Source organism: Rossellomorea yichunensis, assembly GCF_032337515.1.
In the GTDB taxonomy this organism is placed as follows: domain Bacteria; phylum Bacillota; class Bacilli; order Bacillales; family Bacillaceae_B; genus Rossellomorea; species Rossellomorea yichunensis.
This window is the reverse complement of the sequence record NZ_JAVYAD010000001.1, coordinates 615,107-730,449: the sequence shown is the minus strand read 5'-3', so window position 1 is coordinate 730,449 and position 115,343 is coordinate 615,107. Positions and strand designations below refer to the sequence as shown.

Annotated in this window: 103 protein-coding genes (2 of these 103 running past the window's edge); 12 read left to right on the top strand and 91 right to left on the bottom strand. The window is 40.3% G+C overall.

The features are described 5' to 3' along the window. Positions 1–245, bottom strand: the start of a protein-coding gene (locus tag RSX31_RS03615; protein ID WP_282137940.1) for a hypothetical protein. Its footprint begins 574 nt before the window's first position; the window shows 245 of its 819 coding nt (coding positions 1–245); it begins with the start codon at positions 243–245; its stop codon lies beyond the left edge, outside the window. Between the two features lie 130 nt (positions 246–375). Here RSX31_RS03615 and RSX31_RS03610 point away from each other — a divergent pair, with 130 nt between their 5' ends. After that, the gene (locus RSX31_RS03610; protein WP_315633335.1) at positions 376–1,302 is read left to right on the top strand and encodes a VanW family protein; all 927 of its coding nucleotides are present in this window, start codon (positions 376–378) and stop codon (positions 1,300–1,302) included. 49 nt (positions 1,303–1,351) lie between these two features. Here the strand turns inward: RSX31_RS03610 and RSX31_RS03605 are convergent, their stop codons facing one another. From RSX31_RS03605 to RSX31_RS03540, 14 genes are all read right to left on the bottom strand, one after another. After that, the gene (locus tag RSX31_RS03605) at positions 1,352–1,720 is read right to left on the bottom strand and encodes a VOC family protein (RefSeq protein ID WP_282137942.1); all 369 of its coding nucleotides are present in this window, start codon (positions 1,718–1,720) and stop codon (positions 1,352–1,354) included. A 102-nt stretch (positions 1,721–1,822) separates the two neighbouring features. Then, positions 1,823–3,175: an aspartate aminotransferase family protein gene (locus tag RSX31_RS03600; RefSeq protein WP_282137943.1), complete on the bottom strand. Its 1,353-nt coding sequence runs from the start codon at positions 3,173–3,175 to the stop codon at positions 1,823–1,825. Positions 3,176–3,196: 21 nt separating this feature from the next. Continuing rightward, positions 3,197–4,663: a CoA-acylating methylmalonate-semialdehyde dehydrogenase gene (locus tag RSX31_RS03595; RefSeq protein ID WP_282137944.1), complete on the bottom strand. Its 1,467-nt coding sequence runs from the start codon at positions 4,661–4,663 to the stop codon at positions 3,197–3,199. Between the two features lie 148 nt (positions 4,664–4,811). Further along, positions 4,812–6,413 carry a PucR family transcriptional regulator gene (locus RSX31_RS03590; RefSeq protein ID WP_282137945.1) on the bottom strand — a complete coding sequence of 534 codons (1,602 nt, stop codon included), beginning with the start codon at positions 6,411–6,413 and terminating at the stop codon, positions 4,812–4,814. A 71-nt stretch (positions 6,414–6,484) separates the two neighbouring features. Then, on the bottom strand, positions 6,485–6,670 hold the full coding sequence (locus RSX31_RS03585) for a hypothetical protein (RefSeq protein WP_282137946.1): 186 nt from the start codon (positions 6,668–6,670) through the stop codon (positions 6,485–6,487). Between the two features lie 21 nt (positions 6,671–6,691). Beyond that, positions 6,692–6,895, bottom strand: coding sequence for a hypothetical protein (locus RSX31_RS03580; protein WP_113968125.1), 204 nt, complete (start codon positions 6,893–6,895; stop codon positions 6,692–6,694). 63 nt (positions 6,896–6,958) lie between these two features. Continuing rightward, positions 6,959–8,431, bottom strand: a complete 1,473-nt coding sequence (locus tag RSX31_RS03575; RefSeq protein WP_315633330.1) for an NCS1 family transporter — start codon at positions 8,429–8,431, stop codon at positions 6,959–6,961. Positions 8,432–8,562: 131 nt separating this feature from the next. Continuing rightward, positions 8,563–9,990: a dihydropyrimidinase gene (gene hydA, locus RSX31_RS03570; RefSeq protein ID WP_282137948.1), complete on the bottom strand. Its 1,428-nt coding sequence runs from the start codon at positions 9,988–9,990 to the stop codon at positions 8,563–8,565. A 16-nt stretch (positions 9,991–10,006) separates the two neighbouring features. Next, complete coding sequence (gene preA / locus RSX31_RS03565) at positions 10,007–11,293, bottom strand: NAD-dependent dihydropyrimidine dehydrogenase subunit PreA (protein ID WP_315633327.1); 1,287 nt, start codon at positions 11,291–11,293, stop codon at positions 10,007–10,009. Between the two features lie 22 nt (positions 11,294–11,315). Further along, positions 11,316–12,671: an NAD(P)-dependent oxidoreductase gene (locus RSX31_RS03560; RefSeq protein ID WP_315633325.1), complete on the bottom strand. Its 1,356-nt coding sequence runs from the start codon at positions 12,669–12,671 to the stop codon at positions 11,316–11,318. A 92-nt stretch (positions 12,672–12,763) separates the two neighbouring features. Next, positions 12,764–13,654, bottom strand: coding sequence for a nitrilase-related carbon-nitrogen hydrolase (locus RSX31_RS03555; RefSeq protein WP_315633324.1), 891 nt, complete (start codon positions 13,652–13,654; stop codon positions 12,764–12,766). A gap of 428 nt (positions 13,655–14,082) precedes the next feature. Continuing rightward, positions 14,083–15,531 (bottom strand): carbon starvation CstA family protein, encoded by a 1,449-nt coding sequence (locus RSX31_RS03550; protein WP_315633322.1) that lies wholly within the window; start codon positions 15,529–15,531, stop codon positions 14,083–14,085. 286 nt (positions 15,532–15,817) lie between these two features. Continuing rightward, positions 15,818–16,339, bottom strand: a complete 522-nt coding sequence (locus RSX31_RS03545; RefSeq protein WP_148969268.1) for an ankyrin repeat domain-containing protein — start codon at positions 16,337–16,339, stop codon at positions 15,818–15,820. A gap of 101 nt (positions 16,340–16,440) precedes the next feature. Beyond that, on the bottom strand, positions 16,441–18,609 hold the full coding sequence (locus RSX31_RS03540) for a DNA topoisomerase III (protein ID WP_315633320.1): 2,169 nt from the start codon (positions 18,607–18,609) through the stop codon (positions 16,441–16,443). Positions 18,610–18,759: 150 nt separating this feature from the next. Between RSX31_RS03540 and RSX31_RS03535 the strand changes: the two genes are divergently transcribed. After that, positions 18,760–19,749, top strand: a complete 990-nt coding sequence (locus RSX31_RS03535; protein ID WP_315633318.1) for a YeiH family protein — start codon at positions 18,760–18,762, stop codon at positions 19,747–19,749. A gap of 444 nt (positions 19,750–20,193) precedes the next feature. Here RSX31_RS03535 and RSX31_RS03530 read toward each other — a convergent pair whose 3' ends face one another. Beyond that, positions 20,194–20,730 carry an outer spore coat protein CotE gene (locus RSX31_RS03530; protein ID WP_148969270.1) on the bottom strand — a complete coding sequence of 179 codons (537 nt, stop codon included), beginning with the start codon at positions 20,728–20,730 and terminating at the stop codon, positions 20,194–20,196. A 212-nt stretch (positions 20,731–20,942) separates the two neighbouring features. Between RSX31_RS03530 and RSX31_RS03525 the strand changes: the two genes are divergently transcribed. After that, positions 20,943–21,209 carry a hypothetical protein gene (locus RSX31_RS03525; RefSeq protein WP_148993670.1) on the top strand — a complete coding sequence of 89 codons (267 nt, stop codon included), beginning with the start codon at positions 20,943–20,945 and terminating at the stop codon, positions 21,207–21,209. Here the strand turns inward: RSX31_RS03525 and RSX31_RS03520 are convergent. After that, positions 21,186–21,617: a RicAFT regulatory complex protein RicA family protein gene (locus tag RSX31_RS03520; protein WP_148969272.1), complete on the bottom strand. Its 432-nt coding sequence runs from the start codon at positions 21,615–21,617 to the stop codon at positions 21,186–21,188. The genes RSX31_RS03525 and RSX31_RS03520 overlap by 24 nt on opposite strands. A gap of 1 nt (position 21,618) precedes the next feature. Then, positions 21,619–23,184 carry a tRNA (N6-isopentenyl adenosine(37)-C2)-methylthiotransferase MiaB gene (miaB, locus tag RSX31_RS03515; RefSeq protein ID WP_148993669.1) on the bottom strand — a complete coding sequence of 522 codons (1,566 nt, stop codon included), beginning with the start codon at positions 23,182–23,184 and terminating at the stop codon, positions 21,619–21,621. Positions 23,185–23,418: 234 nt separating this feature from the next. Between miaB and RSX31_RS03510 the strand changes: the two genes are divergently transcribed. Then, a complete protein-coding gene (locus tag RSX31_RS03510; protein WP_315633314.1) occupies positions 23,419–24,669 on the top strand; it encodes a coiled-coil domain-containing protein in 1,251 nt (416 codons plus the stop codon). 52 nt (positions 24,670–24,721) lie between these two features. On the opposite strand, the gene RSX31_RS03505 is transcribed toward RSX31_RS03510, so the two are convergent. After that, complete coding sequence (locus RSX31_RS03505) at positions 24,722–25,927, bottom strand: hypothetical protein (protein WP_148993667.1); 1,206 nt, start codon at positions 25,925–25,927, stop codon at positions 24,722–24,724. Between the two features lie 379 nt (positions 25,928–26,306). Between RSX31_RS03505 and sat the strand changes: the two genes are divergently transcribed. The 5 genes from sat (at position 26,307) to RSX31_RS03480 (ending at position 31,657) form a co-directional block, all read left to right on the top strand. After that, positions 26,307–27,455 (top strand): sulfate adenylyltransferase, encoded by a 1,149-nt coding sequence (sat, locus tag RSX31_RS03500; protein ID WP_315633311.1) that lies wholly within the window; start codon positions 26,307–26,309, stop codon positions 27,453–27,455. Between the two features lie 30 nt (positions 27,456–27,485). Next, positions 27,486–29,243: an SLC13 family permease gene (locus tag RSX31_RS03495; RefSeq protein ID WP_148993665.1), complete on the top strand. Its 1,758-nt coding sequence runs from the start codon at positions 27,486–27,488 to the stop codon at positions 29,241–29,243. A 25-nt stretch (positions 29,244–29,268) separates the two neighbouring features. After that, complete coding sequence (gene cysC / locus RSX31_RS03490; RefSeq protein WP_148993664.1) at positions 29,269–29,865, top strand: adenylyl-sulfate kinase; 597 nt, start codon at positions 29,269–29,271, stop codon at positions 29,863–29,865. A gap of 40 nt (positions 29,866–29,905) precedes the next feature. After that, positions 29,906–30,673, top strand: coding sequence for a 3'(2'),5'-bisphosphate nucleotidase CysQ (gene cysQ / locus RSX31_RS03485; protein ID WP_315633530.1), 768 nt, complete (start codon positions 29,906–29,908; stop codon positions 30,671–30,673). A 102-nt stretch (positions 30,674–30,775) separates the two neighbouring features. Next, positions 30,776–31,657, top strand: a complete 882-nt coding sequence (locus RSX31_RS03480) for a glycosyltransferase family 2 protein (RefSeq protein WP_315633310.1) — start codon at positions 30,776–30,778, stop codon at positions 31,655–31,657. A gap of 54 nt (positions 31,658–31,711) precedes the next feature. Here the strand turns inward: RSX31_RS03480 and RSX31_RS03475 are convergent, their stop codons facing one another. From RSX31_RS03475 to RSX31_RS03450, 6 genes are all read right to left on the bottom strand, one after another. Next, the gene (locus RSX31_RS03475) at positions 31,712–32,593 is read right to left on the bottom strand and encodes an NAD-dependent epimerase/dehydratase family protein (RefSeq protein WP_148993662.1); all 882 of its coding nucleotides are present in this window, start codon (positions 32,591–32,593) and stop codon (positions 31,712–31,714) included. Continuing rightward, positions 32,590–33,411, bottom strand: a complete 822-nt coding sequence (locus RSX31_RS03470; RefSeq protein WP_148969281.1) for a dTDP-4-dehydrorhamnose reductase family protein — start codon at positions 33,409–33,411, stop codon at positions 32,590–32,592. Before RSX31_RS03470 ends, RSX31_RS03475 begins: the two co-directional genes overlap by 4 nt. Then, positions 33,408–34,400: a polysaccharide biosynthesis protein gene (locus RSX31_RS03465; protein ID WP_148969282.1), complete on the bottom strand. Its 993-nt coding sequence runs from the start codon at positions 34,398–34,400 to the stop codon at positions 33,408–33,410. The genes RSX31_RS03470 and RSX31_RS03465 overlap by 4 nt, the downstream gene beginning before the upstream one ends. Further along, complete coding sequence (wecB, locus tag RSX31_RS03460; RefSeq protein ID WP_148993660.1) at positions 34,390–35,484, bottom strand: non-hydrolyzing UDP-N-acetylglucosamine 2-epimerase; 1,095 nt, start codon at positions 35,482–35,484, stop codon at positions 34,390–34,392. The genes RSX31_RS03465 and wecB overlap by 11 nt, the downstream gene beginning before the upstream one ends. A 103-nt stretch (positions 35,485–35,587) precedes the next feature. Next, positions 35,588–36,808: a glycosyltransferase family 4 protein gene (locus tag RSX31_RS03455; protein ID WP_315633306.1), complete on the bottom strand. Its 1,221-nt coding sequence runs from the start codon at positions 36,806–36,808 to the stop codon at positions 35,588–35,590. Positions 36,809–37,042: 234 nt separating this feature from the next. Continuing rightward, complete coding sequence (locus tag RSX31_RS03450) at positions 37,043–38,002, bottom strand: hypothetical protein (protein ID WP_315633305.1); 960 nt, start codon at positions 38,000–38,002, stop codon at positions 37,043–37,045. A gap of 264 nt (positions 38,003–38,266) precedes the next feature. Between RSX31_RS03450 and RSX31_RS03445 the strand changes: the two genes are divergently transcribed. Together RSX31_RS03445 and RSX31_RS03440 are read left to right on the top strand one after the other, a co-directional pair. After that, positions 38,267–39,334 (top strand): glycosyltransferase family 4 protein, encoded by a 1,068-nt coding sequence (locus RSX31_RS03445; protein ID WP_148993657.1) that lies wholly within the window; start codon positions 38,267–38,269, stop codon positions 39,332–39,334. An 87-nt stretch (positions 39,335–39,421) separates the two neighbouring features. Continuing rightward, on the top strand, positions 39,422–40,333 hold the full coding sequence (locus RSX31_RS03440) for an NAD-dependent epimerase/dehydratase family protein (RefSeq protein WP_315633302.1): 912 nt from the start codon (positions 39,422–39,424) through the stop codon (positions 40,331–40,333). Between the two features lie 72 nt (positions 40,334–40,405). Here RSX31_RS03440 and RSX31_RS03435 read toward each other — a convergent pair whose 3' ends face one another. The 4 genes from RSX31_RS03435 to RSX31_RS03420 form a co-directional block, all read right to left on the bottom strand. After that, the gene (locus tag RSX31_RS03435) at positions 40,406–41,104 is read right to left on the bottom strand and encodes a glycosyltransferase family 2 protein (RefSeq protein WP_148993655.1); all 699 of its coding nucleotides are present in this window, start codon (positions 41,102–41,104) and stop codon (positions 40,406–40,408) included. A 110-nt stretch (positions 41,105–41,214) separates the two neighbouring features. Next, positions 41,215–41,697 carry a Mov34/MPN/PAD-1 family protein gene (locus RSX31_RS03430; protein WP_148993654.1) on the bottom strand — a complete coding sequence of 161 codons (483 nt, stop codon included), beginning with the start codon at positions 41,695–41,697 and terminating at the stop codon, positions 41,215–41,217. A gap of 71 nt (positions 41,698–41,768) precedes the next feature. Further along, entirely contained in the window at positions 41,769–42,959 is a 1,191-nt protein-coding gene (locus RSX31_RS03425) for a hypothetical protein (RefSeq protein ID WP_148993653.1), read from the bottom strand. A 94-nt stretch (positions 42,960–43,053) separates the two neighbouring features. Then, on the bottom strand, positions 43,054–44,226 hold the full coding sequence (locus RSX31_RS03420) for a BMQ_0737 family morphogenetic spore coat protein (RefSeq protein ID WP_148969291.1): 1,173 nt from the start codon (positions 44,224–44,226) through the stop codon (positions 43,054–43,056). Between the two features lie 508 nt (positions 44,227–44,734). On the opposite strand from RSX31_RS03420, the gene RSX31_RS03415 reads away from it, so the two are divergent. Then, positions 44,735–45,901, top strand: a complete 1,167-nt coding sequence (locus RSX31_RS03415) for a hypothetical protein (RefSeq protein ID WP_315633298.1) — start codon at positions 44,735–44,737, stop codon at positions 45,899–45,901. 18 nt (positions 45,902–45,919) lie between these two features. Here the strand turns inward: RSX31_RS03415 and RSX31_RS03410 are convergent, their stop codons facing one another. From RSX31_RS03410 to flhF, 62 genes are all read right to left on the bottom strand, one after another. Further along, on the bottom strand, positions 45,920–46,786 hold the full coding sequence (locus tag RSX31_RS03410) for a 2-oxoacid:ferredoxin oxidoreductase subunit beta (protein ID WP_148993651.1): 867 nt from the start codon (positions 46,784–46,786) through the stop codon (positions 45,920–45,922). Between the two features lie 3 nt (positions 46,787–46,789). Further along, positions 46,790–48,532 (bottom strand): 2-oxoacid:acceptor oxidoreductase subunit alpha, encoded by a 1,743-nt coding sequence (locus RSX31_RS03405; protein WP_315633297.1) that lies wholly within the window; start codon positions 48,530–48,532, stop codon positions 46,790–46,792. A 239-nt stretch (positions 48,533–48,771) separates the two neighbouring features. Next, positions 48,772–49,695, bottom strand: a complete 924-nt coding sequence (locus tag RSX31_RS03400; RefSeq protein ID WP_148993649.1) for a dipeptidase — start codon at positions 49,693–49,695, stop codon at positions 48,772–48,774. A 107-nt stretch (positions 49,696–49,802) separates the two neighbouring features. Then, entirely contained in the window at positions 49,803–50,063 is a 261-nt protein-coding gene (gene spoVS / locus RSX31_RS03395; protein WP_034760060.1) for a stage V sporulation protein SpoVS, read from the bottom strand. Between the two features lie 137 nt (positions 50,064–50,200). Next, positions 50,201–51,004, bottom strand: coding sequence for a TIGR00282 family metallophosphoesterase (locus tag RSX31_RS03390; RefSeq protein ID WP_315633286.1), 804 nt, complete (start codon positions 51,002–51,004; stop codon positions 50,201–50,203). A gap of 142 nt (positions 51,005–51,146) precedes the next feature. Then, positions 51,147–52,706 (bottom strand): ribonuclease Y, encoded by a 1,560-nt coding sequence (gene rny, locus RSX31_RS03385; RefSeq protein ID WP_148969297.1) that lies wholly within the window; start codon positions 52,704–52,706, stop codon positions 51,147–51,149. Positions 52,707–53,154: 448 nt separating this feature from the next. Continuing rightward, positions 53,155–54,192 (bottom strand): recombinase RecA, encoded by a 1,038-nt coding sequence (gene recA, locus RSX31_RS03380; RefSeq protein WP_148969298.1) that lies wholly within the window; start codon positions 54,190–54,192, stop codon positions 53,155–53,157. A 216-nt stretch (positions 54,193–54,408) separates the two neighbouring features. Beyond that, on the bottom strand, positions 54,409–55,647 hold the full coding sequence (locus RSX31_RS03375) for a competence/damage-inducible protein A (protein ID WP_315633284.1): 1,239 nt from the start codon (positions 55,645–55,647) through the stop codon (positions 54,409–54,411). A gap of 72 nt (positions 55,648–55,719) precedes the next feature. Beyond that, on the bottom strand, positions 55,720–56,298 hold the full coding sequence (pgsA, locus tag RSX31_RS03370) for a CDP-diacylglycerol--glycerol-3-phosphate 3-phosphatidyltransferase (protein ID WP_148969300.1): 579 nt from the start codon (positions 56,296–56,298) through the stop codon (positions 55,720–55,722). An 81-nt stretch (positions 56,299–56,379) separates the two neighbouring features. Next, positions 56,380–57,282, bottom strand: a complete 903-nt coding sequence (locus RSX31_RS03365) for a helix-turn-helix domain-containing protein (RefSeq protein WP_315633280.1) — start codon at positions 57,280–57,282, stop codon at positions 56,380–56,382. Positions 57,283–57,301: 19 nt separating this feature from the next. After that, on the bottom strand, positions 57,302–58,093 hold the full coding sequence (locus RSX31_RS03360) for a DUF3388 domain-containing protein (RefSeq protein ID WP_148993645.1): 792 nt from the start codon (positions 58,091–58,093) through the stop codon (positions 57,302–57,304). A 269-nt stretch (positions 58,094–58,362) separates the two neighbouring features. Further along, on the bottom strand, positions 58,363–58,620 hold the full coding sequence (locus RSX31_RS03355; protein ID WP_044337337.1) for a DUF3243 domain-containing protein: 258 nt from the start codon (positions 58,618–58,620) through the stop codon (positions 58,363–58,365). Between the two features lie 89 nt (positions 58,621–58,709). Beyond that, complete coding sequence (gene ymfI / locus RSX31_RS03350) at positions 58,710–59,426, bottom strand: elongation factor P 5-aminopentanone reductase (protein WP_315633278.1); 717 nt, start codon at positions 59,424–59,426, stop codon at positions 58,710–58,712. Between the two features lie 61 nt (positions 59,427–59,487). Beyond that, positions 59,488–60,777 (bottom strand): EF-P 5-aminopentanol modification-associated protein YfmH, encoded by a 1,290-nt coding sequence (gene yfmH / locus RSX31_RS03345; RefSeq protein WP_148993643.1) that lies wholly within the window; start codon positions 60,775–60,777, stop codon positions 59,488–59,490. Positions 60,778–60,779: 2 nt separating this feature from the next. Further along, entirely contained in the window at positions 60,780–62,054 is a 1,275-nt protein-coding gene (gene yfmF, locus RSX31_RS03340; protein WP_148993642.1) for an EF-P 5-aminopentanol modification-associated protein YfmF, read from the bottom strand. 891 nt (positions 62,055–62,945) lie between these two features. Next, positions 62,946–63,905: an ABC transporter permease gene (locus RSX31_RS03335; RefSeq protein WP_315633277.1), complete on the bottom strand. Its 960-nt coding sequence runs from the start codon at positions 63,903–63,905 to the stop codon at positions 62,946–62,948. Beyond that, positions 63,906–64,955, bottom strand: a complete 1,050-nt coding sequence (locus tag RSX31_RS03330; protein ID WP_148968787.1) for an ABC transporter permease — start codon at positions 64,953–64,955, stop codon at positions 63,906–63,908. After that, the gene (locus RSX31_RS03325; RefSeq protein WP_148993641.1) at positions 64,948–66,483 is read right to left on the bottom strand and encodes an ABC transporter ATP-binding protein; all 1,536 of its coding nucleotides are present in this window, start codon (positions 66,481–66,483) and stop codon (positions 64,948–64,950) included. Before RSX31_RS03325 ends, RSX31_RS03330 begins: the two co-directional genes overlap by 8 nt. A 215-nt stretch (positions 66,484–66,698) precedes the next feature. Next, positions 66,699–67,796, bottom strand: coding sequence for a BMP family lipoprotein (locus tag RSX31_RS03320; RefSeq protein WP_148993640.1), 1,098 nt, complete (start codon positions 67,794–67,796; stop codon positions 66,699–66,701). Between the two features lie 50 nt (positions 67,797–67,846). Further along, complete coding sequence (locus RSX31_RS03315) at positions 67,847–68,572, bottom strand: GntR family transcriptional regulator (protein ID WP_148993639.1); 726 nt, start codon at positions 68,570–68,572, stop codon at positions 67,847–67,849. Positions 68,573–68,997: 425 nt separating this feature from the next. After that, a complete protein-coding gene (locus RSX31_RS03310; RefSeq protein ID WP_315633274.1) occupies positions 68,998–71,361 on the bottom strand; it encodes a DNA translocase FtsK in 2,364 nt (787 codons plus the stop codon). Positions 71,362–71,552: 191 nt separating this feature from the next. Continuing rightward, positions 71,553–71,759: a YlzJ-like family protein gene (locus RSX31_RS03305; RefSeq protein ID WP_315633273.1), complete on the bottom strand. Its 207-nt coding sequence runs from the start codon at positions 71,757–71,759 to the stop codon at positions 71,553–71,555. Continuing rightward, positions 71,756–72,508 (bottom strand): ClpP family protease, encoded by a 753-nt coding sequence (locus tag RSX31_RS03300; protein ID WP_148968781.1) that lies wholly within the window; start codon positions 72,506–72,508, stop codon positions 71,756–71,758. Before RSX31_RS03300 ends, RSX31_RS03305 begins: the two co-directional genes overlap by 4 nt. Positions 72,509–72,634: 126 nt before the next feature. Next, complete coding sequence (locus RSX31_RS03295; protein ID WP_148993636.1) at positions 72,635–74,302, bottom strand: ribonuclease J; 1,668 nt, start codon at positions 74,300–74,302, stop codon at positions 72,635–72,637. A gap of 262 nt (positions 74,303–74,564) precedes the next feature. Next, on the bottom strand, positions 74,565–75,437 hold the full coding sequence (dapA, locus tag RSX31_RS03290; protein WP_262371638.1) for a 4-hydroxy-tetrahydrodipicolinate synthase: 873 nt from the start codon (positions 75,435–75,437) through the stop codon (positions 74,565–74,567). A 22-nt stretch (positions 75,438–75,459) separates the two neighbouring features. Further along, complete coding sequence (dapG, locus tag RSX31_RS03285; protein WP_148968779.1) at positions 75,460–76,698, bottom strand: aspartate kinase; 1,239 nt, start codon at positions 76,696–76,698, stop codon at positions 75,460–75,462. Positions 76,699–76,786: 88 nt separating this feature from the next. Beyond that, positions 76,787–77,824, bottom strand: coding sequence for an aspartate-semialdehyde dehydrogenase (gene asd, locus RSX31_RS03280; protein WP_315633529.1), 1,038 nt, complete (start codon positions 77,822–77,824; stop codon positions 76,787–76,789). 222 nt (positions 77,825–78,046) lie between these two features. Then, on the bottom strand, positions 78,047–78,640 hold the full coding sequence (locus RSX31_RS03275) for a dipicolinate synthase subunit B (RefSeq protein ID WP_113968175.1): 594 nt from the start codon (positions 78,638–78,640) through the stop codon (positions 78,047–78,049). After that, entirely contained in the window at positions 78,637–79,539 is a 903-nt protein-coding gene (gene dpaA / locus RSX31_RS03270; RefSeq protein ID WP_148968778.1) for a dipicolinic acid synthetase subunit A, read from the bottom strand. The genes RSX31_RS03275 and dpaA overlap by 4 nt, the downstream gene beginning before the upstream one ends. A gap of 616 nt (positions 79,540–80,155) precedes the next feature. After that, a complete protein-coding gene (locus tag RSX31_RS03265; RefSeq protein WP_044337355.1) occupies positions 80,156–80,389 on the bottom strand; it encodes a YlmC/YmxH family sporulation protein in 234 nt (77 codons plus the stop codon). Positions 80,390–80,937: 548 nt separating this feature from the next. Next, complete coding sequence (locus RSX31_RS03260) at positions 80,938–82,179, bottom strand: M16 family metallopeptidase (RefSeq protein WP_282137980.1); 1,242 nt, start codon at positions 82,177–82,179, stop codon at positions 80,938–80,940. A gap of 28 nt (positions 82,180–82,207) precedes the next feature. Then, positions 82,208–83,212, bottom strand: coding sequence for a polysaccharide deacetylase family protein (locus RSX31_RS03255; RefSeq protein ID WP_315633269.1), 1,005 nt, complete (start codon positions 83,210–83,212; stop codon positions 82,208–82,210). Between the two features lie 288 nt (positions 83,213–83,500). Next, positions 83,501–85,624, bottom strand: a complete 2,124-nt coding sequence (gene pnp / locus RSX31_RS03250) for a polyribonucleotide nucleotidyltransferase (protein ID WP_315633268.1) — start codon at positions 85,622–85,624, stop codon at positions 83,501–83,503. Positions 85,625–85,976: 352 nt separating this feature from the next. Beyond that, on the bottom strand, positions 85,977–86,246 hold the full coding sequence (rpsO, locus tag RSX31_RS03245; protein ID WP_034760125.1) for a 30S ribosomal protein S15: 270 nt from the start codon (positions 86,244–86,246) through the stop codon (positions 85,977–85,979). Positions 86,247–86,381: 135 nt separating this feature from the next. Continuing rightward, positions 86,382–87,326, bottom strand: a complete 945-nt coding sequence (gene ribF / locus RSX31_RS03240; protein WP_315633265.1) for a bifunctional riboflavin kinase/FAD synthetase — start codon at positions 87,324–87,326, stop codon at positions 86,382–86,384. A 19-nt stretch (positions 87,327–87,345) separates the two neighbouring features. Beyond that, the gene (gene truB / locus RSX31_RS03235; RefSeq protein ID WP_148994270.1) at positions 87,346–88,254 is read right to left on the bottom strand and encodes a tRNA pseudouridine(55) synthase TruB; all 909 of its coding nucleotides are present in this window, start codon (positions 88,252–88,254) and stop codon (positions 87,346–87,348) included. 100 nt (positions 88,255–88,354) lie between these two features. Continuing rightward, a complete protein-coding gene (rbfA, locus tag RSX31_RS03230; protein WP_113968183.1) occupies positions 88,355–88,723 on the bottom strand; it encodes a 30S ribosome-binding factor RbfA in 369 nt (122 codons plus the stop codon). Between the two features lie 55 nt (positions 88,724–88,778). Beyond that, complete coding sequence (locus tag RSX31_RS03225; RefSeq protein ID WP_315633260.1) at positions 88,779–89,057, bottom strand: DUF503 domain-containing protein; 279 nt, start codon at positions 89,055–89,057, stop codon at positions 88,779–88,781. Then, a complete protein-coding gene (gene infB, locus RSX31_RS03220) occupies positions 89,054–91,228 on the bottom strand; it encodes a translation initiation factor IF-2 (protein ID WP_315633259.1) in 2,175 nt (724 codons plus the stop codon). Before infB ends, RSX31_RS03225 begins: the two co-directional genes overlap by 4 nt. A gap of 4 nt (positions 91,229–91,232) precedes the next feature. After that, positions 91,233–91,550: a YlxQ family RNA-binding protein gene (locus RSX31_RS03215; RefSeq protein WP_148968770.1), complete on the bottom strand. Its 318-nt coding sequence runs from the start codon at positions 91,548–91,550 to the stop codon at positions 91,233–91,235. A gap of 10 nt (positions 91,551–91,560) precedes the next feature. After that, on the bottom strand, positions 91,561–91,830 hold the full coding sequence (rnpM, locus tag RSX31_RS03210) for an RNase P modulator RnpM (protein ID WP_113968187.1): 270 nt from the start codon (positions 91,828–91,830) through the stop codon (positions 91,561–91,563). Positions 91,831–91,842: 12 nt separating this feature from the next. Continuing rightward, positions 91,843–92,976: a transcription termination factor NusA gene (nusA, locus tag RSX31_RS03205; RefSeq protein WP_315633256.1), complete on the bottom strand. Its 1,134-nt coding sequence runs from the start codon at positions 92,974–92,976 to the stop codon at positions 91,843–91,845. A 35-nt stretch (positions 92,977–93,011) separates the two neighbouring features. Then, positions 93,012–93,482 carry a ribosome maturation factor RimP gene (gene rimP, locus RSX31_RS03200; protein ID WP_113968189.1) on the bottom strand — a complete coding sequence of 157 codons (471 nt, stop codon included), beginning with the start codon at positions 93,480–93,482 and terminating at the stop codon, positions 93,012–93,014. A gap of 186 nt (positions 93,483–93,668) precedes the next feature. Continuing rightward, a complete protein-coding gene (locus tag RSX31_RS03195; protein WP_148993632.1) occupies positions 93,669–97,988 on the bottom strand; it encodes a PolC-type DNA polymerase III in 4,320 nt (1,439 codons plus the stop codon). Positions 97,989–98,081: 93 nt separating this feature from the next. Further along, positions 98,082–99,791, bottom strand: a complete 1,710-nt coding sequence (locus tag RSX31_RS03190) for a proline--tRNA ligase (protein WP_148993631.1) — start codon at positions 99,789–99,791, stop codon at positions 98,082–98,084. A 147-nt stretch (positions 99,792–99,938) separates the two neighbouring features. Further along, complete coding sequence (rseP, locus tag RSX31_RS03185) at positions 99,939–101,195, bottom strand: RIP metalloprotease RseP (RefSeq protein WP_148993630.1); 1,257 nt, start codon at positions 101,193–101,195, stop codon at positions 99,939–99,941. Positions 101,196–101,312: 117 nt separating this feature from the next. Continuing rightward, complete coding sequence (dxr, locus tag RSX31_RS03180; protein ID WP_148968828.1) at positions 101,313–102,455, bottom strand: 1-deoxy-D-xylulose-5-phosphate reductoisomerase; 1,143 nt, start codon at positions 102,453–102,455, stop codon at positions 101,313–101,315. A 34-nt stretch (positions 102,456–102,489) separates the two neighbouring features. After that, positions 102,490–103,275 (bottom strand): phosphatidate cytidylyltransferase, encoded by a 786-nt coding sequence (locus RSX31_RS03175; RefSeq protein WP_148968766.1) that lies wholly within the window; start codon positions 103,273–103,275, stop codon positions 102,490–102,492. Further along, positions 103,275–104,066 (bottom strand): isoprenyl transferase, encoded by a 792-nt coding sequence (locus tag RSX31_RS03170; protein WP_148993628.1) that lies wholly within the window; start codon positions 104,064–104,066, stop codon positions 103,275–103,277. Before RSX31_RS03170 ends, RSX31_RS03175 begins: the two co-directional genes overlap by 1 nt. Before the next feature lie 812 nt (positions 104,067–104,878). Further along, positions 104,879–105,436 (bottom strand): ribosome recycling factor, encoded by a 558-nt coding sequence (gene frr, locus RSX31_RS03165; protein WP_148968764.1) that lies wholly within the window; start codon positions 105,434–105,436, stop codon positions 104,879–104,881. After that, positions 105,436–106,161, bottom strand: coding sequence for a UMP kinase (gene pyrH / locus RSX31_RS03160; RefSeq protein ID WP_148968763.1), 726 nt, complete (start codon positions 106,159–106,161; stop codon positions 105,436–105,438). The genes frr and pyrH overlap by 1 nt, the downstream gene beginning before the upstream one ends. Positions 106,162–106,243: 82 nt before the next feature. Continuing rightward, positions 106,244–107,125 carry a translation elongation factor Ts gene (gene tsf / locus RSX31_RS03155; protein WP_148968762.1) on the bottom strand — a complete coding sequence of 294 codons (882 nt, stop codon included), beginning with the start codon at positions 107,123–107,125 and terminating at the stop codon, positions 106,244–106,246. A gap of 149 nt (positions 107,126–107,274) precedes the next feature. Continuing rightward, entirely contained in the window at positions 107,275–107,982 is a 708-nt protein-coding gene (gene rpsB, locus RSX31_RS03150; protein WP_034760179.1) for a 30S ribosomal protein S2, read from the bottom strand. A gap of 158 nt (positions 107,983–108,140) precedes the next feature. Next, entirely contained in the window at positions 108,141–108,665 is a 525-nt protein-coding gene (locus tag RSX31_RS03145; RefSeq protein ID WP_315633250.1) for a DUF6115 domain-containing protein, read from the bottom strand. A 142-nt stretch (positions 108,666–108,807) separates the two neighbouring features. Beyond that, a complete protein-coding gene (locus tag RSX31_RS03140) occupies positions 108,808–109,566 on the bottom strand; it encodes a FliA/WhiG family RNA polymerase sigma factor (RefSeq protein WP_148993626.1) in 759 nt (252 codons plus the stop codon). A gap of 119 nt (positions 109,567–109,685) precedes the next feature. Next, complete coding sequence (locus RSX31_RS03135) at positions 109,686–110,141, bottom strand: chemotaxis protein CheD (protein ID WP_315633249.1); 456 nt, start codon at positions 110,139–110,141, stop codon at positions 109,686–109,688. A gap of 38 nt (positions 110,142–110,179) precedes the next feature. Continuing rightward, the gene (locus RSX31_RS03130) at positions 110,180–110,815 is read right to left on the bottom strand and encodes a chemotaxis protein CheC (protein ID WP_148993624.1); all 636 of its coding nucleotides are present in this window, start codon (positions 110,813–110,815) and stop codon (positions 110,180–110,182) included. A 15-nt stretch (positions 110,816–110,830) separates the two neighbouring features. Next, complete coding sequence (locus RSX31_RS03125; protein WP_148993623.1) at positions 110,831–111,277, bottom strand: chemotaxis protein CheW; 447 nt, start codon at positions 111,275–111,277, stop codon at positions 110,831–110,833. Between the two features lie 12 nt (positions 111,278–111,289). Continuing rightward, positions 111,290–113,314: a chemotaxis protein CheA gene (locus tag RSX31_RS03120; protein ID WP_315633246.1), complete on the bottom strand. Its 2,025-nt coding sequence runs from the start codon at positions 113,312–113,314 to the stop codon at positions 111,290–111,292. A gap of 15 nt (positions 113,315–113,329) precedes the next feature. Then, positions 113,330–114,400, bottom strand: a complete 1,071-nt coding sequence (locus RSX31_RS03115; protein WP_315633245.1) for a protein-glutamate methylesterase/protein-glutamine glutaminase — start codon at positions 114,398–114,400, stop codon at positions 113,330–113,332. A gap of 9 nt (positions 114,401–114,409) precedes the next feature. Continuing rightward, positions 114,410–115,270: a MinD/ParA family protein gene (locus RSX31_RS03110; RefSeq protein ID WP_148993620.1), complete on the bottom strand. Its 861-nt coding sequence runs from the start codon at positions 115,268–115,270 to the stop codon at positions 114,410–114,412. Then, positions 115,251–115,343, bottom strand: the 3' end of a protein-coding gene (gene flhF / locus RSX31_RS03105; protein WP_315633244.1) for a flagellar biosynthesis protein FlhF. It continues 1,065 nt past the right edge of the window; only the last 93 of its 1,158 coding nucleotides appear in the window; its start codon lies off the right edge, out of view — the gene reads right to left on this strand; the stop codon is at positions 115,251–115,253. The genes RSX31_RS03110 and flhF overlap by 20 nt, the downstream gene beginning before the upstream one ends.

Sequence of the window (115,343 nt, the reverse complement as noted above, 5' to 3'; positions counted from 1 at the left end):
ATTTTCGTGTCTTTTTTTGTAACTGGTTGTACATCCGCATGTTTGCTTCCTGCTCTTCTTTGTACCTTGAAAGAAAGGCCGGTTTCTACATCAATGATCGTAAAATACGATTGCTTAGGAATGATCTCTTTCACTTGATCCCACGGAAGTATTTCTACAGTAAAACTAGGCATTGCCCCCGCAGGTTTAGCACTGCAGGCAAAAAGTAAAGATACAACCATCATGAACCTGAATAAATAAAGCATGTAAAGACCTCTTTTTTTTCCTTAGTTTCTAATCACAACTGCAAATACATAACCATCAATTTTTGGCAATTAGGATTTAACATGAAAGAAGCCTTTTACACCGATACTACATACGAAAGGAAGGGTTCAGATGCTCTGGATTAAACTTAGTTCAATTGGTCTATTACTGTTTCCTGTGATGAATGGTCAAGATCAATTACATATTCAATTTCAAAATCATGCGCCAATTTCTATAGAACGAAATTCATTGAATATACCATTGGTAGATGAACCAATAATGGACGAAAAGCAATATGAGGAATTAGTTTCAGAAGTGCAAAATCAGGTCTATACCCCTCCTCAGAATGCTTATATCAATGAGAATAATCAAATTATTTCAGAAAGAGCCGGTTACAAACTTAATGAACGGAGATTTCGTGAGCTGGTTCATTCCTTCTTCTTTTCTAGAGGGTCAATCAATACGGAAGCACCCCTTATGACATTACATCCCAAAGTCGACAGTGAGATCCTTGCGCACATCCGAACACAGCTTATTGGAAGATACGTCACATATTTCAATAAGCATAATGAGGAACGGACTCAAAATATCGTTCTAGCGACAGAGAGAATCAATAATACGGTTGTGTTCCCTGGAGAAGTATTCTCCTTTAACGGTGTGGTTGGAAAAAGAACGAAAGAAAAGGGATATAAAAAAGCCCCCGTGATTATAAAAGGGGAACTCTCAGAAGATATAGGGGGTGGGATTTGTCAGGTATCATCCACTTTATTTAATGCGGTTGACCAGGCTGGTGTAAAAATATTAGAACGGTATCATCATTCAAAGAGGGTTCCTTACGTGCCTCTGGGCAGAGATGCTACAGTTAGCTGGTATGGACCCGACTTCACTTTTAGAAACGCATATAACCAGCCACTGCTCATCCGTGCAAAAGTAATTGGCGGGCAAGTTATCACTTCGATTTATTCTTCCGATCTTATCAATGTGGAAAAAAGAAAGGTACCTAGCGCTTCACAAAATTCATCTATGGAGAAAGATGTGGATAAATTCATTCAAGAATAGTGTTTTGAAAATAAAAATGCACCTCCTAATTCATGAGGTGCATTCATTATTAATGGTATTCTAAAAATTCAATTCGATTTCCAAATGGATCTGAGACGAAAAAGCGATTTCTACCGTTAATCGGTGTATCTTCTTTTATCCTGATTCCTTTCTCCATTAGGTTACTTCTAAGTGCTTCTAAATCTGTAACAAGTAATCCTGGATGTGCTTTTGTTGCTGGCACAAAATCATTTTGTACCCCCACATGAATTTCTTGGGGTCCATATTGAAACCAACAACCGCCTCTCCCTTGAAGATTTTCAGGTTTCGGTATTTCCTTCAGACCAAGAATTTCACCAAAGAACTTTCTAGCTTCCTCTTCGCTGTCTTTTGGAGCAGCAAACTGAATATGATCAATCCCTTTGAAAATGATGCTCATCCCCTCCCCCTATGTTCTTACTCATCTATTTTACCATAAAATTCAATTTAATAAGAAAAGGGAAAACACCTGCACAAACAGGTGTTTTCCCAGTCATTATTATTAAAGTTGCTTGATCCCATCCATCACGGTGGATAATAACAGATCCAGATCTTCCTCTTCTATGTTCAATGGTGGTGATAAAGTAAGCACATTGTTATAACCAGCGACTGTAGCCCCATTTTTCCCAATGATTACACCTTTTTGTTTACAGTATCCAATCACCTCATTGACCTTCGAGACGTCTAAAGGTTCTTTTGTTTCCCTATCACTTACCATTTCAATTCCAATTAATAGACCCTTTCCTCGAACATCTCCAACATATTGATGATCTTGCAAATGATTTTTCAACATGTTCAATGCCTTTTCACCAAGATCAGCGGAGCGTTCAAAAAGCTTCTCACTCTCCATGATTTCAATGTTTTTCAAAGCAAGGGCACATGCTGCAGGGTTTCCACCGAATGTATTGATATGGCGGAAGTAATCATATTCCTCAGTTCCTTTAAACTCTTCATATATCTCACGCTTCACGGCTGTTGCAGATAACGGAAGATACGCACTTGTAATCCCTTTTGCCATTGTGATGATATCCGGCTTTACATCATAATTCATGAAACCAAATGGCTTGCCTGTACGTCCAAAGCCACAAATCACTTCATCGACAATCATGAGTGCTCCATGCTTCTCACAAACTTCTTTCGCCGCTTTCATATATTCATCTTGTGGAACGAGTACCCCACCTCCTGTGATGATTGGTTCCATGATCAACGCAGCCGCTGTTTCACTTAATTCCCAGGTCATCGCTTGATCAATTGCCTTTACTCCAGGAAGTTCATGTGGGCTTTGCCCCGATGTTTCATCGCGATAGCTATCGGGTGGAGCGATATGGATAAATCCGGGAGCTAACGGCTCATACTTATATTTCCGCTGAGCCTGACCTGTTGCGGCCAGGGCCCCCATGGAATTCCCGTGATACCCTCTATATCTGGAAAAAATTTTATACCGTCCGTGTTCCCCTTTTTGCTGGTGATACTGTCTGGCAATCTTAAAGGCGGTTTCGTTGGCTTCTGAGCCACTGTTGGAAAAGAAAATGACATAGTCATCCCCAAGTAAATGATTTAATTTCTCAGCAAGCTCAATAGCCGGCTGATGACTTTGTGTTAGTGGAAAGTACGCCATTTTTTTTAGCTGAAGATAAGCTGCCTCTGCTAATTCCTGTCGACCATATCCTACGTTTACACACCAAAGCCCTGCCATGCCATCCAGAAATTTTTGACCATCCTTATCTGTAATCCAGGACCCGGCAGACTCTGTAACGACCATTGTTCCATCGGGATTGTATGGTTTCATGGAATGCCAAATGAGCTTTTCATCATTCCTTAACCATACATCTTGAGATTGACCTGCTTTCACCATGAAAGTTCCCCCTAACTCAGATTAAAAATCAAATCGAGAAGTGATCATTTTCTTCCTAGTATAGAAATTTACTCCGTCTTTACCGTTTACATGCATATCCCCATAGAAAGAATCCTTCCACCCTGAAAATGGGAAGAACGCCATTGTCGCAGGAACACCAACGTTGATACCCAGCATTCCAGCGTCTGCTTCTTCTCTGAACTGTCGGACAGCCTTTGCATCTTTCGTGTAAATCGTAGCACCATTTCCATATCGTGATTGACGAATATAATCAAGTCCTTCATCCAAATCCTTGGCTCTCAGTAAACTGAGGATAGGGGCAAACATTTCTTCTTTTGCAATGGTCATATCCGGTGAAACATGGTCAAAGATCGTTGCACCCAAAAAGTTTCCTTCCTTGAAGTCATCCATTTCTTTACGCCCATCTCGTATTAGGGATGCGCCTTCCTGCAGACCTTTGTCAATATAACCAAGTGTCTTCTCCCGATGTTCTTTTCGAATGACGGGAGTGAGAAGCACTTCTTCGTCCATTCCGTTACCAATACATAACTCATCTGCTTTTTTACTTAAAGCTTTAACAAACGGTTCATTATCCCCTACAACCACTACGGCACTGCACGCCATACATCTCTGGCCGGCACTGCCAAACGCTGAACTGATAATATGCTCAGCCGCTTTATTCATATCTGCATCAGGCATGACAACATGATGATTCTTCGCCCCGGATAATGCCTGCACCCTTTTCCCATGAGAGGCAGCCTGTTGATACACATATTTAGCCACCGGCTGAGACCCGACGAAGGATATGGCTGCTACTTCTTTATGCTCGATCAACCCATTTACGACATCATGTGCACCATGTACGACATTTAATACACCATCAGGCATTCCTGCATCTGTTAATAACTCTGCAAGCCTATTGGCTAAAATCGGGGTTCTTTCAGATGGCTTCAACACGAAGGTATTTCCACACGCAATTGCAAGCGGGAACATCCACAGGGGTACCATCATTGGAAAGTTAAATGGCGTGATCCCCCCCACTACCCCAAGTGGATAACGGAACATCTCTGAATCTATATCCTCTGCAATACCACTCAACGTTTCACCCATCATTAAAGTCGGTGCACCACAAGCGAATTCCACACACTCAAGTCCCCGCTGCACTTCACCATACGCCTCTTTAAATGATTTACCATTTTCCTGTACAACCAGTTTGGCCAATTCCTCATGATTGTCTGAAAGTAAAGAATGGTATTTATATAAAATACGTGCACGTTTTGGAACCGGCGTCTTCTTCCAGGTTTGTGAGGCTTGCTTGGCAGCCTTCACAGCCATAGCGACGTCTTCTTTAGTAGAAACCGGGACTCTTGCAATCTCTTCATTTGTAGCAGGATTCACTACTTGTAAGGTCTGCGAGCTAAGTGAATCAACCCATACACCTCCAATGTAATTCTTTAATACAGCTACGTCTTTTTTTATTATCGTCATATTTAGTTCCTCCTTATTTTTTCATTGGATTTTTCTGTGTGGTGCAGAACCTATCGTATCGTTTATAGTTTTATTATGAAATAAATTGTAAGTGGATGCATTAGACATTGTGTAAAAGAACCTGACCTCTCAATTTGACATTTTACAATTAATTAATCTTCGACTTTTTCAAAGAGCTGAGTGGTTGCAAATAGTCATGGGCAGCAAGGAGAAACTCGATGGCCACACGTTTATCAGAGGTCATGAAATCATCTCCAAGTAAATCTTCAATTTTTTTGAGGCGATGGTAGAGTGTTTGTCTTACAATGAATAGTTGTTTTGATGTTTCCTGTTTTGATCCCTGACATGCAAGGAAAACCTTCAACGTCTTCAATAGACTGCCATCATGTTTACGATCATAATCCAGGAGCGGAGTGAGGTACTCTTCGATCATTTCCCACAGATTAACATTGTTGTTAACGATTGAAATCAGCCTGTATAAATGCAAGTCATCAAAGAAAAAATACGCTTTTGAAGCATCCACCTTTGACTGAAACATGAGACTATCTTTAGCTGTTTCATAGCTCTTGTGAATTTCCATCGTCTCCATTTGGTACTTGCCCGTTGCAAATACTGTTTGTGAAGAATCTTTAAAGAAATCAGACTGAAGAATCTTTTCGTAGGCACTGGTGACTCTCGCTTTCCAATCTCCTGTCCTCCTGGTGTCCAGAAGAATGAAAATGAGATCATTTCCTACTCTTTCGGGTAACACACGAAAACCCTGTTGTTCAAAAATGCTTCTGGTGACAAGGTTAAAAAAGGTAAAATCAATCGGCTCTTGTTCATTCAGCCTATTCGTCTGGCAAATACAGACGACTCCACCATTGACCTGTACATTTAAGTCACCTAAAAATGCGGAGAGTCTCTCATAGGACTGTTCTCCTTTTAGCCAACAGGTAATCCATTTAGAGTCTTCTAAACGTTTTTGCTCGTTGAAATACAATTCTCTCATTAAATACTGGGCTAACGCCGTTGAAGTTCTGTCCAATATAAGAAGCTCATATTCACTAAAAGGATGATCGCTTCTGTATATACATAACTCTGCGTATTCCTGGTCAAATAGAATAACTTTAGTGGAGGCAAAATGATGATTACGGGAATCTTTATGACTGTGATAACATTCTCGTATCCTCTCTTCATCAGGTGAGCTCATGAGAGGATAGATTTCCACCTCTTGTTCTTTTAGCTGAAATAGTACAGGAACAGTAAGCTCCTTATGTAAAACCTGAAGGATTTCTCTGAAGTGATTAACGCCGAGCAGCCTTCTGTTTAACTCCTGTGCATATGAATCCAGTTTTTTTATCATGTCGTATTGCTGATTGATAAGGACGGAATGAATATCCTGAGTTATACTAACGAACGGAACTTCCCTTTGAAACACGATAATAGGAAAATCAAATACATCTGCACACTTTAATACAGAAATTGGAATCGTAGAAATATTTGTATCAAGTTCAATGCAAATGGCTGCTGCTTCACTCTCAATTAACTGATGAAGGAGTGAAAGAAAGGTCTCTTCCTCTTGTAAAGCTATTCCTGTAGAAAGTATCAGTTCATTTCCGTTAAGAAGATTTTTTATCGATGTTACTTCGACTACATGGACCCACTTCACTTGACGGCTGAGACCATTGTGCCCAGCAATCACTTTAGCATGTTCAAAGTATTTTCTTACTAGAATATCTTCTACTGAGAAATAGTAATTACTTTTCATTTTTCTCTCCTCTTGTTCTGCCTTAGGAAAATGGAGAAAAGGATTGGCGGAACCAATCCTTCATTTTTCTTCTATTCTTCTATATAGGGGATTGCAAACTGGATCTCTTCACTCCACCATTTCCTTATTTCTTCATCTGATAACTGTTGTGAAGATAAAACGGCTAACACCCAATCGATTAGCTCGTCAGACGTTTGCATATTTCCAGGAAAGAGTGTCAGTTCCTTTCCTTCACGCGGTCCCATAACGTCACTCATCCAAGTTTCCCCCTTCAACTGTTAGTTTTGAAGTAATAGATTTGAGAAATATTTTCGTGCATTTGCCGTCTTCACATGAAGAGTGGCACTTCTTTTATTTTCAGTATGCTTAAACAGAACAAATGCTCCACTTAGGTTCTCTGTTATTTTCTCAATTTTAAAACCTTTCTGAATGAGAAAATCAATTTTATCCCGTTCACTTAAAAACTCTTGATAATCAGACATGACGACACCCTTTCTATCGTATCTTCAGATAATAACTACCTTAACTACCTTGCTTTCATGATTCTAAGAAAAACTTGTGCCTGTTGGGGATTCGTCTGATACAATGACTTCTTCTTCGACTTGAATTTCCCAATCGCGGCCGACAGACAAGCCAAGATATTTCTCATCACTCGGATCAATTAGTTCTGCCTGCTCATATTTCTTAAACCACCAGAATTTAGCTAATACATAATAGCAAAGAGCTCCACCCCCGAAGCCGACTAAAAAAGTGAAGTTTGGAACGTAATAGGAGGCAACTCCTCCAATAATCCATGAAATGAACCCTGCAAGATTCACTCCATTCATATACTTGAATTGTCCTTTGTCTTCATATAATGCAGGTACATTGACTCTTCGCTTCCTGATAAAATAATAATCTGAAATCAAAATCCCTACGATGGCTGACAGTATGCCTCCTACGAATAGTAGAACTGGAATGATTACACCAAAAAGGTTCCATGGTTGTACGATCGTACCCACAATACCAGCAGTAATGACCCCTGCCCAGAACGGGAATTTTGGTCCACCGACATTAGAGAATATTGTTGCAGCCGGAACGATATTCGCAGCTATATTCGTTGACCATTGAGCCAGGACGATCATCAGAAGGAGGACCCCTAAAACGAATCCGCTCGCTGCTTCTTGAAGGGCTACGACGGGATCATAATTTAAAACGGCAATATACGAAATCCCACCAATTAACACCATAAATGATTGAGTAATAGGGAGGGCTACAAGGTTACCAATGATCGAGCTTTTGTTTCTCTTAAACCAATTCCGCTCATTTTTTGGAGCTTTCATGAATCTGGAAATGGACGGAATATCAGCAGATAGTGTGGCCCAAAATCCCATATTACTAAAGACGACTACCAGAAAAGCCGTAAAAGTAGCAGCACCTGTTACCGGACTTTCAACCCAGCTCCAAATGTCTCTTCCTTGAGAAGCGGCAGATTCAGATAAGGATGAATACATCCATACAGAAATAAGAATGATGACAGGTGCGGCAAGGTCGGCAAATCTTTCCACAGCTTTAATCCCAAGAGCTGTATTCACTAATTGAAGGACCGCAAAAATCACGAAACAAACAAACCAATTATCAAAACCAAATAAAATATTTAAAATACCATTCATCGCTGTTGCACCAAAGTAAGTGTTTATTCCAAACCACATTGATGCTGCCAGACCACGCACTACAGAAGGAATATGGGTTCCAAGCGTTCCAAAAGGGGCTCTCATATAGACTGGGAATGATACCCCATGCTCAATCCCGATATCCCCGGTCAATGTAATAAATAGACCAATCGCAAGTGACCCAATGATGGTGGCAAGTACAACAAGAGGTAGGGGTAGGGATACGACTCCGGCTCCGCCAATGGCGAAGGTTGCAAGAACGACAACCATTCCAACCCACATAAATGAATAGCCAAGCTTGGTGATTTTTCTTTCGCTCTCTTTAATCGGTAATAAATCAGGAGACTTTAAATAACTTTTCTTCATCTTGAACACCCCTTATTTGTTTGCATCGAATGGCAAAACCAAATCTTTGACAAGAGTGGCCGGAGGAAGGCAGCCTCCCTTCCTCTGGCAGGAGTTGTTCTACAGTTAAGATGCATTATTTTCTAAAGTTTTTAAGACTTAGAGGATTGAAGTGCTTCACTCTCTTCATTTGAAAGAAGCTTACCGTATTTTGCTCTCTTAATATACTTTCCGGTTCCCAGCTTACCGACAAACTGTTTGTCTTTAATGACATATTCACCCCTGGACAATACAGAAACAGGTTCACCTTTTATCTTCATGCCTTCAAACGGGTTATAATCTGCTGCCATATGATGAGTTTCAGCACTTATCACTCTCTCAGCATTAGGATCGAAAATGACCACATCTGCATCAGAACCTACTGCAATGGTTCCCTTCTGAGGATAGAGGCCAAACAGCTTTGCACTTCGTGTAGACATGATATCAACAAACTGGTTTAAGCTTATCCGCCCTTTTTCAACTCCTTCTGAGAATAATATGGATACACGGTCCTCTACAATCGGTCCGCCATTCGGGATTTTAGTGAAATCATCTTTCCCAAGATCTTTTTGCCCTTGGAAATCAAATGAGCATTGATCTGACCCTATTGTTTGCAGCTGACCACTTTTCAAGGCATTCCAGAGAACATCTTGGTGCCACTTCTCACGAAGGGGCGGCGACCAAACGTATTTAGCTCCCTCAAAATTCGGACGTTCTAAATAGGTTTGATCAAGCACAAGATACTGAGGACATGTTTCTCCCCAAACATTCAATCCTTTACTTCTCGCTGCTGAAATCTGTTCAACGGCATCAGAGCAGGAAACATGCACAACATATAATTGGGAATCTGCCAATCCGGTTAGTTTAGCTGCACGGCCAGTCGCTTCCCCCTCCAGTTCAGGAGGTCTCGTCAGCGCGTGATAAATTGGTTCCGTTTTCCCTTCCACTAAAGCCTTTTCGGTTAAATACTCAATAACGTCGCCATTCTCTGCATGTACCATTACGAGTGCTCCTAATTCCTTCGCGGCTATTAAGGTTCTAAATAGCGTTTCATCGTCTGCCTGGAATACATTTTTATATGCCATAAAGACTTTGAATGATGTAATCCCCTCTTTATCCATCACCTCAGGAAGCTGCGATAGGACATCTTGATTGATTTCCCCGATCATTAAATGGAAACTATAATCGATTACTGCTTTATCCTTAGACTTCGCATGCCAAGTATCAATTGCATTTTGAAGAGGTTCTCCCTTATTGGTCAAACAGAAATCAATGAGTGTCGTTGTTCCTCCAAACGCTGCTGCAATGGTTCCACTCTCGAAATCATCCTTTGATACCGTCCCACCAAAAGGCATTTCCAGATGAGTATGGGGGTCGATCCCACCGGGAAAAATGTACTTTCCATTCGCGTCAATTATTTCTGCATTGCTAGTATCAAACCCTTTACCTATAGCTGCGATCTTACCATTCTGTATAAGCACATCCGCTTTATATGTGTCTGTTGCCGTAATAATGGTTCCATTTTGAATAATTTTATTCATTTCCATACCTCCAGAATTATTTCGCCGCGTTTACTCTAGCTTCGGATAGGTTCCCTACTACCGCTTGACGTTCATTCCATGTCATTGGCATATGGCCACTTGGAACCTCTATCATGTCAATAGCCCCATCAACCGGACATACAATCGAACATAAATTACACCCGACGCAATCTTCTTCCCGCACTTTTAAATAGCTGTTTCCTTTAGGATCTTTCAGCATGTCAATGCATTGATGAGACGTATCTTCACAGGCAATATGACATTTATTACAGTTAATACAAACATCCGTGTTGATTTTTGCCACAACACTATAATTAAGATCAAGATTTCCCCAATCAGAAAATCTCGGTACTGATTTCCCGACGATATCCTGGACTGATGCAATCCCTTTTTCATCCAAATAATTATTTAAGCCATCGAGCATATCCTCGACAATTCTAAAACCGTGATGCATAGCAGCAGTGCATACCTGAACACCCGATGCTCCCATTAGCATAAATTCGACGGCATCCTGCCAATTTGAAACTCCCCCCATCCCTGAAATCGGAACGTTGATACGTGGATTTCTGGCGCACTCGGCGACCATATTCAATGAAATTGGCTTAACAGCAGGTCCGCAATAACCTCCATGAGCACCTTTTCCGGCTACATGAGGAATGGTATTCCAGGAATCCAGATCAACTCCTGCTAAACTGTTGATTGTATTGATCATACTTACTGCATCCGCACCACCGCGGACAGCCGCTTCAGCTGTGACAGTAATGTCTGTAATGTTTGGTGTCAATTTTACAATTACAGGTGTCCTGGCCACCTCTTTCGCCCAAAAGGTTTGTTTCTCGACTAGTTCTGGTACCTGACCGGACGCAGATCCCATTCCCCGTTCAGCCATTCCGTGTGGACATCCGAAATTCAGCTCCAGCCCATCAACACCGACGTCTTCAACCTTCTTTACGATTTCATGCCATTTTTCTTGTTTAGGCTCTACCATTAATGATGCTATGATTGCATGATCGGGAAATCGTTTTTTTGTTTCATAGATTTCCTTCAGATTCACTTCTAATGGTCGATCGGTAATGAGTTCGATATTATTGAATCCTGCTACTTTTTGACCATTAAAACTTACAGCTGCGAACCTTGAAGATACATTAATAATAGGCTCCCCTAATGTTTTCCATACTGCACCGCCCCAACCGGCCTCGAATGCTCTTTGAACCTGATAACCCGAGTTCGTTGGTGGCGCGGACGCCAGCCAAAATGGATTAGGTGATTTTATTCCTGCTAAATCAATGTTTAAATTTGCCATGAGTTCCCCCCCTAGGACAATCTTAATTCACGTGGACTTTCTCCAATTGTGCATGTAAATGATAGGCGGCAAGCTTCCCTTGCTCTGCAGCCGTAACGACCATTGCTTCTCCTACTCCCTTACCAAAAACAACGTCTCCACAGGCGAAAATCTTTGGATTAGAGGTTTGGAAGGTTTCAAGATTAACCTGTACAACACCGTCTGAATGCTCCAGATCGAATTGTTCAATAAGTGATAGATGACGAGTTTGGCCAATCGCCTTAATGACTGCATCAACAGGAAGCACAAACTGTGAGCCTTTGACAGGAATCGGACGTCTTCTTCCATCCTCACCAGGCTCTCCTAACTCCATCTTGATACATTCGATTCCCGTTACTTCTCCCGCTTCATTTCCTATAATTCGCTGAGGTGACGTTAGCCAGCGGAATTCTACTCCATCCTGTTTTGCAAATTCGTATTCAAAATCATAAGCCGTCATTTCTTCTTGTGTACGTCGGTATAAGATTTTTACATTGTCTGCCCCTAAGCGGACAGAACAGGTGGCTCCATCGATGGCTGTATTCCCCGCTCCGATCACCACCACTTTTTTGCCTACATAATCTTGCGACAGCTTGCCACTTTTCGTTGCCTTAACAAATTCAATGGCGTCATGAACACCTTTTAAGTTTTCCCCTTCAATTTTCAAATTTGGAACATGGGACATTCCTGCTGCCAGGATGACAAAATCATGTCTCTCTACGATTTCATCTACAGATATGTCTTGACCAACCTTTACATTGGTTCGAATATCGACATTCAATTTCTTTACTTGCTCCACTTCCCAGTAAGATATGCTCTGGGGAAGTCGGAAAGATACGATTCCATAAGTATTTAAGCCTCCAGCTTCCTTTTCCGCTTCATAGATGGTTACTTCATATCCGAAGCGGGCAAGTTCCCTTGCAGCCGATAGGCCGGCTGGTCCCCCTCCGATAATCCCTACTTTGATCCCATTTGGTTCCCCTGCTTCAAATAGCACCGTGTCGTTATGTCTTGCCCAATCTGTTGCATATCGCTGCAGGTCTCCAATCATGATTGGCTTAGTAGAATGATTCAGTACACAAGCCCCTTCACACAGCTCTTCTGTCGGGCAGACACGTGAGCAGCTCGCACCCACAGGATTTGCAGACATGATTGTTTTTGCCGATCCCTTCAAGTTCCCGGATGCAATCTTTTTAATAAATGAAGGTATATCAATGCTTGTGGGACAAGCTGTTATGCACGGAGCATCATAACAATACAAGCAGCGATTTGCTTCCTCCACGGCTTCCCTATTGGTCAATCCCTCATGGGCTTCGAGAAAATTCTTCTCAAGATTGAGTAATGAAAGTGTGTTAGACAAACTGACTTCCCCCTATCCATTTCCTATTAATTTCCATAACCTGTTAAACACCCCATGGCTGACAATGATGGTTCACCCTCAGCCTCAAATTATTAAGGAAGTAAAGCCGTCATATCGTTATAAGTTTCAGGCCTGCGATCTCGATAGAACTGCCATGTATCCCGGACTTCACGTAATAGCTTCTTATTCATTTCACCGATAATGACCTCATCACTATCTCTGCTTCCAATGGAAACAAAGCTGCCTCTCGGATCGACTAAATAGGACTGTCCGTAAAATTCACCCATATTCCAAGGACCCTCAAAACCAACACGATTAATAGCTCCTAAGTAGTAGCCGTTTGCCACCGCATGGGCTGGCTGCTCAAGCTTCCATAAGTATTCAGATAATCCGGCTACAGTTGCAGATGGATTGAACACAATTTCCGCCCCTTTTAAACCTAATAGGCGGGCCCCTTCCGGGAAGTGACGGTCATAGCAAATATAAACTCCTACTTTTGCATAAGCAGTATCAAATACCGGATACCCGAGGTTTCCTGGTTTAAAGTAATATTTCTCCCAGAATCCGTAACCTTCCTCTCCAACCCCAACATGTGGAATATGCTGCTTTCGATATTTTCCAAGATAGGATCCATCTGCATCGATGACCGCTGCCGTATTATAGTAAGTAGCTATTCCTTCTCTTTCATAGATTGGTAGGACGATGACGACACTCAGCTCTTTGGCTAACGCCTGGAACTCTTTAGTTGTAGGGCCATTTGGTATTTCTTCAGCAGAGTCATACCACTTTGGGTTTTGTTCTGAGCAAAAGTAAGGACCATAGAAGATTTCCTGTAAACAAATGATTTGAGCTCCCTTTCTTGCTGCGTCTCGCACCAGTTCCACATGTTTCTTGATCGCTTGCTCCTTATGGACATCTACCCCTTCACTACCATCTACATCATGAGAAGCTTGAATAAGTCCAATTTTCACCAAGTCTGACATTTCATTACCCCCTGCACAAATAGATTATATAAAATAGTAAGCGCTTTCATTATTTTTTCTCCATTGGTTCACACTTACTAGATTTCACCGATTGAAATAAAAATCTGAATTTTAAGTATTTTCACTTTATTTTAACCCGTACTTTTACAGAATGCACTATACAATCTGTAACACTAACTACGTTCCTGATTTGTCATTATGTACATTCAATAAAATGAATGGTTTCTCTTAAGGTAGCATACTTTCATTACGAATTTTGTAGAATGATTTGTTTAAATCTTTTAAAAATTCAGTTTTCAATCGACAAAAAATACAGACTGCCCTCTTGATTCATTCCTTTTCATTCTTATAGGTCTATGCAAGACCATTTGAACTTATCCTAAAAAAACAGCCTTCTCCACTGAAAAGGCTGTTTTTGTCGATTATCGTTATGAACTTACTGACTTCATCTCTAGTAATTGTTTCCTGCGAGGTCTGTATTTTACTACTTGTGCCACAAACCATATCAAGACAGCCAACCAAATGACGGAACCGATCATCATTGCTGTTGAATAGGAAAGACCAAAACCTTCTGGAGCGTAAAAAATATACGAGCTTACAACTCCTGTCATAAACAATGCAGGAATACTGCATATCCAGTGGAATCTTGCTTGTTGTAATAAATAAATGGCAGCAGTCCACAACATAACGGTTGCTACTACCTGGTTGGACCATCCAACATATCTCCACAGGAAGGTATAGTCAATCTGAGTAAGTAAAAACGTCGGGACTGCCACCGGTATAACTAACAAGACCGGCAGCCATTTCCCTTCAACATCTTTCTTACGTATATCATTCATTAAATCAGCAAGCATCATTCTTGATGATCTTAACGCAGTATCCCCTGTTGTGACTGGAAGGATTATTACACCCAGGACAGCTAGTACTCCACCTAACGTGCCTAACGTCGTTTTGCTGATTTCATTTACCACTCCTGCAGGTCCACCAGCTGCCAATGCTTCTTGAAGCCCAGCTGTTCCATTAAAGAATGCCATACCTGCTGCAGCCCAGATCAATGCGATGATTCCTTCAGCCACCATCGCTCCATAGAATACTTTTCGTCCTTCACTTTCTTTTTTTAAGGTTCTGGCTAAGATGGGACTTTGAGTGGAATGGAATCCAGAGATTGCCCCGCATGAAACGGTAACCATCAGTAAAGGCCATAGAGGTAAATCATTTGGATGTAAGTTTTCAAATGTTAGATTTGGGACTGGATGTTCAAAGAAAAACAACCCAATTCCAATCGCTACTGCCATAAAGATAAGGATGGCTCCAAAGAACGGATAAACCTTTCCAATAATCTTATTAATCGGTAAGACAGTTGCAATGAGAAAGTATGTAAAAATAATGACAAGAGACGTCATAAAATTAAGCGGTGTCACCTCTGCCATTAGTTGTGCAGGGCCTGATGTAAAAGCCGCGGCTACGAGAATCATCAGCACGATTGATAAAATGTTCATAACGGATTGTACAGGTTTTCCTAAATATTTTCCTACGATTGAAGGAAACTGAGCTCCACTATGCCTTAGAGATAACATTCCAGAAAAGTAATCATGAACCGCTCCGGCAAATAGGGTGCCAATCACAATCCATAGGAATGCTACAGGTCCATACAAAGCACCTAAAATTGCCCCGAAGATCGGACCTAACCCCGCAATGTTTAACAATTGAACCAGGCTTGCTTTCCACCAGCTCATGGGCATAAAGTCTAAGCCGTCCTCCTTTGAGTATGCAGGAGTCACATTGGTATCATCAATACCGAAAATCCTCTCTACCACCTTTGAATAAATGAAATAACCTACTACTAGAATACAGATGGATGCAAGAAAAGTTAGCATCACGATGTCCTCCCTTCAGTAAATGAATTTAACGTTTATTTTAATATGCGAAACGACAAATAACAACAGAATTTTCTAAAAATATTATTTCTTCCGAATAAATAATTAACTCACATTTAAACTAAAGACCGTCAAGCCAACAATGTAATCCCTTACATTGCTCAAAAAAAGTTTCATAACATAATACATATAGAGTGAATCATGTTGTATGAATCAACCTCTCATTAACAAAAATCGCAAAAATAAAATACACCCCTTTAAAGAGGTGCATGACACATGCTCGAAGCTACTGTACTTTTCCTTTTGCAAATTCTTCATGGGCTTTTAAGAATTCTTTATTATTTCTTTCTCTTGCAATGTCCAATGGAGTACGGTCATTCCCTGAATGTATCTCTTGTCCATCTCCGTGAGCCAGTAACAGGGACACAATTTCTTCACTTCCGTCGAAAGCAGCAACATGTAACGGTGTGTGCCCTGATGAATCGGGTTGATTCACATTTGCTCCTTGTTTTAGTAAAAATTCCAACAGTTCTTTTGAAGCCTTCCCGGCGATTCCTGCATGTAAAGCCGTATTAGAAGGAATGTAGGAAACTTTCGAATTTGAGAAGGAATTGATATCCGCACCAAAATTCAGCAGAAGCTCAACGATTTCTCTATGACCATAATGTGCAGCCACCCCTAATGCTATTAAACCTTGTTCATTATCTGCGTTACAAAGATTGGTGTCATTTCTCAATGACTGCTCCACTGTCTCTTTATCGCCTTTTTCAATTGCTTCAAAAAATTCTTGAATGGTAATTGATGTCATCACACTCACCTCATTTTCACATAATTACAAATATTCTATCAATCATAATCAAAAAAAGATAGAGATGACTCCTAAAATAGGGAGTCATCCCTATAAAAAAATTACTGATCCAGTTTTAATTTTGCCAGAGCATCGGCTAATGCAGTGTTGACCGGCTCATCATTCTGCTGTGTTTTCAAATACTTATTTACATCCCTTTTAGTTGCTTTGCTATTCTTTTCTTTTTTTCTGCGATCATTAAAGGTTGAAAGTTTCTCTCTATGTCCACACACACATGTGAACATCTGGCCTTCCCCTTCACCTCTTAGATCTAAGCGTTTATGGCAATTCGGGCACCGTGCATTGGTTTTTTTGCTAATATTTTTCCGGTGACCACATTCGCGATCTTGACAGACTAATTTCTTACCATGCTTATTCTTTATCTCAAGCATCAGATTTCCACAGTCAGGACATTTCGTTCCGGTTAGATTATCATGAGAGAATTTCTTAGTAGAGTTCTTAATTTCACTAACCGACTTACTTGTATAATCTTTAATCTCTTTTAAGAATTCCTGCTTATTAAGAGAACCATTTGCGATTTTTTCAAGCTTTTGCTCCCACTCTGCTGTAAGGGTCGGGGATTGTAATTCAAGTGGTGCCAACTCCAATAATTGCTTTCCTTTAGACGTAATTAGAATTTCTTTTCCTTTCGGTTCAATCACTCCTGAGTTAAAAAGCTTTTCAATTATATCTGCCCTTGTCGCAACTGTACCGAGTCCCCCTGCTTCATGTATGGTGTCAAGAAGATCTTTGTTACTTTCTTTCATGAATTTCTTTGGGTTTTCCATAGCGGATAGAAGTGTTCCTTCATTGAAACGGCCGGGAGGATTCGTCTGCCCTTCTGTTTCTTTTATTGACAGAACGGAAAATATATCCCCTTCTTCCATTTTTGATAGCAATTGATCTTTTTCTGAATCAAAATCATATACTTCTTTCCAACCGATTTCTACAATCCGCTTACCTTTCGTCTGAAAGGTTTCAGTCCCAATCGAGGCTTCTATCGTCGTTTGTTCATAAAGATATGGAGGGTAGAATACAGCTAAGAAGCGTTTCACGACTAGATCATAGATCTTTCTTTCACGGTCCTGTAACTTTTGTAGGAAAGGTGTCTCCTCCGTCGGTATTATGGCATGGTGATCCGTCACCTTTTGGTCATCAACGTATGCTTTTGAAAGTTGGTTTGAACTCTGCAACGCTAAATGAGCCATTTTACGATAAGGTTGTACACTGACCGCTTTCAATCTGTCCTTTAATGTGGCGACCATATCGCTGGATAAATGTTTACTATCTGTTCGTGGATAAGTGACTAATTTATGTTGTTCGTACAATTTCTGCATAATGGATAGTGTCTCTTTGGCAGAATAGCCAAAGATTTTATGAGCATCTCTTTGCAATTCTGTTAAATCATATAAAGAAAGGGCGTGATTTTTCTTTTGTGATTTTTTTACTTTCTGAATAGTGATTTCCTTTTTGTCCTTCAATAATTTCATGACGCTTGTTATTTCTTCTTTCGAAAATGTTTTCGTATCTTTATTTTTATGGTTTGACCAAATAAACGAACCACGATCCGTTGTAGCCTGTATGCCATAATACGTTTGTGGTTTAAAGTTCCTGATTTCTTCTTCCCTCTGGGCAATGATGCTTAACGTAGGTGTTTGTACACGTCCACATGATAACTGTGCATTGTGCTTGGTAGTCAAAGCCCTGGTAGCATTCATTCCCACATACCAATCGGCTTCAGATCTCGCTTGGGCAGCTGCATATAGGTTTTCGTATTGTTTAGCATCTCTCAGTTTATTGAATCCGTCTTTAATCGCCTTATCGGTGACAGATGAAATCCATAATCGTTTCAGCGGTTTATTTACCCGGGCTTTCTCAATGATCCAGCGGGCAACAAGCTCCCCTTCCCGGCCGGCATCAGTGGCAATGACGATTTCTTTGACATCAGGACGGTTCATTTGTGATTTCACTGAGCTAAACTGTTTTCCTGTTTTCTTAATGACTACAAGATTAAGGGATGAAGGGAGCATGGGCAGATCCTCAAGCTTCCATGCTTTATAGCGGTCATCATAGCTTTCAGGCTCTGCCAATGTGACTAAATGTCCCAGAGCCCAAGTCACGATATAGTCGTTTCCTTCTAAGAATCCATTTCCTTTTTTCGTACACTGAAGTACTTTGGCAATATCTCTACCGACAGAAGGTTTTTCTGCCAGGACTAAAATCTTTTTCATGTTAAAAATCCTTTCAATACTAGGTGTTTTGTTTCTATATCTTTTCTATTTTAACATACAATAAAATGAATAGTGTTTTAGAGTTCACGTCTATTATAGGTTGTACTATACTGAGGAATAGTTGATTTTTCACAAAGGAGCTATAGGACATTGCAGCATGACATACAAAAAGGTTCCTTTCTTCCTAAAGAAGCTTGGGGCATGATCATCATTATATTAATCACTTTATTGTCCAAAGGATTAGGTTCACTTTTCCCTCTGATAGGCAGTTTGTTATTTGCGATTATTATCGGAGTCATTCTTAAAAACACAACCAAACTTCCTTCATCATTCGTACCAGGTATACAATTCACCTTGAAAACACTGTTGAAAGTGGCCATCGTATTTCTCGGTGTCGGTTTAAGCCTGTATGATATCCTTCTTATTGGGCAAAAAGGTTTATGGGTGATATTTTTATCGGTTTCCATCGGCATTAGCTTGACATATTTCGTGGGTAAATGGCTTCGTATAGACAAACGGTTAAGCTTGTTAATAGGAATCGGCACCAGTATTTGCGGGGCTACGGCTATTTCGGCTGTGAAGGGAATCGTTGGGGCGAAAGAAAATGAAACAGCCTATGCTTTATCGACGATTGTTTTCTTTAATTTAATTGCTTTTATTATGTATCCAATCATTGGTCATCTCCTTCACATGTCTGATCTCTCGTTTGGCATTTGGGCAGGTACAGCCGTACATGATACATCGTCAGCAATCGCCGTTGGTTATTCATATGGGGATGAAGCAGGAGAGGTGGCAACGACGGTGAAGCTTGCCCGAACATTGTTCTTGATTCCTGTGATGTTTTGTTTACCATTTTTATTAAGAAAGAGAAATGAATGTAAATCTCAATACAGTAGTGCATTCCCCTGGTTTGTTTTTTTATTTTTAGCCGTCTCTGTACTTCATACATTTGGTTTCATTCCTGAAATGATCGAATCTTACCTTAAGGTTTCTTCAAAATTTATGATCATCATGGTAATGGCAGCAGTAGGTCTTCAAGTGAGAATAAAAGACATTACTCAGTTAGGATATAAACCCCTCCTCACTGGCTTAATTGCTTCTATTACATGTGCACTCATCAGTTTATTCCTTATTCTATAGGCTAAATAGAGGCTGGGACAAAACTAAAAAACTACGATATCAAAACGAACAATAGAAGTTTAGGTTCTCAATACCGCTAATGATTTCCGTGCAAGACTACGCTTTCCTCGGGTAGCCCGTGAGCCTCCTCGGCAAGCCTGCGGGGTCTCACATAAGCTACTTTTCCCGCAGGAGTCTTCGTCTTGCACTCCAATCAACCGCTAGAAACAGCTAAAATCAAATGATTCAAAAATAAATTATAAACCCGAACAAATCTGCCCACTAAAATGCAGATTTGTACGGGTTTTCACTTGCACTAAAACACTTTTGTCCCAGCCTCTTTCACGACGAAAAAAAGAGCATCTAGAGAGATGCCCCCTGTACTGTTTACCATCCCTTATGCGATAAATTCCTTTAAACTCTGGAGAAGAAAAAACTAGGAAGAGGCCGTCTTCCTAGTAAATGCTATTCTTCGTCTCCTTCTAAGAAGTCTGGATCTAACTCTTCAAATTCTTCATCATCTAAGTCACAATCCCAGTCTTCATCGTCACAACCTTCAGGATTTACAAGGACACATACTTTCGTTTCTCCTATAACTTCCACTAGGAATTCACGTTCCACGTGAACAATGATTTTGTTACCGTTTGGTGAAATAACCGCTTCGCAGCAATTCGGCTGTTGCAGTACGCGAGCACATACTTCAATATCATCTAAGCAATCAGGATCACGGTATTTCAGCTTAATGCAATCAGTATACTGTACTCTCTCCGTTACAACAGATGTCTTTGTGTTGTCACTGTGGGAGTACCATACGTTGATATCGTATGAACCGTGAATTTCAACCTTCTTGCCTACTTTGTGTGCTTCATACTTGTGATTAATGATCCAGCAGCCTAAAATGCTCGATGGATTATGCGGCGGGCTAATCGTATGATGAGACTGTGTGAATTTACGTCCCTTCGCTACGACCGCTTTAGTAATAATCTCTCTATATTCTGCCATTCGAGCGAACCTCCTCATTCATTTTCAATTCATCTTATGCGACTATCTAGGTGTTTGTGCGAGAAAATTTAATTACATAATGGGATTGTTGCGAGATAATGTATTGTATGCGAATACCCATTGAATGTTCCGGAATGCACTACCCGCCACCATAGAAAAATGATAAACTAAGAATCAGCAATGAAGTGACAATTTGATAGGAGGATGTATTCATGTCAAAAAGCAAAGCAAGACGAAAGAGGGATCATATCCTTAGAAATACGGGCCGGGATGTGACGAAGCTCCGAAGTGTCCTACCAGATTTTTCGATAGTGGAGCGCACAACTAAAACGAAGAAGGAAACAATAGCAAAAGGTCAAACAAAACACAAAAAACGATCTCCGCATGAAAGGGATATTCCTTTAAGCAGAGATCGTTTTTATTTTCACGATGCACCTATTTACACCTTTCTTCTATTAAGAACAGCTTCCAGGCGTTGAGTTTTTCACTTGTGATCCGGTTTCACCACGGAGTAAATCTCCGCCTGTTGTTTCAATGATGTGATCCGTCACATTATTAGAAATGACGGAAGCAACAATTTGCAGTAAATCATTCACGTCCGTTTGAGACTCTTTAAATTGTTGTACGACTGGAATGGCATCGATTTCCTTTTCCAGGTTTTCAATCTTTTCTTCAACCATTTTTAGCGCTTCTGTCTTACCATAGTGCTGGAAGTTAACCGCTTGTTTTTGTAAGCTCTTAATACTTGCGATCATTTCACGCACTTTTTGATTTTCGTGAATCTGAGCTTCAGCGCGTTTAAAGAAATCCACTTCTTCTGTTTCAGCAATCATCGTTGCAAGCTCTTCTGCCCGCTTCATAATATCGTCTTTTGTGTACTTTGCCATATTAATTCACCTCTACCGGTTCTTGAAATTCTGATCCAATCTGGCCATTTTCGACCATTTCCCCATCCAGTGACCACGATTTAGCATTTGTGATCTTAACCTTTACAATTTTTCCAATGGCTGTTTTAGGAGCCTTGAAGTTGACAAGCTTACTGCGTCGGGTATAGCCGGCAAGGATGTCAGGGTTTTTCTTACTCTCTCCATCCACCAGTACCTCGACGATCTGTCCTTTATAGTTCTTCATCGCTTCAGCAGAGTATTCCTTCACAACTGCATTTAACCGTTGAAGCCGTTCCTTCTTGACTTCCATCGGTACATTGTCATTCATTTTCGCCGCAGGAGTACCTTCCCTAGGAGAATAGATGTACGTAAAGGCCGATTCAAAGCCAACTTCCCGATATAAAGAAAGAGTTTCTTCGAATTGCTCGTCGGTTTCATTCGGATATCCGACGATGATGTCAGTTGTAAGAGCAACGTCCGGCATCGCTGTTTTAATTTTCCTTACTAATTCCAGGAATTGCTCACGTGAATACTTACGGGCCATGATCTTCAGGACATCTGTCGATCCGGATTGAACCGGTAAGTGAATATGCTCAACCAGATTCCCTTTTTTCGCAAGGACTTCAATTAAATGATCATCGAAATCCCTCGGATGACTTGTCGTAAATCGAATACGCGGAATATCCACTTTTCGAAGATCGTCCATTAAATCTCCTAGGCCATATTCAAGATCCTCGATATCTTTACCATAGGCATTCACGTTCTGTCCAAGAAGTGTGATTTCTTGATACCCCTGGGCGGCAAGGTTTCGTACCTCCTGGATGATTTCTTCAGGACGACGGCTCCGTTCCTTACCGCGTGTGTATGGAACGATACAGTACGTACAGAATTTGTCACACCCGTACATGATGTTCACCCAAGCTTTAATGTTCCCACGGCGTACCTTAGGAAGGTTCTCGATGACGTCCCCCTCTTTAGACCAAACTTCCACGACCATGGCTTTGGACATATAGGCATCGGACAAGATTTTAGGAAGACGATGAATGTTATGGGTTCCAAAAATCATATCCACTTGCTGGTATGTTTTCAGAATTTTATTCACAACGGATTCTTCCTGGGACATGCACCCGCATACACCGATCAAAAGCTCGGGTTTTTCCCGCTTCAAATGCTTCAGGTGACCTAATTCACCAAATACCTTATTCTCGGCATTTTCACGAATAGCACATGTATTTAAAAGGATAACGTCTGCATCATCAGTCGAATTCGTCGCTTCATAGCCTAATGCCATGAAAATCCCTGCCATCACTTCTGTGTCATGTTCATTCATTTGACAACCGTACGTACGAATATAGAATTTCTTGCCTTCCCCTAAACCTCTATATTGATCATCAATCGTAAAGTCATTATGATATTTAATTTCTTCCTTCCCACGCTTTTTGGCATCTTTTAACGATGGTGGGATATAGACACTTTCAAAGTATTTACTGTAATCCTTTTCGGATTTTTGGTCCGATGGAGTAACAGACTTTGATTGTTGTCCATGTTTTCTTTGTTCTTCGTTCATGAAAAATCCCCTTTCTGCCTCTATAACCAAACCGCTTATCTTCTATTATAAATCATCTAAGAAGATATACATTCTTGCACATTATAATAGTATAAAGGTTTTCGAGGATACATACAATAGAGGCGCTTAAGTGTTGAAAATTGTTCGAAACTTCCCGCTTACCAGTATAAATGGGCTTTCATCCATGTAACTCCCCTTGTAAATGGTGCATAACGTAAAGTAAGACAAATACCCATGGAGGAGATTAAAATAGCGAAGAATGAAATAAAGACACCTATGTATCACATTGAAAACCAAGAAAAATTATACTTCCTTTCTAAAATAGATGAACTAAACCAAACCATTGAAAGATTACAAGAAAGCCATCTGTATGCTGAAGTTCAGCATTATAAAGAACTTTTCATTTCTAACCTTCACCAATTAGAGCATCTAAATGAGGAGTTAGAAATAAACCGGGTTTCTGAAGAAGAACTTATAAAGGATCGAAATAGATTTAAAGAATGGAAAGAAAAGCTTGAGAATCAAGTAAATGACCTTCACCATCAACAACACATAAAGGAGAATATCCTTATAGAGAAGACTGAAAAAATTCATGAATTAGAGCAAAAGCTCGTTCAAACTGAAGTGGAGCGGAAAAACCTGGACCTTTCCATGTCCAGGCTGGATAAAGAAAGAGATTCACTCCTTCAACAGCTTCACGAAAAGGAAAATCTGCTTCAAGACAAATCTATAACCATAAATGAACTAGAAAAAAAACTCCTTCAATCCGAAAATGAACTCAATACCCTCTCACTTTCCTTATCCAAGCTGGAAGAAAGTCATACTAAGTCATCCACTGAAAACGAAACTTTACTTAAAGAAAAGCAAACATTACTGCAACGAAATCAATCTTTAAATACGAAGGTCCTTAGTCAACAACAGCATATTTCGGATTTAAATGCTGCATTAGCTCATTCCGAAGAAACGAAGAAAGAAATGTTCTATAGCCTTATTTCTAAAACAGAAGAGCTAGAAAAGCTAATGTCTGAGAGGAAACATGCACTTGATTCTTTGCAGTTCGCAAAGGATCAGTTAGTTGAAGCAGAAAAGCAAAAAATGGAATATATTAAAACATTTATCAGCGAATATCAAAAGCAATTTGAAGAGAATGAGTGGTGGTTTTCCACCCAATTTGCCGATATTGATCAACGGTCAAAACAACAGGATGAACGGATTGAAGCGGTTGAGCAGGAGCAAGAACTCAACTTTATCCATCAAAATGAAGTACTAATGGAGAAATTTGAAGAAGTCGAGCAGCGATTTATAGAGTTTATTGAGGAAGTGGATTCCATCCGTGACCAAAATTCAAGAATGACCCACAATTTATTTGAGCTGAAACGAATGGTTGAAAATCAAAAACGAAGTCAAACCCATATTATTAAACCTCGTCAGAAACCAATAGCCGATAAAATGGTCACTCAAAACGACGACAGTACAAGTGAATGACGTCAGTAATAAAGAAAGTTGCCTAGGAAGATCCCTTGGCAACTTTTTATGGTTAAAAGGTAATCATGATTTTGTTGTTTGAACTGAGCTGGAGCTCTTGTTCTTCAAATAACACAAACCCCAAAATAGTAGAAGTTTCCTGTTCTTCGAGATTTTCTAACGTAAATTGTAACCCCTCCACCGCAATTGTTTCCCCCGGCGGAATAACTGATTCCTGTATAGATTCAATCCAATAATCCCCAGTTGCGAATGCCTTTTCGAGCCAATCTTCCCCCATATACCTCCATCCTTGTGCACCGTTTTGGCCTTGAATGGAAAAAATCTCACTCATTTCAGGGGGCAGGATCTGTCCACCAATTTCAATTTTATCTGGAGGATTCATTCGAAAGCAGATTTTTGGATTCAATAAGTCTACGTTTCCTGTATTCTTTATGAAAAAATCTGCTTTGATAGAATATCGTTCCAGTTTTCGATTGGGTAATAAATTATAATCAAAATATATTTCAGCAGATGGCTTTTTCACCTGGGCTTCCCGAGTTTTCCGATTCGCTTTTTGCTTTTTGATTTCTTCATATTCTTTATCATCAATCTCGGTATGCCTATTTGGCTTCTTTACCTCATCCTTATTTATTCCCGAGTCCTCAACAAGCTTACCTGTCGTTTTTAATAAGTGCATCACATTCAAATCGAGTAAGGTGGGTTTTTGATTCCCAAGTAGTATTTTCAGTGCACAAGTCGTTAAAATTGCAGGAGCTTCATTAAGTAAGAATTCTTCATCTTTACACTGTATGGAACATCTAAGATGGGGAATTGAGTGTCGCTCTTGCAATAAATAGTACCCATTGAAATGCACCTCATCCTTATAGACCGAGAGACTTTTTTTCACATTGATGGAATTCAGTTTTTCGTTATATCCAAATGAAACAAACCGTTTATCGCCCTTTGGTTTACTCGTCACTAGTTCAAAAAACAGGTCCCCCTCACTGAGCCATTCAGTATTTTCCATTATTGAAATATCCACTCCATAATGAGTTAATACTTCTTTCACCTTTTCATGTATCTCATGATTTATGTTTTCATTCGGTGTGTTCACTGATAGCCATACTTTTTTTCCGTGTAAAGAACTATTCACTTCCACCATTTGTTCTTCTTTGTTCCAATTGAAATGATAATTATTCTCCGCACAAAAAAACTGGATGGCTGATAAGGAATAGTCTGGAATTGATCCCCAATCATGATTATTGATTTTTAATTTCATGTAAATGCTCACCACCCTATTGAAGTTGTCTATGTATCTTATGAATACTAAGAATGAAATATGATTTAGTTCTTTCGCAAGTAGCAAACACCGAAATCGATTCCCTCGAGTATGGGTTCATACTCCTCCATTTTCAGAGTATGTCACCCAAAAACTATTTGACGACATCCTCATATTTAATGTTTCGCTTTACGTATAGCAGTACTGGTGAAGGCGCTTTCGTTATAAGGGGTGGGCTGATGTTTGTTTTATTCCACAGCCCTCTCCTCTCATTATTTTTAACATAAACTAGTAAGAGTCAGGTGTCGATCTACACTTCATCATATGGATGGTGATGATCAGGTAATAAAAATGATGTTTTATGAAAGGAGAATTTATTATGATTACCCCTCATGGCGGTAAACTCATTGACCAGGTAGTAAAAGGGAAAGTACGTGATGAACTATTAACCCGAATTTCTTCCCTTCCATCCATCACGTTAGATTCATGGGGGCTTTCCGATTTAGTTCTGATTGCCACAGGTGCCTTCAGCCCCTTACAGGGATTCATGAACCAAAAAGACTATCTGAATGTTCTGAAAGATATGCGTTTGGCAAATGGAATGGTTTGGAGTCTACCTATTACTCTCCCTATTTCTAAACAATTAAAGGAGAGTCTTTCAATTGGTGATACCGTTTTTCTTAAAGGAGAAGATGGAGTGGCCTACGGTATGATGGATATACAAGAAATGTATGAATACAGTAAAGAAGCAGAAGCACTTTTCGTATTTAAAACATTGGACAAACTTCACCCCGGTGTTCAGAAAACCTTTACAAAAGAGGATGTGTATGTAGCTGGACCCGTTAAGCTGCTTCAATTCCCTGATTGTTTTACAAGGGATTTCCTAACACCAAAACAATTGAGGGAAAGATATACAGAATTAGGTTGGAATACCATCGTCGCATTCCAAACAAGGAATCCCATACACCGTGCCCATGAATACCTTCAAAAAACAGCCTTGGAAAATGTCGATGGATTATTAATTCACCCATTAGTGGGAGATACAAAGCAAGACGATATCCCTGCGGAGATTCGAATGAAAAGCTATAAAATACTACTCGATGAATACTATCCTAAAGATCGGGTCCTATTGTCTACTTTTCCTGCAGCGATGAGATATGCAGGGCCTCGTGAGGCTGTATTCCATAGTTTAGTACGGAAAAATTTCGGCTGTTCGCATTTCATTGTGGGAAGAGATCATGCTGGAGTTGGGAATTATTATGGAACATTTGATGCTCAGGAAATCTTCTCCGAATTTACAAAAGAGGAGATAGGAATAGAGATATTAAAATTTGAACATGCATTTTATTGTATTAAGTGCGCTACGATGGCGACTACAAAAACGTGCCCTCATGATGAAGAACTCCACATTCATTTGAGCGGAACCAAAGTACGTAAAATGTTAAAAGATGGAATCATGCCACCTGAGGAATTTTCGAGACCAGAAGTGATTGAAGTACTAATTAATGAAATGAGCCGTGATTCATAGGATCAAGGTATACCACAAGGAGACGACATCATGTTAGAATTTTATATTGTAATATTTGGAATGATTGTTATGCTCTCATGCCTGGTCTTTGAATTGGAACGGCCCGAAATCGTTCTACCCGCAACTCTTCTCCTATTCGTATTAACAGGTGTCATTACGCCTCAGGAAGCTACAAGGGGCTTTTCTAATGAAGGGATGCTGACCATCGGTTTATTGTTTATAATAGCTGGTAGTATTCAAAACAGCGGAATTGTCGATCGCGTTTTTCAGATGTTGCTGAATCATTCAACTTCAAGAAAACACATACTTGCAAAGATTCTCTTCCCAATCTCTTTCCTATCAGCTTTTCTTAACAATACTCCCATTGTCATTGCCTTCACCCCTCTTGTTAAGAAGTGGTGTGAAGATCATCATCTTTCCCCTTCGAAATTCCTGATCCCACTATCTTATGCGACAATTCTTGGCGGTACTATTACACTCATTGGAACATCGACAAATCTTGTCGTCCATGGTTTACTTCTTGATCATAACCTTAGGGGCTTCACGTTTTTCGAACTTAGTAAGATTGGGGTTCCAATAACCCTCGTTGGTTTATGTTACCTTGTATTTTTCAGTTCATACCTGTTGCCAAACCGTCATAGCAGTCCCATTACTAACCTGGATTCCTTGAGGGAGTTTACGGGTGAAATCCTGGTACTTGAAGAATTCCCATATATCAACAAAACTGTTGAACAGGCCAGATTAAGGAGTCTAAAAGGACTATTTCTTGTCAGTATCATTCGTGATGACGAAATCATTACCCCTGTTACAAATACAACCGTCCTTAAAGAAAATGATCGTTTAATTTTCATAGGGGACATTACGACCATCACGGAGCTTCAGTTCAATAAGGGGCTTGAATTACAAAGTAATAACGGTTCATATTTCCCCTTCAAACAATTGGTGGAGGCTGTGGTTTCACATCATTCAACCTTATTATTTAAAAAAATCAAAGATACGAATTTCAGAAGTAGACACAATGCGGCCGTCCTCGCTGTCCATAGACAAAATCAGCGCATAAAAGCCAAAATTGGAGATGTTGTTTTAAAACCTGGAGATATCTTGTTACTCGTTACTGGACCTGATTTTCATAAAAAAGTGCATACAAATGACTTTTATTACGCAACACCAATTGATAATAAAATCAGCACCCACAAACAATCAAAGCAAGGATGGTTCTCCATCGCATTACTAGGTACAATGATTCTATTGGTGACATTAAGCTTTCTATCCATGTTGACAGGTATGGCATGTACTGCCTTACTATTATTTTTATTAAAAATTGTATCTGCACAAGAGGTTAAAAATTCAATCCAATGGAATGTATTGTTACTGGTTTCCTGTTCGTTTGGTATTGGGTATGCCTTGATAAATTCAGGTGTTGCCGCTTATATTGCTACTATATTAATGGAGGCTACCAGACCTCTTGGAGTTTTTGCCGTTATCCTCGCAATCTACCTTTTAACCAATATATTTACTGAAATGATGACTAACAGTGCTGCTGCAGTCATGATGTTTCCTATTATTCTGGAAGTTTCAAGGTCAATGGATTTAGATCCGATTGCCTTGGCAGTCACTGTGACCATTGCTGCTTCTGCTAGTTTCGCAACTCCAATCGGTTATCAAACAAACCTGATTGTATATGGTCCTGGTGGATATCAGTTTAAGGATTTCCTTAAGGCGGGAATACCACTGAATATTATTACGATGCTGACCACTGCAGTGCTGATATATTTCTTTTGGCTATGAATTTTTGAAACGAAAGGAGATAAAAATGATGGAAAAGAATATTAAATGGCATGAAGGAAAAGTAGTGAAAGCAAATCGTCACAAGTTACATGGACATAAAAGTGCACTGCTTTGGTTTACAGGATTGTCTGGCTCTGGGAAGTCCACCATTGCAGTCGAGGTTGAAAAAGTATTGCACGAACATGGGATCCACACTTACCGACTTGATGGCGATAATATTCGACATGGATTAAATCAAGACTTATCATTTTCAAAAGAAGATCGCAAAGAAAACATAAGAAGAGTCGGAGAAGTATCTAAATTATTTGTCGATGCAGGGGTATTAACATTAGCTGCATTCATTTCCCCCTTTAAAGAGGATAGAGCATTCGTTAGATCTCTCTTTCAACAACAAGAATTCATTGAGATTTATGTTCATGCAAACGTTCAGACCTGTATAAATAGGGATCCTAAAGGTCTTTATGAAAAAGTGGATAAGGGTGAAATCAAAGGGTTTACAGGTATTGATTCACCATACGAAATTCCTGAATCGCCTGAAATAATGGTTGACACAGAAGGCCAGTCCATTGAAAAATCCGTCGAGCAAATCGTCCAGTATTTAAAGAACAATAAATTGATTTAGAAATTAAGGGATTTTTTCATAAGGAGGTGAATGCGGTTTGATGAAGGACATAATTGAAATAGCGATACAGGCGGGAATGAGAATTTTGGAAGTATATAATGATACGTATAACATTTATCAAAAAGCAGATTTATCACCGTTAACTCTTGCAGACCAGCTGTCCCATGAATATATAAAATCTGAACTATGTAAGTTGTCGGCAGATATCCCCATACTAAGTGAAGAAGGCGACACGATCCCCTTTGAAGAGAGAAAGAACTGGTCTACATTTTGGTTGATTGACCCTCTGGACGGAACGAAGGAGTTTATCAAAAAGAATGATGAATTCACCGTAAATATCGCTCTCATCAAAGAAAGCCGTCCTGTAATGGGAGTAATATACGCCCCTGCTCTCGATATTCTGTATTTCGCTGAAAAAAATAAAGGCGCTTTCAAGATAATGTGTGGAGGTACTTCCGGAGATAGAAAATCGACATTGATCAATTCTTCATCCTCTTTTGGAAAAAAGGTGCTCATATCCAAGTCCCATCTGTCCAAAGCGACTCTGGACTATGTTGACCTTTTACAAGGACAGGAAGGGGAAATTGAGTTTGCTTCTATTGGAAGTTCCTTGAAGTTCTGTATGATTGCAGAAGGCAGTGCCCAATATTATCCCCGACTAGCACCTACAATGGAATGGGACACAGCTGCAGGGCAAATAATTGTAGAAGAAGCAAACGGGCAAGTGCTTGAATATGAAACTGGCAAACCTCTTGTCTACAACAAGGAAATCCTCATTAACCCCTCTTTCATCTGTTCCATATCTTAATAATATTCCGGCTGCTAAAAAAAGCAGCCTTTTCTATATTCACGAAAAATCCTTTTTCCCCATACACTACCGTAAACTATATCAGAGCAAAGGGGCGATACTATGGGAAAAGAGCCTCCAAAAGTATCAATCATTTTTCCAGTTCGTAATGAAGGTAAGAATGTGAAAATGACCTTGGATTCATTGTTTACAATTAAAACGAATATTGAGATTGAAGCAATTATAGTGGATGATGGTTCCACAGATAAATGCTGCAACTTTTTGGAAAATTACTTACACCGGCATAAAGTGACGTATGTCCGTGCAAATGCATTAGGTCCGGCAAATGCCAGAAACTTGGGGGCTTCAAGAGCTAAATATCCATATTTAGCATTTTGTGATGCTCATATGACGTTCGAGAATTTCTGGATTGACCGTTTAGTTTATCATATCGTCAAAGGGACAAGCGACGCTGTATGCCCTGCTATAGGATCTCTTGATGATCCATCCATCAAGGGATATGGCCAATCCTTAACTCCTGCACTCAAAATAAAGTGGCATCAAAAACGGAGTTCATTGTTTGAAACAGCCGTATTACCGGGAGCTTGTATCATAATATCACAGAAGGTGTTTAACGATATAGGCGGGTTCGAAACAGGGTTTTCAACGTGGGGACATGAAGATGTTGAAATATCACTCAAACTATGGCTTTTTGGATATCGCTGTCACTGCGATCCACAGGTAACTGTTCTTCACTTATTTAGAACCATTCATCCTTACAACGTTAATTATGAAGGAATTTACTATAACTTATTAAGAATGGCTTACCTTCATTTCGATAATAAAAGGATAAAAAAAGCGAAAACTCTTGTTATACATGGTTCGCCTGCTGTCATTGAAAAAAAAGTGATCACAGACGGTGTACTACTTAAAAGGGCTCAATATGTAGGCAGAAGAAAAATCGACATCGAAGATTTGTTCAAGAAGTTCAACATTTTCTTTTAGTGAACACCAATATCTCATTACGACATAAAGTTCCCGTCGCAATGAGATGCCCGCTTAATGGTCTTCGAAGTACTCGAGGATATCATTCAAACTTTCTTGCAGTGATAAGGTGGGTTTCCAAAATAATTGACGAAGCGAGGAATTTTCAAAATGAATTTCAGGTGTGTGGTGAAAATGTTCGGTGAATAATGGAAGATCACTATGTGATAGCTCCTTCAACATTTTTGCAATCTTTAAAAAAGTGAATGTTTCACCTCTGGCTATAGTATAGCTATGATTTTTTTTTCCTTTATGCAGAATTAAATCGTAGGCTACAATGGCGTCCCTTACATCTAAAAAATCTCTATGATCAAGGATGTTATGAAAATGAAAGGTTTTCGATTTATCTTTCCGGTAATGTAAACATTTTTGGGCAAGTAGAGAGCAAATGCCATTTGAATTACCTGGACCTATCAAATTGGAAGGCTTTGCTATTCGTACGTCGAGATCATAGAACGTTGACCAGCTGGATGATACGAGAATTTGCATATATTTTGATAAGCCATATGGATGATTGGGATATCGTGATTGACATGGATTATACTCGATAACAGAGCCAACGATGAGAATAGTGGATTGGGGAACAGCTTTTTTTACTGCTTCAAGAAGATTCATCGTTCCTATTACATTTGTATTCATGGTGGAGATCGGATCTTCCCATGAGCGACCACTATGATTCTGAGCAGCAAGGTGAAGGATAAATCGCGGTTGAATAGATTTAAGTATATCACTCAAAGCCTCTGCATTCAGCAAATCACATTTCACCTGTTGAACCTGTTTCCGGGGCTGTTGATGGTGCCGAACTGCTCCATAGACCTCATACCCTTTATTAAGATAATACTCACATGCATGTCTCCCTGTAAAACCAGATGCACCGGTAATGAAGACTTTACTCATTTTTCTTTCATCCAATCTCGAAGTTCATTCAACATCTCCCTGTAACCCTTCACCGGAAACTTGTAATCCGTTCTTGTATGAACCAGAGTCTTATCATGCTTTGGTTCCTCTACAGGGAAAATATCTACATCATCGTGCTCGAAAATTTCCTTGAATAAAAGCAGGAGCTCAAATTTGGATATCTTCTCATCGACACTCAAATGATATATCCCTGAAATATTCTCCACTATCAATGCTTGAATGGCTTTTGCCAATTCAAGGGTCGTAACACCATTCCAGAAGACATTTTTATATCCTTTTATACTTCCGCTCTGTTGTAGGAACCAATGGAGGAGACCTATACCGTCCTCTTTTAATTCAGGGCCTATGATGGAAGTACGGACGGTCAGATGAGGCGGAGTTTCGATTTCGCCAAGTGATTTTGATTGGGAATAAACGTTCCAACCATCTTTTCGGTCGTTTTCAGTATACTGTCCTTTGTCTCCGGAAAAAACACAGTCTGTGCTTATGTGGACCAGCTTACCTCCGTATTCATTTACCATGTCCATCAATGAGTGAGGTAGTAGACTGTTCACTCGGATGGCTTCCTTCACATGAGTTTCGGCGTAGTCGTTAAGAAGTCCTGTGGCGTTGATGACGATTTCAACCTTATGCTCCAATACAACCTTTCTTACATTTTCAAGATCCCTTACATCTAATAAAATACCTTTATTATCTTCTTTTCTAACCGTATATAAAACGTGATGACCACAACGTCGTAAATATTCTACGATGACATGACCTGCCATTCCGTGTCCCCCCAAAACGAGGATATTCATTCTAGAAAACCCCCATCTTTCAGCATTGTTTTGATCTGATCATAATCAATGATATTGTCACTGGAAGAATACGTATCTAAATCTACTTGGGGGAAGTCCTCGTAATATTCCATTAACCCCTTGATAGGTATGGTTGGCAGTATGACAAAATACTCGTTATCATACACAATCGTATTATGACTTTCAAATTCCGTTAAAAGAAGCTCGTGGAGTTTCTCTCCTGGACGTATTCCCGATTCCTCAATAATCACTTCCTTGTCTGGTGAGTACTGATCAATTAATACTTGAGCAAGATCGATGATTTTACACGTTGGCATCTTCATAACAAAGATTTCTCCTCCATGACTTTCAAATGTTGCTTTGAAAAGAAGTTTAATAGCATCCTTGATTGTAAGAAAAAAACGGGTCATTTTTTTATCTGTAATACCAATTTTGGATTTGGTCTTGATTCCATGTTTGAATACATGTATGACACTTCCATTTGTCCCTAATACATTTCCTCCGCGAACACAGACAAACTTAGTTTTATCCGTTAATACATTTGCATTAATGATCAATTTCTCTCCCATCGCTTTTGTAAATCCATAGAAATTGGAAGGATTCGCGGCTTTATCAGTGGAGATATTGATGACCTTTTCAACATTATTTTCAATCGCTGCATCTATTATATTCTGTGTGCCCATTACATTTGTTTTCAATGCTTCCAAAGGCTGGAATTCACATACAGGAACATGCTTAAGAGCAGCCAGGTGAAAGATATAATCGACCATTCGAGTGGCTTCTGAAACCGCTTCTTTGTCTCTTACATCCCCAATAATGAACGTCAACTTAGGATGATTCTCAAATTTTTGTTTCATTAATACCTGGCTCGTTTCATTTCTGGAAAAGATACGAATCTCCCTTGGATCTTTTTCAAGCAGTTGAGATACCAGTTCATTTCCCCATGATCCAGTACCACCCGTTACAAGAATTGTTTTATTAGTAAACAATGTCTGAACCCCCTAGTAGAATATTAATCACTTTATCGGAAACATTTGTATCAAGGTACTCGGCTGGACAAACCCACTTTGATGGTTTTGAGCACATTACCTTCACCCCATTTAAAATGGCCGTTTCCTTTAACCCCGAAATGAAATTACTGCCGCAATCCACCGTTTCCGGCCGCTCAGTTGTCTTTCTGACCGTTACAGTCGGAATATGAAATATACAGCATTCCTCTTGAACTGTTCCGCTGTCCGTTAACACACAAAATGCGTTTTTCTCAAGTTTTATGAAGTCAAAAAATCCGAATGGTTCGTGAAGCTCGATTAATGGATGTAATTGTAAATGTGGGGATGAATGTAGTTTCGATCGAGTTCTAGGATGAGTACTGAGGATAATCCTCTTTTTATAAGTGTCGGCCAGCTGGTTAAGTGCATTCACGATAGTAGATAAATGTGCCGGGTTATCTACATTCTCTGCACGGTGGATAGTCGCCAGGAAGTAATCTTTTTTCTCCAATGCTAACTCTTGAAGGATCTCGCTACCTTCAATCTGTACATCATATTGGTTTAGAACTTCGAAGATCGGGTTTCCTGTAATGATGATTTTGCTGGATGTCATACCTTCATTGAGTAAATTGGTCTTGCTGTATGGTGTGTATACGAGATTATAGGAAGATACTGCATCTATAATTTTCCGGTTTTTTTCTTCAGGTACATTCAAGTCAAAACAACGATTTCCGGCTTCCATATGAACCACAGGGATCATCATTCTTTCTGCGAGAATTGCGCTTAAACCGCTATTTGTATCCCCCAACACCAGTACCTTGTCCGGTTTTTCTTTCAGTAAGATTTTCTCCAGCTCTTTAAATAATGATGAAAGTTGTTCTCCAAGTGATTGTTGTTTACCTGAAAGCACATAATCCGGCTCTCTTAATCCCAGTTCTTTAAAGAAGATCCCATTTAGGGAGTGGGTAAAGTTCTGCCCTGAATGGACAATAATATGGTCATCCGCCAGCAGATCCAACTTCTTCATGATTACACTCAACCGGATGATTTCAGGGCGTGTTCCCAAAACCGTTACAATCTTCATGATCACCTCTCCTTTTTCTTCCTCTTATATATTTATGTTTATAAGGGGGCCATGTCCTAGACTACTCTCTCTATTTTCAAAAAAGGCGTATGCCCCACCAAAATTACCATAACCTTTTTTTCTTTTGAATGGCTTTAGAGTATAGCTGGACAATATTCCGTCCTAATATATTTACATCCCACAATTCTCTCCCCTTTTGGGAAGCATATTTACTCATTTGGTCGCGTATTGCTGGATTATTCAAGAGGTATTCTATCTTCTCCGACAACTGCCTGTTATTCCCTTTTTCTATAATGAAACCATTCTTGTTATTTTCAACCATCTCCGGGAGTCCCCCTGCATTGCTGACAATTGTAGGAACACCGAGTAACTGTGCTTCTATTACGGCAAAAGGCTGGTTTTCTTGCAGGCTCGGGAGAACAAGCATGTCGGATTGGTATAATATTTCTTTCACTTTTGAAGTATTTCCCCAGAATAATACATTTTTCTCGATCCCCAGTTTTCGGCAGCTTTCTTTTAAGCTTTTTTCAAGTTCCCCTTCACCCAAAATCCAACATTCCCACTTATCCCTATACCTCAAGAATGAGAGAGCTTCTATTAAATTGTGCAGTCCTTTTAAATAGACCAGGCGACTATTGACTAATATGATTTTTTTCGCAGGCTGACGCTGGATAGGGGTGTCAATTTTAAAATGAGAAAGCTCTACACCATATTTATAGGTATGAATTTTGAATGTATCGATTTTGAATTCTTTTTCGATGATTCCTCTCATCCATTGACTTGAAGTATGAATGAAATCACTGGATTCATATCCTACTTGTTCTAGTCGGGCATAATACTGGATTATGAATGAGTTCCATATAGCTTGATCCATTGTACTAGTATTCAAGGATTTATATTGATGGAATATGGCACCAGTTAAAAAACCATGTCCACTGGTAATCAGCGGAACCCCCGTGGGCTTAACCCGGCTTAATGCCACTGCTGAAATGACATCCTGTGCATGAATGATATCGTACTTAGTCATATCGAGATTGGTAACCCCTTGCTCAAATATATACCGATTTAATTCCGCATGGTATACCCAGGGATTTCTCGCCAAATGGGGGACAGATCTCATTAATTTCTTCTCGACATAGGATCGGTACTGGCTTAGATCAAACACTGTCTCAGTACCCAACATAACCACTTTTGAGTTATTATCCCTTGTACATAAAATATCTACATTATGGCCTTGCCCGACAAGGTAAGCCGACAAGTTAGAGACAAAAGACCAGATGCCTCCCCCTGGTAGAGGAAACACTGTCGCAATTAATATATTCATCAACATCAATCCTTTGGAAATTGTTCTAGAATGGATTTTAATCGTGTATCTGGTATGGTGAGCTTCTTGTAATTCAAAGAATTGTGGGTTCTATGCCCGGGACTAGTACCGACTGATCCACGTTTTCCATACACATGCCTAAGGTAATTTTTTCTTGGTAACATGTATTTCACTCCATTTTTTAAAAAATGATGTAATACGGTCTTGCTTGTTGATTAACGAATAAGCATCATTTCAATGAATTGAATAAATTACATTGAAGTTATACTCCTCAAGATTTTTTTCCCAAACCAGCATGTTCGATTTAATATTGAAACAAGATAGTCTTGTTGGCATGACACCAAAATCACCAACATATTTAGTTGAACCGTCTTTTCCTTTTTTACTTGATGGACGAATTCTGGAAAATCCCACCAACACTAACTCTTCTGATATAGGTTTAATCCCCCTGCACCAACCGATTTTCTCTTGGTGTTTGCTGATTTCTACAAGGTTCACTACTCTCTCGATTTTAAGTGTTGTCGCGTTCACGATGACTATCCTTCCGTCAACTTGTGTAAAGTAGATTTTCCCATTATAGACGACACCATCATGTATTAGCTGACGACCAATGTTTATTCTCTTCGTTCTGTCGGTTAAACAAATGGCGTCCTTTTGAAGGCACCTGGTCACCCAAATTTCATCATTCAGTTCAAAGACAAAATTGGGATGTGACAAGTGCGGTTTTGTAGTAGGAACCTTCCGGTAATCGATATTTGGGTCGAATCGGCTCCATGGCCCTTCGCCCATTACATTCCACAGATTTACGATCCTACCTGCAGGATTTATTTCTACCACCATATCCAATCCTGTGTTAACGACCAAAAGGTTTCCGTTTCCCCTTGGTTTCACATGATGAACATCATTGAATAATGGTAAACTATAATAGTCTTTGAGCTTATGAGTAAAGGCATTGTAGACTAGGATTTCTGTTTGGGTACATGCAAACAGCCTATCACCTTTTAGTGAAGCTGCCGTAAATGAAATGGAAGCTTCATGTGCAGGACAGACCTCCTGCGGAGAAATATATTCAATGACTCTTTCTGCTTCTTTGGTCTTCCCATCCAACTTTAAAACTACCGCTTTATTAAACTGTTCCCAATCCTTCATCACCTGTGACTTTTGTTCTGCCCCTACAAGGTATAAATCTTTCAACCCTATCACCTCATTAGATTTAAAAAATATTCTACTTTAACCGGATAGCATGCTCCGATTCTAACAACTACAAATAGTTCAAAGCATTCCGAATAACTTCTCCCGATATTCTATGTACTGCTTGTATCTTTTGACATAAAAATTAAGTAAATTAAGTCATTCTTCAAAATATTAGCCACTTAGCCCTCTACAAACAGGGATAACTTACATATAAGAATAATAGGATTGTTTATTGGTTCGTATTAAATGATTGGAGGATATCAAATGAAAATACTATTCGTTTTTTATGTCCCTAGTGGAGGGGTAGAAACGTTAAACAGGCAACGATCCATCGCCCTAAAACAAGCGGGGATCCGGTGTGATTTTTTATACTACAGTAAACGGAGAAACTTATTGAATCATGAGAAATCAAATGTTTTCATTACGAATGATGATCAGGAGATCAGAAACATTTTGCTAAAGGGAAAGTATGATGCTATGGTGATCACTTCCGATTTTGCAGCTATGGAAAGATTCAGTAACTTAGGATTTAAAGGGAAAATCATTCTAGAGATCCAAGGGCTTGGACCTCAAAGTGTGGCACGGTCACAATTACAAAATGCAATTCCGTATGTACAGAAGTATTGTCATGCACTACTGTATCCCAAAACCCCTCATATAGGGGTGATTTTCAGAGAGTTCTTCAAATCAACTCCTATCTTTGAGTTTAATAATTGCTTTGATCATAATGCCTTCACCTACCAAAAGCTTCCGAAGAAAGATAGGCCCATTGTTGCCTGGATTGGTAGATTAGAGGACAACAAAAATTGGCGTGAATTTTTACACATTGGTCATCAATTAATTAAAACGAATAAAATGGTTGAATTATACATGTTTGAGGACCCAAGCCTGTCGACCCCAAAGGAGAGAAATGATTTTATCCAATTGAAAAACAGATTGAACCTGGATAAATATGTACATGTATTACAAAATGTACCCAATAATCAAATGCCTGGTTACTTCTCGAGAATCGGCGATTCCGGAGGGTTTCTATGCTCAACCTCAAAAGTCGAGGGGGCTCCCTATTCTTTGTTAGAAGCTATGAGCTGCAGGTGTCCCGTTCTTACAACAGACTCAGATGGAGTGAGGAGTTCGATATTGCATAACCAATCAGGTAAGTATTATCAAATCGGAAACATTCAGCATGCCGTTCAACAAGCGGAAGAACTCATGCACAATTCCAAACTCCGAAATTACATCATCGAAAATGCGCTGCTTCACTTAAAATCTCAGTTCAGTCATGCACAGTACTGTAAAAACTTCACACAAATGCTAAAGTCCATAGGTTTATAGATTCCTTTGGATTAAAGGGGCTCATGGTCAATCAATTCTTCGTCCACTGGCATATTCTATTAAAAATAGCAAAAGGTGAGATGTCATTTGAAAGCACTCGTTACAGGTGGGGCAGGCTTTATAGGCTCCCATTTAGTGGATGCACTAATCTCTAAAGGCTTTAGTGTTCATATTATCGATAATTTAAGCAGTGGTAAGAAGGAATATATAAATCCTTTAGCCATTTTTCATGAGTTGGATATTTCTACTGCAGCTGCACACAAAGTCATCCTGAAGGAAAAACCCGATTATATCTTTCACATGGCTGCCCAGGCTGATCTGTCCCGATCCACCGCTTCACCACTTGATGATATGCACACAAATGTTGCAGGAACCATCAATTTATTGGATGCGTGCAGGCAATATCCTGTGAAGAATTTCGTCTTTTCATCTACATCAGCCGTTTATGGGAATGTTTCCAGTGAAATGATTGACGAATCACACAAGACTTCCCCAATATCATTCTATGGTTTATCAAAGCTTACCGCTGAAAACTATATAAAACTTTTTCACGATACCTTCCAGATACCATTCACCATTCTTCGCTATGGGAACGTCTATGGGCCAAGGCAAACATCTAAAGGAGAAGGAGGGGTCATTGCTGTATTTCTTGAGAAACTTAAGAAAAATGAACAGTTAAAAATCCATGGGGACGGGCTGCAAACACGGGACTATGTTTTTGTACAAGATGTGGTGGAAGCTAATATTGCAGCAGCTGATAAAGGTAAGCAGATGATGATGCACATAAGTACAGGGCAAAGATCCTCGATTCTCCAATTAATCGATTTATTGAAGAATCATCATACTGGTAAAATTCACGCCTTCCATACAGTAGATAGACAGGGGGATATTAAGCATAGTGGTTTAGATAACACACTTGCAAAACATATTTTATCCTGGAAACCATACTATTCCATTCAAGATGGAATGAGGGAGACCTATTTGTCCTACTCCTTCTAAATCATCTGAACATAAAAAAAGCATCGATCAATTTACATTCCCAATTGATCGATGCTTTTCTGTTTGATATAGTTAGTACTTTTTGCGGGCCATCTTGAAATAAGTCTGGTATTTCCTTTGGATATACTGTGATTCTTTCACCATCCCCACCCCGTGTTTGGCAGAACCCATACTGGAATGGACCCGATATAACACAAGCACTTCGTCCAGATAATCCATCTTGGTATAAAGACTCAAGCGGCACCACATTTCGTAGTCCTGTGTGTATTTCAGTCTCTCATCAAACCAGCCTGCCTGCTTTACTAAATCTATTTCCGCCATTACCGTGCATCCATTCACAGGACATGCCTTTAAGAGAAGACTCTGAAAAGTATTTCTGTTCATTCTCCTGGAGTGGATCTCGTTCACCACATTATTATTTATATCAATGGTTTTAAATGCTGTATAAGATACTTTGGAGCCAATTGAATTCATATAAGCTAGTTGCCTCGCGATTTTGCTTTCTAAAAACATATCATCTGAGCTCAACCAGGCAAAATATTTCCCTGTTGCTTGTCTTAAACCCGCATTTAAAGCGGATGCCGTTCCACCATTTGACTTCCTTATATACTTTATCCGGTTTTTGAACGGTTGAATTTTTTCAACATATTGAGTTGAACCATCGTCCACAACGATGACTTCAATATCTTTATAGGTCTGACGAAGAGCGCTCTGAATAGCTTGGTCAATATATGCGCAATTGTAAAATGGAATAATAATAGATACCTTCACTTAGTTCCCCTCTTTCAACAAATTAAGTGATAATACCACTTTATGTAAATGAAAGCAAAGTGCTTGTATCATCACCCAGTTCATAGAAAAAGAGTGCATTCAGCACTCTTTCATTCAAACACAATGTCGATATGTTTAACCTTCCCATTATTGATCTTGTAACATCTTATTTCTTCTTTCCTTCCCCCGACAGCGGCTATAAAATAATAAACCTCCGGAAATTGTGAGAAAGTAACATCATCCTTTGAGGGGACAGGACTCCCATACGGATGTGAATGATATATCCCCATAAAAATTTCCTTTTTATGGATCATTTGAGCCATGACATGATCTTGTTCATCGGGATCCATGGCAAAAGAATAGGGTGTAGGTTCTGTATTTCTCATTGGCCAAATCGTCTGACAAAGATTAGTGGAACCCGAAATCAACCCGCAAGCTTCATTCGGAAGCCCCTTTTTCACTTCAATCATGATCCTTTTGTATATACGCCTGGGCATCCTTACGCTTTCTTTATGAGTTGCACCCGCATCCCTTAAATTTAAATTTCGTCCTTTTAACTTCCATCTTGATTCGATCCTCTTTCTTAATTCCAATGGGTACTCTCTTTCTCCGCTTATAAATATCGTTGAGATCTTTGGATTGCATTTTTATCACCCCTTTCAATCTACCTCATATACTTGTTGGGATTAAACATGGTACGTTTCGATTCAGAAGCCATAGGGATATTGCCGTATTCATCGAACTGAGGATTAACATGAGGAACTTGCTTTTTCTGCTGTTGCTTCATATTTTGGTAAATTTCGTTTTTCTTATTGGACCGAGATTGAAGATCTTTCTTTAGCTTATCCAACTCCTTCTCCATTTCAACTTCTCGATTACTTTTTTCCTTATTCTTACCTGTATATTTTTCATTCAATAAACTTACTTCTTTTTCAAGGTCTTTTTCACGTTGTTTATAATCTTCCAATTGATTCTTTAATGAATGTAGCTCATCCTCATAATATTCTTCGATTCTCTTTAGTTCATCATTCAATACACCAATTTTCTGTAAATAACTCTTGGTTGTTTCCTCACTTTTATTGCTTCTTATCAACGTCTCCTTGACTTCATTAAATTTCATTGAATGTGAAACCAATTGCTCTTCAATCAGATTAAGTTTTTTCAGTATTTCCGGATGATTGTTTTCCTCTTCTTTACCCCATAAAAATTTCCACACTATTGTATACCACCTTTCTTTAATTGGACGCATGTATTGTTTTCGGTGCATTCGTAACCAATCAATTAGAGTAACGAAAGCGTTATTATATACCTCTACTTCAAATAAAATTTTTTTCTCTGACAAAAAGTACTCATTCGCTTCAATTAATAAGGAGATCGCTTCATTTTTAATTTTTTCGAGTGGTGACTTCATGTAAACCTGAGCACTTTCATAAAATACTTTAATTTCCGGGATTGGTGTAGGTGCAAAATGGACATCCTTTGAGTTATCATGGATCCTTTCTTCCTTATATGCTACCTGAAAGTTTTTGTCATTGATCAATTCAGTTTCATCGGAAAGGGATATCCTTATTAATTCCTGTTGCAGTTGAAGGTCTAACTCATAATTCATTTCAATATTTTCAAGCAGAAATTCAATCTGTTCTGTCAGCAATAGGATAGTATGATGATTTTCCGCAATTTCTGATTGATAGACAAGGTGTTTGGATCTTTCTCTGGACAATTCTTCCGACACATTTTTAATTCGTTTTGAATAATTGTTATAGAGAGACTGTATTTCCTCAGATATCATATGAATATCATTCATTAAATCCGGATATTCCGTGCCATGGTTAATCTTATACTCCTCTTCGGTCACCTTTTTCACCTCCAATAATTCCTTTGCAATATCTTATGTATGGTTTGTTTACATGTTAAAAAAAAGGAGAGAGAGTTCTCTCTCCTTCAGTTAGTTAGTCATCCAAGCCTCCAAGTAAGTCTGCAAATGTTTCACACTCACCAAACTCAACCAATGCATCAACCACTCCACTATCAAAGATTACAACATTAGCTGTATTTCTTAAGATTAAGCGGAAGCCTTCAGCAGGTGCATCAAAAATTTGAAGTTCATAGAATAATTGTTCCGGTGCACCGTCGAAGTAACGAATTCCTTCTCCAACTGCAGTAAGGGCATCGTCACCACAGGTTACTCTATCGATAGATGATGGATCGAACGTAAAGGTGAAATCAGGTTGGAATCCTGTTGCAGTCGGTGCTGGAGTAGGGCCTACTTCTGTATCAGTGAAAGAGTAAGACCATGTACTGTCTGCAAGTGAGCACTCTTGACAAATTTCAGCTCTTAAAGTTGATAGACCTGTTACTAAATCAGCTGTTGCACCAGATCCGAATGTTGCTTCAGTATCTTCATTTCTTGCAAGAGCTGTCGCCTGACATTCACAGTTATCAACCGGGAATAACCCTGGACATTGACGCGGGAACTCTAATAGGCTTAAATCACAACGAAGTTTTTCTTCAGGAACTTTGATATTGTTAGGACGCGGGAAACAGAACTTAGCCAAGACTTCTAATTTGACCGGATATTCTACTTGGACGTCTTTACAAAGAACAACTTTTAAAGGAATCATAGGGCCAAATGGATCTGGTCCCATTAATACTCCTCCTGAGCTGGCAATGACTTGAGTCGCTCTGATATTTAAGTTTTCATTGGTGATACCAGTAGGCACACAAAGCATAATCTCATCGGTAAATTGTGTACGCACAGTAAACGAACACTCTGCTACACCATCGATAAGAATGGTCACTTCAACAGGTACTGTCCAAACGATTAACACTCTACCGGGATTACCATTTTCAAGAATGGTACCAGTCACGCTTACATCCGATGGGTCAACAGGAGCTGTTTGTACTTCTACTCTTTGACCTGCCGCAAGAGCCGCGCTGACCGCTGCACGGCACGCTTCATCAGGAATGAAATTCTTGTTCTCATACTTGTTCGCAAAGAACACCCAGTCATATACTTTGTCTACACGAATACATTCTGGTGCTAAATCATTCGGATCCAGTGGAATCGGAGACGGAGATGGTGTAGGAGTCTGGGAACCCCTAATTTGTTTACGCTTCTTCAAAAAAATCCTTCCTTCCTTTAAATGAATATTTATATCACACTATATCCTATGGACGATCAAGAATTTGGTATAGAGTAAATACCTATTTATTTAAAAAAAATTAATAGGCTTATTAATAGTTTTTTAAATACTATTGAAAAATAGGCTGATTCTATAGACATTTGACTGTACTCCTGTTCTTAATCGTCATATCATATACCATAAGGAAAGGGGGAATGTAGGACCTTTAACAATTTGTTACTTTTTAATATGTGAAATAATGAAAATTACCATTAAAATAAAATGTTATGATAAAGTGCTTGATCTACGCTTCTAAGTGGTTACGCTACCTCATTAAATGAATATTACGAACGTGAACGATTTTCCTATCATTGCAATGATATTAATTATATATAAAAGCCATGTAAACGCTGGGAAGTTTACATGGCTTATTCTATGGACAAATAGCGTTCGTCTCGGTTGGTACATATACATAATAGTAAAAGCATACAGAAGGGAGTATTCAGACATGAAATATCTTTCACCAATCCAACTTCAACAGCAAATAATCCATTATAAATCCGAATTGGAGAAATACAAACATAAGTGTTCAACCCTGGAAAAGCACAATCTTGCCCGCGAATACCATTCCATAAAAAAAGAAAATCAACGTCTAGAAAACTTAAATGAAGATTTTCGAATACAGATTGAAAAAAAAATTGTAGAAAATGAGCAACTATCCATAAAATATCAATCCTCCTTCAAATCTCAGGAGAAAGAAATAAAAAAGCTTCGTTATACCATTAATCAATTAAAGGATCAACTGCGTAAAATAAACCTCCTCTACTCGACAGAAGTAAAAAAACTGGTCGAACATAACTATTTAACTAAGACTGCCCTTGAAAAAGAAATCATTTCTTCAGAAGTGTCACATTGTTATCTAATAAAAGAAAAAGAATTACTAACGACAAATAAACAAGAAATGGAAAAACAGTTATATTCAAAAGAAATGGAATTACTGGAGATGGAAGAGCTCATCGAGGAACTGAAAATTGGGTGGAGTGAAGAAAAACAAAATTCACACAGACTAAATAGCTTTGAGAAACATAAAAACAATAACCTCTCGGATGAGAACAAGTCCTTAAATAATGAGCTTTACGTAAAAGAAATGGAACTTCTTAAGTTGAAGGAGCTAATTGAGGAATTGAAAATTGAGGGCTTATTACAGAAACAACATTTGCTCAAATTGAATAGCTTTGAGGTATATAAAAATTACAATCTCTTGGATGAGAACGAATCATTAAAGGCTCAACTTTACTTAAGAGAAGTAGAATTGTATGAAGTCCAACAAACTCTTTCAGAATCTACATCCCATTACGACGACTTACTTATCACCAAAGCGAATCAGCTCGAACAGGCATCCAAAATGCAAATCGAAAAATCAGCCTATATCCAAAAGATAGAAACCTCATTGAAAAAACTGGTAGCCGAAAAAGAGGCCTATACCAATACCCTTCATTCACTAAGAAAAAACATCAAACGTATGAAGGAAGATGTATTCAGTTTCAAAGAGGAAGAATCAGCTGAAATGAAAAATAAAATAAAGAGCTATGAAGACACTATTCAGCACCTGCAATTCACAAATGCTCACTTAATTGAAGAAATCAATAAATTAAAAAACCGGGCACCCAAATAAGGAGCCCGGTTTATTCTATTACATAAATTCTTTGACTAATTCATCAAATTTATCCTCATCTAACTTTAAATCATGTGTACTTAATGGCTTTTCAGAATACCCGGTTACAAGATCCTGGTATGAAGGCTGTTCTTTGTTTTGATAAATCAATCCAGTTACCAGTCCATCCTTCTCCATGAGCGTATTCATTGCTTGTTCACGATTTGATGGATCATAGCCTTCAAGATCCGAGAGCTTTGTCAGGTTCTCTTTAAACCAGTCATACGTATTAATCTTATTATATGTTACGCAGGGACTAAATACGTTGATCAATGAGAAGCCTTTATGATTTAGACCTGCTTCAATTATTGCCGTCAGCTCTTTCAAATCAGAAGAGAAACTTTGGGCAACGAATGTTGCGCCAGCTGTCAGTGCCATTTCCATCGGGGCCAGTGCTGGCTCAATGCTTCCCTGAGGCGTAGACTTTGTCTTAAAACCAGATGACGAACGGGGAGAGGTCTGTCCTTTTGTCAGCCCATAAATCTGGTTATCCATAACGATATATGTGACATCTACATTACGACGGATCGCATGGATCGTATGGCCGAGGCCAATGGCAAATCCATCCCCATCCCCTCCTGAAGCGATGACGGTTAAATCCTTATTCGCCATTTTTAATCCTTGAGCGATAGGAAGGGAACGGCCGTGAATGCCATGAAAACCGTACGAGTTAATGTAACCTGATATACGTCCGGAACAACCGATTCCGGATACGACAGCCAATTGTTCAGGATCCAGCCCTACATTTGCCGATGCCCGTTGAATCGCGGCTTGTACAGAGAAGTCTCCACACCCAGGACACCAGTTGGGTTTAACATTATTTCTGAAATCTTTAAAGGTAGCCATGGATCAGATCAACTCCTTACATCTTGAATGAATTTCATTTGGTAAGTATGGTGTTCCATCATACTTTGTCATTTTCGTGATTTTATTTCCATACCCAACGTTCATTTTGATTAAATTGGCCAGTTGTCCAGTGGCATTATGTTCAATCACGACTACTTTCTTTGCTGATTGCATCAACGGTTCAAGTTCATCTGCAGGAAACGGATGGATTAATCGTATATGAGCATGATTCACTTTCAGTCCATCAGCTTCAAGTCGTTCCATTGCTTCTTCAATTACTCCACGTGTCGAGTTGAAACCGACTAATAATAAATCGGCTTCTTCATGTGGTGCATACGTGTGAATTGGATTGTTAAAGCGTATGCTTTCCACCTTGCGCATACGTTTATCCATCTGCGCCTGCCTGTTTACAGGAGATTCAGAAGGCTTCCCTGTTTCATCATGTTCGACTCCTGTTACATGATGAATACCGTTTTTCATTCCTGGAATGACACGCGGTGATACACCATCTTCAGTCACTTCAAAACGTTTAAAGTATTTCTTTGCTTCTAATTCACTTAATTCTGATTCATTGCCGACAAGCTTCCCTCTACGAATTTCCACTTTGCTGTAATCAAGTGGTTCAACCGTTTGTTTCCCTAATGAAAGCTGAAGATCAGAAAGAATGATGACTGGACATTGATACTCTTCGGCTAAATTAAATGCCTCTACTGTATCATAGAACGCTTCCTGTACAGTACTTGGAGCGAGGACGATCTTAGGAATCTCACCGTGCGTACCGTAAATCATGGCCATTAAATCGGACTGCTCCTGTTTCGTTGGAAGTCCCGTGGACGGTCCTCCTCGTTGAGTATCCACCACTACTAAAGGCTGCTCTGTCATACCGGATAAACCGATTGCTTCCATCATAAGTGAAAGACCAGGTCCAGCTGATGCAGTGAATGAACGGATCCCCCCGTAGTTCGCCCCGATTGCCATCGTTGCAGCTGCAATCTCATCCTCTGTTTGGATAACCGTTCCTCCAACCATCGGTAGCTTCTTAATGAGGTATTCCATGATTTCAGAAGCTGGAGTGATTGGATATGCTGCCATGAGACGAACCCCACCAGCCAATGCACCGAGAGCAATCGCATCGTTCCCGATCATGAACATGCGCTTATTTCCATCGGCTTCCTTCAGTTGTAATGAACCAACCTTGCTTCCAAGCTCATCTTTCATCGTTTGAAATCCTTGCTTGATGGCTTCCATGTTTTTCTCAACTACAGTCTCACCTTTACGGCCAAAAATTTCTTCCACAACTTCCTTGAAAACGTCTGGATCGAGGTTGAGAACGGCACAGGTCGCACCTACGGCTACCATATTCTTCATTAACGAAGTTCCCAGTTCTGTAGCTAACTGAGTGAAAGGAATGATATATAAAGAAGCATCCGTATCTTCAGGCTTTTCAGGCTTGAACTTCGCATCAGCTATAATTACACCATCACTATGTAATTCTTTGTAATTCACATCTATCGTTTCCTGGTCAAATGCTACTAAAATATCTAAGTCATCAGCAATCGCACGCACTTGTGTGGTGCTTACCCGAATCTTGTTATTTGTATGTCCTCCCTTAATACGAGAGGAGAAATGGCGGTAACCATATAAGAAGTACCCAAGGCGATTGAGGGCCATAGAAAAGATTTCACCCGTACTCTCTATCCCTTCACCTTGCTGGCCGCCAACTTTCCATGAAAGTTGTTCCTTCATTTATTACACCCCTTCAATCAAATTTTGCAACATCTATCAGAGAAGCATATTCTCTTCTTTTCGTTCAAACAACCTATAACTACTAAGGATTGTTGCAACTCTTATATTTTTATTCACTCTATCAGTTTATCACTTTTCTATTTAAATCACTACTGTATTAAAGAGATTGTGAATGTACAGACTTAATTCCCGGTACAAAAAAAACATTAAAGGTATCTCTTTAATGGCAGGTATTGTAGTCAATCTGGTATTCTTCCAACAAAGTTTTCAAACAAGAACTTTTTCACCTGTTTCTCGCTATAGTATCGTTGGAGTGTATTGATCAAGTTCTGATATTGATCAAACGATGATAACCCTTGAACAGTTTCTGATATCCCGTCGAAATCTGATCCAAAGCCAATATGATCCTCTCCACCCAAGCTGCAAACATGTTCGACGTGCCTGATGATATCTGAAATCACCGCTGTTCCTTTTTTGTTTAGGAATGGCGGTACAAACGTGATCCCCATGACGCTGTCCTTTTTGATTAACGCTTCAATTTGTTCGTTTTTCAAATTTCGGGGATTTGGACAAATGGAGTATGCATTCGAGTGAGAAGCAATGGGGTAATCTGCAAACTCGATTGTATCCCAAAATGCTTTCTCACATAAATGGGAAACATCTGTCCACAACCTGTTCTCGTTTAAGAATGAAACGACCTCATGGCCAAAATTGGTCAATCCTCCACCCCTTGGCTCCAGCGCTCCATCTGCAGCAGCATTGGCCCAATTCCACGTTAATCCAGCAGAACGCACCCCAAGCCGGTAAAGAATTTCAAGCTTGGTGAGATCCTCTTCTATTGCTTCAATGCCCTCAAGTGTAAGCATTGCCCCGATTTCATCATGTGCTAACTTTCTTATATCTCTTTTGGAGGTGACAAATTTCAGTTTAGGATTGGGTTTCAGGATTTGATTATGAAATATGTTCACCATTTCCAGGGCAGCTTGAAATCGTTGACCTGGCTTCAAATTGGATGGGATATAAATAGCGAATAATTGTATCTTACTTCTGCTCTCGATCAGTTGTGGATAGGTAATATGTAAAGAGTGCTTCGTTTGAAATGCCTTCTTCCCCGGCTCTAAGTATAACTTCATCAATACATCACAGTGTGCATCAAATAACATGTTTCTTCATCCCTTCAAGTGCCTGACTTTCTTATAAATAATACTATGGAATAATAGAAAGGCTGTCCACTAAAGAATCCCCTCTTTAATGAACAGCCTATGGTTTATTATCTTGGTTCCACGATTAACTTTATCGCCGTACGCTCTTCCCCATCAATCAGAATATCTGTAAATGCCGGGATACATATCAAATCTAAACCACTAGGAGCCACAAAGCCTCTTGCAATCGCAACTGCTTTAACGGCTTGATTTAAAGCCCCTGCACCAATCGCTTGAATCTCAGCTCCTCCTCTTTCACGAAGAACACCGGCGAGTGCACCAGCTACAGAATTAGGATTAGATTTTGCTGAAACTTTTAATATTTCCATTCCTTTTCCTCCTTGTCATTTCCCCCATACCGTATGTCCGTGGTAAAGAACAAACTTGGTATAAATGATTCCACTGATACTATATTCAGGAAATGGACAAATCATTCCGGTCTCACCGAAAAAAGGATAGAAAACATTTAATATTCTGCCATGAATGGATGGTCTTCGTTAATTAATATACGCTCGATTTTTTTCGCTTTGCCCGTTTTTTGATCAACATCTATTAAACAGGCACTCAAAATTTTGCGTCCTGTCTTTGGAACTTCAAAGCGAACAGGCAAACTTGTCTGAAATCTCTTCAGAACAGAATCCTTACTCATTCCCAACACCTCATCGTATGGGCCAGTCATGCCGACATCACACATAAATGCCGTCCCATTGGGCAAGATGCGGTTATCCGCTGTTTGCACATGTGTATGAGTTCCTATTACAGCAGATACCCGTCCATCCAAAAACCAGCCAACAGCCTGCTTTTCACTTGTTGCTTCTGCATGAAAGTCAACGAAGATAATGGAGGTTCTCTTCTTTGCTTCGTCTACAAGTTCATCCAGTGCCTTAAACGGGTCATCAAGGGGCGGCATAAAAGTTCTACCTTGGGCATTGATAACGGCAACCTCTTTTCCATACACTTCAGCATAGACCAGACCGCTTCCAGGGGTTCCTTCCGGAAAATTCGCCGGTCTCACCATTTGTTTCGATGAGTCGATAAAATTGAAAATATCTTTATTATCCCAAGTATGATTACCGAGAGTTACCATATTGGCACCATCTTGCAAAAATTGTTTGTAAATCTTCTCTGTGATCCCTCTGCCTGAAGCTGCATTTTCCCCGTTAACGATGGTAAGATCCGGTGAGTGCTTCTTTTTTAACTTTGGCAAGTATTCCGTGATCATTTCCCTGCCCATTGAACCGACTACGTCTCCAACAAATAAAATTTTCATGAAAATTCCCTTCTCTATATGTATTCAGTCTTGTAGTTATTGTATCACAAATAACTTGCCGTCTATTCATCCTCTGGATGGATAAAATATGTGATAAAAAAAGCTGACCCGAAAGGGGAAAATCCCTATTCGAGTCAACCTCTTATTTCGCGTATTCGACAGCCCTTGTTTCACGGATGACCGTTACTTTAATATGGCCAGGGTAATCGAGCTCATCTTCGATCCGTTTACGGATATCCCTTGCTAATCGATGAGATTCCAAATCGTCAATGGCTTCTGGTCTAACCATAATACGAACTTCTCGTCCTGCCTGGATAGCGAACGATTTCTCAACGCCTTCATAAGACTCTGAGATTTCTTCCAACTTCTCTAATCGGCGGATATAGTTCTCAAGCGTCTCACTTCTCGCGCCAGGTCTCGCAGCAGATAAAGCATCAGCTGCAGCAACCAGTACTGCGATGATGGACGTAGGCTCAGTATCTCCGTGGTGAGAAGCAATACTGTTAATGACAACAGGGTGTTCTTTGTACTTCGTTGCCAGTTCAACACCAATTTCCACGTGGCTTCCTTCTACTTCATGGTCGATTGCTTTTCCGATATCATGAAGTAATCCAGCACGTTTAGCGAGTCTTTCATCCTCACCAAGCTCTGCTGCTAATAATCCAGAAAGATACGCCACTTCCATTGAGTGTTTTAAAACGTTTTGACCGTAACTTGTACGATACTTTAAACGTCCCAAGATTTTAATTAAATCCGGGTGAAGACCATGAACTCCAACTTCAAAGGTTGTCTGTTCACCAATTTCACGGATGTATTCATCCACTTCACGTCGGGATTTATCGACCATCTCTTCAATTCGCGCAGGGTGGATACGTCCATCCTGAACTAACTTCTCTAATGCAATTCGAGCCGTTTCTCTACGAATCGGATCAAAACCAGAAAGAATAACTGCTTCAGGAGTATCATCAATAATCAAATCAATTCCTGTTAAAGTTTCCAGCGTACGAATGTTACGTCCTTCTCGCCCAATAATTCGACCTTTCATCTCATCATTCGGTAGGTTCACAACACTAACCGTTGTTTCTGCCACATGTTCAGCAGCACAACGTTGAATAGCCAGTGAAAGGACTTCTTTCGCCTTCTTATCTGCATCTTCCTTCGCACGTGTTTCATGCTCTCTGACCATAATAGCGATATCATGGGAAAGTTCATTTTCAACGCGGTCAAGAATGATTCCTTTCGCTTCATCACGAGTTAAGCTCGAGATACGTTCTAGCTCTGTTTGCTGTGATCGTACCATCTCGTCCACTTTGCTTTCCATCTCTTCAATATGTTGTTGTCTCTCGTTAAGGGTCCCCTCTTTTCTTTCAAGTAAGGCTTCACGCTTATCAAGCGTTTCATCTTTCCGATCGAGGTTTTCCTCTTTTTGCATTAAACGATTTTCTTGTTTCTGCAATTCATTTCTTCGTTCACGAAGTTCATTTTCCATTTCTGTGCGAAGTCTATGATTTTCGTCCTTTGCTTCCAATAGTGCTTCTTTCTTCAGAGCATCTGCCTCGCGCTTAGCATCTTCTAAAATGTGCTCTGCTGAACCTTTAGCACCAGCAATCTTTGCTTCAGCAATGGACTTACGAATTAGGTATCCAACAACTACACCGACGATAAGGCCAAGCAAAATGGAGATGATTGTTATAGGTTGCATTATTTCACCTCCTCTTGCTATGAACTGTCATCATGTCTTTTACATGTCGGCTTGTACATTGCTCAAAAGAACAAAATATACAGCGCTAGGCTTTCAAATATTCATTCGAAAAATTTGTAAAATATACATGTTAATTTTAAATCTCTGAAAATTTATTGTCAAGGGGTAGAGCCCTCTATCACTAGATTTCTCAAGGGATTTTTTCCAATCGACATAAATTGACACTGTCACTATGGGGTTATGGATGATTTTTTGACACCATCCATCTATTTGAAAACTTTTTGTTGAATTTAGAAGTTTACATCAGAAAACGATTATTCACATGCTTTTCTTAACTATAAGCGATTATCATTAGAGAAAAACACCATTACTATTTTCTACCAAATAATAGCTTATCATACATAATAAAGAGAAGCACACCGAAAATGGCTGCTTCTCTTCATTATGGTTAGTCTTCTAAAAGACTTAATTCACTTTGATCATCGGTCTCAGCTCGACCTGTATCCAATCCGTAATGATCACGGATTTTCAGCATGATTTCGCTGCGGATTTCCGGATTTTCTTTAAGGAAAATCTTCGCATTCTCACGACCTTGACCTAAGCGCTCTTCGTTATAAGAGTACCAGGCACCGCTCTTCTGAACAATATCAAGCTCAGATCCAAGATCGACGATTTCACCTTCTTTAGAAATTCCCTCACCGTACATGATATCTACTTCCGCTACACGGAAAGGAGGAGCTACTTTATTCTTCACGACTTTAATCTTCGTTTTGTTCCCTACCATTTCATTTCCTTGCTTAAGTGTTTCTGCACGACGGACTTCCAAACGTACAGAAGAATAGAATTTCAGTGCACGCCCACCAGGAGTCGTCTCAGGATTTCCAAACATGACTCCGACCTTTTCACGGATTTGGTTAATGAAAATCGCGATGGTCTTCGATTTGTTGATAGCACCTGAAAGCTTACGAAGAGCCTGTGACATTAAACGGGCTTGAAGACCTACGTGAGCATCTCCCATCTCACCCTCGATTTCCGCTTTCGGTACAAGTGCTGCAACAGAGTCGATAACGATGGCGTCCACTGCCCCACTACGTACTAGCGCTTCAGCAATTTCCAGTGCCTGTTCACCTGTGTCCGGTTGAGAAAGTAATAATTCATCTATGTTTACCCCAAGCTTTTGTGCATATTCAGGATCAAGTGCGTGCTCTGCATCGATGAATGCCGCCTGACCACCTTGAGCCTGGACTTCTGCAATGGCATGAAGTGCTACTGTTGTTTTACCGGATGATTCCGGACCATATACCTCGATGATTCTACCGCGGGGATATCCGCCAACTCCAAGTGCTGCGTCCAATGCCAGTGAACCACTTGGACATGTTACTATCTTTCTATCAGTTTGCTCCCCAAGCTTCATGATAGAGCCTTTACCGAATTGCTTTTCTATTTGTTTTAACGCCATATCTAAGGCTGCTTTACGATCGCTCACAAAATCTTCCTCCTTTGAATATAGAACTTGAAATAGACAACTTATAAGCTTGTCTCAAATCCAACCTATCTATACTATAAACGTTTTTATAATAGAAAACAAGAAAAAAATCGAACATTCATTCGGTTTTTTTCTATAGGTGATTTGGATTGAATTTGGTGCGATTGAACAATAAAAAAACTGCCCTCCACCTATCAGAAGACAGCCAATCTATCCTTACTTACTCAATTCTTTAATCAAATAATACCAACCGTATTTTGTCGTTCTCATTCGGTTAGCATTACGTCCGCCGCCAAGATTTAATAGAAACGTTTTAGTTGGTTGATCTTTCATGGAAAGTCCAATCCAAACGGTTCCTGCAGGTTGCCCTTCGTGTGATCCGGGACCCGCCACACCAGTAAAACTGATTCCGATATCCGATGATAAAAGTTCTCTTACGTTTTTTGCAAGCTCTTGTGCACACTTTTCGCTTACTGATGTATGCTGTTTAAGTGTACTTTCTTTCACAGAGAGTACCTTCTTCTTGACCTCATCCTGGTAACAAATCACCCCGCCATTCAGGATGGAGGATGTACCTGGTAATGACGCTAATTGAGCTTGAAAGAGGCCCCCGGTTAAACTCTCTGCACAGGAAAGTGTGAAACCTCTCTCTTTTAATAATTTGAATCCCACCTCAACGAGAGAATCCTGATCGTAACCGTAGAAGTAATCTCCTGCAATATTCATAATCTCAATTTCTAACTCATCCAAAAGGGTGATGGCAGCATCTTTCGATTCGTGTTTGGCCGTCAACCTCAGTGTAACTTCTCCGTCACCAGCCAGTGGGGCAATGGTTGGATTGGTTTGTTGATCAATCAGATCTTCTAATTCTGTTTCCAACTGAGCTTCCCCAATGCCGAAAAAGCGCAGGACCCTGGAATGGATAATTTCTTTCTTCTTCAATAATTTTTGGATGGCCAGTTTGCCGTAAGTACTGAACATCGGTTTCATTTCAGATGGAGGCCCGGGTAAAAGCATGTATGCTTTACCATCTTTTTTCAATAGCATGCCGGGAGCCATACCGTTCTCATTCTTCAACACCTGAGATCCGGCTAATATGAGTGCCTGTTTTTCATTATTGGGGGTCATCTCCCGGTCGACTTTTTTAAAATAGCTTTTAATTGATTCCAATGCATCTTGGTCCATGGTCAAAGTTGTACCTAATGACTTCGCAATGGTTTCTTTCGTCAAATCATCCTTGGTCGGTCCAAGTCCACCAGTGAAAATCAACAAGTCTGCTCTTTCTTGAGCTACTGAAATCGCATGTTGCAACCGCTCTGGATTGTCACCAACACTAGTGTGGTAGTAGACATTCACCCCCATTTCAGCCAGCTGCTCTGAAATGAATTGAGCATTGGAATTGACGATTTGACCTAATAGTAGTTCTGATCCAACCGCTATAATTTCTGCATTCATCCTAAATTCCCCCTGTCATCGATGTAAAGAAGGGGATGATTCCAGTAGAATCAACCCCCTTGTTCAAGCGTTTTATTTCGAATTTACAAATGCTTTTTTGTTATGTTTGAAATAGTCCCATCCAGACCAAATGGTAAAGAACATAGCCACCCAGAGAGCAATGGTCGCAAATGGCAAATTGATCAGTTCGAAAATGGCATTATGCAGAAGCAGCGCTGAAATAGCGATGATCTGTGCCCATGTTTTGATCTTTCCAAGTTGACCCGCAGCAACCACTTCCCCTTCTCCTGCTAACACAAGGCGAAGACCTGTTACCGCAAACTCACGGCTGATGATGATAATGACAATCCATGACGGGGCAAGACCAAGCTCAACGAGAACAATTAATGCAGCGGATACAAGCAATTTGTCCGCCAATGGATCTAAAAACTTCCCAAGGTTCGTCACGAGGTCAAGCTTTCGTGCATAATAACCGTCTACCCAATCGGTTGTTGCCGCAATGATGAATATCAAAGCTCCCACAAAGTGCTTGACCGGCATTTCTGCCCCAAGAAACATCATGTCACCCCAGTTTAGCGGTGCAAGCATAATGATTAAAAATAATGGAATTAAAAATATCCTTGAAACTGTAATCTTATTAGGTAAGTTCACCTTTCTACCTCCAATACTTAAAAACACGTTCTAGCTATAGTATGTAAGAAAAAGGAGTTATTAAAACTCCTTTCATCTCAATTATTGTGTCGCTTTAGGTTCATAGTTAATGATGATATCCTGTCTTACGACATCCGTTGCAGAAATTTTATACTCAAGTTGTTTGCCATTCACACTTATATCCGTGTTTGAAGCATCCCCTATGATGAGGTATGCCTGTTTCTCACTGGAAAAGTCAAAGTCCTTTTTATTACCCTGTTTTAGTAATCCTTCAAACAATACTTGCTCGTCGGTGTTAAAGACTTTCACCCAAGTGTCTCCCTCAGCCGCCAACTGCAGCTTGAACTCTTCTGTATTTTTCAATTCATAGGTTGTTTTATAATCTGAAGTATTAACAGCCTCTAATGATTGTTCTGGTTTTTGTTCTTTTTCTTCCTTGGCATTTTCATCTTCTGAAGGTTTATTTTCCCCTGTTTCTTCTGTTTCTTTGGTTTCTTCTTCAGGCTCTTCACTTTCAGCCGTCTGGTTTTCATCTACAGCGACTTGCTCCTGATTCTCTGAAGGCTGTGCCTCAGGGCCTTTATCCCCCACTTTCCCCTGCCAGAATACCCATACGGCAATCAAGGCACCAATAACGAACAGGGCTATAAGCAGTTTGGGCACGAAGTCAAATACCTTGGTAGAGCTTTCTGATACAGACTTTCTTGACTGAACCCTGGAGAGGGAAACCGGTATCTCATCTTCATAGGTTGTCGGAATTTCTTCCTTATGTTCCTCGAAAATCATTTCAGGAGGAAGACCGACCGCTTCACAATACTGTTTAATAAATGCACGCACATAGAACTTCCCGGGCATCGCGTCATACGAGCCTTCTTCAATCCCAATCAAATAGCGTTTTTGAATTTTTGTCATTCTTTGTAAATCATCGAGGCTGTAACCTTTAGCTTCACGGGCTTCCTTTAAACGATTTCCTAATTCCGTCACCACTTAACACCTTCCAATATTAAAAATCAAAACCTCCAAAATCGGAATTTTGAAATAGATTATTTTGTTCTACTAATTCATATGTAATTTCTTCATCAGGATCGTTTCTAAGTTCAATGATATAATCAAAATCTTCAAGTGAATATTCAGAGTTTTGAACGAATACGTCAGGATGTTCGATTACTTTCACAGCAGGCAATCTCATGATTTCCCTTACTAGTTGCCAATGCTTTTCACTCGCACGGCGAGTTGAAACGATACCGTCAATTATAAATAGATTTTCAGATGAATACTCGTCTTCAATCAGCTTGCTTCTTATTGTCTGCTTTAATAAGGTAGAAGAGACAAAGAGCCATTTCTTATTTGCACATACGCTTGATGCCACGATGGATTCGGTCTTCCCTACCCGGGGCATCCCTCTGATCCCAACAAGCTTATGTCCCTCTTGCTTAAATAGCTCAGCCATAAAATCCACCAATAAACCCAGCTCATCACGAACAAACCGAAACGTTTTCTTGTCATCGGCATCTCGCTGAATATAACGGCCGTGACGAACGGCAAGGCGATCCCGTAATTTCGGCTCCCGGAGCTTTGTAACATTAATCGTATCCATCGTTTGTAAGATGGACTCAAGCCTTGCTATCTGTTCATCATTGTTAGCAAGAAGAAGCATTCCCCTCCTGCCTTCATCTACACCATTTATCGTCACTATATTTATAGAAAGCATTCCTAATAACGAGGAAATATCACCTAAGAGGCCTGGACGATTTTTTTGAATTTCATATTCTAAATACCATTCTTTGCGTTCCATTGGTTCCCTCCTGAAAAAACTGTGACATTTCAATTCGATAAAAAACGACATAATTCGGAAAGATTATTTAAACATCTAGGTATTATAATAAATGATTTTCCGGTAATAGAAAAGCAAAACCTACATAAATATGTACAATTTCTCATTTTATACCTCATAAGCTGTTTATAGTAAAGAAGTATAGACTTCACCCGAAGAATGACTTCTGTATCTAGTGATTCTTTTAGAAATATATATATAAGAAAAAGGAGAGGAAAAAATCCCTCTCCTTAACGAGTACCATTGTTATTAACAAGTTTAACCATCATGTTCGCAATGGCATGTTGTTCTTCAGGAGAAGCGACAGACCATAAATCCGCTAACACTTTTTCCTGATCGTTCTTAGCTTCGACTTGATTCGCTAAGTAGTCACCAATTTGGTAAGCTAAGTCAGAAACCGTTTCATTTTCCATTCCACCATGTTGAGCCTGGTGAAGACGGTCACCTAAGAAGTTTTTCCAATCAGACCAGTTATCTAATACAGACATTTGTCATGACCTCCTTTATTGAAATACAACCTTAGTTTGTATCCAGGAGGAAAAATTATTCGCCTTAATCCTTGGACTAAAAAACTTTTTCATGTATGCCACCCACCATTGATGGAGATGGTTTGACCAGTTATATAAGAGGATTTGGGGGAAGTGAGAAATTGAATCGAGTCGGAAACTTCATCCGCCTGAGCAAAACGACCCATTGGAATTTCCTCCCTTAGAGCTTCTAGTTCCCCTTCAGAAAACGAACCCATCATCGATGTATCAACTGCTCCTGGAGCAATTGCATTGATTCTTACCCCGCTTAGAGCAAGCTCCTTACTCAATGATTTCACAAATGCCAGCTGCGCCCCCTTTACAGTTGAATAAACGACCTCACACGCTCCGCCTATTTGTCCCCAAATGGAGCTTACCATTACAATGCTTCCCTTACGATCTATCAGTTTTGGCAATAACTTTTGAATGAGAAGTAAAGGACTTTTCACATGAACGTTAATCAAATAGTCCACCTCTTCTTCAGTCTGATCTTGAAACAATCCCCAGCTTGAATTCCCACTACTATAAATAATGGCATCAAGTTGGAAGATACTGTTTACTAGACTCCCGACTTCTTTCGGGAGTGCAAGGTTCGCCCGAATGGGAATTGCCTCCACCCCAAGTTTTTCAACCTTATGAATCAGGTCTGTTATGGCTTTTTCATTCGTATGATAATGTAAATATAAATTCCATCCCTCTTCTGCCAAGCTTAAGGCCGTGCTGCTTCCAATTCCCCCTGAAGCCCCTGTTATTAAAGCATATTTCATCTGTTTCCACCTCAATGTCCACATAAAGAGAGGAACTACCCTAGAGCAGCTCCCTCCGATTTTATGATTTTGGTACTACCTGACACACCGTAAAGCGCTCTTCACTGATAATGGTACTGGCAACGGTTTGTATATCATCATACTTCAATGATTCAAGTGTAGGTACAACCTCAAAAAGATCCATTTCGTTAAAAGCATAGCGTGTGAATTGATTTGCAATAAACTCAGGAGAATTAATGGCACGTAAAAACGCACCAATCTTCTTTTTCTTCGTTCTTTCTAAACCCTCTTCTGTAAAGAGAGATTGTTCTTTGGCTTTAAGTAGCAGCGATTGTACCTTCTCGGCAAGGATATCCGGCTTTTCCGTATCCCCACCGACGGTAAGGAATCCAAAGCCATTTTCCTGTGTATAATCATAGTGGAATGTTTCATCAATCAATCCATCATTGTATAGTTCAGAATAATATTTTGAACTTTTACCAAATAACATATCCAGGAAAACGTTCATCGAAAGCTCTTGTCTTAGCATTTCCTTGCCTTGCTGATGCGGTTCAGGCGCTTTAAGGCCTACCAGGCACTTAGGGCTTTGCACATTCATCTTAAGGACCTGCTTCTTCTCAGCAACCGTTTCTGGTTCATCATCAAATCTCCGCTTTATCTCAGGCATTTTTTCATAATCCTTCTTTTCCTGATTCGAACGGATCTGATTCATGATTTGATCCGGGTCTACAGATCCCACTACAAAGAGGAGCATATTGCTTGGGTGGTAGAAAGTGTTATAGCACTGATATAACATATCTTTCGTGATTGGTGTGATGGACTCAATCGTTCCTGCTATATCAATCTTCACAGGGTGATTTTTGTACATATTCTGAATCACACCAAAGTATAATCGCCAGTCAGGGTTATCATCATACATGGTGATTTCCTGTCCGATGATTCCCTTTTCTTTTTCCACGGTCTTTTCTGTAAAATACGGGTCTTGAACAAAATCTATTAAGGTTTCTAAATTACGTTCTACATTGGTAGTACTTGAAAATAGATAAGCCGTTCGTGTAAAGGATGTGAAAGCATTAGCCGACGCACCCTGGCGGCTGAATTGCTGGAATACATCCCCGTCTTCCTTTTCAAACAATTTATGCTCCAGGAAGTGGGCGATTCCATCTGGAACCTTAACGAATTCTTCTTCGTTCAGTGGAACAAAATGATTGTCAATGCTTCCGTACTTCGTCGTGAATGTGGCATATGTCTTATTAAATCCTTTTTTCGGGAGAATATAGACGTCCAATCCATTAGACATTTTTTCATAAAATAAGTTTTCCTGTAGTTGATCGAAGGAAATTTTCTTCATATTTATCCCTCCATTCCTGTTAAAAAGTAGATGGTATCAAGCTCAACTTTATTTGCTGCTTTCACGATGTCTTCTTTCGTCGTCTTCTCTATTTCTTCAAGCCAGTGTTTTAAATCAATTTCTTCATGTGCGACTGCATTATGATATAGTACCTCAACTAAACCACGGGACGTATCAATGGTTTCAAGCAGTTGATTGCGGATGACCGCTTTCGTTTGTTCGATTTCACCATCCGTAAAGTCTCCATCCTTCATGGCTTGCAGTTGATCATTGATGATTCCGACTGCTTGATCATATTTCTCAAATTCTATTCCGGACATAACCATCAATAATCCTTTATGACTTTCCAGTCTACTTGCTGCATAGTAGGCTAAGCTCGCTTTTTCCCTCACATTTATGAACAATTTAGAATGAGAAAATCCACCGAATATTCCATTGAACACCTGAAGGGCAAAGTAATCATCATCGCCATATTGTGTATGAGTCCGGTAGCCCATATTAAGCTTACCTTGCTTCACATCCTGCTTTTCTTTCACGACGTTTTCCCTTTCCTTTTGCTCCACTTCCGATGAATCGACTTCGAGAGGGGTACGTTCCTTTAATTGGAGGAGTTGATCACACAGTTTTTCAACTTCCACAACATCTACATCGCCGATGACATAAAGATCGAATTGATCTTCATTCATGACTTTTTGATAATATTCATACAAACTCTTGGCCGTTATGGACTCAACTTCTTCACTAATGCCATTAACATGAAGGGCAAAACGCTCTCCCTTACACATTTCTTCTACAAGCCGGGAATTAGCGTAGCGCATTTTATCGTCATATACTGCCTGTATTCTTACCTTCTGGTTTCGTTTTTCTTTCTCGACCGTTTTCTTATCGAATTCGTTATTTTCAATATGAGGATTTTGCAGGACATCTGCTAAAAATTCTATTCCTTTTTGAAGTAAAGGCTCTGAGTCCCTTAAAAACTTTTCATTGGCGATTTCCACGGACATGCTGACCACGTGGTACTCACCTTTTTTACCTAAATCCGTGAAAAAGTTAGCACCATATAATTCATCCAGGTAGGATCTTAATTCCGTTGTACTCGGATAGGTCTTTGTACTGCTTTGCATCACATGAGGGAGTAATCCGCGTAAGGTCACTGTTTCTTGATCTAAAGGAGCTTTCATTTTCAAAATCAGACTGTTGGTTTTATACTTATCCGTTTGAACGATATGTAGCGTGTACCCCTGTTTCTTTTTTACTACTTCATTTATGGCTGTCATCGTACCGTCCTCCTTAGTTCCACACTTCCGTGATTTTTGAAATCAAAAAAGTTATAAACACCTTTATTGTGCGGTATTTATGTATAACTATACATGTAGTGATATGTTGATTTCAAGCATCTTCCTCTATTGGAAAAATACCCACAGAGTAAACTAGTATATGTATAGAAAATGTGTAATATGTTTCATTTTATTGTTTTCACAAATCTCTTTTGTCAAAGATTGTTGTTTTTCAATATATGGTCTGCTTCGGCTCTGTCAATCAGTGTGTGCTGGATGGTGAGTGGAACTGCTCTGCTTGCAGCTAGCGCTCGGCCGAGCCTCCTCAGCTTAGCCGAACGGGGTCTCGGCTAAGCCCAATATCCTCCGGAGTCTACGCAGTTCCCCTCACCATCTTTAACAGAATTTTTCATGACAGAGCTTTAAGGTGTGCAAGAACACAATGTAATTAGAAAAGAATAATTCTTCATCCTTAAAAGGAAATCAATCTCTATTTACCTTAAATGAGATGGTTTGCTAAAAGTCTTGTTTTTACTGATTTCCATTAAGGATACATGCTCAGAAAGTTGATTGGAGCGGAAGGCACTCCTGCGGGAATAGCTGGACAGTACGAAAAGCGGAGGGGCTTTGCCCAGGGGCGACAAGCATAAGACGAGTCTGCCGGAAAGGCGCTCTTTGCCTTTTTGGTAGACTTGGCTTATGACCTCGAGCCCCTAAGCCCCGTAGCTAGACAGGTGAGACCCGGAGGCGCAACCGAGGATGCTCACCACCTGCCCCGCGGAAAGCGAGCATCCTGAAGTGGAAATCAGCTACTACTTTCGAATGTTAAATACCAAAAAAAGGTACCTCGAAATGTCGAGATACCTTTCTAGATTCGTGCTTATTGTATATTTAACGATTTCCTTTAATATACGGTGTACCAAGTGCTTTAGGTGCATCTGCACGGCCGATGAATCCTGTAAGTGCAAGGATTGTTAATACGTATGGTGCGATTAGCAGATATACACTCGGAATGTTTTCAAATAATGGAATACTTGATCCGATGATACTTAAGCTTTGTGCGAACCCAAAGAATAATGCTGCACCCATTGCGCCAAGGGGATGCCACTTACCGAAGATCAAAGCTGCTAAGGCCATGAATCCCTGCCCGCTTATGGTTGCGTGACTAAAGTCCGAGGAAATGGACTGGGCATATACTCCTCCACCCACTCCTGCAAAAGCCCCAGAAATGATTACGCCGATATAGCGCATTTTCGTTACGTTGAGACCCATTGTGTCTGCAGCCATTGGATGCTCACCTACGGAACGCAATCTGAGACCGAATGGAGTCTTAAACATAATGAACCAAACGATGACGGAAACAAGAATGGCTACAAATGGTGGCCAATAAGTGTTGGAGAAGAAAATATCACCGATCACCGGAATTTTGTTAAGTAATGGTACATCCACTTTTCCAAAACCTTCTGAAATGATGTCTGTTTGACCCTTTCCATAAATACGTTTGACTAAGAAAAGGGTTAAACCGATGGCAAGCAGATTGATTGCCACTCCGGAAACTACCTGATCGGCACGGAATGTTATCGAGGCAACCGCATGGAGTACGGCAAGTAACGCACCCATGACCATCGCTATTAGGAGGGCCACCCAAGGTGTTGCCGCACCGAATGTGTCGGCAAACGCTAGATTGAAAACAATACTTGAGAAAGCTCCAATGACCATTAATCCTTCAAGCCCGATGTTAACCACACCAGAACGTTCAGAGAACGCTCCTCCTAACGCAGTGAAAATAAGTGGTGATGCCCACAATAATGTTGATGGAATAAGGATTGTTAAGATATCGATAAAGCCCACTTATTTCACCCCCTTCTTACTAAATCGTTGAATCAGATAACGAATCATATAACCAGATGCTACAAAGAAAATAATAAGGGCAATGATGATGTCTACCAGTTCATTTGGAATACCTGCTTCAAGAGGCATATTTAACGCCCCCACTTTGAGTCCTCCAAATAATAATGCTGCGAAGACAACACCAATGGCAACATTCCCCCCTAATAGTGCTACAGCGATCCCATCAAATCCGACCCCTGTAAATCCTCCTTTAATCGAGGCGTAACCAAATGTCCCCAAACCTTCCATGGCTCCTGCGAGTCCTGCAAATGCCCCGGAAATGACCATAGAAAGAATGATGTTTCCATTTACGTTCATTCCTGCGTATTGAGAAGCATGCTGGTTAAAACCTACGGAACGAAGTTCATATCCACGAGTCGTTTTTTCTAAAAGGAACCACATGATAAATACACAGGCGAGGGCAATGAAGATCCCCCAATGCAGTCTTGAGTAATCCGTTATGGCCTCAAAGAATGGAGACTTTAATGAGGCCGTCTCTGCGATATAGTCCGTACGATCTTTGCGCTCCGTCAATACATCTCGGATAATCGCATTGGTTACGTGAAGTGCAATATAGTTCATCATGATCGTAACAATTACTTCGTGTACACGGTATCTTGCTTTCAGTAATCCTGGAATGAAGCCCCAGAATGCGCCGGCTAATGCCGCTGCGATTACAGCAAGTGGCAAGTGGATGATCTTTGGTAACTCATCGAAAGCAACTCCAACCCATACTGCAGCAAGCCACCCTACAATCAGTTGTCCTTCGACCCCGATATTGAATAATCCGGTTCTGAATGCAAAGGCAACAGCCAAACCTGCCAGAATGTACGGAGTCACTTGACGAACCGTTTCCCCTACATAGTAGATCTCTCCGAAAATACCTTGCCAAAGTGCAGAGTATCCTGCAATTGGATCATATCCGCTCACAAGCATAATAATGGTTCCGACAATAATTCCCAAAAGGACCGAAATAACCGGGATTAATATATTTGTTAATCGATTAGACATGTTCGTTCTCCCCCGCTTCCTTCCTCTTCGAACCAGCCATCAGTAGTCCAAGTTCTTGTTCGGTTGTTTCTTTTGGATTCACAATTGCTACAATTTGCCCTTCATAAATGACCGCGATACGGTCACTTACATTCATGATTTCATCCAATTCAAATGAAAGTAATAGTACGGCTTTCCCGTTATCCCGCTGCTCGATCAGGCGCTTGTGAATGAACTCGATTGCCCCTACATCGAGACCGCGGGTAGGCTGGGCAGCAATCAACAGATCCGGATCTCGATCGACTTCCCGACCGATGATCGCTTTTTGCTGATTACCACCGGATAGTGCCCTGGCAAGGGTATATTCAGAAGGTGTCCTTACATCAAACTCTGAAATTAGCTTTCTCGCTTGATTGTAAATATTCTTATAGCTTAATACCCCTTTATTTGAATAAGGCTTTTGGTAATAGGTTTGTAGAACCATATTTTCACCGATTGGAAAATCCAGAACTAAACCATGTTTGTGACGATCCTGAGGAATATGACCTACACCTGTTTCATAAATCTTGCGCGGTTTCATATTGGCAATTTCTTTTCCATTCAGCTTAATCGACCCACTATTAACTTTGTATAACCCTGTAATCGCTTCTATCAGTTCACTTTGACCGTTCCCATCAACTCCCGCAATACCAAGGATCTCCCCGGCTTTCACTTCCAGGTTTAACCCCTTTACAACGGAAACATTGCGATGATCTTTTACGTTCAAATCTCGAATTTCGAGCACATTGTCAGTAGGGATGGCTTCCTTCTTCTCAGTCTTAAAGGTTACTTCACGTCCTACCATCAGACTGGCAAGATGATTCGGATCGGTTTCTGATACCTGCACTGTCCCGATCCCTTTTCCTTTTCTGATAACGGTTACATTATCACACACTTCCATAATCTCTTTTAGTTTATGAGTGATAAGAATGATAGACTTGCCTTCTAGAATAAGAGTTTTCATGATTTGAATAAGCTCTTTGATTTCTTGTGGAGTCAGTACCGCCGTAGGCTCATCGAAGATCAGAATTTCTGCACCACGATAAAGTGTTTTCAAAATCTCAACACGCTGCTGCATTCCTACTGAAATTTCAGAAATTTTAGCGGAAGGATTCACTTTTAAACCGTATCTTTCTGAGATTTCCAGAATATCCTTCTCTGCCTTTTTAATATCCACTGTGGCACCGGACTTCGGCTCTCTCCCGAGAATAATATTTTCTGTTACTGTAAAGGTATCAACGAGCATAAAGTGCTGGTGAACCATTCCGATCCCTAAGTCATTGGCAATATTGGGATTGGTGATGTTTACTTTCTGCCCCTTCACACGAATTTCTCCTTGTTCAGGCTGATAAAGTCCAAATAAAACATTCATCAGTGTAGATTTACCTGCTCCATTTTCACCTAGAAGCGCATGAATTTCACCTTTTTTGAGTTGGAGGGTAATATTATCGTTTGCTACGATGCCAGGAAATTCTTTACGAATATTCAGCATCTCAATTACATAATCCATTGCTAATCACTCCTTGCATAGGCTAGGGATATTTATCTAGTAGTTAGAGGTCAGACCTTAAGACTCTAGAAAAAAAAGGGTTTCCCCGATTAAAACTCTAAATGAAAGATAGAAAGAAGTTTCTATACTTCAATTAAATTTTTAATTATTATGAATATTCTTTTTAGAAAAGGGATAAGAGACCGGCTATCCTTGGCCCCCTTATCCCTGTTCAATTAGTTAGCTGAGAATGAATTTGCTGCATCTAAAGATTCAGGAACAGTGATTTCCCCACTCTTGATCTTTTCTTTCCATTCATCAACTTTAGTCATAACCTCGTCTTTGTTAGAAAGCTCTTCGTTAAGTTCAGCTAATCCAACACCCTCTTCGTTAAGTCCGTAAGAGATAACTTCTCCACCTGGGAAGTTTCCTTCTTTTGCTTTGTTAGCAAGATCCAGAACCGCATTATCAACACGTTTCAAAGAAGAAGTCAAGATGATATTATGATCCCCAACTTTACCTTCTGCTGATTGGTCGGAGTCAACTCCGATTGCCCATAGCTCACGGGAAGGATCTTTTTCTTTTAAGTCACGTGCTTCTTTGAACAATCCATTGCCTGTACCACCAGCTGCATGGAAGATAACGTCTACATCTTGTGAGTACATCTTAGACGCAATTGTTTGACCAAGTTCAGCTTTGTCGAATGCTCCTGCATAATCTGCAACGATTTCCGCTTCGGGATTGACTGATTTAACACCAGCAATGAAGCCGGAGTGGAAACGCTCGATTACTGGAATTTCCATTCCACCAAGGAAGCCGATTTTGTTCGTTTTCGTTGCCAGTCCAGCTGCAACCCCCGCAAGGAATGAACCTTCTTGCTCTTTAAATGTGATACTTGCAACGTTTGGCTGGTCTACAACAGCATCAACAATTGCAAAGTGAGAATCTTTTTGTTGTTGTGCAATATCATTGATTGCACCTTCCATAAGGAAGCCGATACCATATACTAAGTCAAAGTCTTGACGAGCTAATGTGTTTAAGTTAGTAGCATAGTCAGCATCAGATTGTGATTGTAAGTAGTCAAAACCTTCCTTACCTTTTTCTAAGTCGTGCTCTTCACCGAAAGCTTTTAAACCTTCCCAAGCAGATTGGTTGAAAGATTTGTCATCTACTCCACCAACATCCGTAACCATTGCTACTGTAAATTGATCTTCTTTCTTGTTACCTTCACCACTAGATGCACCTTCTTTGTCCTCGCTTGTTCCACAAGCACCTAATAATGTACCTGCAGCTAGAACAAATGACAACGCTAAACCAATTTTACGTTTTTTCACCTAGAGTACCCCCTAATATTGTAATAAATTAGTAGAAAGATGGATTGTTGTTATACACGCTTTCTTAATACGTGGAAGCTAAATTTGTCTGACCGAAAATAGTTTACTGAGTACAGAATCGGCTCATCGTTTTCATCAAAATGCATTTGCTTTAAAACGAGTAGTGCCGTTTCTGGTTCACAATTTAGAATAGGGGAGATTTTATCGTGATAGCCCATAGGTTCTATTTGTGCAACAGCATGAGTGATTCTCTTATTCTCGCGTTTCTCCAAAACGGTGAAAATCGAGTTATCTTCATGGGTGAAATTCCTCGGCATAATCTTTTCAGGAATTTTGTCTACACAATACACAACCGGTTCCCCGTTTGCAGTACGAACCCGTTCAATCAGGATCACGTCGTCCTCTTCATTGCAAGTAAACCTCTTCACATCATCCTCCGTAGCTTCTTGAGTCGTTGAGCTTAAGAAAATGGTCCCTGGCTCCATACCGGCCTGCTTAATCATGTTCGTTACACTGTTCAGCTGCTCAATACCAGAAGTAAAGAGCGGTTTAGCGTTTACAAATGTACCTACCCCATGACGTCGTACGATGACACTTTCTTCCTCAAGAATTCTGAGAGCTTCACGGAGAGTAGCCCTACTCACACCTAGTTGTTTGGAGAGATCAAATTCAGACGGGAGTTTTTCTTTTTCTTTGTATATTCCCGCTTCGATATCTTTCTTCAAACGGTCTATCACTTGTAAGTATAAATGTCGATTGTCTGTCTTTATTGTCACTGGAACCACCACCAAATTTTCTCAAGACATCAGACCTCTGATGTATATCTTTCCTACTAATCGAAAATACTATAACACTTTTCTTTTCATAAATAAATAGCATTGTGTGATTTTGTCGAAAAAAATGACTAGAATGACAATTTAAAATCCTTTTTTGTAAAAAAAATAGTAAATATATAAGAGTGAATGGGCTTTCACGGAGTTATTTTACATATAATTTACAATAAGGTTGTTATAGATTATCAATCTTTACAAAATTAAAACAACGCCATTACAATTGTAAACGCTTTTAATAGTATAACACATTGGTGGATAAACTAGAATAACATGATTTGAAACGGATACATTTTCAGGTTTCCTTCTTAATTTTTACATAAAAAAGGTGTGTTATCCCATTCATTTTGAATAGGGTAACACACCTTTTGTTAAGAGCTTTGCTCTTCCGAAGGTTTACCGATCAAGACGGTTCGCGGCTTACTTCCTTCATAAGGTCCAACGACTCCCCTTACTTCCATCTCATCAATCAATCGTGCTGCTCTTGTATAACCAACTCTAAATCTTCTTTGAAGCATGGAGACGGAAGCGGTTTGCATTTCAGCGATCAACTGAACTGCATCATTATAGAGTTCGTCTTCAGCTTCGCCCGTTTTCTCATCTTCTTGTATCTCATCTGGAATCATTTCTTCCTGATACTGTGCCTTTTGTTGAGAAATGACAAAATCAACGATATCTTCAACTTCTTCATCTGATAAAAATGCGCCTTGTACCCTTGTAGGCTTTGAAGCCCCTACAGGCATGAAGAGCATGTCTCCTCTACCCAATAGTTTTTCTGCGCCACCGGAATCCAGGATGGTTCTGGAATCGATTTGTGATGATACGGCAAACGCAATCCTGGATGGTATATTCGCTTTGATGACCCCTGTAATAACATCAACAGAAGGACGCTGCGTAGCAATGATTAAATGGATCCCTGCGGCACGTGCCATCTGTGCGAGTCTTGTGATGGCGTCTTCTACATCGTTTGAAGCAACCATCATTAAATCAGCCAGCTCATCCACTATTACTACAATGTATGGAAGCAGCGGCTGCTTTTCTTCGTTCTCGAGATTCTGTCTCTTAACGTAGTCGTTGTAGCCTTCAATATTCCTTGTGCCTGTGTGAGAGAACAACTCATATCTCCGCTCCATTTCACTTACAACCTTTTTTAATGCCTGTGAAGCTTTCTTTGCATCAGTTACAACGGGAGCCAATAGATGCGGTACCCCATTATATACATTCAATTCAACCATTTTTGGATCAATCATCATGAGTTTAACTTCATGTGGTTTAGCTCTCATTAGAATACTCGTAATGATTCCATTAATACAGACACTCTTTCCGCTTCCAGTGGCCCCGGCTACAAGTAAGTGAGGCATTTTATTCAATTCTGCAAGTACGGCTTCTCCCGTGATATCCCGCCCTAACCCAATTTGGAGCTTGGCATCCGGTTTATTATGTTCCTTGGCTTCAAGCACCTCTCTTAATGACACCATGGCCACTTCTGAGTTAGGAACTTCAATACCGATAGCCGATTTCCCCGGAATAGGAGCTTCGATTCGGATATCTTTAGCCGCAAGAGCCAAGGCTAAATCATCACTAAGGTTCACGATGCGGCTTACTTTCACACCTACATCCGGGTGAACTTCATACTTGGTGACGGCTGGACCTAAGTGAACTTGAGTAACTTTCGCTTTTACCCCGAAGCTTTGGAAGGTTCTTTCAAGTTTGGCTGCGTTGGCATGAATCAGTTGATATTCATTACTCTGATCTGTTTTTCTAGGAGTCTTTAATAACGAAATAGAAGGTAGTTTATAATCCTTATTTTCTACTTCAGTAAACGTAATTGGTGGTGCAGAATCCGCTTCTCCTTCTGAATCGGGCTTATCTTTAGCGGCCGCACCATCTTTTTCACCATTCATTCCCGCTCCTGAAGGGGATGGTTCTTCTTTAGTCGGATTCCCTCCGTATGCACGTTCAGCGAAGTTTGAGATAATCGGTTCTCTCGTTTCCTCTTCCTGAGGCATCTGAGTTTCAACCGCATTCTCCTGCTTAACAGGAACTTCTTTCTTTTTCTTGTCTTTCACTTCTTTTTTCTTTGACTGATCTTCTCTCCAGTCACTCATATCTTGTTTGAATGCCGACCATTGTCCGCTTAAGAATGCACCAAAGCGTTTTCCTGCTCTTCCCAGCACATCCCCGATGGATTTACCTGTCACTAGTATGATTCCGATCAATATGAAAGTTGCACTAACAATCCTTGCTCCTTGCGAGTCAAATAGAAAATAAGAAAGGGCAAATAAAATGCTCCCTATCATTCCCCCACCAAGGTCAGATGTACTCGTTTCCCCACTTACATCCATCCAATACAAATCCCACGTATTCATGATGACACTTGGATTATCAAAAGAGCCATCATTTGAGAGCAAATCAAATAATTTCACATGACTCAGTAGCAAGAAGCTCGCAATGATGATGTAGATCCCAATAAGTCTGCGACTAAATAACATAGGGATCTCCCTTTTAATCATGAGGTATCCAGCTAAATACAGCATCCACATGAGGGCAACCATATACCATTCACCAAGAAAGAATCGATAGAAATATACCACTGCTTTCCCTACAGCTCCAAGCTCTATGATTGAAATCAAACTGAGGGCAGCAAGGATCATTCCTGTAATTTCATATTTTATGGTTTGTTTTAAGGTTGAACTCGTTGCAGATCGTTTTTTTCTTCTTTTTCGTTTTGCCAATCCAATTCACCTAAATTCTATTGAAGTCTTTCTTCATATGTACATAAAGATGAAGAAAGGGCTGATCCTTTGGGGCAATCTATGTGCCTAAGGTGTCAGACCCTTCCCGTTTAACTTAAAGTATCATTATGATTATCTCTTCCAGTAATATTATAGCATAACCACTATTTCGGGAAAATCCTCTTTCTCGCTTAATTATTGATAAATTCACCTGGGCAAATCTGATTATCCAGATAATGTGCAGGATCACTACTCATGACCCTCACAATTCGATACCGGTTCTCCTCCTGCTGAACAAGGATAGGAACACCCTGATATTCCATCATCATTTGACCACTGAATTCACTTGCATCTGTTGGAAATACAAGATCATTGGGAACGACTGTATAAAGGATCATTGTACTAATCCCTCTTGTTGATCCGATTGCTTTTTCATCTCAATTAACTCGTTAATCTTTTTAATGGCTGTCCCAATGCCCCCGATCCCATCTATCAGGCCGTATTCGACGGCATCGTCACCTACCACATTCGTACCGATATCCCGTGTGAGGTTTCCCTTTGCAAACATCAGGTCTTTAAAATCTTCTTCCGATATATTACTGTGCTTCGTTACGAAACTAACTACCCGATCCTGCATTTTATCCAAATACTCGAATGTCTGCGGTACTCCGATCACCAACCCCGTCAACCGAACCGGGTGGATTGTCATTGTAGCAGTGCTCGCAATGTACGAGAAATCGCATGATACGGCAATCGGTACACCAATACTATGTCCTCCCCCCAACACAACAGATACTGTAGGTTTAGAAAGTGAAGCGATCATTTCAGAAATAGCGAGTCCCGCTTCCACGTCTCCACCTACCGTATTTAATATTACCACCAAACCCTCTATTTTAGGATTTTGCTCAATGGCTACCAGCTGTGGAATAACATGTTCATATTTTGTTGTTTTATTTTGTGGCGGAAGCTGCATATGCCCTTCTATTTGTCCTACAATCGTCAAGCAATGGATATTGGAATCCTGAGAGAGTTGCGGGACATTGGTTTGCCCTAATTGCTGTATCTTTTCCATTAACCCTGATGGTTTATCTTTATTATCCTCGCCTTTATTTGGCTGATCCTGCATACGTTCATGATTTTCTTCCATGAAACACATCTCCTTTTCATTTCCATTCTCTTGTTATTATTTTAATAAGGGAGTGTTTTCATACTTTATACTTTGGGATCAAATAAAAAACGGAGGCTATCTGTTAGAAACAAATAGCCTCACGCATTAAACTTCCATGATGATCGGTAATATCATTGGTCTTCTTCGTGTTTTATTGAATAAATAGTAATTGAGCTGATCTCTGATATCCTGTTTAATGGTTGTCCATTCAAAAGAGCCCTTTTGTAAGTAGGAATGTACTACATCCGTTACGATGCTTCCAGCTCCATCAATCAATTCTTCTGACTCCCTCACATAAACGAAGCCGCGTGAAATAATTTCAGGACCTGACACAATCGATTTGGATCTGCGGTTAATCGTTACAACGACCGTAAAGACACCGTCTTCTGATAATAGTTTACGATCGCGAAGGACGATATTCCCTACGTCCCCTACACCGATTCCATCGATTAACACATTCCCGGCCTGCACCCGGCCGCTCATTCTCATCTTGCCGTCCTTGTATTGAAGCACATCCCCTTTATCCAAAATGAAAATTTGCTTATACGGAAGACCGATGTCGTGAGCGATCTGTGTATGCGCCACCAGCATTTTGTACTCACCTTGTATTGGGATGAAATACTTCGGTTTCATGATATTTAACATGAACTTTAGATCTTCCTGACTCCCGTGCCCTGAAACATGAACCTTCTTATTAGCGGTCAAGACGTTTGCTCCTGCTCTATAAAGCATGTCAATTGTCTTTCCTGCGATGACTTCCATTCCAGGCGAAGGTGAAGCCGTAATTAGGACTGTATCTCCTTCTTCGATATTTACAAGACGATGGGAGCGTTTTGACATCCTCTGCAAGGCTTCAAACGGTTCTCCTTGAGTTCCGGTGGCGATGATGACGACTTCATCTTTAGGATAATCACCAATCTCATCCATTCCGATGATCATCTCATCCCGGACGTGAAGATAGCCTAATTTCAATGCTACATCATATACTCTCTTCAAACTCTTACCCACTACGACCACTTTACGGTTATTTTGATCTGCAGCGTCAAAAACTTGCTGTAGTCGAATTAAATTAGATGCAAAGCAAGCTACAATGACTCTACCGGATGCCATTCGTAAAGCGTCTGTTATGTGTTGTTCAATGACTGCTTCGGATGTTGTATAGCCGGGTCTCTCCGCTTCTTTGCTGTCAGACAACAAACAAAGCACTCCTTTTTCACCGATTTGAGCCATTTTGCCTAAATCCGGTCGATAAAGGTGTTTAGCCGATTGATCAAATTTGAATTCTCCTGTATGTACGATGACTCCTTCAGATGTATGTATACATACACCAACTGAATCCGGAATACTGTGTGTGGTTTTAAAGAACGTTACATTCACTCCATCAAAAGTGAGATGGCTATCTGAGTGAATCGTATAGAATTTCACATCTTCCCTGACATTTTCATCCTTCAATCGTGCCTTTACAAGAGCATTCGTTAAACGGGTGCCATAAACAGGTGCTTTAATCTTATTAAGTACGTATGATATCGCCCCAATACTATCCTCATGTCCATGAGTCAGAAAGATCCCTTTAACACGTTCTTTATTTTCGATCAAGTATTGAATGTCAGGTATGACGATATCAATTCCCAGCATTTCATTCTCAGGGAACATCAGCCCTGCGTCAACCACGAAAATTTCATGATCCACTTCGATCACGTACATGTTCTTCCCAATTTCCCCCACTCCTCCGAGCGGTATGACCTTTATACTTTCATTCTTTGTCTTACTCACATTATGTCCTCCTATGCTGTGCCTTTCCCGATCTTCAATCAGTTACGTTTATTATACTTGATAATATTTTGGGAGTACAACCAATTTTATCCTTACTATAATAAGATTAGGAAAAAGACTGCATTCATTTTTACTACATTACTATTTCGATACTACGTGACTAAATCCTTCTTCTTTAAAATAAATTAATCCATTACTGATTTTAGTGGCTTTTCCTGTCTACAATAAAAGACTGTGAAGGATCGCCTTCACAGTCTTTTACTTAAGATAATACTTGTAATAATTGAGACAGCTTTGCTCTTTCCACTTCTGTCAGTGGAATTAATGGTAAGCGGACAGATCCAACGTCGAGACCCTTCATTTGCAGGGCTGTTTTAACCGGTGTTGGGTTCGGGCTAGTAAACAACCCTTTCATGACTGGAAGAAGTTTTTGATGCAGACCGGCTGCCTCTAAATGGTTTCCACCTGTAAATGCAGCAACCATCTCCTGCATTTCGTTTCCGATGATATGTGAGGCAACAGACACAATTCCAGTTCCACCTATTGATAATACAGGGAGAGTAAGTCCGTCATCACCACTGTATAGCATAAAGTCGTCTGATGTATGTGAAATGATTTCAGTCATGCTATCCAAGTCACCGCTTGCTTCTTTAACAGCTACAATGTTTTCAATCTCTGATAATCGAATGATTGTTTCCGGAGAAACATTGACGCTTGAACGTCCTGGAATATTATAAAGCATGACAGGTAAGGTTGTTGATTCAGCAATCGCTTTGAAATGCTGGAACAACCCTTCCTGACTAGGCTTATTATAGTATGGAGCCACCAGCATGATGGCATCTACTCCTGCCTCTATTGCCTTTTTGGTAAGTTCGATGGAAGCGTGGGTGTTATTACTTCCCGTCCCGGCAATAACAGGTACTCTTCCATTTACTACTTTTACTACATGGCGAAATAAAGCAATCTTTTCTTCTTTGGTTAAAGTCGGAGACTCACCAGTGGTCCCGGCAACTACTAAAGAATCTGATCCATTTTCAATCAGATACTGAATTAATTGGGTCGTCTTAGTGAAATCTATATTTCCTTTACGGTCAAATGGGGTAACCATCGCCGTAGAAACGCGGCCAAAATTCAATCTAGTCACTCTCCTCTTATGTTTATCCTACCCTGAATGTAGCGGTTCTCTCTTGTAGTTGAAACGTATCATGAAGTGCATTAATCGCATTAATCAGGTCCATCTCTTTCACCAGAACCCAAATAGTCGTATGACTATCTGCAGACTGAAGGATTCGAATTCCTTCGTTTGACAGAGATGATACGATGGCTGAAGTCACACCTGGAACACCTGTCATCCCGGCTCCAACTACTGAAATCTTAGCACACTCTGACTCTACAATAGGTTTATGACCTATTTTATTTAGAACCGAAATCGCACCTTCTGCCAGGGATGATGCAACAGTATAAACAACTCCCCGTGGAGAGATGTTAATGAAGTCAACACTTATTCCTTCTTTAGCCATCGCTTTAAAGACTTCAGCTTGGAGATTGTATTGGTCTTCCTTAGCGAATACTTTTATTTGCGTAAGGTTGGATACATGGGCGATTCCTGTTACGGGATGACTCCGGAATTCTTTGTGTGCTTTCGTATTTTCAAGTGTTGTCACAAGCGTCCCTTCACCATTTGAATAAGTAGAACGAATCCGGATTGGAACATTTGAATTCATCGCAATTTCAACAGCTCTTGGATGAATCACCTTTGCCCCCTGATATGCCATATTACAAACTTCATTATAAGATACAACCGTAATAGGTCTCGCCTTCGATGAAATGCGGGGATCGGCAGTCATGACCCCTTCAACATCGGTGAAAATATCGATGAAGTCAGCTTTTAATGCCACTCCTAAAGCAGAAGCTGAAGTATCGCTTCCCCCTCTGCCGATCGTGGTGACATCACCATCTTTCGTTGCACCTTGAAAGCCCGCTACCACCACTGCATCGTGTTCTTCAAGCTCTTTGACCAAACGGCTGCATCGCATTTCCAAAATCTTAGCATTGTTAAAATCATTATTGGTTCGGAATCCGGCTTGAGCACCAGTCAAAGCGGTTGACCGGATTCCATGTTCAAGAAGCATGTTAGAGAAGACCAGGCTGGAAATGATTTCTCCACACGATAATAATAAGTCTTGCTCTCTCTTACTTATTGAAGTATTCCTGCCACCGATAAGTGATAATAGCGAGTCAGTAGCGTAAGGTTCACCTTTTCTTCCCATAGCTGAAACGACTACCACCACTTTATATCCCTTATCAATCGCTTGCTTCGTGTGGGCAAGTGCCTTTAAGCGACTTGCCTCATCTCGTACAGACGTTCCACCAAATTTTTGAACGATCACTTTCATGACTACACCTCATTGTCATATGTTCAAGAGGTATGTGAGAACGAATAGTGGAAATAAATAGATCTATAGCTGAAATGGTCCCTCTTCGTTATTTAATTATACCAAGTTTCATTAAACTTTCTGCGATTTGAACCGAGTTCCAAGCCGCTCCCTTAAGTAAGTTGTCAGACACAACCCACATATGAAAGCCCTTGTCTTCATCAAGATCTTTACGCACCCTGCCAACAAATACATCCGGTTTTCCTACTGCATATGCAGGCATCGGATAAATCTGTTCTTCCGGGACGTCTTCTAAAGTTACTCCAGGAGCATCTTTTAACAGTGAGTGGATATCATTCACTGTTACAGAACCATCCTCAATTTCAATATATACACTTTCTGAGTGACCTGTTACAACTGGTAATCTTACGCATGTGGCAGATACCTTCAATGACGGCATATGCATAATTTTTTTTGTTTCATTGATCATTTTCATTTCTTCGAATGTAAAGCCGTTATCCTGGAATTTATCAATTTGAGGAATGGCGTTATAAGCTATCTGGTAATGCTTTTTATCCCCTTTTACAGGTAGAACACTCGGCTCGAATGATTCACCGGACAATATGGCCTGTGATTGTGCGTGGAGCTCATCGATGGCCACTGCACCTGCTCCTGAAACGGCTTGATAGGTTGACACGATTACTTTCGATAAACCATATTGTTTACGGATCGGTTCAAGTGCTGCCACCATCTGGATCGTAGAACAGTTAGGATTCGCAATGATGCCTTTATGAAGTTTTATATCTTCTTCATTCACCTCTGGAACTACAAGAGGAACATCCGGGTCCATTCTGTATGCACTTGTATTGTCGACGACGATAGCTCCACGTTTAACGGCTTCAGGAGCAAGAAGCTTGGATACACTACCCCCTGCACTAAATAAAGCTATATCTACCCCTTCAAAACTCTCGGGTTTGGCTTCTTCAACCGTCCACTCTTTCCCTTTAAAGGTAACGGTGGACCCGGCTGAACGGGCTGAAGACAATAATGTCAATTGTTTTATTGGAAAGTCCCTTTTTTCTAATGTTTCAAGCATTTGTTGTCCAACTGCACCTGTGGCACCGACAACCGCTACATGTAATCCCATTGTATTCAAAATCTTCTCTCCTTCCAACCATTCAGTATTCTCATAGTAGGTATACCTTTTAGTATGTTACTATAATAAAGAATATTTTAACATAAACAATTATTCGACAATAGGGAATTTTATATTTATGCCTTGATTATTTTCATTTACTAATAAATTTAAATAATTATACATGAAAAGAAGGCCATCTTAACAGTGCAAGTTGATAGCCTTCTCAATCTATTAATCTAAATATCTTTCGATTACGACTGGCTGAAGCTGTCTTCCTTCGATAGCCGCTTCTATTGTTTCCTGAATCAGGGTCATTCTTGCTACCATTGATTTCGGTTTACTTTCGGGTGCATCTTGCCCAAATGGGATAAAGTATATATCTTTGGTTGATATTAATCTCATTAGGTTTACACCATTTAAACCAAGAGCATCATTTGTCGATATCCCCAGTACTACAGGACGGTGATTACGAAGAGTCGCTTTAGCAGCCATTAACACGGGAGAATCTGTCATTGCATTGGCGAATTTACTCATTGAATTTCCTGTAAGGGGAGCGATCACCATACAATCCAATGGAATTTTAGGACCAAGTGGTTCTGCCTTTACGATTGAATCGATTACCCTATGACCTGTAACGTCCTCTATTCGCTTAATCCAGTCTTCTCCTTTACCGAATCTCGTTTCCGTATTCATAACAGTTGAAGTTACAATTGGCATCACTTCTGCACCGTTATTCACTAATCGTTCAATTTCCGGGAATACGGCATCATACGTACAATGAGAACCTGTTAGACCAAACCCGATTCGTTTTCCTTTGACACTCATGATGAACTCTCCTTTCCTAAATCAAGATCTTCCTCTAACAATTGACAAAGTACATTCGCCAGTATTTGGCCAGCTGTCTTAGGTGCCACGATCCCAGGCAATCCCGGGGCTAACAATGCTTTTATTCCCCGTTTTTCTGCATAACGAAAATCTGTACCTCCAGGCTTCGAAGCCAAATCGATGATTAATGTATGAGCTGGCATTTTGGCTATCACAGCAGCCTTCACTATATGCACTGGAATTGTGTTAATACATATATCACAATTCTCAACCTCTTTTTCTAAGTTATCTAAGTGGAATGGCTCTAAGCCCATTTCAGTCACCCTGGCCAGATGCTCACTTTTCCGAGCGCCAACCTTCACCTTTCCGCCTAAATGATGAAACGTTCTAGCTACACTCATACCTACCCTACCCAGACCCAATATGACAATCGTAGATCCATGAATCGTAAAGTCTGTATGTTGAATAGCCATCATAATCGTTCCCTCTACTGTAGGAATAGAATTATAAATGGCAACATCGTCTCTCTCAAACAACTGAACAAGTTTCCGATTCGTTGAAGACATTATTTCATCCAAATACTTATTACTAATTCCTGAATAGATCGTACAGTGCTCTGGCGTCTGAGACACAATTTCCTCTGTTAAAACGATTTTCTCATTGGAGAAAATCGTATCAATTTCTCCTTGTAGATTCGTGCCGGGTACAGGTAAGATTATGGCATCAATCATTGAAAAGTCCACTTCATCGAGCTTTTCTTTCGTAGCCCCTGTAAAGGCATGATCTAGTTGTTCAAAACCTACGAGTGAGATCTTTGCATCCAACTCAGTAAGCTTCCGAATAATCTCAAGTTGACGAGCATCTCCGCCTAGAACTGCGATCTGCATTCCGGTCAGCATCACTGATTTCACCTACTTTTTTACATAATCGCTATTCTAAATCCCTTTTCACTTCAACAGTGTATGTTGCACATACCTAATGGGTGAGAAGAAAAGCAGGAAGAGACTGTTTAGAATGTGGGATTGTTTTTGTAATGGAGGGGTTGAGGGAGGTTAAGTGGGTATATTGATCGTACAACAATTTCAATCAAGTGGTGCAAAATGTAAATTTACATTACACTAACTCCTTCTAACATTATGGAGAAAGCCTACTTTTTTAAATGCTTTTCACAAGGATTGTTGTTTTCTAAAATAAAATATGCGAGGGCTCTGTCAACCAATTTATGCTGGATGGTGAGAATTTTTGTGACAGAGCTTAAAAGTGTGCAAGAAAACAATGTACCTAAAAAAATAATTCTTCTTTAATAAAAAGGAAATCAATCTCTACTCACCTTAAATAAGGTTTTCTGCTGAAATTCTTGTTTTAATTGTTTTCCATTAAGGATTCAATTGGAGCGGAAATCAACTAATACTTTCTCCTCTACAATAAGCAACAAACTTTACGAAATGAGCCTTTTTATATTAAAGGCAAAATAAAAAAACGGGATTTTCCCGTTTCAATAGGTTATCTATTTCGTTAGTCATTCGATACTTCCAGAATGATCATATCAGCTCCGATTGTTCTTATTTGATGCCAAGGTACCCGGATTTCCCCGCCTTGCTTTCGCAGCCATTTACCGGTCGGAATGATAAGCGCATTAATACTTCCTGACTTATCATTGAATTCAAGATCGGTTTGCCCCAGAATACCAAGTCGTTCTGCTTTTTTATAATCAACTATTTCTTTTCCGCTTAACTCGCTTAATCTCATGAAGGTTTCCTCCTTAAAAAAGCTCTGTACTACAATGTATACACTGTCCACTTTTTTTAGAAGAAATTCTTCGTTATTTCCTTCCAATGTGATGGTTCATACAAAAAAGAAGCTGGGACAAAACTAAAATGCCACGATATAAAGACGAACAATAGAAGTGTAGGTTCTTAATGCCGCTAATGATTTCCGTGCAAGACTACGCTTTCCGCGGGTAGCCCGTGAGCCTCCTCGGCAAGCCTGCGGGAAGAAAAGCGGAGGGGCTTTGTTCAGAGGCGGGTGGCATAAGGCGAAGCGTCCACGAAGGCGTTCTTTGCCTTCTTGGAGGGTTTGACTTAAGACATGTGCCTCTAAGCCCCGGAGCTGGACGGGTCTCACATAAGCTACTTTTCCCGCAGGAGTCTTCGTCTTGCACTCCAATCAACCGCTGGAAACAGCTAAAATCAAATGTACCGAAATAAATAATAAACCCGAACAAATCTGCCTTCTAGGAAGCAGGCTTGTTCGGGTTTTACTTGACTAAAACACTTTTGTTCCAGCCTCTTTTCCTGTTATTTCCTCATATTTTGAGGGAGATTTCCATCCGGACTTATGAGGGATATTGCATAATCATCTTTAAATATGTCAAGGGCTAACTGATTAACTTTTTCCATCGTAACGCCGTCGATTTCTTCGACAATCTCATCCAGCGTACGGTGGCGTTTTAACAGCAGCTCATTTTTCCCGTTACGACTCATCCGGCTATTCGTACTTTCTAAGCTCAGCATAAGGTTACCCTTTAATTGCTCTTTGCTGTTTAGTAATTCTTTAGAGGTTATCCCATCATCTTTCAGGGCTTGAAGGGTGCTGTCGATCGTATCAAATAATTGGTCCAACTGATTGGCCCCTGTTCCTCCATAAATGGTAACCATTCCGCTATCTTCATATGCGGAATGATAAGAAAACACGGAATACGCAAGTCCTCTTTGTTCACGAACCTCTTGAAACAGACGGGAGGACATACTGCCACCTAACACATTGTTTAATACGATCAGGTTATAGATATCCGGATGCCCGATTTGCAAGCCGTCAAATCCTAAGCATAAATGGGCTTGTTCTGTATCTTTTTTCCGGGCAAGCTTATTGTTGTGGAAGGCAGGCTTCATACGGTCCTCAGGTCCTTTACCACCTTCATAAGATCCGAATAGCTTCTCGACTTCTTTGATGAATGTTTCATCCACATTTCCCGCTACAGACACCACTACTTGATCCGGGGTGTACATGTCATGCATGTACTCTTTCAATTTAGCTTGATTGAATGAGTTCAGTGTCTCTTCCGTTCCCAGAATCGGATAGCCAAGTGGATGCTCTTCATAGATTGCCTTGCTTAATAAGTCATGAACGATATCATCAGGGGTATCTTCATACATTTTAATCTCTTCATACACTACATTTTTTTCTTTATTCAATTCCTCTTCAACATAGGTAGAGTTAAAGAACATATCAGAAAGTGTATGTAATGCATAATCAGCATGATTGTCCAATACTTTTGCATAATAGCAGGTGTATTCCTTAGAGGTAAAAGCATTGACCTGTCCGCCGATGCTGTCAAAGGACTCTGCTATTTCACGCGCTGTTTTCGTTTTTGTTCCTTTGAAAAACATGTGTTCTAAAAAGTGGGATATCCCGTTATTTTGTTCCGATTCATTTCGTGAGCCGGTTCCAATCCAGACCCCAATCGCTACAGAACGGACGTGAGGTATTTCCTCCAGCACGATTCTTAGTCCATTTTGGCATGTATATTTCTTTATCAAGAAATTTCCTCCTATTCATGATGCAAACTTACTGCTTCTTATTACTATTTCCCTGTTCTGACGAATTATCGATGTCTTCTACGATTCTCTCTTCTTTAACCAGACTTGAGATCGTACCAAGCCTTAAATTTTTTTCTTTTATTTGAAGAATCAACATATTTAACGAATTGGCCGTTGATGCTGTCGGGTGCATCAGTACAATTGCTCCCTTGTGCATCTTTCTCATTACACGGTCGATTAACACGCTTGGTTGTGGTTTTTGCCAATCAATCGTATCCACACTCCACATTATCGTTCTCATGTGCATGTCGTCTGCAATATTTATGACTTCCTCCCGGTAGCTGCCGCTTGGTGGAGCAAACCATTTCGCTTTCTCCCCTGTGGTCACTTCAATTATTTCATTCGTCTTTTTCAACTCTTCTCTTACTTTGGCTGACTCCAATGTTTTCATATCAGGGTGAGAATATGAATGATTTCCGACTTCATGTCCTGCGTCCACGATCATTTTCGCTAAGTCCGGGTTATTTTTCACCCATCTCCCCTCTAAAAAGAACGTAGCATATACTTGGTGTTTTTTCAAAGTTGCAAGCATATCCGGGATATATTCATTTCCCCATGCTACATTGATAATAAAAGAAACCATTGGCTTATCCGGATTCCCCCGATAAACAGGGGAAGCGGGCAAATCAGGTAAATGCGTTTCAGGAGGGATTTGCTTGTAGATCAGTTTATCTTCATCGAATGATTTTTCTTTTTTCATATTTTGAAGAGACGCTTCTACATCCACTTTCAAACCATTATATCCTGGTGTAGCTTTCCAAACAGTATCTATTACAGCATCTTGAGCAGGTACTTCCCTCAATTTTGCTTCTTCTTTAATTTTTCGGGTTAAATCATTTGGTTCGCTGACTCCATTCACTTCTAACGATTCTTGTTTTAGTCCTGTCACATACTGGTCTGATAACGGATTTTCAACGACAACTAAAGTCAGAATAGCAATTAGACTAATTCCTATCAAGTATTTTCTTTCCATACCTGTCCACCTTCCTTCTCCTAAAAACATATGAAGGAAAAGGATCTGGTAGAACAAAAGCGGAGGGGCAATGCTTGAGAGGCGACAAGCATAAGGCGAAGAAATTCTAAAGGCGTTCTTTGGCTTTTTGATATCATTGACTTATGACCTCGAGCCTCTAAGCCCCGGAGCTGGCTAATACTAAAGCCAGGGCTGCTCCTTCAGTCCTGAGTGAAAACTCCACAGATAAAAAAAGCCGTCCCGGAGGAGAGTTTGCTCCTTACAGGACAGCCTGCCAATCTCAAAAGATTATGCTTGGTTTTGTTCTTCTTTTTCACGCTGCTCTTTAAGAACTGCTTTTCTGGACAAGTTGACCCTACCCTGGTTATCGATGTCAAGAACCTTAACAAGGATCTCATCGCCGATCGCTACCACATCTTCAACTTTGCGAATACGTTCTTCTGCAATTTCAGAAATGTGGACCAGGCCATCTTTACCACTGAAGATTTCTACAAATGCTCCGAATTTTTCAATTCGTTTTACTTTCCCCAGATACATTTGTCCAGCTTCAACTTCTCTTACGATATCTTCAATTGTTTTCTTAGCAACTTTGTTCATCTCTTCATCAGTAGAGGAGATAAAGATCGTTCCATCCTGCTCAATATCAATCTTAACGCCTGTTTCGTCGATGATTTTATTGATTTGTTTACCACTTGGTCCAATAACATCACGGATTTTATCAGGGTTAATATGCATGGTTAAGATTTTAGGTGCATATTGAGAAAGGCTGGTTCTTGCTTCACCGATTGTTGCTAACATACTATCAAGGATCTGCATTCTTCCCTTTTTCGCTTGTTGAAGCGCTTCTTCAAGAATTTCCCTGGATAGCCCATCAATTTTGATATCCATTTGAAGAGCGGTTACACCCTTGGAAGTCCCGGCTACTTTAAAGTCCATGTCACCAAGGTGATCTTCCATTCCTTGAATATCCGTTAAGATGGAATAGTTTTCACCAGATTTGATCAGACCCATGGCGATCCCTGCTACAGGTGCTTTAATAGGCACACCTGCATCCATCATCGCTAAGGTACTTGCACAGATACTTGCTTGGGAAGTTGAACCATTTGATTCAAGTACTTCAGAAACAAGACGGATTGTATACGGGAAGTCTTTCTCGTTTGGAATAATGGGATCCAAGGCTTTTTCCCCTAGTGCCCCATGTCCGATTTCACGACGACCAGGTCCTCTGATCGGTCCCGTTTCCCCTACACTGAATTGAGGGAAATTATAATGATGCATGAATCGTTTAGATTCTTCAATTCCTAGACCATCGAGAACTTGAACATCTCCTAAAGCCCCTAATGTACAAATGCTTAGTGCTTGAGTTTGTCCACGTGTGAACAGTCCTGAACCATGAGTTCTTGGTAATAAACCTACCTCGGAAGAAAGTGGACGTATTTCGTCGACTTTACGGCCATCAGGGCGGACTTTATCTTCAGTAATCAAGCGACGAACTTCATTTTTCACAAGTTTGTCTAATACTTTTTTCACTTGCTTCAATGTAGCTTCATCGGCTTCTTTCTCTTCTTCATAAACAGCCATCACTTTTTTCTTCACTTCTTTGATAGCTTCTTCACGAGCATGTTTTTCTTGAACTTGAATCGCAGGGATTAGTTCACTTTCACATAATGAACGAACCTCCGCCTCAACTGCTTGATCAAGTTCAACAAGTTGAATTTCAGATTTCTCTTTCCCGACTTTAGCAACAATTTCTTCTTGGAAAGCGACTAAACGCTTTATTTCTTCATGACCAAACATGATTGCCTCAAGCATTGTCTCTTCGGGTACCTCATCTGCACCTGCTTCAACCATATTGATGGCATCTTTGGTACCGGCTACAGATAAATGAATCTCACTTTTCTCCAGTTGTTCCACTGAAGGGTTAATAATAAATTCACCATCAATCAGACCAACAATTACGCCGGCAATAGGACCCTCAAATGGGATATCAGAAACAGATAGTGCTAGTGAAGATCCGAACATAGCTGCCATTTCAGATGAACAGTTTTGGTCTACACTCATCACTATACTGATTACTTGGACTTCATTACGGAATCCATCTGCGAACAATGGACGGATAGGACGGTCGATTAAACGGCTTGCCAGGATCGCTTTTTCACTCGGACGTCCTTCACGTTTAATAAATCCTCCTGGAATTTTACCAACAGCATATAATCTTTCTTCATAATTTACAGTTAGTGGGAAGAAATCCAGTGGTTTTGGCTCTTTTGAAGCTGTTGCACTACTTAGTACCGCAGTATCTCCGTAGCGTACCATAACCGCTCCATTGGCTTGTTTGGCAAATTGGCCTACTTCGACCGTTAATTCTCTTCCTGCCCATTCAATGGAAAAGATTTGTTTAGTTTGTTCCATAAAGTGTGCCCCTCTCTTTATATATCACTAAAAGGTTCGGCCTGTACCTAACCCGGATAAATATTGTAAATAAACTAATCTATATCATGCACATTTGTGCCGTTATATTCGCTTGGATGAATAACATAAGGAACTATGTAAATATAGTAGGTTCTCTCAATGGAAAGTTCTATTTACTCACATTAAGAACTCGAATAACTCTTATGTACATATTATGTATTTTAGACAAAAACTATATAATTGAATACTTTTCGTGATAAAAATATTTAAAAATAAGTGGGGGATCATACAAAGATTCCCACTTATCAAAACTAAAGAAAAAGCGGGACATAATCCCGCTTCCTTTGTCTGTTTATCGACGTAAACCTAATTTGTTGATTAACTCACGGTAGCGTTGTACATCTTTCTTACGTAGGTAAGATAATAGATTACGACGGTGACCTACCATTTTCAGAAGACCGCGACGAGAGTGGTGGTCTTTCTTGTGAACGCGTAAGTGATCGTTCAGATTGTTAATTTCTTCAGTTAGGACAGCAATTTGAACTTCTGGAGATCCAGTATCGTTCTCATGTACTTTGTATTCACTGATAAGTTCGTTTTTACGCTCTTTAGTGATAGCCATCCTTTTCACCTCCTATTAATTTCTTTCAAATCCCCTGTTACTGAGCAGCCGTTGGTGAATCGTGATGCCAAGCAAAGGTTCATTTCATACGATATTTAGAATACTACTCTTTTCAACAAAAATCAAGTATAAACCTCAAATTTCCGAAAAGTAGTGTATTGCTTTGTCTTTATCTTTCTGAATCTGCGAGATTAATTCTTCTATCCCGGAAAACTTCTGTTCATCCCTAATTCTTTCATACCATTCAATATACACTTCTTCGCCATATATTGACGCGTAAAAATCAAAAATGTGAACTTCAATTGATAGAGAGTATTCATCTGGATTTTTAAAAGTAGGCTTATAACCTATATTACATACTCCATCAAACCATTTATCATGAATTTTCATTCTAACAGCATACACTCCCACTTTAGGAGTAAGATAGTCGTAGGCCAACTCAATATTGGCTGTAGGGAAGCCGATTTTTCTGCCTCTCTTATCACCATGAATGACTGTCCCTTTCATTTTAAACGGTCTGCCCAGGAGCTTATGAACCTTTTTTACGTCGCCTTCTTTAAGGCATTCTCTTATGAACGTTGAACTTACTTTGGAGTCATCGTCTGTAAGCTTAGAAATTGTAGTAGAAGTAAACATATCACGTGAATGGAATGGAAGTGTTTCCATCGTCCCTTTCCCTAAACGTCCATATGAGTAATCAAAACCTGCTACTACATGCAGTGCATTGAGCCCTATGATGTATTGATCAACGAAGTCCTGAGGAATCAGACTTGCAAATTCTGATGTAAAGCGGACAATAAATAAATAATCCACACCCAGCTCCTCTATTATTTCTTTCTTATCTTCAAGAGGGGTTATGTAGTGTATATGCTTGTGCTTATGACCTAATACAACTGAAGGATGAGGATCAAAAGTCATCACCGCACTACAAGCTTTGAGCTCTTTCGCTTTTTCTACTGCTTCACTGATCACCCTCTGATGTCCTCTATGCACTCCATCGAAGTACCCTAGAGCCAAAACAAGGGGGGGAAAATCATTCTTACTAATTGAATGTGGATGATGTACAGTTATCACTTTCACAGTATTTCACCTTTTTTCACTAGTCGTTGAAAAGCACTTTTACAGGCTTGATAACGCCTGGTTTGTCCGGGTGACGGCGATAGATGGCAATACTCTTACCAAGATACTCCACCACTACTTCACTCGTTTCCGGCCAATCCTCAGGCTCTTCCAAGCGTGCTCCGTTCTTCACTTTCTCTGCTAATGTATCATTAATTGCCATTTTCGGCAAATGAGAAAGCCCCATTTCCAGCGGGAGAAGAAGTCCTTGAGGATTTTCATTATCAACGAACTCTTTTACTTCTTCTAAAGTAAAACAGTCCTCTTTCCTAAAACTGGCTGATTGTGTACGGGTAAGAGCTGACATATGAGCTGGATATCCAAGTCTATTTCCAATTTCAACAGCAAGGGTTCTCACATAAGTACCTTTGCCACAAACTACTTCAAATGAGAAAGTCGGAACCTTGCTGTCTAACAATCCCCAATCCTCCAGTAATTTAAGCTTATGGATACGAACGGTTCTTGATGGTCTATCAACTTCAATTCCTTGTCTTGCATACTCATATAACCGTTTCCCTTTTACCTTTACCGCTGAATACATTGGAGGGGTTTGCGTAATATCGCCGGTTAAACTCCCGAGAATCTCCTCAACCTCTTCTCTGGTAATCGTACGGTCCACCGTCTTCTCTATGACAGGTTCACCCCAAGCATCTTCTGTCGTAGTCGAGAAACCTAGAGTGACTTCCCCTTCATAGGTTTTTCCCGATTCTGTAATGTACTCAGCTATCTTTGTAGCTCTTCCAATACAAATAGGAAGTACACCAGATACTTCCGGATCAAGTGTGCCTGTATGGCCTACCTTTTTCGTTCTAAGGAGCTTCCTTAATTTAAACACACAATCATGTGACGTCATGCCACGGGGCTTCCATAGGGGCAGGATTCCATTCATCATAATACCTCCACTAATGTTCATTCTTTAATACAACAATTAGAAAACAAAAAGACTAATCCATTGGAAATGTAATTCCCTCCGGATCAGCCCTTTCTTGTTACTCATCTGTGTCTTTAGACTCTTCTGGTTCATCTTGAACTTTTCTTAATAAAGTTTCAATATGATTACCATAATCAATCGATTCATCAAACTCAAAAATAATTTCTGGTGTTTTGCGCAGACGGATTCGCTGTCCTACTTCGGAACGGATGAACCCTTTTGCCTTCGCCAGACCTTTAAGCGTGTTTTCTCTTTGGTCTTCTCCACCCAGAACGGTAATATACACTTTTGCCTGTTGTAAATCACCAGTTACCTGCACATCTGTAACTGTCACAAAGCCAATGCGTGGGTCCTTTATTTTTCGTCCGATAATATCGCTGAGCTCTTTCTTCATTTGCTCGCTAACACGATTCGCACGATGGCTCATCAATATCACCTCTTGTATATCGTTAATGGTTATATGTTGGAATATAAGCCACTCTCTATAACGACTCGATTTGGGTCTCCAGTCTCTCCCACTCCGGAAAAGAATCAATGAATTTCAATGCATGCTCAATTTCTCTTTCACTGGCTCCTTTAAAAGAAGCGACTGTAACGATGGCAATCCTGGTTCGCTGCCATACATCCTGGTGTCCGATTTCAGAGACAGAAACATTAAATTTTTGTTTAAGGCGGGACAAGATCCTCTGCAGGACCGCTCGCTTTTCTTTTAAAGAGTGAGAATCATAAATCATGCACTCACATTCAACATATGTGATCATTTACGTGTAATTTCCTCCATGATGAAGGCTTCGATTACGTCGCCTTCCTTCACATCGTTAAAGTTCTTAATCGTAATACCACATTCGTAACCTTTAGCTACGTCTTTGGCATCATCCTTAAAACGTTTAAGGGCATCCAGTTCACCCTCAAAGATAACAATTCCATCACGTATCAGACGAACTCCGCTGTCGCGAGAAATTTTACCTTCTGTTACATAGCTTCCCGCAATAGTACCAACTTTAGACACTTTAAATGTTTGACGAACTTCTGCTTGACCAATGATTTTTTCTTCGAATTCAGGGTCCAGCATACCTTTCATAGCGGCTTCGATTTCCTCCATTACCTTATAGATAATACGGTGTAATCGAATTTCTACTCCTTCAGCGTCAGCCGTACGTTTCGCATTTACATCAGGACGAACATTAAAGCCTATGACAATGGCGTTGGACGCTGCTGCAAGTGTAATATCAGATTCGTTAATCGCTCCGACACCAGTATGGATGATACGGATATTTACACCTTCAACTTCAATTTTCAGCAATGAAGCGGCAAGAGCTTCTACTGAACCTTGGACGTCCGCTTTAAGAACAAGGTTGAGGTCCTTCATTTCACCTTGTTTCATTTGTTCAAACAAATTCTCAAGGCTTACCTTCGACTTCTCTCCCCTTTGTGCTTGGAGAGCTTGAGAAGCACGGGCTTCACCAACAGAACGAGCCGTTTTCTCGTCTTCAAATACAACGAAACGATCTCCCGCTTGAGGAACATCATTTAAACCTGTGATTTCAACAGGAGCAGATGGACCTGCTTCTTTCACACGACGACCAAGGTCATTGACCATTGCACGAACACGACCGAATGTATTTCCTACTACGATAGGGTCTCCAACTTTTAATGTCCCGTTTTGAACAAGTAAAGTTGCTACAGAACCCCGGCCTTTGTCTAATTGTGCTTCAATTACCGTACCTTGGGCAAGGCGATTCGGATTTGCTTTAAGCTCTTCCACTTCACTCACAAGAACGATCATTTCAAGTAGATTATCGATTCCTTCTCCTGATAATGCAGATAGTGGTACGAAGATTGTGTCTCCACCCCACGCTTCAGGAACCAGTTCGTATTCCGTCAGCTCTTGCATTACACGATCCGGATTCGCAGCTTCTTTGTCCATTTTATTAACGGCAATGATAATAGGGACTTCGGCCGCTTTCGCATGGTTGATTGCTTCAACTGTTTGAGGCATGACACCATCATCAGCAGCAACAACAATGATCGCAATATCCGTTACTTGAGCACCGCGGGCACGCATCGTTGTAAAGGCAGCATGTCCAGGAGTATCAAGGAAGGTGATCTTCTTTTCATCCACTTCTACTTGATAAGCACCGATATGCTGAGTGATTCCTCCAGCTTCCCCTGCCGTTACTTTCGTGTTACGGATGGAATCAAGCAGAGTTGTTTTACCATGGTCAACGTGACCCATGATTGTCACAACAGAAGGACGCTCTTCTACTTGCTCTTGTGTGTCTTCAGTGAAGTATACTTCAAGATCAGTGGCATCTACTTTGATCTCTTCCTCTACTTCGACTCCATATTCTCCTGCGATCAGTTCAATTGAGTCTTTATCCAACTCTTGGTTGATTGTTGCCATGACACCAAGCATGAATAGCTTTTTAATGATTTCAGATGGCTCTTTATGAAGCTTTTTCGCAAGCTCTGAAACTGTCAATGACTCTGAGAACGTAATTTTTGATGGAAGTTCTTTTTTCTTGGCAGGCTGTTGTTGCTGTGGAGCCTGTTTGAAATTTTTATTTTGCCTGTTTTGTTTGTTATTTTTGTTTTTGTTGTTGTTATTATTATTATTATTGAAGACCTTCTTCTCCTTTGATTGGTGCTGTTGTTCTTGTTTTTTTCCTTCACGACTTTTCGGTGCTGATTTTACTTTCTCCTTGTTCGGAGCTTCTTCTGTCTTTGATGCATTTGCCTTGGAATCCTTTTGGCTTGGTTTCTGACTGCCTGAATCCCCTTTGTACATCGCGTCTAATTTTGTTACTGCGTCGTCTTCTATAGTTGCCATATGGTTTGATACCTCAATATTCAGTTGCTTTAATTTTCCGATAACATCTTTGCTTGAAACATTGTATTTTTTTGCATATTCATAAACACGCATCTTGCTCATATGTTCACCCCCACTGAGATTCATCGAGCAGTTCGGATAATTTCCCGGCAAAGCCTGCTTCCATTACAGCCACCACTACCCTGGCTTCCTTTCCAATGGCCTGACCTAAATCATTTCTGCTATCCACCAAACTAACCGGGACATTGTAGGATTTACATTTGTCCGTGATTTTCTTGTACGTATTAGCAGAAGCATCTTTGGAAAGAATGACAAGTTTTGCTCGTCCACTACGAACTTCTTTAATAACAAGTTCTTCACCTGAAATAATCTTACGTGCCCGATTTGCCAATCCTAAAAGTGACATCCAACGATTTTGATTCATACGCTAAACGTTACTCCTTCTCCACAAGGCTAATCAATTCATCGTAAAGAGATTCATCTATTTTCGCTTGTAATTGATTGGCTAATGTATTTTTCTTTTTAGCTTGTAAAATGATGTCTTTATCCTTGGAAAGATAAGCTCCACGCCCTGACTTCTTACCGGTGGGATCGATGGAAACCTCCCCTTCTTTCGAGCGGACAATCCGTATCATTTCTTTCTTCGGTTTCATTTCACCCGTTGCCACACATTTGCGCAATGGGATCTTCTTATTTACACTCATCTGACTCACCTCTTAATCTTGATTATCGAAATCAATATTTAAAGGCTCGTTATCATATTCTTCCTCTTCATCATGAGGAAGGAATGACTCTTCTCGAGGATATAATCCCAGTTCACGAGCGTCTGTTTCACTCTTGATATCAATCTTCCAGTTTGTCAATTTGGCTGCAAGACGGGCATTCTGGCCACGTTTACCAATTGCAAGTGAAAGTTGATAATCCGGAACAACTACTCTTGTCGCTTTATCATCTTCATTCACCTGTACATCCAGCACTTTTGATGGACTTAATGCATTGGCAACGAATGTGACAGGATCTTCTGACCATTGGACAATGTCAATTTTTTCACCTTTTAATTCGTTTACAATTGCCTGTACACGTGCACCCTTGGTTCCTACACAAGCTCCAACGGGATCCACCTCGGAATTTTCTGCATGAACAGAGATTTTAGAGCGATCTCCGGCTTCACGTGCAACAGATTTGATTTCTACCGTTCCATCAAAGATTTCAGGAACTTCGATTTCAAATAACCGCTTCAGTAATCCGGGATGTGTTCTTGAAACAAAGATTTGAGGACCTTTTGTCGTCTTCTCAACCTTTGTAATAAACACTTTTATGCGATCATGAGGTTTATATGTTTCATTGGGCATCTGCTCGCTCACTGGTAAAAGCGCCTCAATCTTGCCTAGTGCAACATAGATAAAGCGATTGTCCTGACGTTGAACGATACCCGTCATGATATCTTCTTCGCGATCCACAAATTCGGAATAGATAATTCCTCTTTCAGCTTCTCTTACTCGTTGGGTAACAACCTGTTTAGCGGTTTGGGCAGCGATACGGCCAAAGTCCTTTGGTGTAACTTCCAACTCAACAACGTCTCCAACCTCGTAGCTAGGATTGATTTCCCCGGCGTCTTCGACAGAAATCTCCAGGCGGGAATCAAATACTTCGTCTACCACTTCCTTACGAGCGAAAACTCTCATCGTACCCGTTTCAAGGTTAAGGTCTACACGGACATTTTGTGCTTGGTTAAAATTTCGTTTGTAAGCCGACACAAGTGCAGCTTCAATCGCTTCAATGATGACATCTCTTGCAATGCCTTTCTCTTTCTCTAAAACAGTAAGAGCATCTAATAACTGAGTGCTCATGGTGGTTTCATCCCCCTTTATAGTGCGGTTAGTTCCTATGAAAATGTAACAGCCAATCTTGCGATCGCTATCTTATCTGTTGGAATTTCAACCTTCTTTTTTCGAGTCTTAATGGTTACTTCTAATGCTAATTGGTCTGAAGTATAGGAAAGAAGTGTGCCTTCGAAGGCCTTTTCACCGTTCAACGGTTCATATGTTTTCACATATACGTTTTTGCCGATGGCTTTCTCAAAGTCCTTTTCTTTCTTTAAAGGACGTTCAGCTCCCGGTGAAGAAACTTCTAAAAAGTAATTATGAGGAATTGGGTCAATTTCATCTAACTTCTCACTAAGTCTTTCACTTACTATTCCGCATTCTTCAATGTCAACACCTGAATCTTTGTCGATGAATACGCGAAGAAACCAATTCGATCCCTCTTTCACATATTCCATGTCAATGAGTTCTAATGACATGTCGTCTAAGATTGGTGTAACAAGTTCTTCTACAAGTGTTGTTATTTTGCTCATACTTACCTCCTGGTCTATATGAAAATCTTGCACCAAGACTAGAAATGATAGTTCAAAAAATCTCCATGTAATAACGAAAGAGTGGGGTGCGACCCCACTCTTCTACCTTTAGAGCTATCTTTAGTATTTCCAATAAAAATATACCATAATCAACATTTTTATGCAAACAATTCCCATGGTATCAGCTTAGAATAGGGATAATTGGTTCTTATCCGGCAAGGCTTCCAAGCAGCCGTGATTGTCCAGGTACTCGATGATTGTCTTGGAAACGCGACCTCTTTGTTGAAGATCTTCTTTAGAGAGAAACTCCCCATTCTGTCTTGCATTCACAATATTAATGGCCGCATTCGTCCCAAGCCCGGGTATCGAGTTGAATGGTGGGATCAATGAATCTCCATCTATCACAAATTCAGCCGCTTGTGAACGATACAGATCTACCTTTTGGAACTTGTATCCCCGTTCACACATTTCAAGGGCCAACTCCAGTACTGTTAACGTGTTCTTTTCTTTCGGAGATGCATCCAGGCCTTTGCTGTTGATTTCTTCTATCTTAGCCCTGACTGCTTGTGACCCCCTCACCATGGCTTCGATATCGAAATCTTCTGCACGAACGGTGAAGTAAGCAGCATAGTACAAGAGAGCATGATGCACTTTAAAGTAAGCAATACGAACTGCCATTAATACATAGGCAGCAGCATGGGCTTTTGGGAACATATATTTGATCTTCAGACAAGAATCAATATACCAGTCCGGTACCCCATTCTTTTTCATCTCTTCTACCCATTCATCCTGCAGTCCCTTCCCTTTACGTACAAATTCCATGATTTTAAAGGCAAGTGAAGGCTCGAGTCCCTGATAGATGAGATAAACCATAATATCATCACGACACCCAATTACTTCGCTCAGATTACAAATATTATTATGAATAAGCTCTTGTGCATTGCCGAGCCATACATCAGTACCATGTGAAAGTCCTGATATTTGAACAAGCTCAGAAAATGTCGTCGGTTTTGTATCCTCAAGCATTTGACGGACAAAGCGTGTACCGAATTCAGGGATTCCAAGCGTCCCGGTCTTACACATGATTTGTTCCGCTGTCACTCCGAGGGATTCCGTTCCACTGAAAATTTTCATCACTTCGGGGTCATCTGTCGGAATCGTCTTCGGATCGACACCTGATAAATCCTGAAGCATACGAATGACGGTTGGATCATCATGACCAAGAATATCAAGCTTCAAAAGATTATCATGAATGGAATGGAAATCAAAATGTGTTGTTTTCCATTCCGAGCTAGAATCATCAGCAGGGAATTGAATTGGTGAGAAATCGTAGATATCCATATAATCAGGTACTACGATGATTCCTCCAGGATGCTGACCGGTAGTTCTTTTCACTCCGGTACACCCACTTACCAATCGATCGATTTCTGCTCCGCGGATTTGCAGCTGATGATCATTGGCGTATCCCTTTACATACCCGTAGGCGGTTTTTTCCGCCACAGTACCGATTGTACCTGCTCGATAGACATTATCTTCACCGAACAGAACCTTCGTATAGTTATGGGCATTAGGCTGATATTCACCCGAGAAGTTCAAATCGATATCAGGAACTTTGTCTCCTTTAAATCCAAGGAATGTTTCAAACGGAATATCATGACCATCCTTCTTATAAGGAATTCCACAATCAGGACAATCTTTATTGGGCAAATCAAACCCGGATCCTACCGATCCATCATCAAAGAACTCGGATTTCTTGCAAGATGGACATACATAGTGGGGAGGTAAAGGATTCACTTCTGTTATTTCTGTCATTGTCGCAACAAAAGAGGAACCTACTGATCCACGTGACCCTACCAGGTATCCATCATCCAATGACTTTTTCACGAGCTTATGCGAGATTAAATAGATGACTGCGAATCCATGCCCGATAATACTCTTTAATTCTTTTTCGAGCCTTGCTTCTACAATTTCAGGAAGCTCTTCTCCGTAAATGCTTTTCGCCATCGTATAACTCATGCGACGCATTTCTTCATCAGCGCCTTCAATTTTAGGCGTATAAAGATCATCTCTGATTGGTTTAATTACGTCTACGAGATCGGCTATCTTGTTGGAGTTGTCCACGACAATTTCTTTCGCTGTTTCTTTCCCTAAGAAAGAGAATGCATCCTCCATCTCATTCGTTGTTCTAAAATGAACATCAGGAAGTTCGTGTCGGTTTAACGGATTCGCCCCGCCTTGAGAGCCCACGAGAATCTTTCGGTAAATCTTGTCGTTTTCATTTAAGTAATGAACGTTACCCGTAGCCACTACAGGCTTATCCAATTTCTTACCAAGATCCACAATGTTCTTAATGATATCTTCAAGGTTTTTCTGACTTTGTACCAAATCCAACTCGATTAAATGTTGATAGACTTCTTTAGGATGAACTTCCAGGTAATCATAGAATTGAGCAGTTTCCTCAACTTCTTCTTTCCCCTTTTGCATCATCCCTTCAAACACTTCGCCTTTGTCACAGCCTGAACCTACAAGAATTCCCTTTCGATACTTTTGAAGCTGAGAGCGGGGAATTCGCGGAACACGGAAAAAATAATTCATGTGAGAAATGGATACTAGTTTATATAGGTTCTTTAAGCCTTCTTCTGTTTGGGCAATAAGTGTACAGTGATATGGTCTTGATCGCTTGTATGCATCACCTTTCCCCATGTAATCATTGAATTGATTATGGTTGGTGATCCCTTTCTCAACGGCATCCTTCAGCATTTTCAATAACAAGTATCCAGTTGTTTCCGCATCATAGATTGCTCGGTGATGCTGGGTAAGTTCAATATCAAATTTCTTGGCTAACGTATTTAAACGATGATTTTTGAATTGAGGATACAGTAGTCTGGCAAGCTCCAGCGTATCGATGACAGGGTTAGTCGCTTTAGGCAGTCCTGCTTTTTGATACCCTGCATTCAAGAAACCCATGTCAAAGGAAGCATTATGTGCAACTAATATATCTTCTCCTGCCCATTTATGATAGTCGTGAAGAACATCGTTTATTTCAGGTGCCGTTTGCACCATATCATCAGTGATCCCCGTTAATTCAATGGTTGTAGCGGATAACGGATGATGGGGGTTGGCAAACGATTCAAATTTATCAATGACCTCGCCATCTTTGATTTTAACAGCTGCGAGTTCAATGATGGTATCGTAAACGGCCGAAAGTCCCGTCGTTTCAACGTCAAAGACAATAAAGGTACTATCTTCTAATGGAAGATCCCGGTCGTTATAGGCAATCGGTACTCCATCATCTACAAGATTCGCCTCTACCCCATACAGCAATTTAATATCATTTTTCTTACTTGCGCTATATGCTTCAGGGAATGACTGTGCAACGGCATGATCGGTTATCGCAACCGCTTTATGCCCCCATTTTTTTGCTTGAGCAACAAGACTTGCCACTGAAGAAACGGCATCCATCTGACTCATTGGAGTATGCATGTGAAGCTCCACCCTTTTTTCATCAGCAGGAGCAGTATCCAGTCTGAGAACAGGTTTGATTTCATTCACATCGTTGGCGATCATCACCAGGTCACGTACGAATGTATCATTTTGGATACTTCCACGACAGCGGACCCACATACCCTTTTTCATATTATTCATAATAGCAGCGTCCTCTTTGTCCCTCGAGAACATTTTGACCAGGATCGAACTTGAGTAGTCTGTTACTTTAAATGTTAATAAAGTGCGACCGCTACGCAATTCTCGTGTTTCGCAATCGAAAACATACCCTTCAATGGCGATCCGGCGTTCTTCGTCATAAATCTCTTCAATCTTTCGGAAGTCAGCATCGTCTTTAATCGTAAGACCAAGCATGAATGGACCGCTGGGTGCATCACTTGCTTCCTCTTTTTCAGCCTTCTCCATTTCAAGGAGAGCTTGTTTGGCTCTCTCTTGATCTTCTTTAAGCTTTTCTTCTAAAAACTTCTCATACTCATTGCTTTGTTCCTCTACTTGACTTACCTCTGCATCCAATACTAGTTTAGGAAAGCCAAAGTTCTCGAAAGTAGCGGTGATGATTTCACCGTATTTTCTTTTTAACTGTGTTGCTTCTGTATCATTGGAAGCCTGAACAATAATCTTATTTCCGTTGATTTTCGGCTTTTGAGTATTTAATAATTTTAATAACGGCGGTGAAATACCTTGAATTTCTCTCACACAGTCCTGCCAATAATCTAAAATGTGCTGATCTGATATTTGGGTATTCACCACTTTTATCGTGAATCCGACGTTTGCAATATGTTTAAAGGATGTTTGCAGTGCGATTGAAAATTTACTCCACACGTTACACGGAATGATTTCTTCAAATGTAAAGTAAAAATGCCATTTCTTCTCCTTGCGAAACACCGCTAGTTTTTCAATTTCAGCGTATTGAAAGTACTTCACAAAGGCATCCTCTGTTAACCCTAATTGCTTTAGCAACAGTTGAAACCTTTCTCTTTTGCCCAGGGGCTTTTCTTCCATGATCCTTCTCCCCCATTTCTAATCGTGTTATTTACAGTAGAAAAAGGGCTGACAGCTAAGGATTGCCTCCTTTAAAGTCGAGCCCTTTTCTTTTTAAGAAAGAGTCTTGTATAGTTCTTGCAGTTTTGGCAGTAGCTCGTCCTTATGCACTTCGAGCATCTCACCTGTGCTTCTTACTTTCACTTCAACGATGCCTTCTCCTGCTTTCTTCCCGACCGTTATGCGAATCGGAAGTCCAATCAGGTCGGAGTCAGCGAATTTAACACCTGGACGCTCAGCCCGGTCATCCATTAATACATCATAACGATTTTCTATAAATGTGTCATATAGTTCGTTTGCAAGTATAGCCTGTGCTTCATCCTTCATATTAATCGGAATTAAATGAAGGTCATATGGTGAAAGATTCGTTGGCCAAACCAGACCATTGTCATCATTAAATTGCTCTGCAACTGCTGCAAGGGTACGAGAGACACCTATTCCGTAACAGCCCATGATGATTGACTGAGATCGGCCATTCTCATCTAAGAATGAGCTTCCTAGTGCGTCTGAATATCTTGTCCCCAGTTTGAATACATGTCCCACTTCGATACCTTTTGCAAAAACAATCGTACCATTTCCATCTGGTGAAGGGTCACCTTCCTGAATGAAGCGAAGATCTGCATATTGAGAAACCTCAAAATCACGTTCAGGATTCACGTTTGTAAAATGGTAACCTGCTTCATTTGCTCCTGATACACCGTTTCGAATGTATTTAACTGCTTGATCAGCTACAATTTTCACGTCTTTATCTAATGAACAAGGGCCAATTGATCCGATTTCACATCCGATGAGCTCTTTCGTTTCTTCGGCTGATGCCAATTCAACTACACTTGCATTTAGAAGGTTCTTCACTTTGATATCGTTAATTTCATGATCACCACGGGATAATACCAGTACATAATCATCATCTACCTTAAATAGTAACGATTTCACACATTGATCTTTCTCTATAGTTAGGAAAGAGGAAACTTCTTCAATCGATTTAATCTCTGGAGTTGATACCTTTTCTAATTCAAGCATCTCTTCAGACGATTGAGTATAGGAATCCACTACTTCAGCCATTTCGATATTCGCTGCATAATCGGATTTATCGGAGTATGCAATCGTATCTTCGCCGACTTCAGATAACACCATAAATTCATGTGTATCCTTACCGCCCATTGCCCCAGAGTCAGCGATAACGGCTCTGAAATTCAGCCCGCATCGGCTGAAAATATTCGAGTACGCCTGAAATAATGCATCATATGTTTGATCCAGGCTTTCAGAAGAAGAATGGAATGAATAGGCATCCTTCATGATGAATTCCCTTCCTCTAAGGAGTCCAAAACGCGGGCGCTTTTCATCACGGAATTTAGTTTGAATTTGATACATCGTAAGGGGTAGGCGTTTATATGATTTTATTTCGTCCCTTACTAAACTTGTAATCACTTCCTCATGTGTTGCTCCGAGGGCAAATTCACGATCATGGCGATCATGCATTCTCATTAATTCAGGACCATACGTTCCCCAGCGTCCCGATTCTTTCCAGAGCTCGGAAGGTTGCAGGGCAGGCATGAGCATTTCAACAGCACCTGCTGCATCTAATTCTTCGCGAACAATCTCTTCCACTTTTTTCAATACTTTATTTCCTAATGGCAAAAAGCTATAAATACCACTTGCATTTTGTCTTATGAATCCTGCTCTCAAGAGAAGCTGATGACTCTTAATTTCTGCATCAGCTGGTGTTTCTCTTAAAGTAGGGATGAATGTATTACGTTGCTTCATCTATTAGCACCTCAGTTACCATATATATTATTTATGTAGTGTGGGGATTTCCTTCTCACTATTTTATCTTAAATCAACAGGCAGTGACACCCTCATTTTTTGATTCTGGAGGGAGAAACTGCCTGTTCATGATTCATGCATCATATTTTATAAGAAAAATCTTTGAATATCGTTCCATGTAACAACGAGCATGAGAACCATGAGAAGGGCAAATCCGACAAAATGGACCATTCCTTCCATCTGGCGATCCACCGGTTTCCCTCTTACCGCTTCGACTGCGAAGAACAGGAGTCTGCCCCCGTCGAGTGCAGGAATTGGCAGAAGGTTCATGATTCCCAGGTTGATACTAAGGATGGCAGCCCATCTCATTAAGTAGAATATACCTGATTTAGCAACAACATCCGTTGACTGATAGATTCCAACCGGACCTGATAATGCATCGATTGAGAACTCACCTGACACAAGCTTTCCTAATAGAACAAAAATCATTTTGGTCCATTCATAGGTTTGCTGTGCACTATTGGTCACCACTTTGAGAGGCGACTTTTCAACAGGACTATGAACACCGATGATCCCTATTTCTTCCCCTTCTATTTCTTGAGGTTTTGGGGTGACTGAAATCTCTGTGTTTGAGCCGTTACGATCAACATTAAACCGCAGCTCATCGCCTGGGTGCTTCTGTATGATGGTAACAATATCATCCCATGTTGAAATCTCTTTACCGTCTATACTTAAAATCACGTCATTTTTCTGAAGGCCGGCTTCTTTTGCTGCCCCTTCTTCTGTGAGTTCACCAAGAACAGGATCATTCGTTGGAACCCCTTGCAATAAGCCTACAAGGATGAAAATGAAGAAGGCTAAAATAAAGTTGAATAGCGGTCCAGCAAAAATGGCCATCGCCCGTTGGGGTAGTGACTTAGAAGCAAATTGTCGATCCCATGGAGCGATTTGTGTCTCGACACCATCTTCAATGAATACGGCGTCCCTGGAGATCAAAAAGGTTTTCAGTTCCTCCTCGTCTTCTTCGTATCCGCGAATATGCAGTTTGTGCTCTAAATCCGCTTCTTCTACCTCAATGATACGAATGTTCGGATAGCGATCTTTGTTATTTAAGACGATTTTTTTTATTTTTTCATCCTGATCGAGTACAAGACCAACCCGATGACCGGCCTTAAGCTCTACCATTTCCGGGTCTTCCCCGGCCATTCGGACAAAGCCCCCAAGAGGCAATAATCGAATCGTATAGGTTGTTTCATCCTTTTTGTATGAAAATACTTTAGGACCAAACCCGATTGCGAATTCACGGCATAATATGCCTGCACGCTTCGCGAATATTAAATGTCCAAGCTCATGAAAAAATACTAAAGCTCCGAAAATAACAACAAAGGCAATCACCGTTTGCAAATAAAAAACCACCTTTTTTATAACCTGTTGGAAACAGATCTAAATGTTTGATGTATCGGTAAGAAACATGTCCACTATCATACTACGTTACAGAACATGGAAACATGCCCAAGTACTCTACAACCAGCTTGAAACGAGTTGTCGAGTCTGTTGATCTATCTCATGTATGGTTTCAAGATCTGGTCTATGTATCACTTGATGAGTAGACATAGCCTTCTCGATATATGCTTCAATGTCCAGGAAAGATATTTTATTTTCCAGGAACATGGAAACTGCCGCTTCATTTGCAGCATTTAGTACCGTCGTCATACTTCCGCCTATCCGTCCTGCTTCATAGGCAAAAGCAAGACAGCGGAAACGATTTAAATCCATCTCTTCAAAGTGAAGCTTACCAATTTCGACTAAGTTCAATCTTTTACCGGGTCTAATGAGCCTGTCCGGATAGGTTAAAGCATATTGAATCGGAACACGCATATCAGGAGTTCCTAACTGAGCCATCACAGATGAATCGTGGAACTGGATCATGGAGTGGATAATGCTCTCTCTATGCTGCACCACCTCAATTTGATCATAAGGAATATCAAATAGCCAATGTGCTTCGATTACCTCTAACCCTTTGTTCATCATTGAAGCAGAGTCTATGGTAATCTTTGCACCCATTGACCAGTTCGGGTGATTCAAGGCTTCTGTTACTGTGACACCCACTAATTCTTCTCTCGTCCGATCCCTGAAACTGCCTCCGGATGCGGTAATGATCAGCTTTTCAATATTCTTTTCTTGTTCTCCCTGCAGCGCTTGGAATATGGCAGAATGCTCACTATCAACCGGCAGTAAAGGAGTATTCTTTTTCCGGGCAGCCTCCATCACCAGGTGTCCAGCCGTTACAAGCGTTTCTTTATTGGCAATCGCAATCATTTTCCCTGCCTCGATGGCTTGTAATGTGGGGTAAAGTCCAACACTGCCCAGCACTGCATTAACAAGTACATCCGCATCCTGATGGCAAGCCACCTCCACCAAGCCTTCTTCCCCGTAAAGAACCTTTACGGAAGATGACATTTCTTTCATTAGAGATTCAGCATCCTCTTTTCGTTGAACAGATATCAATTGAGGACTGAATTCCAGAATCATTTTTCTAGCTTCTTCTATATTTCTGCCAACAGACATTGCCGTCAGTTTGAATTCTTCAGGATGCTCACGGATTACATCAAGGGTTTGTGTCCCTATAGAACCGGTAGCTCCCATTAAGCTAATCTTTTTCAACAACTACACTCCTCCCGCAAAAAGCCTTCTACCTTTATAAAAGAAAGTGAAGAAGGGGAAACACAAATAATAAACTATCAAAACGATCCAGCATTCCACCATGTCCCGGTAATAAATGCCCGGAATCTTTTACTTTGTAATGTCTTTTTAAAGCTGATTCGACGAGGTCTCCAACCTGTCCAAAGACGGATAGAATTGCAGTCACAATAATAAGTTTAGGAATGGACATATCAAGATCAGTGAAAAATGTCATGATAACTCCAACTACAATGGCACATATAATCCCGCCAACAAAACCTTCGATGGTTTTATTCGGACTGATTTGAGGCCATAGCTTCTTTTTCCCCATCGCTCTTCCGATGAAATAAGCTCCTGAGTCTGTCGCCCAAATGATAAATAAAGCATAGAAAACAAACTGTACTCCCTCATCTAGTCGGATCTCCATAAAGTAATAGAAACCAATTCCTACATATAAAATGCTTAACAGAGCAAAAGACACATCATCGAATGTATAACGGTTCTTAGTTGCTACTGTATATGTTAAGAAAAGCAGCACGGCAAGAAAAGCCATTTCGATCTTGGAATAGCCAAAGTCTGCTAATATCCCGATAGCATCGGTTGGGATCAAAAACACCCACAACAGTGCCAAAGATAATAACCCGGGAATGGTGAAAATCCATTGCCCTCTCATCTTTAAAGCTTCATATAAGCTGATGGAAGCAATAAGATACATTAAAATAATAAATGGTGTTTCACCAAAAATGATGATTGGCAAAAATATCGCTGCAGCTATCACTGCTGTAATAATTCTTTGTTTCATTATAATTCCTCGCTTTGTAACCCACCAAATCTTCTTGAACGACCTTGATATGCTTCAATTGCTTCTATTAAATGTTCCTTGCCAAAATCCGGCCACAGTACGTCTGTAAAAAAGAACTCTGTATAAGCTAATTGCCAAAGCATAAAGTTACTTAAGCGGATTTCTCCACTCGTTCGAATAAGCAGGTCTGGATCTTTTAAATCTTTCGTCATCAAGTAACTTGAAAACACTTCTTCATTCAATTGGTTCTCATCTAGTATTCCATTCTGAACATCTTTTAAGACATGCTTCATAGAATCAATGATTTCTGAACGGCTGCCATAATTTAAAGCAAAGTTTAATATCATACCGTCATTATTCTCCGTAGCCTCCATTGCCTTAGTGACAGCTTTCTTAGTGTGGTTCGGCAAGGCATCAGGCGAACCCATCATTTTTACCTGAACGTTTTCTTCTACTAATTCAGGGAGAAAGGTTCCTAAAAATTCTTCTGGCAACTTCATAAGAAACTCAACTTCCATTTTGGGGCGTTTCCAATTTTCAGTTGAAAAAGCATATAGAGTTAATGCTTCTACACCTAATTCGTTTGCCAATTTCGTTATTCTTCTAACACATTTCATGCCTTCATGATGTCCAGCGACTCTAGGTAAGGCTCTTTTTTTCGCCCAGCGTCCATTACCATCCATAATGATAGCTATATGACCCGGAATCGGGTGTTTTACTAATTCTTGAAATCGATCATCCACTTCTTCGGAAGTTTGCTGTCTTTTCCATTGCTTAAGCTTGTTTAGCATAAAATCCTCCACCAACAATCCAAAAAATATTTACCTTTACTATCATATCAAAAAATAAGGAAGATATCTTTAAGAAAATAGATTATGTACATTCATATATGTATTTTGAACGTTAAACGATGTTTTCTCTCAAAACGAAAGGCTCTTTTCGTATAGTTTGTTGCTATTGTAGAGGAGAAAGTAATAGTTGATTTCCGCTCCAGGATGCTCGCTTTCCACGGGGCTGGCGGTGAGCCTCCTCGGCTGCGCCTCCGGGGTCTCAACTGTCCAGCTATTTCCGCAGGAGTCGAGCATCCTTCCGCTCCAATCAACTTTCTGAGCATGTATCCTTAATGGAAAACAATAAAAACAAGAATTTTAGCAAACAATCTCATTTAAGGTAAGTAGAGATTGATTTTCCTTTTAAGGAAGAATAATTATTTTTTTCTAGTTACATTGTTTTCTTGCACACCTTAAAGCTCTGTCATGAAAATTCTGTTAAAGATAGTGAGGGGATCTGCGCAGACTCCGGCGGATTTCGGGCGTGCCTGGACCCCGTTCGGCTAAGCTGAGGAGGCACGGTCGAACGCTAGCTGCAAGCGGAACAGTTCCCCTCACCATCCAGCATAAACTGGTTGACAAAGCCCTGGCAGATTCTATGCTGGAAAACAACAATCTTTGCGAATAGAGCCAAACGAATAAGATCATTCAATCAGAGAATTGGAGAAGCCGGCTATCATAAACACTCTAAACAAGCATAAAACAAAAGGACCGGCCCATAAGGAATATGAGTTCACTTATAGGTCAGCCCCTTAGGATTAGAATATGATTAATTATACTTCTAACATTTCTTGTTCTTTATCTTTTGCAATAGAGTCAATCTTGACAATGCTTTCATCTGTTGCTTTCTGAACATCATCAGAGTATCCACGAAGGTCATCTTCTGTAATGTCCCCGTTTTTCTCTTTCTTCTTAAGATCATCATTTGCATCACGACGAATATTACGGATCGCCACTTTTGCATCTTCAGCTTCTTTTTTCACTAGCTTCACAAGTTCTTTACGGCGTTCTTCCGTTAATGCAGGAACAACGATCCGGATAATGTTCCCGTCACTTGTAGGTGTAATTCCCAAGTCTGATTTCAATATCGCCTTTTCTATATCACCTAAAGCTGATTTATCATAAGGTTGGATGACTAACATACGGGCCTCTGGAATTGAAATACCTGCTAATTGGTTAACAGGTGTTGGTGCACCATAGTAATCAACTGTAATCTTATCAAGTAGAGATGCGTTTGCTCTTCCTGCACGGATACTTGCTAACTCACGAGAAAATGTTTGAATTGCTTTTGTCATTCTTTCTTTTGCGTTTGTAATGATCGTATTTGGCATTATGCTTTCCCCCTAACGATTGTACCTATATTCTCACCTGTGATGGCTCTCTTAATATTCCCATCCTCCATAATAGAGAATACAATAAGTGGAATATCATTGTCCATACAAAGAGAAGATGCTGTTGAATCCATTACAGCCAAACCTTCTTTCAAAACATCTAAATAGGAAAGTTCTTCATATTTAACAGCCGTCTCGTCCTTCTTAGGATCTGCTGAATATACACCATCTACGTTGTTTTTAGCCATCAGAATGACTTCTGCTTCGATCTCAGCTGCTCGAAGTGCCGCAGTAGTGTCGGTTGAGAAGTAAGGATTTCCCGTACCTGCTGCAAAAATCACAACACGTTTCTTCTCTAAGTGACGGATGGCTCTGCGTCTGATATAAGGTTCTGCCACTTGACGCATATCAATTGAAGTTTGAACTCTTGTTTCGATGCCAATTTGCTCAAGGCTGTCTTGAAGAGCCAAAGAATTCATTACGGTAGCCAGCATCCCCATATAGTCAGCAGATGCACGATCCATTCCCATCTCACTACCTATCTTACCACGCCAAATATTACCTCCGCCAACGACAACTGCAACTTCCACATCAAGTTCAGCAATTTCTTTTACTTCTTCTGCTACATTTTTAATGACAGAAGGGTTTATTCCGAAGCCATCATCACCTGCTAATGCTTCTCCACTAAGTTTCAGAACGACACGTTTGTATTTAGGAACGCTCATGGGAACCTCCAAAAAAATAGAATTTTTCTTGAAAAATAGGGAACACGCTAAGTGTTCCCTACTAAGAATTGTTTAGCTTTTATTATTTCTTAACTTGACTCATTACTTCTTCAGCGAAGTTGTCTTGACGTTTTTCAAGACCTTCCCCTACTTCGTAACGGATGAAATCAGTTAAAGTAGCTTTATTCGCTTCAAGGTATTGACGTACCTTTTGATCTGGATTCTTAACGAATGTCTGATCCAGGATACAGATATCCTCGAAGTATTTTCCAAGGCGGCCTTCAACCATTTTTTCAACGATGTTTTCAGGCTTACCTTCATTTAATGCTTGTTGCTTAAGTACTTCACGCTCACGCTCTACTTCTTCAGCAGAAACCTGATCACGTGAAACATATTTAGGATTTAATGCTGCAGCGTGCATAGCAACGTCTTTCGCAACATTAGCATCTGTAGTACCTTCAACCACTGTTAGAACAGCGATACGGCCACCCATGTGCAGGTATTCACCGAAAGCAGCGTTATCATCTTTAGTACGGATTTCAAAACGACGTAGAGTGATTTTTTCTCCGATTTTAGCGATAGCAGCGTTGATGAATTCACTTACAGTTGAACCATTCGCCATTTTTTGTTCCATAGCAACTTCAACAGAAGCCGGTTTGTTAGCTAATAAGTGATCAGCTAATTCTTTAACAAGACTTTGGAAGTTTTCGTTTTTCGCAACGAAATCAGTTTCTGCATTCACTTCGAAAATGATAGCAGTATTCCCTTCGCTTGCAATGAAAGTAGTACCTTCAGCTGCAATACGATCAGCTTTTTTAGCTGCTTTTGCAATTCCTTTTTCACGTAAAAAATCAATTGCTTTGTCCATATCTCCGTCAGTTTCAGTTAACGCTTTTTTACAGTCCATCATTCCAGCGCCAGTTTTTTCACGAAGTTCTTTAACCATTTGTGCAGTAATTGCCATAGTGGGTTTCCTCCTTAGTTTAACTATGTAGACTATATCACTCATGGGTGATAGTCAAAAATGTACTGTAACTCGAATTGAGTACAGTAGATGTGCATACTCTTTAAAAAAAGGTGATAAGGGTAAGCCCTCTTATCACCTTCCATTCATTACTCAGCTGCTACAGCTGCTTCTTCACCTTGCTTAGCTTCTAAAATAGCATCCGCCATTTTACCTGTAAGAAGCTTAACTGCACGGATTGCATCGTCATTCGCAGGAATGACAACATCGATTTCATCCGGATCACAGTTTGTATCTACAATACCCACGATAGGGATATGAAGTTTACGAGCTTCAGCTACAGCAATACGCTCTTTACGAGGGTCGATGATGAATAATGCATCAGGTAGCGTGTTCATATCTTTGATTCCGCCTAGGAATTTCACTAAGCGCTCATGTTCTTTTTTAAGTTGTACTACTTCTTTCTTAGGTAGTACTTCAAACGTTCCGTCTTCTTCCATCTTCTCGATGTTTTTAAGACGTGTAATACGTTTTTGGATTGTTTCGAAGTTTGTAAGTGTTCCACCTAACCAACGTTGGTTGATGTAGTACATACCTGCACGTTCTGCTTCTTCTTTAACAGACTCTTGTGCTTGTTTTTTCGTACCAACGAAAAGAACTTTACCGCCGTTACCAGCTAATTCTTTCACGAAGTTGTACGCTTCTTCAACCTTTTTAACTGTTTTTTGAAGGTCGATGATGTAGATACCGTTACGCTCAGTGAAGATGTATCTCTTCATTTTTGGGTTCCAACGGCGAGTTTGGTGTCCGAAATGTACACCAGCTTCTAGCAATTGTTTCATAGAAATTACTGACATGTGTGTTTCCTCCTAAATGGTTTTTGTTTTCTCCTCCGTTTCCGTCATCTTGTAGTAGAAGCTATTCGTTTAAATAGCACCATCTACCTCAATCGAGAAACGTGTGTAATCACACCATGAATACTATAGCACACCTACTCCAACCAATCAAGACATTCCTACATAATTTGACGGAATTTTAGCAGGAGCTCAATTTCCGTTTTCCCTTTTCCGAGAGTTTGAGCTATTTCCTCGATGTCTTTCCCTTCTTTTTTAAGTGAGAGAACCTGTTGGATAAGGGGATCTTTATTGGTTTTTACTGTTGGTTTCACTTCCGACTTTTTTTCGACAGCTTCCATTTGAGGTGTTGGTGTTTGCTGATAGGCCTTTGAAGCTTGCTTATATCCGGTTCCTGACCACTTGGGATTGGTTTGAAGCGGGGAACTGTTTACATTCTCATCGTCCGTATTGTCAGGGATATGTGTTTGACTTTTAGCATGATGATTAAAAGTCCTAATGAACTCTTCATTCTCTTCTTTCATTTCTATCAGATAAGTAGAAATGATTTCTTCCAATTCCATGATCATTTTCTTTTGTTCTTTCTCCATGTTAAGAAAACGATTTTGCCTTAAGTATAAAATGACAATTGCAAGCAAGGAGACGATAGTAAGAAGAAAAGATATCAAAAGCAGGAATGTTACCATGTCATCACCTTAGTTTAGTTTGATTTTTGTTTTTTCCTAAGCATATAAAAGGACTGCTCCATTTAACCGTATTTCGCCGGAACAGTCCATCAATATATATGGTTTTGGCTCATTGTGTGCACCGTTAATCAATAGAGTTGATTCAAGAGCCTAATAAACTGCGCAGTTTAAAAATGGCCTTGGAATGTATTTGTGAAATTCGTGACGTTGACAGTTTCATGACTTCCCCAATTTCCGTCAAAGTTAATTCCTCTTTATAAAATAAGCTTAACACAAGCTGCTCTTTATCAGAAAGCGTTAAAATCGTTTTCTCTAACTCTGTTACCTTTTCACCTTTCAGCACTTCTTCCTCAGGTGTGATCGTCTTATCATCTTTAATAGAATAGCTTTGAGATTCATGATCTTCATCGGTTAGTTGCTCATCCATGGAAAGGACATTGGCAAAGAAATGTTCATTGGTCGTTTGATATACTTCCTCAGGAGCCATCTCTAATGAGGCGGCTACTTCCTCGGCGGTCACGTGGCGTAATAAGATTTGTTCCAGCTCTACTGTTTTGGCTTCGATTTTTTTCGCCCTGTCTCTTGTTGATCTTGGTAGCCAGTCTTCTTTTCTCAGTCCGTCGAGAATGGCTCCCCGGACTCTGAACGAAGCATATGTATCAAACTTCAGATCTCTTGTTGGATCAAACTTCTGAAGTGCATCCAGTAAACCCATCAACCCAAGACTCTTAATATCTTCTCTCGAGACGTTTCTTGGCAGCCCAACGGAAATTCTCTGAACGTGATACGATACAAGGGGCATATATTTCTTAACTAACATATCACCTGCTTGGGTATCACGACTGTTAATCCATTTCTCCCAATAAAGTTGTTCATCTGTTCGAGGGGGTTGCTGAGACATAAGAATCCTCCTTGCTTACTATTTTCTTCCTTGAAACCTGCTATAAGGTATATAACTCCATGGTATGAGAGAAAATGGATCTTTCCTGTTACATTAATCCTTGAAAACTTATCATTTACTCATAATTCTCTTGTTTCTTCATTTACCGTGCGAACATGAAGGATCCCAGTCGACGTGAAGAATTCGATGGTCCTCCCTTTATTACCACCCAAATCCTCTGCTATAATTGGCACTCGATGCTTCAAGAGAGCCTCTTTGACCGCTTCAGCATTCCTTGGGCCTATCCTCATCACATCGCTTTTTGATTTGAATTGAAACATTTGTGCACCACCCGCCATTTTGCACTTAAGTCTCTCAACTTTCGCACCCCGTTCTCTCAGTTGTCGAATGAGTTCATCTACTCCAGTGTCTGCATATTTAGCTAAGTTCACGGAAGGCTCTTTCCCTAACGACGAATGAGGGAGCATGACGTGTACCATACCCGCCAATTTGATAAGTTCATCGTATAATACCACCCCAATACAAGAACCTAAGCCCGATGTGCGAATTGAACTTCCCTTACTTACGATATTCATATCTGCAATACCCACCCTTACCACTGTGTCCACTCCAATCATAGCTTCACACCGAGGGATTGGAAGATGATTTCAAATGAATCGGGATCCGGCAAGAGGAAGAAGTGACCTTTCACACTTTCTGATTTCTCTAACTCTTCTTCTTTTAATGCTGTATCTATGACGATGGCATAATCACTTACCTGAGAAATTTCCAGCAAGCCAAAACCGATAATGGCACCAGCCATATCTACAGATAAAGCGGGAACAGAAGGTAATAGCTTAAGACTTGTAAAGTCGGATAAGGAAGACAAATATGAACCTGAGAGAATATTCCCTAACTCTTGCATGGCTGATAAACCTAATTCTGAATACGGTGGTTCACTAAAGGAAAACGAACGATCCTGTATCATTGTTCGAATATAAGTAGAAGCTTGTTCAAGAGGCAATAAAAAAAACATACTTCCCGGTGCATCCCCTTCAATTCTTAAGAACACACTTACAACCACATTATCCGGTCCTCCTGCCATATCCATCATTTCATCGAATGTAACGACCTGGACACTGGGTACCTTCATGTCAATTTTCTTATCCAGAAGAGTAGAGAGGGCAGTTGCTGCATGCCCCGCTCCAATATTTCCGATTTCTTTCAAAATATCTAAGTGCATTGACGATATTTTCTTCTCATAACCCATTCGTATTTGTTCTCCTTAGATGGATTGCAGTATTTTGTCTAAATGAAGTAGAATCAATAATCGTTTATTTTGCTTTACTACTCCACCAATGTACTCTGCTTCTACTACCCCGACAACTTCCGGAGAAGGTTCAATCATTTCTCTTTCTACATCCAACACATCATTTGCAGCATCAACAATCAATCCTACTTCTTTATCCTCTAAACCTACGATAATCACACGGGTGCTCTCGGTTGGCTCAGAAGAGGATAATTCGAACCGACTTCTCAAATCTATGATGGGGGTAACGACACCACGTAAATTTATGACACCTTTAACATAGGAAGGCGTTCTAGGTACTCTCGTAATATGCTCCAGCTTCTCAATTGAACGGACCTGATCAACAGGAATGGCATACTCTTTATCCACCAATTGAAATACGATAAGCTTTAGGTCTTCCGACGTCTCTGACACTACACTCATTTCCCTTACCTCCTATTTAATCAATGCATTGCAATCTACAATCAGCGCTACCTGCCCATCACCCAATATGGTTGCACCTGAAATGGCAAATACATCATTAAGATAATTCCCTAAAGATTTTAGGACGATTTCCTGTTGACCAATAAATGAATCCACTACTAACCCTGCCATTTTTTCTCCTTTGCGTACAACGACGACAGAATAAAACTCTTCATCTTTTGAATCTTTAGGAACTTCGAATACATCCTCCAGGAATAACAACGGAACTACCTTGCCTCTGAAATCTATCACTCTTTGATTATGCGCATTCATGATCTCGCCTTTTTTGACTATGGCAGTCTCTATAATGGAAGAAAGCGGGATTGCGTATTTCTCATCTTCAATTTCGACAAGCATGACAGATATAATCGAAAGCGTTAATGGCAATTGGATAGAAAACAATGATCCTTCACCAGCACTGGAGTCGATTGTAATGGCACCACCTAATGACTCAATCGTCGCTTTAACTACATCCAATCCAACACCTCTGCCAGAGATATCTGAGATTTGATCGGCAGTTGAAAATCCTGAAGCCAGGATAAGTTCATAGATTTGTCTATCAGATAAGGTTTGGGCCACTTCTTCTGTTACAATTCCTTTTTGAATCGCTTTCTCCATCACTCGCTGTTTATTAATACCTGCACCATCATCTTCAAGTTCAATAAATACATGATTTCCGCTATGAAAAGCTTTCAGCTTGACCGTGCCTTGCTCAGGCTTGCCATTTTTCGAACGAACTTCAGGCATTTCAATTCCGTGATCCAGGGCATTTCGAATTAAGTGGACGAGTGGATCTCCTATTTCATCGATCACCGTCCGATCAAGTTCTGTTTCTGCCCCTATGATTTCTAATTCAATCTTCTTATTTAAATCTCTTGCAAGCTGCCTTACCATGCGGGGAAAGCGGTTAAATACCGTTTCTACAGGAACCATCCGCATAGTGAGGATGATGCTTTGTAAGTCTCCGGAAATTCGTGTCATTCTTTCAACCGTTTCATTTAATTCCGGATTGTTCAAATCTTTTGAGATCTGTTCCAATCTCCCTCTATCAATGACAAGTTCTTCAAAAAGGTTCATCAGTACATCCAGTCGCTCAATGTTTACACGTATCGTTTTGCTCGAAGCATTCGATTGTCTTGATGTTGAATTCGCTTCTTTAGGTATCGTGTCTTCCTTTTCTTTTACAACAACTTCTCCCGACTGTTCCTCCAATCCATTCACTTCATTGTTGTGAATATGATGTGACGTCAATTCCATTAAAGTGACTTCTTCTACCTCAGAGACGTTACGTATACTCTTTTCTATGTCACTTGCATCCTCTTTTGACACAACTGCTATAACAAAGGAATGGTCGAACTGTTCTTCTTCCAGCTGATCTACGGTAGGGAAAGATTTAATGACTTCCCCGAGTTTTTCCAACACTTCGAAAACCATATATACTCTTGCCGCTTTTAACAGACAATCATCCCTCAAGGAAACGGTAATTTCAAAGCAACGGAACCCCTGCTCAAAAGATTGCTGAATAACCGTTTGTTCGAATGCTTCGTACTTCATGGACAATGTATGTATTTCAGGGGCTATGGTTGCGGCAGCTTCATTACTTGCGGATTGTATATTTTCACCCTTTTCAATTGCTTGGAGAAGGGTGACTACTTCCGTCACGTCCCGTTTCCCATCTCCGCCGTCCGCGATAGAAAACACCATTGCTTCCAGGTCGTCAACGGATTTAAACACTACATCCAATATTTCGGGTGTCACTTTAATTTTTTCGTTACGTATAGCATCCAGAACATTCTCCATTTTATGGGTAAGGTTTGCTAAATCTTCGTACCCCATCGTTGCAGACATTCCTTTTAACGTGTGAGCTGAACGAAAAATTTCATTAACAATCGTCAGGTTTTCAGGGTTTTTCTCCAATTCCAGTAATTGCTCATTACAGGTTTGTAGATTTTCCTTACTCTCTTCAATAAAAACTTCTAAATATTGACTCAATTCCATGTGCTCCACACCTCTCTACAACATGTACTTCATAATAGTTCGAGAAATATCCTCGATATGTTCCACGCTGTCCACTAAATTTGTAGCGATAGCCGATTTCGGCATTCCAAACACAATACAAGTCTCTTTTGATTCTGCAATGGCTCTCACTTCACCTGTTTCTTTAAGCCTGCTCAATCCTTCAGTGCCATCGGAGCCCATCCCCGTCATAATGACAGCTATTTTGCCATAATTCCGAAGCAGGCTTGCGGATTCAAACAATACGTCCACGGAAGGTCTGTGACCATTTCGTGGTGCTTCTTTTGATAGTTCAAAAGCTAAATTTGTTCCTTCCTCGACCACCTTCGTTTGAAAACCACCCGGTGCTATATATGCTGTTCCTTTTTGGAGGATTTCTTCATGCTCCGCTTCCTTCACTTTAATGGCTGATTGACCATCTAGCCGATTGGCCAGTGAGTTGGTAAAACCGGGTGGCATGTGCTGCACCACGACCACTGGTGCATCCAGTTTAGGAGATAGTTCTGTCAGCACCTGCTGTAAAGCGCGTGGCCCTCCTGTTGATGTCCCAATAAGGATCAATTTCGGTGAATCCCGGGTCCATATATGTTCTGAAAGTAACGGTGGTACACCTCCATTTGCAGATTCACTTGTCCCTGTCCTTTTTCGAAATGCGCTTGTTATTTTCGTCATGTTCACCTTGCTTGCCGATATTACTTTTTCAACCATTTCATCTTGAACTTTATGAAGGTCCAATGAAATGGTTCCTGAAGGTTTCGCGATAAAATCAACTGCTCCAAGCTCCATGGCTTTGACAGTCTCTTCCGCCCCCTCTTTGGTTGTAGATGAGAGCATCACGACAGGTACCGGACATTCCACCATGATTCTCCTTAAGGCTTCTATTCCATTCATCTTTGGCATTTCCACGTCAAGGGTCACGACGTCGGGACGGAATTTTTTGATTTTTGAGATCGCGTCTTCTCCATTTCTAGCAATTCCTATCACTTCTAGCTGTTTGGAGGCTGTTAGAAAATCACCAATAAGTTTTCTCATAAATGCTGAATCATCAACAACTAGAACTTTTTTCATTCAGGAATTTTACCTCCCAAAAAATAAATTTTTCATACTCTTTAAAAAGCCTGCCTGTTTCGCAACTGGACGATAAGGTCCCCCGACAAGGTGATGCAACATCGTACGCAGATTTAAAGTCATGGCAGAAGCTGGGTATCCGACGACTAAGGGTGTTTGATGAATGACCGCCTTCCTTACTGTTGAATCTTCAGGTAAGACTCCAAGAGAAACAATCTCTTTATGGAGGAATTTCCTCACGGTTTCTTGTAATCTCGTGATCGTTTCAAGACCTTCCTTCTTGAATTCTGCCCGATTACATATCAGATAGAACTGTTTCTCTTGATCCCTCATATATATATATTTCATCATTGAGTAAGCATCTGTAATCGAGGTAGGTTCAGGTGTCGTGACAACAATGATTTCGTCCATCGCCAAGAGAAATTCCAACGTCTCTTTCGTAGCTCCTGCACCCATGTCAAAAAGTATGTAATCATACTTTTGAACTGCATGCTCCATCACTTCAAAAAAACGTTCTATCTGCTTCTCTTTCCACTCCACTATATTTTTCAGGCCATTCCCCCCACTAATGTAGGAGATGCCATGAACATTTTCACATATAACCTTGCCGATATCTAGTTCTTTTTCCTCAATGTAATCCATGATTGAGTAGGAATGATGACTTCCTAGTAAAATATGAATATTTCCCATGCCTATATCCAGGTCCACTAATAATACTTTCTTATTTTCTTTACCAAGCAAAACGGAAAGGTTCGTGGAGATATTCGATTTCCCAACCCCACCCTTTCCGCTTACTACTGCAATCGTTTTAGCGGGAGAAGAGTCGCCGATGAGCATTTTCCTCCTTAGGTTATATGCTTGATCTTTCATATCGAAATCCTTTCATTAGTAAATGACTTATTTCTTCAACATTTACCTCGGTAATATCCTCCGGTACATCCTG

What these genes read in the sequence shown, in the direction of transcription:
- RSX31_RS03610 (WP_315633335.1), top strand. Translation starts at nt 376, where the DNA reads ATGCTCTGGATTAAACTTAGTTCAATTGGTCTATTACTGTTTCCTGTG.
- RSX31_RS03605 (WP_282137942.1), bottom strand. Translation starts at nt 1,720, where the DNA reads ATGAGCATCATTTTCAAAGGGATTGATCATATTCAGTTTGCTGCTCCA.
- RSX31_RS03600 (WP_282137943.1), bottom strand. Translation starts at nt 3,175, where the DNA reads ATGGTGAAAGCAGGTCAATCTCAAGATGTATGGTTAAGGAATGATGAA.
- RSX31_RS03595 (WP_282137944.1), bottom strand. Translation starts at nt 4,663, where the DNA reads ATGACGATAATAAAAAAAGACGTAGCTGTATTAAAGAATTACATTGGA.
- RSX31_RS03590 (WP_282137945.1), bottom strand. Translation starts at nt 6,413, where the DNA reads ATGAAAAGTAATTACTATTTCTCAGTAGAAGATATTCTAGTAAGAAAA.
- RSX31_RS03585 (WP_282137946.1), bottom strand. Translation starts at nt 6,670, where the DNA reads ATGAGTGACGTTATGGGACCGCGTGAAGGAAAGGAACTGACACTCTTT.
- RSX31_RS03580 (WP_113968125.1), bottom strand. Translation starts at nt 6,895, where the DNA reads ATGTCTGATTATCAAGAGTTTTTAAGTGAACGGGATAAAATTGATTTT.
- RSX31_RS03575 (WP_315633330.1), bottom strand. Translation starts at nt 8,431, where the DNA reads ATGAAGAAAAGTTATTTAAAGTCTCCTGATTTATTACCGATTAAAGAG.
- hydA (WP_282137948.1), bottom strand. Translation starts at nt 9,990, where the DNA reads ATGAATAAAATTATTCAAAATGGAACCATTATTACGGCAACAGACACA.
- preA (WP_315633327.1), bottom strand. Translation starts at nt 11,293, where the DNA reads ATGGCAAATTTAAACATTGATTTAGCAGGAATAAAATCACCTAATCCA.
- RSX31_RS03555 (WP_315633324.1), bottom strand. Translation starts at nt 13,654, where the DNA reads ATGTCAGACTTGGTGAAAATTGGACTTATTCAAGCTTCTCATGATGTA.
- RSX31_RS03550 (WP_315633322.1), bottom strand. Translation starts at nt 15,531, where the DNA reads ATGCTAACTTTTCTTGCATCCATCTGTATTCTAGTAGTAGGTTATTTC.
- RSX31_RS03545 (WP_148969268.1), bottom strand. Translation starts at nt 16,339, where the DNA reads ATGACATCAATTACCATTCAAGAATTTTTTGAAGCAATTGAAAAAGGC.
- RSX31_RS03540 (WP_315633320.1), bottom strand. Translation starts at nt 18,609, where the DNA reads ATGAAAAAGATTTTAGTCCTGGCAGAAAAACCTTCTGTCGGTAGAGAT.
- RSX31_RS03530 (WP_148969270.1), bottom strand. Translation starts at nt 20,730, where the DNA reads ATGGCAGAATATAGAGAGATTATTACTAAAGCGGTCGTAGCGAAGGGA.
- RSX31_RS03525 (WP_148993670.1), top strand. Translation starts at nt 20,943, where the DNA reads ATGTCAAAAAGCAAAGCAAGACGAAAGAGGGATCATATCCTTAGAAAT.
- RSX31_RS03520 (WP_148969272.1), bottom strand. Translation starts at nt 21,617, where the DNA reads ATGGCAAAGTACACAAAAGACGATATTATGAAGCGGGCAGAAGAGCTT.
- miaB (WP_148993669.1), bottom strand. Translation starts at nt 23,184, where the DNA reads ATGAACGAAGAACAAAGAAAACATGGACAACAATCAAAGTCTGTTACT.
- RSX31_RS03510 (WP_315633314.1), top strand. Translation starts at nt 23,419, where the DNA reads ATGGAGGAGATTAAAATAGCGAAGAATGAAATAAAGACACCTATGTAT.
- RSX31_RS03505 (WP_148993667.1), bottom strand. Translation starts at nt 25,927, where the DNA reads ATGAAATTAAAAATCAATAATCATGATTGGGGATCAATTCCAGACTAT.
- sat (WP_315633311.1), top strand. Translation starts at nt 26,307, where the DNA reads ATGATTACCCCTCATGGCGGTAAACTCATTGACCAGGTAGTAAAAGGG.
- RSX31_RS03495 (WP_148993665.1), top strand. Translation starts at nt 27,486, where the DNA reads ATGTTAGAATTTTATATTGTAATATTTGGAATGATTGTTATGCTCTCA.
- cysC (WP_148993664.1), top strand. Translation starts at nt 29,269, where the DNA reads ATGATGGAAAAGAATATTAAATGGCATGAAGGAAAAGTAGTGAAAGCA.
- cysQ (WP_315633530.1), top strand. Translation starts at nt 29,906, where the DNA reads ATGAAGGACATAATTGAAATAGCGATACAGGCGGGAATGAGAATTTTG.
- RSX31_RS03480 (WP_315633310.1), top strand. Translation starts at nt 30,776, where the DNA reads ATGGGAAAAGAGCCTCCAAAAGTATCAATCATTTTTCCAGTTCGTAAT.
- RSX31_RS03475 (WP_148993662.1), bottom strand. Translation starts at nt 32,593, where the DNA reads ATGAGTAAAGTCTTCATTACCGGTGCATCTGGTTTTACAGGGAGACAT.
- RSX31_RS03470 (WP_148969281.1), bottom strand. Translation starts at nt 33,411, where the DNA reads ATGAATATCCTCGTTTTGGGGGGACACGGAATGGCAGGTCATGTCATC.
- wecB (WP_148993660.1), bottom strand. Translation starts at nt 35,484, where the DNA reads ATGAAGATTGTAACGGTTTTGGGAACACGCCCTGAAATCATCCGGTTG.
- RSX31_RS03455 (WP_315633306.1), bottom strand. Translation starts at nt 36,808, where the DNA reads ATGAATATATTAATTGCGACAGTGTTTCCTCTACCAGGGGGAGGCATC.
- RSX31_RS03445 (WP_148993657.1), top strand. Translation starts at nt 38,267, where the DNA reads ATGAAAATACTATTCGTTTTTTATGTCCCTAGTGGAGGGGTAGAAACG.
- RSX31_RS03415 (WP_315633298.1), top strand. Translation starts at nt 44,735, where the DNA reads ATGAAATATCTTTCACCAATCCAACTTCAACAGCAAATAATCCATTAT.
- RSX31_RS03410 (WP_148993651.1), bottom strand. Translation starts at nt 46,786, where the DNA reads ATGGCTACCTTTAAAGATTTCAGAAATAATGTTAAACCCAACTGGTGT.
- RSX31_RS03405 (WP_315633297.1), bottom strand. Translation starts at nt 48,532, where the DNA reads ATGAAGGAACAACTTTCATGGAAAGTTGGCGGCCAGCAAGGTGAAGGG.
- RSX31_RS03400 (WP_148993649.1), bottom strand. Translation starts at nt 49,695, where the DNA reads ATGTTATTTGATGCACACTGTGATGTATTGATGAAGTTATACTTAGAG.
- spoVS (WP_034760060.1), bottom strand. Translation starts at nt 50,063, where the DNA reads ATGGAAATATTAAAAGTTTCAGCAAAATCTAATCCTAATTCTGTAGCT.
- RSX31_RS03390 (WP_315633286.1), bottom strand. Translation starts at nt 51,004, where the DNA reads ATGAAAATTTTATTTGTTGGAGACGTAGTCGGTTCAATGGGCAGGGAA.
- rny (WP_148969297.1), bottom strand. Translation starts at nt 52,706, where the DNA reads ATGCAACCTATAACAATCATCTCCATTTTGCTTGGCCTTATCGTCGGT.
- RSX31_RS03375 (WP_315633284.1), bottom strand. Translation starts at nt 55,647, where the DNA reads ATGAATGCAGAAATTATAGCGGTTGGATCAGAACTACTATTAGGTCAA.
- RSX31_RS03360 (WP_148993645.1), bottom strand. Translation starts at nt 58,093, where the DNA reads ATGGAACGCAAAGAATGGTATTTAGAATATGAAATTCAAAAAAATCGT.
- RSX31_RS03355 (WP_044337337.1), bottom strand. Translation starts at nt 58,620, where the DNA reads ATGTCTGTATTAGATAACTGGTCTGATTGGAAAAACTTCTTAGGTGAC.
- ymfI (WP_315633278.1), bottom strand. Translation starts at nt 59,426, where the DNA reads ATGAAATATGCTTTAATAACAGGGGCTTCAGGGGGAATTGGAAGCAGC.
- yfmH (WP_148993643.1), bottom strand. Translation starts at nt 60,777, where the DNA reads ATGAAGAAAATTTCCTTCGATCAACTACAGGAAAACTTATTTTATGAA.
- yfmF (WP_148993642.1), bottom strand. Translation starts at nt 62,054, where the DNA reads ATGACAGCCATAAATGAAGTAGTAAAAAAGAAACAGGGGTACACGCTA.
- RSX31_RS03330 (WP_148968787.1), bottom strand. Translation starts at nt 64,955, where the DNA reads ATGTCTAATCGATTAACAAATATATTAATCCCGGTTATTTCGGTCCTT.
- RSX31_RS03325 (WP_148993641.1), bottom strand. Translation starts at nt 66,483, where the DNA reads ATGGATTATGTAATTGAGATGCTGAATATTCGTAAAGAATTTCCTGGC.
- RSX31_RS03305 (WP_315633273.1), bottom strand. Translation starts at nt 71,759, where the DNA reads ATGATCCTTTATACAGTCGTTCCCAATGATCTTGTATTTCCAACAGAT.
- RSX31_RS03300 (WP_148968781.1), bottom strand. Translation starts at nt 72,508, where the DNA reads ATGGAAGAAAATCATGAACGTATGCAGGATCAGCCAAATAAAGGCGAG.
- dapG (WP_148968779.1), bottom strand. Translation starts at nt 76,698, where the DNA reads ATGAAAGTGATCGTTCAAAAATTTGGTGGAACGTCTGTACGAGATGAG.
- asd (WP_315633529.1), bottom strand. Translation starts at nt 77,824, where the DNA reads ATGGGATTACATGTAGCGGTTGTCGGTGCCACAGGTGCAGTTGGACAA.
- RSX31_RS03275 (WP_113968175.1), bottom strand. Translation starts at nt 78,640, where the DNA reads ATGAGTGTCAAAGGAAAACGAATCGGGTTTGGTCTAACAGGTTCTCAT.
- dpaA (WP_148968778.1), bottom strand. Translation starts at nt 79,539, where the DNA reads ATGCTGACCGGAATGCAGATCGCAGTTCTAGGCGGAGATGCTCGTCAA.
- RSX31_RS03265 (WP_044337355.1), bottom strand. Translation starts at nt 80,389, where the DNA reads ATGAGATTAAGCGAGTTAAGCGGAAAAGAAATAGTTGATTATAAAAAA.
- RSX31_RS03255 (WP_315633269.1), bottom strand. Translation starts at nt 83,212, where the DNA reads ATGGAAAGAAAATACTTGATAGGAATTAGTCTAATTGCTATTCTGACT.
- pnp (WP_315633268.1), bottom strand. Translation starts at nt 85,624, where the DNA reads ATGGAACAAACTAAACAAATCTTTTCCATTGAATGGGCAGGAAGAGAA.
- rpsO (WP_034760125.1), bottom strand. Translation starts at nt 86,246, where the DNA reads ATGGCTATCACTAAAGAGCGTAAAAACGAACTTATCAGTGAATACAAA.
- truB (WP_148994270.1), bottom strand. Translation starts at nt 88,254, where the DNA reads ATGAATGGAATCCTGCCCCTATGGAAGCCCCGTGGCATGACGTCACAT.
- rbfA (WP_113968183.1), bottom strand. Translation starts at nt 88,723, where the DNA reads ATGAGCCATCGTGCGAATCGTGTTAGCGAGCAAATGAAGAAAGAGCTC.
- RSX31_RS03225 (WP_315633260.1), bottom strand. Translation starts at nt 89,057, where the DNA reads ATGATCACATATGTTGAATGTGAGTGCATGATTTATGATTCTCACTCT.
- infB (WP_315633259.1), bottom strand. Translation starts at nt 91,228, where the DNA reads ATGAGCAAGATGCGTGTTTATGAATATGCAAAAAAATACAATGTTTCA.
- RSX31_RS03215 (WP_148968770.1), bottom strand. Translation starts at nt 91,550, where the DNA reads ATGAATCAAAATCGTTGGATGTCACTTTTAGGATTGGCAAATCGGGCA.
- rnpM (WP_113968187.1), bottom strand. Translation starts at nt 91,830, where the DNA reads ATGAGTGTAAATAAGAAGATCCCATTGCGCAAATGTGTGGCAACGGGT.
- nusA (WP_315633256.1), bottom strand. Translation starts at nt 92,976, where the DNA reads ATGAGCACTCAGTTATTAGATGCTCTTACTGTTTTAGAGAAAGAGAAA.
- rimP (WP_113968189.1), bottom strand. Translation starts at nt 93,482, where the DNA reads ATGAGCAAAATAACAACACTTGTAGAAGAACTTGTTACACCAATCTTA.
- RSX31_RS03195 (WP_148993632.1), bottom strand. Translation starts at nt 97,988, where the DNA reads ATGGAAGAAAAGCCCCTGGGCAAAAGAGAAAGGTTTCAACTGTTGCTA.
- RSX31_RS03190 (WP_148993631.1), bottom strand. Translation starts at nt 99,791, where the DNA reads ATGAAGCAACGTAATACATTCATCCCTACTTTAAGAGAAACACCAGCT.
- RSX31_RS03175 (WP_148968766.1), bottom strand. Translation starts at nt 103,275, where the DNA reads ATGAAACAAAGAATTATTACAGCAGTGATAGCTGCAGCGATATTTTTG.
- RSX31_RS03170 (WP_148993628.1), bottom strand. Translation starts at nt 104,066, where the DNA reads ATGCTAAACAAGCTTAAGCAATGGAAAAGACAGCAAACTTCCGAAGAA.
- frr (WP_148968764.1), bottom strand. Translation starts at nt 105,436, where the DNA reads ATGCCAAATACGATCATTACAAACGCAAAAGAAAGAATGACAAAAGCA.
- pyrH (WP_148968763.1), bottom strand. Translation starts at nt 106,161, where the DNA reads ATGAGCGTTCCTAAATACAAACGTGTCGTTCTGAAACTTAGTGGAGAA.
- tsf (WP_148968762.1), bottom strand. Translation starts at nt 107,125, where the DNA reads ATGGCAATTACTGCACAAATGGTTAAAGAACTTCGTGAAAAAACTGGC.
- rpsB (WP_034760179.1), bottom strand. Translation starts at nt 107,982, where the DNA reads ATGTCAGTAATTTCTATGAAACAATTGCTAGAAGCTGGTGTACATTTC.
- RSX31_RS03145 (WP_315633250.1), bottom strand. Translation starts at nt 108,665, where the DNA reads ATGGTAACATTCCTGCTTTTGATATCTTTTCTTCTTACTATCGTCTCC.
- RSX31_RS03140 (WP_148993626.1), bottom strand. Translation starts at nt 109,566, where the DNA reads ATGTCTCAGCAACCCCCTCGAACAGATGAACAACTTTATTGGGAGAAA.
- RSX31_RS03135 (WP_315633249.1), bottom strand. Translation starts at nt 110,141, where the DNA reads ATGAATATCGTAAGTAAGGGAAGTTCAATTCGCACATCGGGCTTAGGT.
- RSX31_RS03130 (WP_148993624.1), bottom strand. Translation starts at nt 110,815, where the DNA reads ATGGGTTATGAGAAGAAAATATCGTCAATGCACTTAGATATTTTGAAA.
- RSX31_RS03125 (WP_148993623.1), bottom strand. Translation starts at nt 111,277, where the DNA reads ATGAGTGTAGTGTCAGAGACGTCGGAAGACCTAAAGCTTATCGTATTT.
- RSX31_RS03120 (WP_315633246.1), bottom strand. Translation starts at nt 113,314, where the DNA reads ATGGAATTGAGTCAATATTTAGAAGTTTTTATTGAAGAGAGTAAGGAA.
- RSX31_RS03115 (WP_315633245.1), bottom strand. Translation starts at nt 114,400, where the DNA reads ATGAAAAAAGTTCTAGTTGTTGATGATTCAGCATTTATGAGAAAACTT.
- RSX31_RS03110 (WP_148993620.1), bottom strand. Translation starts at nt 115,270, where the DNA reads ATGAAAGATCAAGCATATAACCTAAGGAGGAAAATGCTCATCGGCGAC.